Annotated in this window: 93 protein-coding genes, 2 tRNA genes and 3 pseudogenes; 47 read left to right on the top strand and 51 right to left on the bottom strand. The window is 43.4% G+C overall.

Features of this window, described 5'->3' with window-relative positions:
- From BW928_RS11645 to BW928_RS05260, 7 genes and pseudogenes are all read left to right on the top strand, one after another.
- Positions 1-216 (top strand): annotated as a pseudogene (locus tag BW928_RS11645) (hypothetical protein); the annotation flags it as partial.
- Positions 217-315: 99 nt separating this feature from the next.
- Complete coding sequence (locus tag BW928_RS05235; protein WP_076555192.1) at positions 316-882, top strand: hypothetical protein; 567 nt, start codon at positions 316-318, stop codon at positions 880-882.
- Positions 883-887: 5 nt separating this feature from the next.
- Positions 888-1,232 (top strand): CdiI-like immunity protein, encoded by a 345-nt coding sequence (locus BW928_RS05240; RefSeq protein WP_076555193.1) that lies wholly within the window; start codon positions 888-890, stop codon positions 1,230-1,232.
- Between the two features lie 291 nt (positions 1,233-1,523).
- On the top strand, positions 1,524-2,225 hold the full coding sequence (locus tag BW928_RS05245) for a hypothetical protein (RefSeq protein ID WP_375537530.1): 702 nt from the start codon (positions 1,524-1,526) through the stop codon (positions 2,223-2,225).
- Positions 2,226-2,495, top strand: coding sequence for a hypothetical protein (locus BW928_RS05250; protein WP_076555195.1), 270 nt, complete (start codon positions 2,226-2,228; stop codon positions 2,493-2,495). It begins immediately after the preceding gene.
- A 373-nt stretch (positions 2,496-2,868) separates the two neighbouring features.
- Positions 2,869-3,912, top strand: a complete 1,044-nt coding sequence (locus BW928_RS05255) for a VENN motif pre-toxin domain-containing protein (RefSeq protein ID WP_076555196.1) — start codon at positions 2,869-2,871, stop codon at positions 3,910-3,912.
- A 23-nt stretch (positions 3,913-3,935) separates the two neighbouring features.
- Entirely contained in the window at positions 3,936-4,337 is a 402-nt protein-coding gene (locus tag BW928_RS05260) for a hypothetical protein (protein WP_076555197.1), read from the top strand.
- A 154-nt stretch (positions 4,338-4,491) separates the two neighbouring features.
- On the opposite strand, the pseudogene BW928_RS11315 reads toward BW928_RS05260, so the two are convergent.
- A pseudogene (locus BW928_RS11315) lies at positions 4,492-4,799 on the bottom strand (IS1595 family transposase); the annotation flags it as partial.
- 559 nt (positions 4,800-5,358) lie between these two features.
- On the opposite strand from BW928_RS11315, the gene dusA reads away from it, so the two are divergent.
- Positions 5,359-6,324 (top strand): tRNA dihydrouridine(20/20a) synthase DusA, encoded by a 966-nt coding sequence (gene dusA, locus BW928_RS05265; RefSeq protein WP_076555198.1) that lies wholly within the window; start codon positions 5,359-5,361, stop codon positions 6,322-6,324.
- A 117-nt stretch (positions 6,325-6,441) separates the two neighbouring features.
- Here dusA and BW928_RS05270 read toward each other — a convergent pair whose 3' ends face one another.
- Together BW928_RS05270 and BW928_RS05275 are read right to left on the bottom strand one after the other, a co-directional pair.
- A complete protein-coding gene (locus tag BW928_RS05270; RefSeq protein WP_076555199.1) occupies positions 6,442-7,239 on the bottom strand; it encodes a UDP-2,3-diacylglucosamine diphosphatase in 798 nt (265 codons plus the stop codon).
- Between the two features lie 2 nt (positions 7,240-7,241).
- Positions 7,242-7,751 carry a peptidylprolyl isomerase gene (locus BW928_RS05275; protein WP_076555200.1) on the bottom strand — a complete coding sequence of 170 codons (510 nt, stop codon included), beginning with the start codon at positions 7,749-7,751 and terminating at the stop codon, positions 7,242-7,244.
- 225 nt (positions 7,752-7,976) lie between these two features.
- Between BW928_RS05275 and BW928_RS05280 the strand changes: the two genes are divergently transcribed.
- From BW928_RS05280 to BW928_RS05330, 11 genes are all read left to right on the top strand, one after another.
- Positions 7,977-9,725, top strand: a complete 1,749-nt coding sequence (locus tag BW928_RS05280; RefSeq protein ID WP_078310169.1) for a glutamine--tRNA ligase/YqeY domain fusion protein — start codon at positions 7,977-7,979, stop codon at positions 9,723-9,725.
- A 92-nt stretch (positions 9,726-9,817) separates the two neighbouring features.
- Positions 9,818-11,668: a DEAD/DEAH box helicase gene (locus BW928_RS05285; RefSeq protein WP_076555202.1), complete on the top strand. Its 1,851-nt coding sequence runs from the start codon at positions 9,818-9,820 to the stop codon at positions 11,666-11,668.
- A complete protein-coding gene (locus BW928_RS05290; protein ID WP_076555203.1) occupies positions 11,637-12,719 on the top strand; it encodes a type I glyceraldehyde-3-phosphate dehydrogenase in 1,083 nt (360 codons plus the stop codon). The genes BW928_RS05285 and BW928_RS05290 overlap by 32 nt, the downstream gene beginning before the upstream one ends.
- A 71-nt stretch (positions 12,720-12,790) precedes the next feature.
- Entirely contained in the window at positions 12,791-13,054 is a 264-nt protein-coding gene (locus BW928_RS05295; RefSeq protein WP_076555272.1) for an FAD assembly factor SdhE, read from the top strand.
- A 9-nt stretch (positions 13,055-13,063) separates the two neighbouring features.
- Positions 13,064-13,546 carry a hypothetical protein gene (locus BW928_RS05300; protein ID WP_078310098.1) on the top strand — a complete coding sequence of 161 codons (483 nt, stop codon included), beginning with the start codon at positions 13,064-13,066 and terminating at the stop codon, positions 13,544-13,546.
- A gap of 183 nt (positions 13,547-13,729) precedes the next feature.
- Entirely contained in the window at positions 13,730-14,452 is a 723-nt protein-coding gene (locus BW928_RS05305) for a YidB family protein (RefSeq protein ID WP_076555204.1), read from the top strand.
- A 305-nt stretch (positions 14,453-14,757) separates the two neighbouring features.
- Positions 14,758-15,853 (top strand): peptide chain release factor 2 gene (prfB, locus tag BW928_RS05310; protein ID WP_126330933.1). Its coding sequence is split into 2 segments (ribosomal slippage): positions 14,758-14,829 and positions 14,831-15,853, totalling 1,095 coding nucleotides; the frame shifts between segments, so codons are not numbered across the junction.
- A gap of 195 nt (positions 15,854-16,048) precedes the next feature.
- The gene (gene scpC / locus BW928_RS05315) at positions 16,049-17,575 is read left to right on the top strand and encodes a succinyl-CoA:acetate CoA-transferase ScpC (protein ID WP_076555206.1); all 1,527 of its coding nucleotides are present in this window, start codon (positions 16,049-16,051) and stop codon (positions 17,573-17,575) included.
- Between the two features lie 150 nt (positions 17,576-17,725).
- Positions 17,726-19,549, top strand: coding sequence for an acyl-CoA dehydrogenase C-terminal domain-containing protein (locus tag BW928_RS05320; RefSeq protein WP_076555207.1), 1,824 nt, complete (start codon positions 17,726-17,728; stop codon positions 19,547-19,549).
- A gap of 64 nt (positions 19,550-19,613) precedes the next feature.
- Positions 19,614-21,392, top strand: coding sequence for an acyl-CoA dehydrogenase C-terminal domain-containing protein (locus BW928_RS05325; protein ID WP_076555208.1), 1,779 nt, complete (start codon positions 19,614-19,616; stop codon positions 21,390-21,392).
- A gap of 430 nt (positions 21,393-21,822) precedes the next feature.
- Positions 21,823-24,078: a site-specific recombinase gene (locus tag BW928_RS05330; protein WP_227516557.1), complete on the top strand. Its 2,256-nt coding sequence runs from the start codon at positions 21,823-21,825 to the stop codon at positions 24,076-24,078.
- A 250-nt stretch (positions 24,079-24,328) separates the two neighbouring features.
- Here the strand turns inward: BW928_RS05330 and rpoD are convergent, their stop codons facing one another.
- Entirely contained in the window at positions 24,329-26,182 is a 1,854-nt protein-coding gene (gene rpoD, locus BW928_RS05335; RefSeq protein ID WP_076555210.1) for an RNA polymerase sigma factor RpoD, read from the bottom strand.
- A gap of 415 nt (positions 26,183-26,597) precedes the next feature.
- Between rpoD and BW928_RS05340 the strand changes: the two genes are divergently transcribed.
- The 4 genes from BW928_RS05340 (at position 26,598) to htpX (ending at position 30,103) form a co-directional block, all read left to right on the top strand.
- On the top strand, positions 26,598-27,017 hold the full coding sequence (locus tag BW928_RS05340) for a CidA/LrgA family protein (protein WP_076555211.1): 420 nt from the start codon (positions 26,598-26,600) through the stop codon (positions 27,015-27,017).
- Positions 27,010-27,702, top strand: a complete 693-nt coding sequence (locus tag BW928_RS05345; protein WP_076555212.1) for an LrgB family protein — start codon at positions 27,010-27,012, stop codon at positions 27,700-27,702. Before BW928_RS05340 ends, BW928_RS05345 begins: the two co-directional genes overlap by 8 nt.
- 367 nt (positions 27,703-28,069) lie before the next feature.
- On the top strand, positions 28,070-28,966 hold the full coding sequence (locus BW928_RS12165) for a lytic transglycosylase domain-containing protein (RefSeq protein ID WP_076555214.1): 897 nt from the start codon (positions 28,070-28,072) through the stop codon (positions 28,964-28,966).
- A 234-nt stretch (positions 28,967-29,200) separates the two neighbouring features.
- Positions 29,201-30,103 carry a protease HtpX gene (gene htpX / locus BW928_RS05360; RefSeq protein ID WP_076555215.1) on the top strand — a complete coding sequence of 301 codons (903 nt, stop codon included), beginning with the start codon at positions 29,201-29,203 and terminating at the stop codon, positions 30,101-30,103.
- 78 nt (positions 30,104-30,181) lie between these two features.
- Here the strand turns inward: htpX and hflX are convergent, their stop codons facing one another.
- The gene (gene hflX / locus BW928_RS05365) at positions 30,182-31,588 is read right to left on the bottom strand and encodes a ribosome rescue GTPase HflX (protein ID WP_076555216.1); all 1,407 of its coding nucleotides are present in this window, start codon (positions 31,586-31,588) and stop codon (positions 30,182-30,184) included.
- Positions 31,589-31,839: 251 nt separating this feature from the next.
- Here hflX and folP point away from each other — a divergent pair, with 251 nt between their 5' ends.
- Entirely contained in the window at positions 31,840-32,724 is an 885-nt protein-coding gene (gene folP, locus BW928_RS05370) for a dihydropteroate synthase (RefSeq protein WP_076555217.1), read from the top strand.
- Positions 32,725-32,849: 125 nt separating this feature from the next.
- Here the strand turns inward: folP and BW928_RS05375 are convergent, their stop codons facing one another.
- The 8 genes from BW928_RS05375 to BW928_RS05405 all read right to left on the bottom strand — a co-directional run bounded on the left by BW928_RS05375 (position 32,850) and on the right by BW928_RS05405 (position 39,402).
- Positions 32,850-33,581, bottom strand: a complete 732-nt coding sequence (locus BW928_RS05375) for a 16S rRNA (uracil(1498)-N(3))-methyltransferase (RefSeq protein WP_076555218.1) — start codon at positions 33,579-33,581, stop codon at positions 32,850-32,852.
- A gap of 24 nt (positions 33,582-33,605) precedes the next feature.
- The gene (gene metF / locus BW928_RS05380) at positions 33,606-34,550 is read right to left on the bottom strand and encodes a methylenetetrahydrofolate reductase [NAD(P)H] (RefSeq protein WP_076555219.1); all 945 of its coding nucleotides are present in this window, start codon (positions 34,548-34,550) and stop codon (positions 33,606-33,608) included.
- Between the two features lie 13 nt (positions 34,551-34,563).
- Positions 34,564-35,016 carry a type II toxin-antitoxin system VapC family toxin gene (locus BW928_RS05385; RefSeq protein WP_076555220.1) on the bottom strand — a complete coding sequence of 151 codons (453 nt, stop codon included), beginning with the start codon at positions 35,014-35,016 and terminating at the stop codon, positions 34,564-34,566.
- Positions 35,006-35,239: a hypothetical protein gene (locus BW928_RS05390; protein WP_076555221.1), complete on the bottom strand. Its 234-nt coding sequence runs from the start codon at positions 35,237-35,239 to the stop codon at positions 35,006-35,008. The genes BW928_RS05385 and BW928_RS05390 overlap by 11 nt, the downstream gene beginning before the upstream one ends.
- A 14-nt stretch (positions 35,240-35,253) precedes the next feature.
- On the bottom strand, positions 35,254-35,505 hold the full coding sequence (locus BW928_RS11435; RefSeq protein ID WP_126330957.1) for a hypothetical protein: 252 nt from the start codon (positions 35,503-35,505) through the stop codon (positions 35,254-35,256).
- Positions 35,489-35,842 carry an Imm51 family immunity protein gene (locus BW928_RS05395; protein ID WP_197718965.1) on the bottom strand — a complete coding sequence of 118 codons (354 nt, stop codon included), beginning with the start codon at positions 35,840-35,842 and terminating at the stop codon, positions 35,489-35,491. The genes BW928_RS11435 and BW928_RS05395 overlap by 17 nt, the downstream gene beginning before the upstream one ends.
- 87 nt (positions 35,843-35,929) lie before the next feature.
- On the bottom strand, positions 35,930-37,303 hold the full coding sequence (ahcY, locus tag BW928_RS05400; protein WP_143821482.1) for an adenosylhomocysteinase: 1,374 nt from the start codon (positions 37,301-37,303) through the stop codon (positions 35,930-35,932).
- Positions 37,304-37,527: 224 nt separating this feature from the next.
- On the bottom strand, positions 37,528-39,402 hold the full coding sequence (locus tag BW928_RS05405; RefSeq protein WP_078310101.1) for a TonB-dependent receptor domain-containing protein: 1,875 nt from the start codon (positions 39,400-39,402) through the stop codon (positions 37,528-37,530).
- A 313-nt stretch (positions 39,403-39,715) separates the two neighbouring features.
- Between BW928_RS05405 and BW928_RS05410 the strand changes: the two genes are divergently transcribed.
- Positions 39,716-41,329, top strand: a complete 1,614-nt coding sequence (locus tag BW928_RS05410) for a mechanosensitive ion channel family protein (RefSeq protein WP_227516554.1) — start codon at positions 39,716-39,718, stop codon at positions 41,327-41,329.
- 252 nt (positions 41,330-41,581) lie between these two features.
- Here the strand turns inward: BW928_RS05410 and BW928_RS05415 are convergent, their stop codons facing one another.
- The 3 genes from BW928_RS05415 to BW928_RS05425 are packed head-to-tail and all read right to left on the bottom strand — an operon-like array spanning position 41,582 to position 46,106.
- Complete coding sequence (locus BW928_RS05415; RefSeq protein ID WP_076555224.1) at positions 41,582-44,290, bottom strand: N-6 DNA methylase; 2,709 nt, start codon at positions 44,288-44,290, stop codon at positions 41,582-41,584.
- Positions 44,287-45,087, bottom strand: coding sequence for a DNA-methyltransferase (locus tag BW928_RS05420; protein ID WP_076555225.1), 801 nt, complete (start codon positions 45,085-45,087; stop codon positions 44,287-44,289). Before BW928_RS05420 ends, BW928_RS05415 begins: the two co-directional genes overlap by 4 nt.
- Before the next feature lie 8 nt (positions 45,088-45,095).
- Positions 45,096-46,106: an IS1595 family transposase gene (locus BW928_RS05425; RefSeq protein WP_076555226.1), complete on the bottom strand. Its 1,011-nt coding sequence runs from the start codon at positions 46,104-46,106 to the stop codon at positions 45,096-45,098.
- A 190-nt stretch (positions 46,107-46,296) separates the two neighbouring features.
- Between BW928_RS05425 and BW928_RS05430 the strand changes: the two genes are divergently transcribed.
- Positions 46,297-47,100 (top strand): TatD family hydrolase, encoded by an 804-nt coding sequence (locus tag BW928_RS05430; protein WP_076555227.1) that lies wholly within the window; start codon positions 46,297-46,299, stop codon positions 47,098-47,100.
- Between the two features lie 232 nt (positions 47,101-47,332).
- Here the strand turns inward: BW928_RS05430 and accC are convergent, their stop codons facing one another.
- From accC to BW928_RS05525, 19 genes and pseudogenes are all read right to left on the bottom strand, one after another.
- A complete protein-coding gene (accC, locus tag BW928_RS05435; RefSeq protein ID WP_076555228.1) occupies positions 47,333-48,676 on the bottom strand; it encodes an acetyl-CoA carboxylase biotin carboxylase subunit in 1,344 nt (447 codons plus the stop codon).
- Positions 48,677-48,687: 11 nt separating this feature from the next.
- Positions 48,688-49,119: an acetyl-CoA carboxylase biotin carboxyl carrier protein gene (gene accB, locus BW928_RS05440; RefSeq protein WP_076555229.1), complete on the bottom strand. Its 432-nt coding sequence runs from the start codon at positions 49,117-49,119 to the stop codon at positions 48,688-48,690.
- 190 nt (positions 49,120-49,309) lie between these two features.
- On the bottom strand, positions 49,310-49,945 hold the full coding sequence (locus BW928_RS05445; RefSeq protein WP_076555230.1) for an LOG family protein: 636 nt from the start codon (positions 49,943-49,945) through the stop codon (positions 49,310-49,312).
- Between the two features lie 12 nt (positions 49,946-49,957).
- Positions 49,958-51,193 (bottom strand): ribonuclease D, encoded by a 1,236-nt coding sequence (locus tag BW928_RS05450; protein WP_076555231.1) that lies wholly within the window; start codon positions 51,191-51,193, stop codon positions 49,958-49,960.
- A 31-nt stretch (positions 51,194-51,224) separates the two neighbouring features.
- Positions 51,225-51,818 carry a recombination mediator RecR gene (recR, locus tag BW928_RS05455; protein ID WP_076555232.1) on the bottom strand — a complete coding sequence of 198 codons (594 nt, stop codon included), beginning with the start codon at positions 51,816-51,818 and terminating at the stop codon, positions 51,225-51,227.
- Positions 51,819-51,821: 3 nt separating this feature from the next.
- Positions 51,822-52,157 (bottom strand): annotated as a pseudogene (locus BW928_RS05460) (YbaB/EbfC family nucleoid-associated protein); the annotation flags it as partial.
- Positions 52,158-52,264: 107 nt separating this feature from the next.
- Positions 52,265-54,541: a class 1a ribonucleoside-diphosphate reductase subunit alpha gene (gene nrdA / locus BW928_RS05465; RefSeq protein WP_076555234.1), complete on the bottom strand. Its 2,277-nt coding sequence runs from the start codon at positions 54,539-54,541 to the stop codon at positions 52,265-52,267.
- Between the two features lie 490 nt (positions 54,542-55,031).
- Positions 55,032-55,985 (bottom strand): 23S rRNA pseudouridine(2605) synthase RluB, encoded by a 954-nt coding sequence (rluB, locus tag BW928_RS05470; protein WP_078310104.1) that lies wholly within the window; start codon positions 55,983-55,985, stop codon positions 55,032-55,034.
- Between the two features lie 230 nt (positions 55,986-56,215).
- On the bottom strand, positions 56,216-56,782 hold the full coding sequence (gene scpB, locus BW928_RS05475; RefSeq protein ID WP_076555235.1) for an SMC-Scp complex subunit ScpB: 567 nt from the start codon (positions 56,780-56,782) through the stop codon (positions 56,216-56,218).
- Positions 56,783-56,806: 24 nt separating this feature from the next.
- A complete protein-coding gene (locus BW928_RS05480; protein ID WP_076555236.1) occupies positions 56,807-57,601 on the bottom strand; it encodes a segregation and condensation protein A in 795 nt (264 codons plus the stop codon).
- A complete protein-coding gene (gene trpS / locus BW928_RS05485) occupies positions 57,598-58,656 on the bottom strand; it encodes a tryptophan--tRNA ligase (RefSeq protein ID WP_076555237.1) in 1,059 nt (352 codons plus the stop codon). The genes BW928_RS05480 and trpS overlap by 4 nt, the downstream gene beginning before the upstream one ends.
- 36 nt (positions 58,657-58,692) lie before the next feature.
- On the bottom strand, positions 58,693-59,532 hold the full coding sequence (trpC, locus tag BW928_RS05490; protein WP_076555238.1) for an indole-3-glycerol phosphate synthase TrpC: 840 nt from the start codon (positions 59,530-59,532) through the stop codon (positions 58,693-58,695).
- A complete protein-coding gene (trpD, locus tag BW928_RS05495; protein WP_076555239.1) occupies positions 59,529-60,623 on the bottom strand; it encodes an anthranilate phosphoribosyltransferase in 1,095 nt (364 codons plus the stop codon). Before trpD ends, trpC begins: the two co-directional genes overlap by 4 nt.
- A gap of 38 nt (positions 60,624-60,661) precedes the next feature.
- Positions 60,662-61,285: an aminodeoxychorismate/anthranilate synthase component II gene (locus BW928_RS05500; RefSeq protein ID WP_076555240.1), complete on the bottom strand. Its 624-nt coding sequence runs from the start codon at positions 61,283-61,285 to the stop codon at positions 60,662-60,664.
- Between the two features lie 364 nt (positions 61,286-61,649).
- Positions 61,650-62,219, bottom strand: coding sequence for a DNA-3-methyladenine glycosylase I (locus BW928_RS05505; protein ID WP_076555241.1), 570 nt, complete (start codon positions 62,217-62,219; stop codon positions 61,650-61,652).
- The gene (gene cysE / locus BW928_RS05510; protein ID WP_076555242.1) at positions 62,219-63,022 is read right to left on the bottom strand and encodes a serine O-acetyltransferase; all 804 of its coding nucleotides are present in this window, start codon (positions 63,020-63,022) and stop codon (positions 62,219-62,221) included. Before cysE ends, BW928_RS05505 begins: the two co-directional genes overlap by 1 nt.
- Positions 63,023-63,106: 84 nt before the next feature.
- Entirely contained in the window at positions 63,107-63,964 is an 858-nt protein-coding gene (locus BW928_RS05515; protein ID WP_076555243.1) for an RNA methyltransferase, read from the bottom strand.
- Positions 63,964-67,701 carry a DNA polymerase III subunit alpha gene (gene dnaE, locus BW928_RS05520; RefSeq protein WP_076555244.1) on the bottom strand — a complete coding sequence of 1,246 codons (3,738 nt, stop codon included), beginning with the start codon at positions 67,699-67,701 and terminating at the stop codon, positions 63,964-63,966. The genes BW928_RS05515 and dnaE overlap by 1 nt, the downstream gene beginning before the upstream one ends.
- 230 nt (positions 67,702-67,931) lie before the next feature.
- On the bottom strand, positions 67,932-69,077 hold the full coding sequence (locus tag BW928_RS05525) for a cupin domain-containing protein (RefSeq protein WP_078310107.1): 1,146 nt from the start codon (positions 69,075-69,077) through the stop codon (positions 67,932-67,934).
- 426 nt (positions 69,078-69,503) lie between these two features.
- Here BW928_RS05525 and prmB point away from each other — a divergent pair, with 426 nt between their 5' ends.
- The 10 genes from prmB (at position 69,504) to BW928_RS05575 (ending at position 81,511) form a co-directional block, all read left to right on the top strand.
- Positions 69,504-70,556: a 50S ribosomal protein L3 N(5)-glutamine methyltransferase gene (prmB, locus tag BW928_RS05530; RefSeq protein ID WP_076555277.1), complete on the top strand. Its 1,053-nt coding sequence runs from the start codon at positions 69,504-69,506 to the stop codon at positions 70,554-70,556.
- 283 nt (positions 70,557-70,839) lie between these two features.
- Positions 70,840-72,048, top strand: coding sequence for a dual-specificity RNA methyltransferase RlmN (rlmN, locus tag BW928_RS05535; RefSeq protein WP_076555278.1), 1,209 nt, complete (start codon positions 70,840-70,842; stop codon positions 72,046-72,048).
- Positions 72,049-72,136: 88 nt separating this feature from the next.
- Positions 72,137-72,694, top strand: a complete 558-nt coding sequence (locus BW928_RS05540) for a hypothetical protein (RefSeq protein WP_078310110.1) — start codon at positions 72,137-72,139, stop codon at positions 72,692-72,694.
- 70 nt (positions 72,695-72,764) lie between these two features.
- Positions 72,765-73,880, top strand: coding sequence for a flavodoxin-dependent (E)-4-hydroxy-3-methylbut-2-enyl-diphosphate synthase (ispG, locus tag BW928_RS05545; RefSeq protein WP_076555246.1), 1,116 nt, complete (start codon positions 72,765-72,767; stop codon positions 73,878-73,880).
- Positions 73,881-73,937: 57 nt separating this feature from the next.
- The gene (locus BW928_RS05550) at positions 73,938-74,690 is read left to right on the top strand and encodes a hypothetical protein (protein WP_076555247.1); all 753 of its coding nucleotides are present in this window, start codon (positions 73,938-73,940) and stop codon (positions 74,688-74,690) included.
- A 52-nt stretch (positions 74,691-74,742) separates the two neighbouring features.
- Entirely contained in the window at positions 74,743-76,011 is a 1,269-nt protein-coding gene (gene hisS / locus BW928_RS05555) for a histidine--tRNA ligase (RefSeq protein WP_076555248.1), read from the top strand.
- A gap of 94 nt (positions 76,012-76,105) precedes the next feature.
- A complete protein-coding gene (locus BW928_RS05560; RefSeq protein ID WP_076555249.1) occupies positions 76,106-76,873 on the top strand; it encodes a YfgM family protein in 768 nt (255 codons plus the stop codon).
- 115 nt (positions 76,874-76,988) lie between these two features.
- The gene (gene bamB, locus BW928_RS05565; protein WP_076555250.1) at positions 76,989-78,155 is read left to right on the top strand and encodes an outer membrane protein assembly factor BamB; all 1,167 of its coding nucleotides are present in this window, start codon (positions 76,989-76,991) and stop codon (positions 78,153-78,155) included.
- Positions 78,156-78,274: 119 nt separating this feature from the next.
- On the top strand, positions 78,275-79,690 hold the full coding sequence (gene der / locus BW928_RS05570) for a ribosome biogenesis GTPase Der (RefSeq protein WP_076555251.1): 1,416 nt from the start codon (positions 78,275-78,277) through the stop codon (positions 79,688-79,690).
- A gap of 216 nt (positions 79,691-79,906) precedes the next feature.
- Positions 79,907-81,511, top strand: a complete 1,605-nt coding sequence (locus BW928_RS05575; RefSeq protein ID WP_076555252.1) for a DnaJ-like cysteine-rich domain-containing protein — start codon at positions 79,907-79,909, stop codon at positions 81,509-81,511.
- A 259-nt stretch (positions 81,512-81,770) separates the two neighbouring features.
- Here the strand turns inward: BW928_RS05575 and BW928_RS12080 are convergent, their stop codons facing one another.
- The 8 genes from BW928_RS12080 to BW928_RS05615 form a co-directional block, all read right to left on the bottom strand.
- On the bottom strand, positions 81,771-81,905 hold the full coding sequence (locus tag BW928_RS12080) for a hypothetical protein (RefSeq protein WP_259741472.1): 135 nt from the start codon (positions 81,903-81,905) through the stop codon (positions 81,771-81,773).
- The gene (locus BW928_RS05580; RefSeq protein ID WP_076555253.1) at positions 81,874-82,305 is read right to left on the bottom strand and encodes an organic hydroperoxide resistance protein; all 432 of its coding nucleotides are present in this window, start codon (positions 82,303-82,305) and stop codon (positions 81,874-81,876) included. The genes BW928_RS12080 and BW928_RS05580 overlap by 32 nt, the downstream gene beginning before the upstream one ends.
- 343 nt (positions 82,306-82,648) lie before the next feature.
- On the bottom strand, positions 82,649-83,281 hold the full coding sequence (locus tag BW928_RS05585; RefSeq protein WP_076555254.1) for a DsbA family protein: 633 nt from the start codon (positions 83,279-83,281) through the stop codon (positions 82,649-82,651).
- A 91-nt stretch (positions 83,282-83,372) separates the two neighbouring features.
- Entirely contained in the window at positions 83,373-84,224 is an 852-nt protein-coding gene (locus BW928_RS05590; protein ID WP_076555255.1) for an MBL fold metallo-hydrolase, read from the bottom strand.
- A gap of 203 nt (positions 84,225-84,427) precedes the next feature.
- Positions 84,428-85,084, bottom strand: a complete 657-nt coding sequence (locus tag BW928_RS05595) for an NAD(P)-dependent oxidoreductase (RefSeq protein WP_076555256.1) — start codon at positions 85,082-85,084, stop codon at positions 84,428-84,430.
- Between the two features lie 763 nt (positions 85,085-85,847).
- Positions 85,848-86,240, bottom strand: coding sequence for a DoxX family protein (locus BW928_RS05605; RefSeq protein ID WP_076555258.1), 393 nt, complete (start codon positions 86,238-86,240; stop codon positions 85,848-85,850).
- Positions 86,241-86,269: 29 nt separating this feature from the next.
- Complete coding sequence (locus BW928_RS05610) at positions 86,270-86,662, bottom strand: nuclear transport factor 2 family protein (RefSeq protein WP_076555259.1); 393 nt, start codon at positions 86,660-86,662, stop codon at positions 86,270-86,272.
- A 126-nt stretch (positions 86,663-86,788) separates the two neighbouring features.
- On the bottom strand, positions 86,789-87,280 hold the full coding sequence (locus tag BW928_RS05615; protein ID WP_076555260.1) for a nuclear transport factor 2 family protein: 492 nt from the start codon (positions 87,278-87,280) through the stop codon (positions 86,789-86,791).
- 200 nt (positions 87,281-87,480) lie between these two features.
- Here BW928_RS05615 and BW928_RS05620 point away from each other — a divergent pair, with 200 nt between their 5' ends.
- From BW928_RS05620 to thiI, 4 genes are all read left to right on the top strand, one after another.
- On the top strand, positions 87,481-87,846 hold the full coding sequence (locus tag BW928_RS05620) for a winged helix-turn-helix transcriptional regulator (RefSeq protein WP_076555261.1): 366 nt from the start codon (positions 87,481-87,483) through the stop codon (positions 87,844-87,846).
- Between the two features lie 101 nt (positions 87,847-87,947).
- Positions 87,948-88,523, top strand: a complete 576-nt coding sequence (locus BW928_RS05625) for a hypothetical protein (protein ID WP_076555262.1) — start codon at positions 87,948-87,950, stop codon at positions 88,521-88,523.
- Between the two features lie 77 nt (positions 88,524-88,600).
- A complete protein-coding gene (locus BW928_RS12085; protein ID WP_259741471.1) occupies positions 88,601-88,723 on the top strand; it encodes a hypothetical protein in 123 nt (40 codons plus the stop codon).
- Positions 88,724-88,796: 73 nt separating this feature from the next.
- Positions 88,797-90,251 carry a tRNA uracil 4-sulfurtransferase ThiI gene (gene thiI / locus BW928_RS05630; protein ID WP_076555263.1) on the top strand — a complete coding sequence of 485 codons (1,455 nt, stop codon included), beginning with the start codon at positions 88,797-88,799 and terminating at the stop codon, positions 90,249-90,251.
- A 130-nt stretch (positions 90,252-90,381) separates the two neighbouring features.
- On the opposite strand, the gene BW928_RS11650 is transcribed toward thiI, so the two are convergent.
- From BW928_RS11650 to BW928_RS05640, 3 genes are all read right to left on the bottom strand, one after another.
- Entirely contained in the window at positions 90,382-90,531 is a 150-nt protein-coding gene (locus BW928_RS11650) for a hypothetical protein (RefSeq protein ID WP_158078437.1), read from the bottom strand.
- Positions 90,524-91,834: a peptidylprolyl isomerase gene (locus tag BW928_RS05635; protein WP_076555264.1), complete on the bottom strand. Its 1,311-nt coding sequence runs from the start codon at positions 91,832-91,834 to the stop codon at positions 90,524-90,526. Before BW928_RS05635 ends, BW928_RS11650 begins: the two co-directional genes overlap by 8 nt.
- 171 nt (positions 91,835-92,005) lie before the next feature.
- Positions 92,006-94,756 (bottom strand): LPS-assembly protein LptD, encoded by a 2,751-nt coding sequence (locus tag BW928_RS05640; protein ID WP_227516555.1) that lies wholly within the window; start codon positions 94,754-94,756, stop codon positions 92,006-92,008.
- Positions 94,757-95,103: 347 nt separating this feature from the next.
- On the opposite strand from BW928_RS05640, the gene BW928_RS05645 reads away from it, so the two are divergent.
- From BW928_RS05645 to mfd, 6 genes are all read left to right on the top strand, one after another.
- Positions 95,104-96,141: an aminoglycoside phosphotransferase family protein gene (locus tag BW928_RS05645; protein WP_076555281.1), complete on the top strand. Its 1,038-nt coding sequence runs from the start codon at positions 95,104-95,106 to the stop codon at positions 96,139-96,141.
- A gap of 25 nt (positions 96,142-96,166) precedes the next feature.
- On the top strand, positions 96,167-96,874 hold the full coding sequence (locus BW928_RS05650; protein WP_076555265.1) for a nucleotidyltransferase family protein: 708 nt from the start codon (positions 96,167-96,169) through the stop codon (positions 96,872-96,874).
- A 207-nt stretch (positions 96,875-97,081) separates the two neighbouring features.
- Positions 97,082-97,157 (top strand) — tRNA-Val (locus BW928_RS05655).
- Between the two features lie 4 nt (positions 97,158-97,161).
- Positions 97,162-97,238 (top strand) — tRNA-Asp (locus tag BW928_RS05660).
- Between the two features lie 233 nt (positions 97,239-97,471).
- Positions 97,472-98,134, top strand: a complete 663-nt coding sequence (locus tag BW928_RS05665) for a thiamine phosphate synthase (RefSeq protein WP_076555266.1) — start codon at positions 97,472-97,474, stop codon at positions 98,132-98,134.
- A gap of 6 nt (positions 98,135-98,140) precedes the next feature.
- Positions 98,141-101,722 (top strand): transcription-repair coupling factor, encoded by a 3,582-nt coding sequence (gene mfd / locus BW928_RS05670; protein WP_076555267.1) that lies wholly within the window; start codon positions 98,141-98,143, stop codon positions 101,720-101,722.
- Between the two features lie 115 nt (positions 101,723-101,837).
- Here mfd and BW928_RS05675 read toward each other — a convergent pair whose 3' ends face one another.
- Genes BW928_RS05675 through BW928_RS05695 form a run of 5 tightly spaced genes read right to left on the bottom strand, consistent with a single transcriptional unit; the run spans position 101,838 to position 105,230 of the window.
- Positions 101,838-102,077 carry a hypothetical protein gene (locus tag BW928_RS05675; RefSeq protein WP_076555268.1) on the bottom strand — a complete coding sequence of 80 codons (240 nt, stop codon included), beginning with the start codon at positions 102,075-102,077 and terminating at the stop codon, positions 101,838-101,840.
- Positions 102,078-102,080: 3 nt separating this feature from the next.
- Positions 102,081-103,334: a beta-propeller domain-containing protein gene (locus tag BW928_RS05680; RefSeq protein ID WP_076555269.1), complete on the bottom strand. Its 1,254-nt coding sequence runs from the start codon at positions 103,332-103,334 to the stop codon at positions 102,081-102,083.
- A 26-nt stretch (positions 103,335-103,360) separates the two neighbouring features.
- The gene (locus BW928_RS05685) at positions 103,361-104,086 is read right to left on the bottom strand and encodes a hypothetical protein (RefSeq protein ID WP_076555270.1); all 726 of its coding nucleotides are present in this window, start codon (positions 104,084-104,086) and stop codon (positions 103,361-103,363) included.
- 6 nt (positions 104,087-104,092) lie between these two features.
- On the bottom strand, positions 104,093-104,527 hold the full coding sequence (locus BW928_RS05690; protein WP_375537531.1) for an ExbD/TolR family protein: 435 nt from the start codon (positions 104,525-104,527) through the stop codon (positions 104,093-104,095).
- Positions 104,520-105,230: a MotA/TolQ/ExbB proton channel family protein gene (locus BW928_RS05695; RefSeq protein ID WP_076555271.1), complete on the bottom strand. Its 711-nt coding sequence runs from the start codon at positions 105,228-105,230 to the stop codon at positions 104,520-104,522. The genes BW928_RS05690 and BW928_RS05695 overlap by 8 nt, the downstream gene beginning before the upstream one ends.
- Positions 105,231-105,362: 132 nt before the next feature.
- Here BW928_RS05695 and BW928_RS05700 point away from each other — a divergent pair.
- Positions 105,363-105,590, top strand: a 228-nt coding sequence (locus tag BW928_RS05700) for a helix-turn-helix domain-containing protein (protein ID WP_144295803.1), incomplete at its 3' end; no start/stop codon positions are given.

Consider the following 105,590-nt stretch of genomic DNA (forward strand, 5'->3'; position numbering starts at 1 on the left):
CAATACTTTAAACAAAACAAAACCCTAAACCAACTAGACAATGGTAATCGCCCAGAAGAACAAAGCCTACAACACCTACTGGCTCATGCCATCTTAGGTGCTGCCGTAAGCTACGCCACAGGCAATAACCCAACCATAGGTGCTTTATCAGCAGTAGGCAGTGAAGCTGTTACTCCTATCTTATCTGACTTCTTATTTGGCAAAAAAACCAAATGAGCTTAGTCAAGAGCAAAAAGATACCATTACAAGTATCTTAAGCCTAACCACAGTTGCCACTGCTTATACCACAACAGGTGATGTGAGCAGTGCAGTGCAGTGAATGCTGCTGAAGTGGGGAGAGTTGGGGTTGAGAATAATAACAGCAGTCGTCAAATTGTGGTTAGAAACCCTGTTCAACAACAAAGGCTGGATATTATAAATCTTGAGACAGCTGCAATCCGAAGATATTTGCCGGGCTTTAATGGCATTCCATCACTTAGACCCAATAGCCACATTTCCGCTGTTGAGGTGGCTGAATATCAAGCATTTAGTAGATTTCTTAGATATTCAAATCAGACATATCCTGATGCACAAAGTGCTTATCAGGCTTTTAGACAAGTGGGTTATCGGACTGGTTTATCCCAGCCAATTATTGGTCGTGGTGGTTACTATTATGCAAATAATATGAAAATAACCCAAAGTTACTATAACAGACTATGGCGAGAGGGTAGACCAGCGCCTTTTGTTCAGGCTAGAGAGATATTATCATCAAATCCTAGAGTTGAAAGAGATCCACAAGGGAGGCCAAGTTTTAATCGATACACAACCAACAACTTAGAAATGATTTATAACCCAACAACTGGTGAAATATGGCACATCCAACCAACAAGAAATAGCAGGTGATTTTTATGCAAATAGACATTATGTCAAAAACATTAATGGATAATTTACTAACCATTCAAAGATGCAATAATGAAGTTGAATCTATACTTTATAATATTGAAATTTTAATCAAATCTATATTAAATAATATTACAAATATTGATGATGACAAATCGATCGCCCTAATCAAATCTTTGTTCGAAATTCAAGAAAGTGTGGCTTTTGTCGTATTTAAATTTAACCATAAAACCAGTGATTTTTTATATAACTTTATCTATGATTTTGAGCGATATGATGAATATGCCGCTAAATATGTATTTGATAAATACATAAGCAGTAAGAGATTTCAAGGCAATAATACAGACTTATAGTAATTAAATGACAACACCGAAGAAGCTAAGAAATGGGCAGAAGGCGGCATCTACCGAATAGCACTACACACAATAACTGCTGCTCTAGCCACAGGTACAATAAAAGGAGCTGTATCAGCAGGTACAACCGCTTACGCCATTCCAAAGATTGATGAATATCTAAAAGAACAGGGCTTTGATGAAACCACAAGACAAACCGCTTTGCTTGCCCTATCAGCAGCCCTAGGCACAACCATAGGCGACAGCACAGCAAGCACGGTGAATAATGTGGGGCAGACAAGGTGGAATTATTTGAGTCATCAAGAGAATGAAAGATTGAGAGAATTAAGAAAGAAAAAGTCTAAACTCTCTAACGCTTATGGCAACTGCGTATCACAAAGATGTGCAGAAATTACACGAGAAATAAAAGTGCTTGAAGATCTCAGTAAACAACGAGATAAGGCGTTTGATACGGCTTATAAAAATTGTAGGGCTGGATTGTCATGCGATAATTTTTATTATTTGCATGTCACTCAACGAAATGAGTGGAATAGGGAGGGGGTTGAGTTATTCAAAAAACAATTTAATCCAAAGCTTAGCTATGAACAGCAGTCACAAGAGTTTCGACAAAACTGGAATGAGTACCCTGATTATAAAAATGCATTTCATAACTTTTCTGCTGATGGTACAAAAATTTTACAAAATCCTGATGGGGCTTATCCTCATACAAAATATGTACATAAGGGCGGTCAATTTGAAGTGATTGTAGATAAAAAAACAGGGAAAATTGTTACCACTCCATCTAATGCAGGCACATTTAATTACTATGCAGACAGTTTAGGTCATATAGATTATGATGTAGATCCTTGGGCGGACTTTGGTAGCGGCAATGGTGACAATACAAGCTATAATATTCGTCATTCTGGTTCAGGAAAATTTTTTGGTGAATTCAAACTATGGGATAATAAAGAAGATTCTATTAAAAAATTTAAAAAAGTTGATAAGGTTAGATAGATGAATAAGTTTGAAAAAATATTTCTTTTGATGGCTGTTGATTTTATTATCATATTTAATATGGGTTTAGCCTTTGAACCTTTTAAAAATCATTTTTTATTTAAGGTTTTTCACTATTATTTTGCTATTAGTATTGTGCTTTTATTTTTTTATTATGCTATATCAAAATTATTTCCAAGGATATATAACTACTATTGGATATTTATTATTGTATTTATTACTATTAAAGAGTATTTTGCAATATTGCTGTATGGAGCATCAGTTCTTTAGCTATTAGTATGGTAAAATATGTACAGCACACCATTAAAGCAATTTTAATAGTGTGTAACAATACTGGTTTATAAAGCATCGGCTATGGTACAATACCCCCAACCAACAACAAACCCAAAACCAACTTAACCAAATCATCAACAATGATTTTAACAAAGACAAAGCGATTAAAGAGCTAAATGCTCAGACAATTATCACCCAAGCCTTTGACAGTGAACGCCGTAAAATAAAAAGCGAGTACGCCAAAAAAGCAGAAGACTACCTTAAACAAGCCAAAGACTTACCAGATGATGACCCAAGAAAAATAGAACTGGAAGCTAAAGCCCAAAAGATACAAACCAACCTAAGAATCTTCGATAGCATCACCTCAGCCTTGTATGCTCCTAACTCAAATGGCATACTGGGTGATGTTACAAGAGCATTAAGTCCAGAACTTGCTTACAAAATAGGACAATACTTTAAACAAAACAAAACCCTAAACCAACTAGACAATGGTAACAGACCAGAAGAACAAAGCCCACAACACCTACTGGCTCATGCCATCTTAGGGGCTGCTACAAATTATGCCACAGGCAATAACCCAATAACAGGTGCTTTATCAGGAGCAGGCAGTGAAGCTACTGCCCCTGCCCTATCTAAGTTCTTATTTGGTAAAGATTCAAAAGAACTCACCCAAGATGAAAAAGACATCATTACCAACATCATCACCCTAGCTACAGCATTTACTACTTATACCATCACTGATGGCGATGTTGCAGGTAGTGTGAGTGCTGCTGAAGTGGGGAGAGTTGGGGTTGAGAATAATGATCATGATAGACTGTTGCCAAATGGCACAAGCTATCATCCGGGAGATAGAGTAAGGTTTTCCGATGAAGAAGCTTTGTTCATTAAAGATGCAATAGGGTTTGTTGTAACTCCAGTAGGCTTTTTAGATGCTTACCACAATGCAAAAACCGATGAAGATAAAGCATTGGCTGTCGCTACCGCCTTTAAAATACCTATTGGTAAAGCTAGAACATATGTCCAGAAAGCAAAAACCAAACAAAATACACAAGTTGGATATGAGCCTGATAATGATTTTTTAAGTAGTCAAGCCAGTAAAAAAGCTAGAGATGAAAAGTTAATCAAAGATGCTGAAAATATCAGCACGGCCAAACCTGATGGTAGACCGCCGCAAGTAACAGCACCAAGAAACATTCAAGAGCAAATATTGTGGAGTGAAGTTGTTAAAAACCCTAAGACCGCCGGTAAACCTTTAAATGGTATGAACAATGATCCTAGATTCTCCAAAGACGCAGGATTTCAAAAGATGGAAGCCAAAATGAGAAGTAATGATGGAAAGACGGTAGTTATACATTATCAATACAATCATAAGACAAATAAGGCTTATGATATTAAGATAACCTCAGTTGAATAACAAGAATTTAAGGAGTTAAAAAGATGTTGATTAGAGCAAAAGATAGTTTGTTAAATAATTATATTTACATTTATTCAATATATTTGTCTAAAAACGGCTTTGATGAAACTTGTTGGTATTTTTTATGTAGCTCTGAGAATAAATTTGGACTTAATGTTTTTACATTAGACGAGATTAAGGAAATTGAGATTTTGGATTTTGAATGTCAGATTTCTTACTTCTATATTGACAACGAAATTGTAAACAGAATAAGAAAAAACAATTGGAGCATAGATGAAAATTTATACTTAAATTCACAAAATCAGTATATGCACCCAGTTTTAAAATATTTTTTAGATAATCAGTGGGAAGTTTACGAAGGAATCATTGAAGGTCAGATTGATGATTGGAGAGAATTCGAAAAAAAATTAGGATTTAGACCTTGAGTAATTCAAAAGACCCTAGACCATCAAAGTTAAAAACCTCACTTAATTAAACTCCATAAATGGCGTTGTAACTCATCAACATCTTTGTTCCAACGCCATTTGCATTCTTTGTCGTTGCGTTCAAAGTTGACAGTAACACCGTTAAATTTAGCAAGCCGTCTCTTTTGAAGATACCAAAAACAGGTTGTTTTATGTGCCACGACCTTGCTTTAACTTGCCGTGAAAGCCTCTTTGTCGCTTTGCCCCAAAATAGTTTTCATCCAGTTCAATTTCACCGTATCATAAGCGTTTTTGGTTGGTTTAATACTCATAGATTTCTTGTCTAAAAACACCAAACCGATGATTGATTGTATTGCGATTGAACTCAAGCAAAAGTGCTGTTCTTGTTGCATCTATGTCAATACAAAAGCATTTTATGATTTTCTTGAGTTTATAGACACTTAACTTACTGTTATACTTCATATTTCTAGTCTAGTATGGGTTGGATTGCTGGTCTAGAGCCTTTATAATTAATGGTTGTAGTAAAGAAGTCTATCAGATGGAGGATTTTAGCAAATTTTATCCTTAGCTTAAGGAGGGAAATATACCTGATATGAGCAACTATATGAGTGGTGACAATGTTGTTGATATGATGACATGCAAGAATAAATATAGCTATACATATCGCTGTCCATAATTATACCCATCTTATATTAAGCCCCAAACCACGAAATCGCCCACCACAACGGACAAGGTGAAACTTTTGCCACTTAAAAACCAAGAAGGCAATAATAGAGAACAAGGATAAGTTTGGGGGTGGACTATGACAGGCGGCATTGCCAAAAATAAATACAATTATTGTGCCACCTAGGGCGTATTCAAAGAGAATCAACGATTATATATCAGGCAATACCAGATCGTTTGGAGATAGTTGCTAAATAGCGTATAATAGCAAAAAAACACAAGTGCCAATAAGCAAACAAAAAAATAAATCAAATTTAAACCATTGATTTTAATAAAAAATTTACAAGTAGTTGATTTTATGAAAGATAAGCGTATCAGCCTTGCACCGATGATTGATTGGACGACCAGTGATTTTCGGAATTTTGCTCGCTTTTTTAACCCTGATATTTATTTGTATACCGAGATGATTAGCACCAGTGCTATTTTAAAGGGTGATGCCGCTCATATTTTGCGGTTTACGAATGAAGAACACCCTGTAGTGCTACAACTGGGCGGTTCTGACGCGTCTCATATGGCTGCCGCCATCGAGCGAGCGGAGGCGATTTGTGGGGGGTATGATGAATACAACATCAATGTTGGCTGCCCGTCTGATAGGGTGCAACACAATCGAATTGGTGCGTGCTTGATGGCTGAACCGCAACTGGTTGCTGATATGGTGCGTGCCATGCGTGAGGCAACCGACAAGCCCATCACTGTCAAGCATCGGATTGGGATCGATCATCATGACAGTTATGAGTTTATGCGTGATTTTGTCGGAGAGGTTGCTCAAGCTGGCTGCAAGCGTTTTATTGTTCATGCACGCACGGCATGGCTGCAGGGCTTATCACCCAAAGAAAACCGAGAAATTCCACCCCTGCGTTATCAGGAGGTGTATCGGCTTAAGGAAGAATTTACCGAATTAACCATCGAAATCAACGGCGGCATTGATAATTTATCGGCAATAGATGAGCATCTTAAACGAGTTGATGGCGTGATGATTGGTCGAGCATTTTATCACAATCCGTATTTGATGGCACAGTGCAATACTCTGTGGCAACGGAGCGTACCAAGCCATCGAGAGATTTTTGAGAAACTGCTGGCATACTTGCACACCAGAGCGGAGCAAGGGGCAAATTTGGCAACGCTAAGCCGACACTATTTGGGCTTGTTTCAGGGCATGGCAGGGGCTCGCCATTGGCGACAGCAATTAAGCGGCAAATCGGTTTTGACACTTGAGCAAATTCGCCAAGCAGGTGAGTATGTACTGCTGCATAACAATGTCTAATACTTATTAGAAATAATGAATAATAAGGCAATTGTTGGCGATGAAAAGCCTATCAATCTTTCCCTATGGGACTTGGGTCAATCGTGGGGCTGTATTAATGCAACTTATTGTTTTTAATTATTTTTCTGATAATTTTGCCAAATGTAGTTTTTGATTGACCAATAAAGCAATGACAGCATGGACGCATCTGTTGTGCTGATATGTTTGGTCTTGCCAGTCGCCAAGCACCATGCGAGTTTTTTGTCCGTATTGATGGCTGGCAGGGCGGTGCGTATGCCCATGTAGCAATATGTCGCAGTCATGCAGAGCGGTCTGTACAGCTTGGTCATTAACATCCATGATGGTCGCAGATTTGCTGTGTTTTTGGGTGGTTGCTTGAGTTTTGATATTGTTGGCAAGTTTTTGGCGAAAACTAAGTGGCATATTTAATAATAAAAACTTAACAATTGGATTGCGAATAATCGCACGATAGCGTTGATATGCCACATCATCGGTGCACAGAGCATCGCCATGCTCAAGGCGAATGCGGGCGGTTGGGGTTTTTAGGAAAAATGGCTCGTCAAGCAGCACGCCATTAAAGCTGCTGCACAGTTTTTGTGAAATGGCAAAATCGCGGTTGCCATGCATCACAAAAATCTGCACGCCCTTGAGCTTTTGTAGTGCAGTGATGACAGGGTGTAGCCAATGCGTAGTTTTATCGGCCGTATCCAGATAGTCGTCATCACCAAGCCAGCCATCAAGCCAATCACCCAACAAATACAGTTCGGATAGGTTTGGTAATTGTTGCAGATGCTGTATCAGCTTGATAAACGCCTGTGTCAATCTGGGCGTGTCAGCTGATAGGTGCAAATCACTAACAAAAACCGCCTGAATTTCAGACGGCTTTTTGTACAAAAAATCATCAACGCTACGCATGGTTATTTTTTGATGATTTTGGCGGTGTTGATGACCACAGGCTCTGTTGGTACATCGGCATGATAGCCGAAACGACCTGTTGGCACGCCTTTGATTTGATTAACCACATCCATGCCGTCAATCACACGACCGAAGACAGCATAGCCCCAACCTTGAGGCGTTGGGCTTGAGTAGTTCAAAAAGTCATTGTCTTTGACATTGATAAAAAATTGTGCAGTGGCTGAATGTGGATCGCTGGTGCGAGCCATGGCAATCGTGCCAACGCTATTTTTTAGCCCATTGTCGGCTTCATTTTTAATTGGTGTGCCTGTGCGTTTTTCGTTCATTTCGGCGTCCATACCGCCACCTTGAATCATAAAACCGTCAATCACACGGTGAAACACCAAGCCATTATAATGACCAGATTCTACATAATCCAAGAAGTTGGCAACGGTAACAGGGGCTTTTTCGGCATTTAGCTCAAGCACGATAACGCCATAGCTGGTGTCAAGTTCTACAATTGGCATATCCATGATGGTATCCTTTAAATTAACAGGTTTTGATTAAATTGATAATTATAACACAGCTTGCTGATTTTTGGGTGGTTTTCTTATCATTTGCCAATATGCTTTTGGCGAGCAGGTTTATGTTAATTTGTATCACTTATGCCATCAAAACTTATTTGGTTAATTTTGTTCACAAAAATTGTGTCAATTCTGCTAAAATAATCAATATTTACATTATATCACTTGGACGACATCATGACTCAATCTACTGAAAAAAACGATTTTATCCGCAGTATTATCCGTGAGGACTTGGCAACAGGCAAGCATGAGCAGGTTTTGACGCGTTTTCCACCTGAACCGAATGGGTTTTTGCACATTGGTCATGTAAAGTCCATTTGCCTAAATTTTGGCGTGGCGGCTGAGTTTGGTGGTGCGTGTAATTTGCGTTTTGATGACACCAACCCAACTGCCGAAAAACAAGACTTTGTTGATGGCATTAAGCAAGATGTGCAGTGGCTGGGCTTTGATTGGGCAGGGCAGGTGCGTTATGCTTCTGGCTATTTTGATCAACTGTATGCATGGGCGGTGCAGCTGATTGAGCAGGGTGATGCTTATGTGGATTTGCAAAGTATCGATGAGATTCGCACCAATCGCGGCTCGTTTAATCAGGCAGGTACGCCGTCGCCATATCGTGATAGCAGCATCGAGGAGAATTTGGCACGCTTTTTTGATATGAAAGATGGCAAGTATGCTGATGGCGGTGCGGTATTGCGAGCCAAAATTGACATGGCACACCCAAATATGAATATGCGTGATCCTGTGATTTATCGTGTCATGCACGCTCATCATCATCAGACCGCTGATGCGTGGTGCATTTATCCGATGTATGATTTTGCTCACCCGCTGTCGGACGCAATTGAGGGCATTACGCATTCTTTATGCACGCTAGAGTTTGAGGATCATCGTCCGTTTTATGATTGGGTGATTGATAAAATTGGCTTTGAGCGTCCGCCACGCCAATATGAATTTAGCCGCTTGAACATTGACCATACACTTACCAGCAAACGCAAACTTAAGCGATTGGTAGAGATGGGTGCGGTGTCTGGTTGGGACGACCCAAGAATGCCAACCATTGCAGGTATGCGTCGCCGTGGTTACACGCCAGAGGGCTTGCGTGATTTTTGTGAGCGTATTGGCGTAACCAAATCAGATGGCTTGGTGGATTATCGCATGCTGGAATTTAGCGTACGCAAATCGCTGGAAGATAGCACGGCACGAGGCATGGCAGTTCTGCGTCCGCTCAAGGTAAGCATTACCAACTTTGATGAGGCGGTAGCACAGTTTGCACAGCTAAAAAACCCCAAGACAGTTGCAGAGTTTGATGGCGAAGTGTTATGGCTTGTGCAGCCAAAGCACCCGACTTTGCCAATGGGCGAGCGTCGCATTCCGTTTACCAAGACTATCTATATTGACAAAACCGATTTTGAGGTTACTCCACCAGAGGGCTATAAACGCCTATCGCCAGAAAATCCCGAGATTCGTCTGCGTAATAGCTATGTGCTAAAAGTTGATGAATACAAAACTGATGAGTCAGGTCAGGTGGTTGAGCTGATTGCCAGTATTGATGAGAAGACGCTGGGCAACAATCCCGAGGGTCGCAAGGTTAAGGGCGTGATTCATTGGGTATCAGCAACGCATGGTGTACCAGCACAGGTGCGACTGTATGAGCATTTGTTGCTAAAAGATGATGAAATTACCGACACGACGGCAGTGCCAGATGCAGCTGATGCTGACAGTGCATGGATTTATCAGCATCTCAATCCCAATTCACTGACGGTCTGTCAGGCGGTGATTGAGCCTGATTTGGCAAAGGCAAAATCAGGTGAGCGATTCCAGTTTGAGCGTGAGAGTTATTTTATTGCTGACGCTGTGGAGCATAGCGAGGCAACACCTGTATTTAACCAGATTGTTGGGCTAAAAGACAGCTTTAAGCCTGAATAAGCACTGAAGTTTTGCGGTCAATCTTAATTTAAGCTGCTTGGACTGCGGTGAAAAGACAGCTGCAACAATAAGCAGATACGCTGGATAATGTTATGAAACAAGCCACCGCTTTGGCAATTTTGCAAACAGGGCAAAATGTGTTTTTGACTGGACAGGCAGGTGCAGGCAAGACCTATGTGCTAAATCAGTACATTGATTATTTGCGTGTGCGTGGCGTGCCTGTGGCAATTACTGCCAGCACAGGCATTGCAGCAACGCACATGAATGGCATGACGATACATTCTTGGTCTGGCATTGGCATTCATAACGAGCTTGAAAAAGTCAATCTTGCTAAGCTACAAGCACGCGAAGATTTTGTTGAGCGATTAAAAAAAACCAAGGTGCTGATTATTGATGAAATTTCCATGCTGCACGCCAAGCAAGTGGATACCATTGATGGCGTGCTGAAGCATTTTCGCGACAGTCAGCTGCCTTTTGGCGGTATGCAGGTGATTTTTTCGGGAGATTTTTTTCAGCTTCCTCCGATTGGCGAAAAAGGCGAAACCTCAAAGGAAAAATATGCGTTTATGTCGCAGGCGTGGCTTGCTTGCCAGTTTCAGATTTGTTATCTGACCGAGCAACATAGACAAGCAGGTGCTGGAGAGCGAGAGACTTTTGGCTTGTCGCTTAATGATATTTTAAACCAAATTCGCAGTCAGACGGTAACCAAGCAGGCGGTTGATGTACTACAAGCCACCGAAAATCATACGATTGACCTAAACCGTACACGATTGTACACGCATAATGCCGATGTCGATACCATCAATCAGCGGCAGTTGCAACAATTGCCAACCAAGCCCATCACTTATCAAGCAGCCACAATGGGCGAAAAGCCACTGCAAGAGGCACTTACAAAAAGCGTGCGAGCACCGAGCGAATTGACAGTTGCCATCGGTGCCAAGGTGATGTTTGTTAAAAATCTGCCACTTTTGGGCGTTTATAATGGTACGATGGGCGAGGTGATTGGGTTTGTTGGCAGCTCTGGCAAGCGTTATACGCAGCAAACAGAATCCAACATGGACGAAAAAGCCTATCCGCTTGTACGATTAAATGGCGGTGGTGAGCTGGTGGCAGAGCCTGAGGAATGGACGATTGAGGACAAAGATGGCATGGTGCTGGCAAGTTTCACCCAAGTGCCATTGTGCTTGGCGTGGGCGATTACTGTACATAAATCGCAGGGCATGACGCTAGATGCTGCTGAGATTGACCTATCCAAGACTTTTGAGATGGGGCAGGGTTATGTGGCGTTGTCGCGTTTGCGTAGCTTGGCTGGCTTGAAGTTGCTGGGATTTAACCTAAAAAGCCTACTGCTTGACGAATGGGTGCAGCGGGTGGATTTGCGGTTCATTGAATTATCCAAAGAGCACGAAGCAAAGTTCAATAGCCTTGATGATAAGGCATTGGCAGAGATACACCGAGCGTTTATTCAGGTGTGTGATGGCATTACAGATGAAAAAGTCATTGCAGAAAATCTAAAATATTTGACCGAAAAAAGACAAGCCAAGCAAGCCAAATCAGCAGAATCTAAATCAGCAACCGTGCTACAAAATGGCCTAACTGCAACGGTTAATGAAACTTTTGATTGTGTGCAAGCAGGTCTTGATTTGCAGCAAATCGCCAAAAAACGCAGTTTGGCAGTATCAACCATCATTACGCATTTGGCTGCCATTGCCAAGGCGATGGGGATTGGTGCCATTGAGCAATTTTGCCCCGAGCAAAGCGTGCTAGATGAGATTGCCGCTGCCATACAGCGACTACAGGCACAAGGCGAGCTGCTTGATGATATAAAAATCACACCAATTTTTGATGAATTAAGAGAAAAATATCCTCACAACGAGATTCGTTTGGCATTGCCCTTTATCATACAGGCAGATGACAAAGATGGGGCAGATGATGAAGCGTGAAAAATTACGATTGGCGATTAATGGTTTTGGACGGATTGGGCGTAATTTGTTGCGTGCTTATGTCAAATATCCTGCGGATTTTTCGCTGATTGAAATTGTTGCAATCAATGATGTGGCAGATGCTGATATTTTGTTGCATTTGTTAAAATTTGACAGCACGCACGGGCGATTTGGGCAAGATGATGGCACGCAAGTTTGTCTGCTGGATAAAGGTGGGGATACTTATTTGTCTATCACGGCTGGTGGCAAGTCGTGTGATATTTTGCTTTTGCAGCAATCAGATCCCAAGCGACTGCCATGGGAGGGGCTCTGCATTGATATTGTGCTAGAATGCACAGGGCAGTTTCGCTCTTATCGTGATGCCATAAAGCACAAGCTGGCAGGGGCGGCACAGGTGATAGTTGGTGCTGCACCGTTTGATGAGGTTGATGCAAGCATTGTGATTGGCGTTAATGATAATAGCCTTAGTCGCACACTGTCTGTTATTTCTGGCGTATCTTGCACCACCCAAGCGTTGGTGCCGCTGCTACAGGTGTTGGATAGTGATTTTGGCATTGACAGCGTGATGATGACAGAGATTCATGCAGTTACCGCCGACCAAAGCGTGCTGGATAAGGCTCATCGTGATTTTCGCCGTGCTCGTGCCAGTGGGCATAATATCATCCCAACAACCTCAAGCAGTATCAATGCAACCGAGCGAGTTTTGCCGACCATGCGTGGCAAAATCAACGGACATTCTATCCGAGTGCCGACCATCAATGTGGCAGCGATTGATATCACCGTAAAATTCAACACGCCACAAAACTGCGATGGTGTAAAATCTGCCTTAATTGCCGCAAGCCAAAGCAGGCTACAGGGCATCATGGCTTATACTGATGAGCCTTTGGTATCAAGCGATTTTATTGGCAATCGTCATTCTTTGGTCATTGACGGTCAGCAGCTTATGCAGGCAGGCGAGTTAATAAAAATCTATGCATGGTATGATAATGAATGGGGTTATGCCAATCGCTTGTTACAAATGTGCCAAAAATTAGCACTTTGTCCCAGCTGAGCATTGTTTCTGATTTATTTTAAAATATAAATTTAGCAATAATAAATTATGGAGCTATTATGACTGACAGCATGAATATTGAACCTACCGCCACCCAAAGACGCATTATTTATCAGGCACGCCGTGGATTAAAAGAGCTGGATTTTTATATCGATCCGTATGTTAAGCTGCATTATTTGCAGGCAAGTGATGAAGAGCAGGCGGCGTTTGCAACACTGTTAAATTATGAAGATCCAGATTTGCTGTTGTTTTTTTTGGGTCAAGAAATGCCGCAAGAGCCTGAGGTTGCCGAATTAATCAATAAACTAAAAGAATTAAGATACGCTAAAGATTAATTGATATTTATGAAGCAAATCATCAACGATAAGAATTTGCTTATTTTGGACATTCAGCTACAACTAAGCAAGATGGCGTGGTATCTATGGTGGCTGATGTCAGCCATGGTTGGCTTGATTTGTTTTGTGGTGACAGTGGCATGGTGGCAGTGGTTAGTGCTATTGTTACTATTTTTATTATTAAGCATATCTTATAAAAATCACCTATCATCTGCGATAAGCAAACTTAGCACCCGACAAATTGATGGCGTATGGTTGCTTGCCACTCCAGCGGATAAAGATGGCACAGAGTTAATTTACCAAGCCTATTTGCAGCGTATTCAATTGGTGAATTTGGGGTTTGTGTCGGCTGTTGTATTGGATTTTTATGTTGTTATTCCCAAAAAATCACGGTTGACCACCACGATATTTGTCGACCAGCTGACCGCGGCTGACTATGCCACATTGGCAGCGTTGGCAAAATTATCCAGCCAAGTTCAAAAATTGTCGTAATTTAATTATGGCAATGACAAGGTGATAAATCGCGTGATTATTGTTTTGGATTTGGTTGCTATTTGTTACAATCAATGAAATATCGCTAACAATTTTTAAAAATCATTACAAAAATCTGCTATGGGTTAATTGTTTGTTTTGTTAAGATAAATAAGAATAAGTTGCTTTTAGTGGAGAATTTTTATGAGTTTATTACAAAATGTCTTTAGCGAAGTGCTAAAAAACGCCGTCCAATCACAACAGCCCCAGCAGTCGCAACAACCTCAAAATCAAGGCGGTTTGGGTGGTTTGCTGGGTACATTGGCAGGCATGGCAGGGCAGTCGCAAGCACAGGGCAATGCGGGCTTGGGTGGTTTGTTAGGAAGTGTGCTTGGCTCACAGCTTGGTAATCGCCAAGGTGCCAACTTAGAAGCTGTATTGGGCGGATTATTGGGTGGAAATAATCAAAACACCAGTGCAGGCGACCTAGGCAGCGTCTTGGGTAGTGTGCTTGGTCAATCTCGTGGTGGCGTGGCAAAATCATCAGGAGGCATTAATAAAGGTGCGTTGCTGGTGGCGTTATTGCCTGTGGTGCTGACTTTTATCCAAAAAAATGGCGGTTTGTCGGGAATTTTGGGTAAATTTTCTAACAGTGGACTTGAAAACAAAGCCCAATCTTGGGTGAATATCGATACCAATAACGATGGGATTGATGCAGGCGATGTGGCACGCTTGTTTGGCGATGAGCAGATTCAGCAAGTTTGTGAACAGACAGGGGCGACTCATGGCGAGGTGTGCCAAGGCATTGCCGAGCTGTTGCCACAGGTGGTTAATGATTTGACCCCAGAGGGTGATTTGAGTAATGAGCAGCAAGCCAATGATGAAATTGCTGAAATCTTGACAAAAATGAAATCCGCTCAAGCTTAATTGAGTGCCTTAAAAGCTGCCTTTGGGCGGCTTTTTTATTGGGTGGGCAACACCGTGGCTAAAGTGGTAAAATTAGCGGTATTGATTTGATAATTATAAATTTAAATTTATTAATTGTTTTTAATATTTAACTGGTATCGCTTGATTTTATCAAATCCTTATGAGTTTGTATGGTAGATATTTTAGCCTGCATTAGTCTCGGCGGTGGTTTTGTGATAGAGGGCGAAATGTGTCAGTGGTAAGTGGTCGCTGAATTTGGTATAATTGGTCTGATTTTTGATGACAAATAGTGATTAGGAGTATGTATGGAAATCGCCCAGTATCAAGAACAAATCAAAGACCTAACCCAGCGAGGTCAAGATCTTCGGGGGTATCTTTGACATTGATGCCAAAAAAGAACGCCTAGAAGAAGTAAACCTAGAGCTGGAAAATCCCGAAATCTGGAATGACCCTGAAGTCGCCACCAAAATCAGCAAAGAAAAATCAGTGCTTGATGGCATTATCGGTGTTATCGAGGGGCTTGATGGTAGTTTGGCGGATGCGGTAGCAATGTTGGAACTTGCCACCGAAGCCGATGACGAGAGCCTGCTTGCTGATGTGCAAGCTGAGTTGGATTTGGCACTGTCAAAGGTTGAAGAGCTGGAATTTAAGCGAATGTTCTCAGGCGAGATGGATGCCAATAATTGCTATCTTGACATTCAGGCAGGCTCGGGCGGCACAGAGGCTCAAGACTGGTCGCAGATGCTGCTTAGAATGTATTTGCGGTGGTGTGAATCTCATGGCTTTAAGGCGGAGGTGATGGAAGTTTCTGAAGGTGGTGTCGCTGGCATAAAATCAGCAACCATTGCTGTCAAGGGTGATTATGCCTTTGGTTGGTTGCGTACCGAAATTGGCGTGCATCGTTTGGTGCGTAAATCACCATTTGATAGCAATAATGGTCGCCATACCTCATTTGCGGCGGTTTTTGTATCGCCAGAGATTGATGATAATGTAGAAATTGATATCAATCCTGCCGATTTACGCATTGATACCTATCGCTCTAGCGGTGCAGGCGGTCAGCATGTTAATACCACCGATTCTGCGGTGCGTATCACTCACCAACCAACTGGCGTGGTTGTGGCTTGCCAAAATGAACGAAGCCAGCATGCCAACAAAGATACTGCAATGAAAATGCTACGAGCCAAGTTGTACGAGCTAGAAATGCAAAAACGCATGGAGAAACAGCAAGCACTGGAGGACAGCAAGTCAGATATTGGCTGGGGTTCACAAATTCGCTCCTATGTGCTTGATGATTCACGCATTAAAGATTTGCGAACTGGCGTGGAGACATCAAATACTGGTGCGGTGCTTGATGGTGATTTGGATAAATTTATTGTTGCCAGCCTAAAGGCAGGATTGTAAGTGATATTTATCTTGGTATCAATAAAAACCAACCAGTCGGTTTTTTATTTATTATAGCCATCAATGATTACTAATGTTTTGTGGCAAAGCAGATATAATTTATCACAAGTTTTGTATTAGCTATTTATTTTATTTGGTGATAGTGCTACAATCACAGTAGCAATTAGCTTATAGTAAAAGTTATAAGGAGACAGTATGTCTATTGATCGTATTCGTAACGCAGCCCTGCGTGAAAAAGTCATGAGTGCCGAAGCGGCAGCTGAATTTGTCAAAGACGGCATGAATCTTGCCATTACAGGCTTTACGGGTGCAGGTTATCCAAAAGCATTACCAACTGCCATTGCCAACAAAGCAAAGGCTGCTCATGCCAAAGGCGAAAAGTTCAGCATCGGCATGGTAACTGGTGCATCTACGGCACCTGAATGCGATGGCGTGCTTGCCGAAGCTAATGCTGTGCATTTTCGTTCGCCTTTTCAGTCAGATCCGACATTGCGTAATAACATTAATGCAGGCAATACCAACTACCAAGATATGCACTTGTCGCATGTAGAGCAACAAATGCGTCAAGGTTTTTATGGAAAATTTGACCTTGCGATTATTGAGGCGGCTGGCATTACCGAAAATGGCGAAATCATCTTTGCTATGGGTATTGGTCATGGTGTAGAAGCGGTCAAAAATGCCGACAAAGTTATCATTGAGATTAATGCGGCACTTAGCACGGGGCTTGAGGGCATGCACGATGTGTACGGTGATGTTGGTTTGCCACCGCACCGCAAGCCAATCCCGATTGTAGGAGCGTTTGACCGCATTGGCACACCTGCCTTGGCGTGTGATAGCGATAAGATTGTGGCGATTGTACTGACCAATGCAGGTGATCGTAATTCTAAGTTTGCCGAACCTGATGAGGTTTCTAAGCGTATCGCTGCCCAAGTTATCGACTTTTTGGATCATGAAGTGAAGGCAGGGCGACTGCCAAAAAGCCTGTTGCCACTACAATCAGGCGTTGGTAATGTTGCCAATGCGGTAATGGCAGGACTGCTGGATGCACCATTTGATGATTTGGTGGGCTATACCGAAGTTTTGCAAGACGGTATGCTGGATCTGATTTTGGCGAAAAAAATGAAAACAGCATCTGCCACTGCCTTGTCATTTAGTCCAGATGCACTACAACGCTTCAATGAAAATATTGAGTTCTTAAAAGACAAAATTATCCTACGCCCAATGGAAATCAGCAATAACCCAGAGATTATTCGTCGTCTTGGGGTGATTGGCATGAACTCAATGATTGAGGCGGATATTTATGGTAATGTAAACTCAACCCATGTTATGGGTACTCGCATGATGAACGGTATTGGTGGCTCTGGCGACTTTACTCGTAATGGCTTCTTTAGTTTTTATGTCAGCCCATCAACCGCCAAAGGTGGGGCAATTTCTGCCATCGTACCAATGGTGAGCCATCATGACCATACTGAGCATGATGTGATGTTTATTGTTACCGAGCAAGGCATGGCGGATTTGCGTGGCAAATCACCGCGTGAGCGTGCCAAATTGATCATCAATAACTGTTCACACCCTGACTATCGTGATATGCTACAAGATTATTATGATCGTGCATTGGTTGCTAGCGAAAAAGCAGGCGGTATCCATACGCCACACCTATTGCTTGAGGCATTGTCATGGCATCAGCGTTTTATCGAAACTGGCGATATGCGTATCAAATAACCTGTTTGCAATGCAAAAAACCGCTCTATCATGGGCGGTTTTTTCATGATGACCCATCAGTCATTTATGAAGGCTTGCATTGATGATTGCTATTGGTTATTTTATTAATAAATTTTTGTTAAACTTTAAACCAAATAAAAAGGATATGCCATGCAATATGTCGCACCGCTTCGTGATATGCAATTTGTTATGCACGAATTATTGGACAGCCAAGCACATTATCAGCGATTGCCTGCTTATCAGGAATTGGACAATCAGACGGTTAATAGTTATCTGCAGGCGGCAGCTGATTTTGCCGAAACGGTTTTATCGCCGTTAAACAGCGTGGGGGACAAAGAGGGGTGCCGTTTTGTTGATGGGCAGGTTTTTACACCCACAGGCTTTAAGCAAGCATATCAAAGCTACTGCGAGCTTGGTTTTACGGCACTGGCTGCCAGTCCAACTTATGGTGGCTTGGGTTTGCCCAGTTCGCTTGCCAAGGCGATTGATGAAATGACAGGGGCGGCAAACTGGGCATTTTCAATGTATCCCGGTTTATCCCATGGGGCGATTGCCACCATTGAACATCATGGCACACAAGCTCAAAAAGACACTTATCTACAGCATCTAAATACAGGGGCTTGGTCAGGGACGATGTGTCTGACCGAATCACAAGCTGGCTCTGATTTGGGCATTATCAAAACTCGTGCCACACCAAACGCCGATGGCAGCTACGCCATCACAGGTCAAAAAATATTCATCTCAGCAGGTGAGCATGATTTGACAGAAAATATTATTCATATTGTTCTGGCACGCTTGCCTGATGCACCTGCTGGCACAAAGGGCATTTCGCTATTTATTGTGCCAAAATTTTTGGTTAATGATGATGGCAGTTTGGGCGAAAGAAACGCTGTTTCTTGTGGCTCTATTGAGCATAAAATGGGCATTAAGGCTTCGGCAACTTGTGTGCTAAACTTCGATGGGGCGACAGGGTATTTGATAGGTCCTGAAAATCGTGGACTAAACTGTATGTTCACCTTTATGAATGTGGCACGCATTGGCACTGCAATTCAGGGCTTGGCGGCGTCGGAACTTGCCTTTCAGGGTGCGATACGCTATGCCAAAGACCGCACAGCCATGCGCGCCATGACAGGGGTTAAAGATACTGACAAAGCCGCCGATCGCATCATTCATCACCCAGCGGTACGAGAAATGGTATTGACCACCAAAGCATTTGCCGAAGGTGGACGAGCTTTGATATACTTTTTGTCGCAATATGTTGATATGATTGAGGCAGGTCAGGGCATAGATGGTATTGATGTGAAATTTGCCGATGAGATGTTGTCATTGCTCACACCGATTGCCAAAGCGTTTTTGACCGAAACAGGCTTTGAATCAGCCAATCACGGTGTGCAAGTTTATGGCGGGCATGGTTATATTAGCGAATGGGGCATGGAACAAAATGTCCGCGATACTCGCATTGCTTGCTTGTATGAAGGCACAACAGAGATTCAAGCGATTGATTTGTTGGTGCGTAAAGTGCTTGGCTCCAAAGGGCAGCTGCTTGCTAATTTTACAACACTGATTGATGAGTTTTGTGCAAAATATGCAGATGATGACAACTTGCAGCAGTTCATCACACCTTTGCAGGCTTTGGTGAAAACATGGCTGAATTTGACCCAGTCTTTGGCGGTGGCAGCCGCTTCTAATGCAGATGATGTGGGTGCGGCAGCGGTCGATTATTTATATTATAGCGGTTATGTAACTTTGGCATATTTATGGGCAAGACAGGCTGCTGTGGCGTATCAAAAACTTGCCGCATTTGGTGATGGTGAGCAATCCTTACAAGGGGATTTTGGGTTTTATGATGCCAAGATAAAAACCGCTCAATTTTATTTTGGTAGAATATTACCACGCACTCAGACCCATGTGGCTCGTATCAAGGCAGGTTCAGCAACTGTGATGGCAATGGATATTGAGCAATTTATTTATTAAAAATAATGAAAAAATTAATCTCTGGTCGATAAGACTGGTCAAATAACCAACAAAGGATTCGTTTATGTCTTTGACTTATACTGCACCGCTTGACGAAATGCGTTTTACCTTGTCAGAGGTATTTGATGCAAAGAATTTTTGGCAACAGCACAGCCAGCTAAACCATGTCGATATGGATACGGTGGAGATGATTTTGGCAGAAATGTCAAAATTTGCCAGCACAGCCTTATTGCCCATCAATCAATCTGGTGATAACGAGGGGGCAAGTTATCTGGGCGAGGGTAAAGTTGCCACTCCAGCAGGCTTTGTTGATGCTTATCGTCAATATGCCGAAGCGGGCTGGATTGGATTGGGCGGTGATCCCGAGTATGGTGGTCAGGGCATGCCAAAAATGGTAACCATGCTTGCTGAGGAGATGTTATTTACCGCCAATCAATCTTTCGCCCTATATCCAAACCTAACCGTCGGTGCGAGCTTGTGTCTGTTAGCAGCTGCCAGCGACGAGCAAAAGCAGCAATATCTGCATAAGTTGTATGCAGGAACTTGGTCGGGGACAATGTGCTTAACCGAGCCACACGCAGGGACGGATTTGGGCATTATTAAAACTCGTGCCACGCCAAACGCCGATGGCAGCTATGCCATCACAGGCACGAAGATTTTTATTACTGGTGGTGAGCATGATTTGACAGAAAACATTGTTCATTTGGTGCTTGCCAAGACCCCTGATGCACCTGCTGGCACAAAGGGCATTTCGCTATTTATTGTGCCAAAGTTTTTGGTCAATGATGATGGCAGCTTGGGCGAAAGAAACGCTGTTTCTTGCGGCTCTATTGAGCATAAAATGGGCATTAAGGCTTCGGCAACTTGTGTGCTAAACTTCGATGGGGCGACAGGGTATTTGGTTGGGCAAGAAAATACAGGGCTTGCTACCATGTTTGTTATGATGAATTATGAGCGTCTAACCATGGGACTGCAAGGCTTGGGGGCAAGTGTGCTGGCGTATCAAAATGCCGCTCGTTATGCCAGTGAACGACTGCAAGGGCGTGCTGATGCTGGTGTGGCAAATCCTGACAAACCTGCCGACCCAATCATCTGCCATGCTGATGTTCGCCGTATGCTGTTAAATGCCAAAACCAACAGCGTTGCAGCACGCACCTTTGCTATGTATGTTGCCAAGCAGTTGGATATCAGTAAATTTGCTGATGATGCCGATGAGGTGGCTGCTGCCAAAGCCAAAATTGCTCTTTTGACGCCGATTGCTAAGGCATTTTTGACAGATAAGGGCTTTGAGGCGGCACTTGACTGCCAGATGGTTTTTGGTGGGCATGGCTATATCAAAGAATGGGGCATGGAGCAGATTGTACGCGATACACGAATTTCACAGATTTATGAAGGAACGAACGGTATTCAGTCGCTGGATTTGCTTGGTCGCAAAGTTATTAAAGATGAAGGTCGTGCGTTATTTGCCTTGCTTGATGAGATTCGTGCCGAGTTAGAAGGCGTACCCAATCACAGCATCGGCACCGCCATGCAGCAGGCTGTTTTGGAGATTGACAGCCTAACCAAATCACTCATGCAAGCAGTCAAATCAGACGCCAATGCAATCAGTGCCAGCAGTGTTAGCTATTTGCACGCCGTGGGTTATCTGTGCTATGCTTATATGTATTTATTGATTGTTAAGGCCTGCGATGGCAAGACGGATGAGTTTTATGAATCACGCCGTCAGCTGGCAGAGTACTTTGTGGCACGCGTTTTGCCAAATTTATACACGCACAGTGCCATGGCAAAGGCGGGTTCATCGACACTGATGGCGTTTGATAATGAGTTTTTTATAAACCATTGATGCAATCGGCATATTAAATCAGAGCGGCAGCCAAGCTGACCGTTCTGTTTTTATTAATACAGTTTTTATGATAAGTTATTTATTTAAGACAACTTATTATTTACTGGTTGCTTTGATATTTTAAATTGAACATTCTGTAAGAAATGCCATGAGTGATTGATTTGATAAATTGTTTTTTATAAATTAAAAATTATCAGTAAAATATTAAAAAATAACAAGATTTTGATACAATTTTTATCATAAATTCACCATTGAAATTTGGCAAATACCGCCAAGTGTGATACAGTGGCGTATTTTATATTTATCATAAATTCACCCAAGAAAACACACGGTGCTGATTGTGTGGGTGTAGATTGCCTTTTGTGCTAAGTGGAGTTTGATTGTGCTGACTGACACTTCAGATCTTGAGCAGATATTACAACGCATTACGATGCTGCAGGAATTGCCTGAGCCCGAGTCGCTAAAGCGTCTGATTGATGCTTTGCGAGTTGCTGATGGCAATAACGAATCGGCAGATGCCAAGATTGATGAACTGATCGAAATTTTGCGTACCAATCCTGAATATGGTGCAGGTTTGGCGGCGTTTATTTTACGCTTGATTAACAAATATCGCCAAATTACGCTGTATACCGATACGGGCATTGCTTCGGATCAGAGTTTTTCTAGCAGTGTGTCAAGGCTGATTAGCCATCGGTTTTTGCCATTATTGCCAGAAGAAGATTCGGTGGTGGAGCTTGCCAATTATTTGTTTGATAAACGCAGTGATTGGCGGTGGGTTGAGTCCATCAGCGAGGAGCGTTGGGACGAGCTGGTGCAATTGATTCGTCCTGACGAAAAAGATTTAAGCCTCGTGGCACAGGCCAAAAACAGCATTTTAAACGCCATTGTTGTGCTTTCGTATCGTATCAGTGGTATTGGTTTGCACCCTGAGCTGATGAATTTTTATCCTGAACTGTTGAATTATTCGGCAGCTTTTGTTGCTCAAAACCAAGAGGCGATTTTGTTTGTCAATCAATACCGTCAAGCACATGAGCTGGATTTGATGACGGATGTCATGCCCGAAAATGACATTGACCCTGCTCCTTTGATGGTGATGGTTGAGCAGTGTGAAGATATTGTTGATACTTTACGCAAGCGAGTTTATAAAACAGGGATATCAATTCGCCTGACCAATATGCTGGCTCGGTTGGAGCAGAGCTTGCAGCGTATGCGTACATTGGTTGAGCTGGTTTCTGATGCAGAGCATAAGCGAGATCAGGCGGTGGTGGATTTGACCGTGGAGGTGGTACAAACCGCCAAAACTCGCTATAGTTTTGGTTCGTTAATCGAGTCCAATACTCGGCTTTTGTCGCGAAAAGTTACCGAAAATGCCAGTCGTGTCGGTGAGCATTATATCAGTACTGACAGTACGGGCTATCGCAAAATGTACCAAAAGGCAGCAATCGGCGGTTTGTTTATTGGCTTTATGGCTACGCTGAAAACCTTGGCTTATCATTTGGCATTGGCACCGATTGGCAGGGCGTTTGTCAATAGCATGATTTATGGCTTGGGCTTTGTTTTCATTCATATTGCTCGTGGTACGGTGGCAACCAAGCAGCCAGCAATGACAGCGGCAGCGATTGCCTCTACCATTTCAGAATCCTCTGGCAAAAAAACTCAGCAGCTAACCAAGTTATCTGAACTAATTGTTGATATTTTACGAACACAGTTTGTAGCAATTTTGGGTAATATCTCCGTTGCCATGCCTGTGGCACTGCTGATTGCCATGGCGTGGTCGTATTTTCAGCCCATGCCAATGATTGATGGTGCTCAGGCGGCAAAATTACTGCATGAACTTGACCCGATTCGTTCATTAGCCTTGCCTCATGCGGCAATTGCTGGGGTGTTTTTGTTCGTCTCTGGGTTGATTGCGGGTTATTATGACAATTTGGCAGCGTATAATAAGATTGGCGAGCGTATTCGGCGACATTGGCTCTTGATTCGCTTGATGCCCAAGCGATGGCTGGACAAATTGGGCGGTTTTGTTGAGGCAAATTTGGGTGCAATCATGGGTAATTTTATCTTTGGTTGCTTCTTGGGCAGTACGGCAACGGTCGGTTATATGCTGGGATTACCGCTTGATATTCGCCACATTGCCTTTGCTTCGGCGAACTTTGTGCATGGGCTGTATTATCTATCACCTGAACATTTAACTTGGCAGGTTATTACTCTGTCTTTTATTGGCGTGCTGTTGATTGGTTTTGTAAACTTGATGGTGAGTTTCTCTCTTGCTTTGATGGTGGCACTGCGTTCCAAAGAGGTGAAATTCATGGAATGGAAACGCCTATACAGCATGGTTGTGGGACATTTTTTTGCTCGCCCTCTGGATTTCTTTTGGCCACGCAAACAAACGGTCAAATATGCCAAGATTAACAGCTTTGGTGAGATGATTTTTGAGGAGGCAAGTCCTGCCAAAGAAACTCGCTTTTTCTCAGATTCTATCGTTCGCCGACTGGGTCGCAAGCCCAAAGAAAAAGAAGAGGCAGAAAAGGCGGACAATCAGCCAGAGGATATTCGTGAAGCAATTGAGGCGTATCATAACGATGAATTGGACAATCCGCCCAAATCAGTCGATGATGCCGAAGATGACGAGGTTGCTATCAATCCATTGCCAAAACCTGCCAATCCACCAAAACTTCCCAAATGATCCCAAAGCCCCAGTCAAAGCTGGGGTTTTTGTTATATAAACCAATGGTAGGCGTGATTGCTTTGTTTGTCAGTGGGCTGAATTTATCAACACCATCACAAAGTTTGCGGTGATTTTTATGGGCTGCGGTGGCAAACTGTTAAATTTTTAATATACTAACTGTTTTTATTAATAAAATCGGTGAAAAATAGTTTTTGCATAAAAAACTTGCCAATCATAGCGATTGGCAAGCTCAATAAACCGACAGTAATTAGTCATTTTCAAGGAATGAACGCAAATGCTCAGAGCGAGAAGGGTGGCGTAGTTTACGCAGAGCCTTAGCCTCAATTTGGCGAATGCGTTCACGAGTAACATCAAACTGCTTACCAACCTCTTCTAGGGTATGATCGCTTGGCATATCAATACCAAAACGCATTTTTAGCACTTTTGCCTCTCGTTCGGTTAGGTTGTTTAGCACTTCACGCGTTGCCTCTCTCAAGCCTTCGGCTGTGGCATTTTCTACAGGGCTTGAGATGGTATTATCCTCAATAAAATCACCCAGATGGCTATCTTCATCATCACCAATTGGCGTCTCCATTGAGATTGGTTCTTTGGCGATTTTTAGCACTTTACGAACTTTTGCCTCGTCCATATCCAAGCGTTCGCCCAGTTCTTCTGGTGTTGGCTCTCGTCCCATTTCTTGCAGCAATTGGCGACTGACACGGTTGATTTTGTTAATCGTTTCAATCATATGCACAGGAATGCGGATTGTGCGTGCTTGGTCGGCAATTGAGCGAGTGATGGCTTGGCGAATCCACCAAGTGGCATAGGTGGAGAATTTGTAACCGCGGCGGTATTCAAACTTATCCACCGCTTTCATCAGACCAATATTGCCTTCTTGGATAAGATCAAGAAATTGTAGACCACGATTGGTGTATTTTTTGGCAATCGAAATCACCAAACGCAAGTTGGCCTCCACCATGTCTTTTTTGGCACGGCGTGCTTTGGCTTCACCGATTGCCATTTGGCGTGCCACAGCTTTCATGTCCTTAATATCCATTTGCAAATTATGCTCATGGGCAAGGATTTTTTGTTGCAAAGCGATGACTTCGGGTTCGATTTTTGCCAAAGTCTCGGTAAAGGCAGCACCACCTGCAATGCGATGAGCCAGCCATTCAATATTGGTTTCGTTGGCCGGGAAGGTTTTTTTGAATTCTTCGATGGGCATCTTGCCACGGCGAATGACCAGTTTCATGATACGCCGTTCATTATTGCGAACATCTTCATAAACTTCTCGCATCAGGGTCATGACTTGGTCTGATAGGCGATTGTTGAGTTTGATGAGCATAAAATGATTGGCAAGCTCATCATTGGCGGCTTTAAGCTGTTTGCTGCCACGACCGTGTTTTTGGAGTGCTTTTTGTGTTTTGTCGTAGAGTTTTTGCATTTCCTCAAAACGAACACGCACCTCTTCGGGGTCAAGGCTGGATTCTTCGGCATCTAGCGAGCTTTCATCTGCGTCATCTTCATCCAGATCTTCTGGTGGATTTGGAAAATCAGCCTCTGCCTCAAGGTCAAATTCACCATCATCGGCACTCAAAAATCCCGATACGATATCAGAAATCTTTTTTTCGCCTGCCAGCACTTGCTGGTATTCATCAAGGACAAATTTTACAGTGCCCGGCCAATATGCCATGATGTACTGCACTTCACGCGTGCCTTCTTCGATGCGTTTGGCAATGCCAATCTCACCATCTCTGGTCAAAAGATCAACCGTTCCCATCTCACGCATATACATACGCACAGGGTCGGTGGTGCGACCAGGCTCAGTCTCAACGCTTGCCAATACTGCCGCTGCTTCATCGGCAGCCATGTCATCATCATTACCTGTATTGGACAACAAAATATCATCATCATCAGGTGCAACTTCAAAAACCTGAATGCCCACATCGGTCAGCATCTGAATGATGTCTTCGATTTGGTCGCTTTCGGTAACAGATTCGGGCAGCTGGTCATTGACTTCAGCATAGGTCAAATAACCTTGCTCTTTGCCTAGGCGAATCAGTGCAGCCAATTGCGATGAAGATTCATCGTAATCATCAGCGATAAAATTATTTTCGTTCATGTCATTCATCTCTTGGTGGGCGTGAAGTGGCTCATGCACAATGTAACTTTTTATTATAGTGCTTTTTGTGGTTTTTTTCAAGATGGCTTTGGGCAGGGTGTATCATGGTTTGGTAAGTGCGTTAATTTGCTGGATTTAATTATCCACCCAAGCAATATGCAGCTGACGATTATTTATGATGAATTTATATTTAAAAAGTGGCAATAATTTTTAAAATCTAATATTATTTATAAATATTAATTAATAAATAATGGGTTTGTTGATTTGGCATGGCTGTGTTTTGCCGAAGTGGATTTTGGTTGTTTGTGATGAATCGATTGCTGATATCAAGTGAATTATGATAAGCTATCACTGCTGGCAATTTTGTTAAATTTCTGATAAAAATGACAGCAAATGCCAAGCAAAGGAGGGGTAAATGTCAATCAAGCAACCAAGTGGCACAAAGACCGCACTGGCAATGCTGGCTACGATTGCTGTAGCGGTGGCTGTGCGTGAAATATCTGTATGGCTATGCACTTGGTTTGGTATGCCAACGGCTGCCAATATTGTTGGCTTGCTTGGACTGTTTGCATTATTGATTGTGGTGCGATTGACGGTTGGGTTGCCAGCGTGGCTGTCTGTTTCGGCGAATAAATTGCTTGCCGAAAGTGGTTTTGCTTTTTTGCCAGTATCGGCAGGTGCTGGGATTTTATTATTTGGCTTGGGTGCGGATTTGCCAAAGGTTGCCATGGTGATTGCCCTAAGCACGCTGTTGCCTTTGTGGTTGGTTGCTCGCTTGGCTGCCAGCTGGTTATCTGTTGAATCAAATACTGGTGGTCGTGCCGATGATGCTTGATACTGTATCTGTTGCAATGGCGTTTATCATCACTTTGATTGCCCATGTTGCTGCCAAATATGTGCTAAAGTATATCAACCGCCATATACAAGGCGTGCCATTGATTATTGTTGCGATTGTGCTGACCTTGTTGCTGTTGTTTGTATTTTCGGTGGATTATGCCACTTATTATGCCAGCAGTAAGCCGATATTTAATCGCTTGCTGGGCTATAGTACGGTTTTGTTGGCTGTGCCATTGGCTGGCATGAGTTTTCAGGATTTGCCAATCAAGAAATTAAGCCTAATCGTCGTGCTTGCCAGCCTCACTGGAGTGCTATTGCCAATGACTTTGGCTTATGTTTTTATGCTGAATTTGCAAACCATCTTGGCATTTGCCACTCGCTCTGTTACTACACCTGTGGGACTGTCTGTGGCACAAATCATTGATGCACCGCTGGTGCTTGCCAATCTGATTATTATCGTTTCGGGGATTTTGGGTGCTTTGCTGTGCCGTGTGCTGTTTGCTCGCATTGATGATGATCGGGCAAAGGGCTTGGCATTGGGATTGGTGGCACACGCCATTGGTACGGTGGAGGCTTGGAGCATTAGCCCAGCAGCAGGGCGTTATGCGGCATTTGGGTTGGCGGTCAATGGCCTATTGACGGCGTTGTGGTTGCCACCTGTGTTGTTGTGGTGGTTAAATTAATCCATAATTACAAAGTGTATCGCCGTATCCGCCAACAAGCGTATTTTCACCATATTGTATATTTGCAACAGCGGTTTTTCTTTTGTTGATTAAATTAAAATCCAGCACTTTGATTGTACTATAACAAACCAAATTATCACGGATAAATACCAAAACTGACCATGTATAAATTGCCATACATAAAAAAGTCTTATAAATACTTCGCAAAATTATTCGCGAATAAGATGAGCGATAAAGCAGTAAGGTCAGAAAAACTTTGGCGTTAATATGTTTCTGTAATGTAGCATTTTGCATCTTTGATGATTTGCCTGTACTATTTATCATTTTTATGATATAATCGCAGAAATTTTTTTGTGATGAAGACAATATGCAAACTTCAAACCTCCATATTCATGCTCTTGTGGCAGCGACATTTGGTATGCTAAGCAGTACTGCATTTGCCCAAAATCCAGTTTCGGTATATATCGCACCACAAGCATCAGCAAGCACTTCTGTGGCTTCGGTTTATACTTTATCAAACAGCAATAACGCCGTAGAGCAAAAATTGCTAAACAGCCTGCAAGCAAATACCGCAGGCTCACAAAAATACACACAGCTTAGCACCACGCAACCTGTGGTGAATTTTTCTGCTACCGCTGCAAATACCGCAACAGCCAGCAGCTATGCTGCTTATGAGTCTGGTGCATATTCACAGCGTAGTATGTATGATGATTTGATTCGTGATGCAGCGGCACGATATGGTGTTGATCCTGGCTTGGTGAAGGCAATCATTCATACTGAATCAGCATTCAACCCACGAGCCAGATCGCCAGTTGGTGCGATGGGCTTAATGCAGTTGATGCCAGCAACAGCACGCTATATGGGCGTTTCTAATGCTTGGGATCCTGCCCAAAATATTGACGGTGGCACCAAATATTTGGCATATCTACAGGGTCAATTTAGCAATCCTGATCATGTTATTGCTGCCTATAATGCAGGGCCGGGTAATGTCCGTAAGCATGGCGGTATCCCACCATTTCGCGAGACTCGCAACTATGTTGTCAAGGTAAACGATCGTTATAATAATATCTATCGTCTTGATGCGAATCTATACCAAGGCTTTGATGCCAATCGTGCTGTCTTGGCAATGAATGCTGCAGCAACGCCTGCAGCTTCCGTCAGCACACAGACAACCTCATACGCACAGCCAGTTAATCAGGCAACTCCTGTTAATCCAACCGTTGGTCGCGAAGGTTCGGCACAGATTTATTTCTTGAATAAGTAATTAAATCTTAATAAATAAAATAGGCAATCTGAAAATATCAGGTTGCCTTTTGTTATTGTTAATAATCATTGTGCCAAAATGTCAAGGCATTGTTTGCTTTTTGTTTAAATTGGATAAAATAGTCAAAAGATTCAAGTTTTTAGCTTTTATTTTGCTATTTTGTCCTTATAATATAACTGTTTGATTTTTTGTAAAATGATATAACTATGGCTTAACTAAAAGGAAAATTTCTGTATGATGCGAATTGGTTTGTTTTTATTGACCAACTTAGCCGTTTTGATTGTGTTTAGCATTGTCTTTGCTGTGCTATCACGAGTATTTGGCTTGAGCGGTGTGTTTGGTGCAGGTGGACTAAATTACACCAGCCTTGCGGTGATGTGCCTTGTTTGGGGTGTGGTTGGTTCAATGATTTCATTGTTTTTGTCAAAATGGATGGCAAAAAAATCAACAGGCACGGTGGTGATTGATGTGCCAAAAAATGGCACGGAGCAGTGGCTGGTTGATATGGTTGCTCGCCAAGCTAAAGCGGTGGGCATCGGTATGCCAGAGGTTGGGATTTTTGATAATCCACAGCCAAATGCCTTTGCAACTGGCTGGAATAAAAACAACGCCTTGGTTGCAGTTTCTACAGGCTTGATTCATACGATGACTCCTGATGAGGTTGAGGCGGTACTGGCACATGAGATTGGCCATGTTGCCAATGGTGATATGATAACGCTTGCCTTGATTCAGGGCGTGGTCAATGCGTTTGTTATGTTCTTTGCTCGTGTTATTGGCAATTTTGTTGATCGTGTTGTTTTTAAAAACGAAAGCAATTCTCCCGGGGTTGCATATTATGTCACCAGTATCGTGATGGATATTTTGCTTGGCATATTGGCATCGGCAATCGTGATGTGGTTCTCTCGTTTGCGTGAGTATCGTGCTGATGAAATGGGTGCCAAGCTGGCAGGTCGTGATAAGATGATTAGTGCCTTAAATGCATTGCGTCCTGCTGAGGCTCGTCCAGACACCATGCCAGAGGCGATGAAGGCTTTTGCCATCTCGTCAGGACAGTCGCAGAGTTTTAGCATTGCTCACTTATTCCGCTCACACCCAAGTTTGGACGATCGTATCGCTGCATTACAAAAGTTGCATTAAGATATGATAAATAAAACAGACCTTCGATAAAAGGTCTGTTTTTTGTTGCGATGACGGCAGGTTTGATGTTTTTGCAGTTTATTGACAAAAAGGATCAAGCTCTTCTGGGGGTGTGATTTTTGGCATATCGCTGCTGATTTGTTCAAATGGCTCAAGCACAGGTTGCAGGCTGGCTGCTTGCTCGGCAGGTAGCACAGCTGTGGCAGATAATCCGTATTGTCCCAGCAGTTGCTTTATTTTATTAGCAGATAGCTGCACATCTAGCACTTGTCGTCCTTGCTCATCGTAACTATGATGGCTGATAACGCCAAGATTGTGCAGTGTATTGTGCAAAGCACCTGCATGATGCGGCAGGGTGAGCGTGTAATGATTTACCGTGCCAGACAGCAATTCTTGCACTGCTGTGATAAGTTTGTCAATGCCCAAGTTTTGTTGAGCGGAGATATATACACGGTGTGGTTTGTGCGGTTCTTGATAATATAAGGCAGGGGTTTCGCCACTTTTATCAATTTTATTAAATACCAATAAAATCGGTGCGTCAGCCTTGATTTGTGCCAGCACATCATTGACCGCTGCAATCTGTGCGTGCATATCCTCACTTGCTGCATCAACCACATGTAGCAGCAAATCCGCCTCCAAAGTTTCTTCAAGAGTGGCATGAAAACTCTCAACCAGCTCGTGTGGCAGATGACGCACAAAACCAACGGTATCTGCCAGCACCACATTGCCAACGCCCGACCAAGCAACTTTTCGTAAGGTGGGGTCTAGTGTGGCAAACAATTGGTCGGCTGCATAAATGTTGTCATCAGTTAAGTGGTTAAACAGGGTGGATTTGCCCGCATTGGTATAGCCAACCAGCGAAATGGTGGGAATTTCGGATTTTTGGCGTTTGGCACGACCTTGGGCACGGGTTTGTTTAACTTTATCCAATTTTGCCTTCAGCTGAGTTACGCGAATTTGTAATAATCGGCGGTCAGTTTCTAGTTGTGTTTCGCCCGGCCCTCGCAAGCCGATACCGCCTTTTTGTCGTTCCAAATGCGTCCAGCCACGAACCAGTCGTGTGGCAAGATGGTTAAGCTGTGCCAGTTCAACCTGTAGCTTGCCTTCATAGGTTCTGGCTCGTTGTGCAAAAATATCCAAAATCAGCCCTGTGCGATCCAGCACGCGGCATTTGACCAGTGCTTCCAGATTGCGTTCTTGACTGGGTGTGAGTGTGTGGTTAAAAATTACCACGATATCATCGGTTTGATTGGATTCACGAAAACACTTGACGGCATCGGCAATCTCTTCGGCTTTGCCAGTACCGACAAAATATTTGGCGTGTGGCTTATTGCGAGTACCTGTGATGGTCTCAATCTCGTTAGCACCTGCCGAATGCACCAGCAGGCGAAACTCCTCCAAGTCATCAGGGTTGCTGATTTGATGAATGTCCAAATGTACCAAGATGGCGTTTTCACCACCTTCATGCCGTTCAAAATACTGCAAAATACTTCCTTTTTAAAATATTACTATCAAAATATTACCAAACTTGGACAGATTTATCCAGTTGTTGTGCTGCTTGTTGATAAATTGTGTTGGGTGTGTGATTTTCAAGTGGCAGGGCGTAGGGCTGTCATTTTATTGGTGTTTTCTGTGATGATTTTTCATCATGGGCGATAAAAATACAAATCTATGTTACAATAAACAGTGGCTTTTGCCAAATATGAACTTGTATGGATTGTGTGAAAAGGCGTGTTATGTCATCACAAGCAAAAAATTTTCAGCTGATTTCTCGGCACAAATCGCTTGATTTGTCCACACCTAAGATTATGGGTATTTTAAATATCACGCCTGATTCATTTTCTGATGGTGGGCGTTATACCAACCTTGATGACGCACTAAGACAGGTTGAGTATATGATTGAGCAGGGCGTGCATATTGTTGATATTGGTGGCGAATCTACTCGCCCAAATGCCCTGCCTGTCAGCAGTGATGTTGAGATTGCTCGTGTGCTGCCTGTGGTGATGGCAATTCGCCAAAGGTTCGGTGATGGGCTGTGGCTGTCTTTGGATACCAGCAACCCAAGCCTGATGCAGGCAGGCATTGAGGCAGGGGCGGATATGATTAATGATGTACGAGCCTTGACCCGCAAAGGGGCAGCGGCGGTGGCAGCAAATCTGAATGTGCCTGTTGTGCTGATGCACCACCGCGGTGAGCCAGATGAGATGGATCGCCTTGCCAGCTATCATGATGTGTTAAATGAGGTGATTGCTGAGCTTGGCAATCATGTCAATACTGCCATAAAAGCAGGCGTTAGTCGCGATAATATTATCATTGATGTAGGCATGGGATTTGCCAAAAATTTTGCCGAGCATCGTATTTTGACAAAAAATCTGGACAAAGTCATCGGGCATTTTGGCTTACCAATGCTGTTCGGCGTTTCTCGTAAACGGTTTTTGGGCGAGATTTTACAAAATGGTCAAAAAGCTTGGCATAATCACGAGCCAAGTAAGAGAGATACACTTGGTGCGGCGATGTCGCTTTTGGCGGTGCAGGCAGGGGCGAGCATTGTGCGTGTGCATGATGTTGCCAAAACAGCACAGGTATTGTCGCTTTGGCAGCAGATTTATGGTGATGAATAGAGTTAAGTAAAAATTATTAATAAGTGTAAAATTTATCAAATATGCCAAAATTACCCGTAATACGCATGGAGCAGGAAAATTTGCCCAAAGTATGATGTGAATAATTGACCGCAAACAGGGCAGTCTTAGCTTTTTGGCTGTGCCAAGATATGTAAGGCGGTTAGGGCGACCACAGGGGCGGTCTCGGTACGCAGGATTCGCTCGCCAAGCGTCCAAGGGACAAAGCCATGTTGTATGGCAAGGCTGATTTCATCAGGGCTAAGACCGCCTTCTGCACCAATCAACAAGCTGATGTGATGAGGCGGGGGTGTGCTAAAGTCTGGATTGCCATCGGTTAATGTCAGCACAAGTTTTAGCTCTGCTTGACAAGCTACTACCCATTCGTCAAGTGCAACTGGCGGGGTGATTTGGGGAACAAGATTTAGCCCACATTGCTCACAGGCAGCTATGGCAACGGCTTGCCAATGGTCTAGTTTTTTTAAATCTCGTTCGTACTTTAGGTGTGCCTGACATCGCTCACTGGTCAGTAGCTCAATGCGATGTACGCCCATTTCGGTGGCCTTTTGAATGGCATAATCCATGCGTTCGCCACGACTCATCACCAATCCAATGCTGGCAGCAAAAGCAGGTGTGCGATTGATGGGGTTGAATTCACCAATCACCACAGTGGCTGTTTTTTTATCAATTGCAGTTAGCGTGGCTTGGTATTCGCCGCCACGACCATCGAACAAAATAGCACCATCGCCAACTTTGGCACGCAACACCTTGCACCAATGATGATAAATTTCATCAGGCAGTTGTATTGTTTGTCCGATGTGCTGTTGGCTTAGCGGACTGTTAATAAAAAATCGTGGCATAATGTTGACGGACTGATGTGCTGATTATGAAGTCAGACCCAAAGCCTTGACAAGCTCTTTGTTTGGTTCGGTGCTGTTCATGCTATAAAAATGCAACGCAGGCACACCTTCACGAATCAATCTTTGGCACAGGGTATGCACCACCTCAAAGCCAAATTGGCGAATTGCCTTGCGATCATCGCCAAAATCTGCCAACTGTTTGCGAATGTAGCGTGGAATATCTGCACCACACCCATCAGCAAAACGGATGATATTGGAGGCATTGGTAATGGGCATGATGCCTGCAATGATGGGGAATTGATCTTGATGCACACCTTTTTTGGCCAATTTATCACGCAAAAACAAATAGCTGTCAGCATTATAAAAAAACTGTGTAATTGCTTCATTGGCACCAGCGTGATACTTGGCAACTAGGTTATCAATGTCGGCATCAAAGTTGCGTGCTTGTGGGTGCATTTCTGGATAGGCGGCTACCTTGATGGTAAAATGCTCACCGCTGTGCTGGCGAATAAATTTCACCAAGTCAAGTGCATAAGGCAACTCACCATAGCCAACTTGACCGCTAGGTAGATCGCCACGCAATGCCACGACTCGGGTTACGCCAAGTGATTTATAAAAATCAAGTAACTCACCGATTTCGGCTTTGGTGTCGCCAATGCAAGACATATGCGGTGCAATGGGTGTGTCAGATTGCTTGCTTAATGCCTCAACAATACCCAGTGTGCGTTCGCGTGTTGAGCCACCAGCCCCATAGGTTACGCTAAAATACTGCGGATTTAGGGCGTTTAGTGTGTCAAAAGTGGTCAAAAGTTTGTCTTGGGCTTCGTCCGTTTTGGTGGGAAAAAACTCAAAAGAAAATGGGACTTTGTTGTTTGTGTTGTTTGGCTTGGTTTGGTTTTGTAATTCTGATTTGACAGAATTTAATAGGGTTTCAATGTCATTAAGACGATTTAAAAGTGATTGGGTCATTTTAAAGCTCTATTTAAATTAAGGGGTTAATAACGGTTAAAAAAGGATAATCGGTAAAGTCTCTGGTGTTGGCGGTATAAATACCGTTGATGCCATTGTCTTTTAGGGTAGCTGTAATGGCGGTATCAAATATTTTATTTCTTGAAAAATGTGTTTTGATTAGGTCAGCAAAAGTGGTAATTTGTGTATTTTTTGGGTGAATGATTGTTAATCCACAGTCTTGTAAATAATCAATAACATCAATGGCTTGTTGGGGTGTTAGGGGTCTTTCTAATCTGTGCCAAGTAATGCTGTGTACAAACTCAATACAGCTTTGTTGGCAGATGCAAATGGATAATTGACCAAATTCGTCAAACTGGGTCATTTTTTGCGATAAAAATTGCCCTGCCTTTTGATGAAAAGGCGAGCCTTGATTATAGGCATAAACCAAAATATTGGTATCAATGGCAAATGGTTTATTTATCATCATCAATACCTAAGATTTGTTTGTGTCTTTCTTCGTATATTTCGTTACGAGTGGGCGTATCAATATTTCCCAAATCAAAAGGCGTTAATTCAAATGCTTTTTTGGGTTTATTTGATGGTTCGGGTGCTATTTGCTTTAAGCTGTCGGCAATGGCAGATATTGCCTGTATCCGCTCTTGATAGCTGGCATTGACAATTTCATAAATCGCTTGTTCAATGGCCATCTTTCACTCCTTATTTAAAATTTAGTGATTAAAAAACTCACCCCAATCATTATCCACATCAGCACTTCTAATAATAAACACACATAAATATATTTGCCTTTATCTTTTTGACCAAGACCAACAAAAGAAACAGCCAAGAATGAGGCATAAATCACCATAATGACATCACGCCCAATGCCCTGCCATAATAATATCGTACAAATAATAAAACAACCGACATTGAGCGATAAGCTAATTAAGTCTTGAATTTTAGTCCAGTTCGGCACGGCTAAATAAATCCAAAATTAGCTCATTATCATCAAGAGCATTTTTAAAAGCGATGATAAATTCTTTTAAAGCGTTCGTATCAGCGTGATTTGCCCATACGCAAAACATACTACTTTCGCTATCAAAGTGAATTTTATCCGTCAAATGGGGCATTTTTTCGTCCAAAAACACAACTGCCAACGATTGCCAATCATAGCCATTCCCTTCAAAGTCTTCATCGGCACGGTTATCAAAGATGTGTTGTTTATAATCGCCAACGTCGCTCATAATGACCGAAACGCTGTCTTCGTGTTCTATCCATTTAAAGGGGGTGATTTGGTTTTTAAAATCGGACATTATTATCTCCTTAATAAATTTACAATAAAAGTGGCATTAAACAATACCACTTTTATCATAGCAATGATTAAAAGTAAAATCAAGTCATCAGTATTTATATTCGTCCGCCTTAAAAGGGCCGTCCACAGGCACGCCCAGATAATCCGCTTGCTCTTGGGTGAGTTTGGTAATAACTCCGTTAAAGCCTGCAACCATGGCGGCGGCAACTTCTTCGTCCAGTTTCTTTGGCAGGACTTTGACATAAACCTTGTCCGCTTTGGTAGCTGCTGGCAAATCAGCAAATTTTTCTTGATACAGATGAATCTGTGCCAGCACTTGGTTGGCAAATGAGCCGTCCATGATGCGTGATGGGTGGCCTGTGGCGTTGCCAAGATTCACCAAGCGACCTTCTGATAGGATAATCAGATAATCACTGTCATCATTTGAGCGATATACTTGATGCACTTGTGGCTTGACCTCGACCCATTTCCAGTTATCACGCATAAATTGGGTGTCAATTTCGGTATCAAAGTGTCCGATATTGCAGACCACAGCGGTTGATTTTAGGGCTTTTAGCATATCGGCATTACACACATGATAATTGCCCGTTGTGGTAACGATAAGGTCGGTATCTTGTAGTAAGGTGGTATTTACGCCATTGGCAGGGTCGCCATCAACAAACGGTGAAACCAACTCATAGCCGTCCATGCACGCCTGCATGGCACAGATTGGGTCAATCTCACTGACACGCACAATCATGCCTTCTTGGCGTAAGCTTTGAGCAGAGCCTTTACCAACATCGCCATAACCGACAACCAAGGCACGGCGACCTGATAGCAACATATCGGTACCACGCTTAATGGCATCGTTGAGCGAGTGGCGGCAACCGTATTTGTTGTCGTTTTTGGATTTGGTAACTGCGTCATTGACATTGATTGCAGGGACTTTTAATTCACCTTTGGCAAGCATATCAATCAAGCGATGCACGCCTGTGGTGGTCTCTTCGCTAATGCCATGAATGCAATCTAGCATTTGTGGGTATTTGTTGTGAATGAGTGCGGTCAAATCGCCCCCATCGTCCAAGATAAGGTTGGCGTCCCACAGTTTGCCATCTTGGTGAATTTGTTGCTCTAGGCACCATTCGTATTCTTCTTCGGTTTCGCCTTTCCATGCAAACACAGGAATGCCAGCAGCGGCAATGGCAGCGGCAGCGTGGTCTTGGGTAGAGAAGATATTGCAAGAAGTCCAACGAACTTCGGCACCCAATGCCACCAAGGTCTCAATCAGTACCGCAGTCTGAATGGTCATGTGGATACAGCCGACGATTTTGGCACCAGCCAGTGGTTGGGTGGCTGCATAACGCTTACGCAGACCCATCAAAGCAGGCATCTCGGTTTCGGCAAGTTTTATCTCTTTGCGACCAAATTCGGCAAGGCTGATATCAGCCACTTTATAATCAGTAAATGCAGACACTGCGTCCACTCCTTTAAATTGAATAAATTAAAATTGGCGAATAAAACGCAGATGTCGTTGATTATTTTCAAATAACCGCATTTGAAAAAGCAAGCCTCACCGAAAACGGTTGCAACATCTCTTGCTGATTGGATTTGTTATTATAACAAACATTTTGGAAGTTTTCATTAGCCAATGATATTTTGCCAAAAAAAGACGGCTTGATGGGACAAGCCGCCTTGTATTGCATTGGCTTAGTATTTTAAAGTAATGGCAGTGTAGAAATTAATGCCGTCCTCATTATAGCGAGCACCCCAGCTTTCGTTGGTAATGTATTTTTTGTTTAATACATTGTTAAGTCGCTGAGTAATGCTGATATTTGGCGACAGTTCATAAGTGCCACTTAGGTTTAATAAACCATAACCTTCGATTTTGGCACCATGATTTGCTTGCATATAGTAGCTGCCAAGACGCTGATATTCGGCACGCAGATTGAAGTTATTGCCAACATAGCCGATGTATGCCGTACCCTTATGCTCTGGGCGAACAGTTAGATTGCTCTTGGTTTTTGGACTGGTGGCTGTTGGGGTTACATCGTTAGCCTCTTGATAGTCATAGCTTAGACCTGCGATATAGCCATTATTAAATGCCCAATCGGTGGTTAGGTTGGCACCCATCACCTCAACTTCGTTGAAGTTTCTTGCAGGCCAGCCACCGATTAAGTCGGTAACATCGCTGTAATAGCCTGTCAGTCTGGTTTTGTGATTGGCACCTGCCAGCTCTACAAAGGCTTCGGTATTTTTGCTGTTTTCAGGTTTTAGATTTGGATTGCCACTGCCAGGCCAGTACAGTTGGTTAAAACTTGGTGCTTTAAAGCCTGTGGCATAATTGACACCAACACGCACCGCTGGTGTTAGGCGATATGCCAAGCCTGCGTTGTAGGTTGTTTTGTCGCCATACCAAGAGTTGTCATCATAACGAACAAAGGCTTGGGCATCAAAGTTGTTGTAGTTGGCTTGATAACCAACATAAGCACCAGTGTTGCGGCGGCTTGTTTGCGAATAGTTGGTGCTGGAGTCTACATCTTGTTGCAAATGCTCGCCGCCAACCAGTATCTTACCAACAGGCAATGCGTGTACTAGGCTTAGGTTGGTTTGTTTTTGAGTACTGTCAAATATGCCTGTGTTTCTTGTGTTGGCAAAATTACTGCTTTTGTCGATGGATTCACCATATTGTAGGCGAATTTGACCATTTGGGTGATAGTTATAATTAATATAAGCATTGGCAGAGCCATTTTTTTGCTTATCATAAATATTTTCTGCGGTTGAGAAGGTATTGTCATATTCAACCGTGCCTTTGCTTGCCAATAGGCTAGCACCAACTTCCACTTGATTGATTTTGTGGCTGATGCTGGCACTGATGCTATTGCGGTCAAAGCCGTCCGTATCTCGCTGGCTTGCTGCGTATGGGCTGGCAATGGCGTTAATGCCGTCAGTTTCGGTATGGCTGGCAGTCAGACTAAGGTTGGTGTTGTCATTGGCATAGCTGACACCAGCACCATAGGTGAGCTTGTCATGCGAGCCAGCACCAACTGTAGCAAAGGCGTGCAAGCCGTTTTCAATGCCTTTTTTGGTGAATATCTGAATCACCCCACCCATCGCACTGGCACCGTAGATACTAGAACCTGATGCACCATGTAAAATCTCAATACGCCCAATCTGGCTGGCACTTAAAGCACCCAATGCAGACTGACCAGTGGTTAGGCTACCATAGCGAATGCCGTCAATCAGCACCAAAATGCCACTGCTATCAAAGCCACGCAAATAAAAATTACTGGTCTTGTCCGTGCCACCGCTTGAATATGAGCTAAACCCTGACTGTGCCTTGATGATATCAAGTGCATTCTGACCTTGATAGCGTTGCAGTGCTTCGCCATCAATGACAGTGGTCTGAGCGATGGTGTTGGTTACCTTGGTTGGTGTGCGTGTCGCAGTTACCACCACAGGGTCAAGATTGACCGTTGGTACAGTGCTGGTAGTGGCTGTGGTATTGGCGATTGCCACTGTTGATAAAGTTGTGGTTGGGGCTAGTGCCAAAATAATGGCATGGCGTAGTGTAATAGAGGACATAATTTACCCTAAGTTATGGCGATTTGATATTTTTGCAATAATTCTTGCTGTCTTTTTGCTTTTTGTAAGCTAAATTTTTATTATAACATGAATAAAACTTACTAAAATAAATTTATCATGAAATTTTTTAATATAATATTGAAAATTTTTCAGGTTGTATGTCAATGCATGAAAAATCAACGACAACGGGGGTAGCTGGTTGATTGTCAGCGTGTTCGGTTATACAATAAATCATAAAAATTGGCAATGTGTGCAGAACAAACTGCTGATAATTGCCAGATTTAATGGTGTTGATTTTGGCAGATGTGATATCGTGAGGCTTTTTTTGACTTTTTTGCGTAATGCTTTGGGTGTTTTGTGCGTGCTTGGGCTGTTTTTGATGGTGCCAGTGCAGGCAAACACCACCAAATGGCTTAATCAAGACAAGCAGACAGCGGCTCAACCACAAGCAGAGCCTGATAGTTTTGGTCGAGAAACGCCCAGAGGGACGGTGCAGGGCTTATTAAAAGCGATTGCCGCTGGTGATGATGAGTTGGCAACGAAATATCTTGATGGTCGCTATCTTGCCAGTAGCAAGACACCCAATCGTGAGATTGTTGAGCGGTTGATTGTCGCTCTCGATGCAGGGGGTAGGTTATATCCTGATTTGCAAATCAATCACAGTAGTGAGGGTAATTTATCGGACAATTTGCCTAGCGATATTGATAAAGTGGGCGAGATTGTGCTGATGAATGAGCGTTTTGATATTTTGCTCAATCGACGAGTTGATGATAATGGCGTGGCATTTTGGCAAGTGTCGGCACAGACGCTGCAAAACCTACCAACCACAACCAAACACACACAAACCCTGTCTGAGCGGTTGAAATTCAGCACGGCACAAACCGATACCGAGAGTAAATATTGGCTTGAGCTTGCTGCTTTGTTGCTGCTTGTGGTGGCACTGTATGCGGTGATTAATCTTTTGGTGTGGCTATTGTATTGGGTTAGTAAGCTGGCTTATACCGCGATAAGTCATAAGCCGTTTCGGGTAACGCCAAGTGTCATTATGCCACTGTCGCTGGTTGTGGTGGCGTTGATTTTGCCCGAAGTTATGCTAAAACTTGGCGTGCCTTTAACCTTGCGTAATTCATTTGGACGCATCAAAGACATGATTGCATGGGGTGCGGTGGCGTGGTTGATGTTGCGATTGCTTGATGCAGTATTTCGTAGAGCGGAGGCGAATTCACTCAAGCGAGCCAGACCTGAGCAAGTGTCTATCCTGAATTTATTACGCAAAGTTGCTAAAGTATTTTTGTTGATTTTTGTGCTGATTTTGATTTTTGGCAATTTGGGTTTTGATTTGACCACAGGCATTGCAGCACTGGGGGTGGGTGGTTTGGCACTTGCTTTTGGTGCTCAAAAAAGCATCGAGAACCTTATCGGCTCGGTCGTGGTGGTGGCAGATCGCCCTGTGCATGTGGGCGATTATTGCAAATTTGGCACTTATGAAGGCGTGGTTACTGATATTGGCATTCGCTCAACACGCATTCGCACGCTCAATCGCACGGTGGTTACTGTGCCAAATGGTGAATTTTCGTCGTTGCAAATTGAAAATTTCACCGCAAGGGATATGTTTTATTTTTTGCATGAATTGTTTATCAAACGCACGGCAGATTTGGCCGAAATCGAACGAATGATTGCCGAATTGCAGGCATATTTGGCAGCACATGAGCTGACCAATGATGAATGGAATCAGGTGTGGATTCGCCAGCTTAGACAAGACTGCTATGTGATTGAGATGCGAGCGTATATTGCCGCCGCCGATGCTCGGGATTTTTATGCCAAACAGACCAAATTGCTGATTGATGTATTAAGGCAGGTTGAGCAGTATTCGGTGGAACACGCACTGCCCAGCCAATCGGTACTGATTGATAAAGAGCATGATTGACAAAAGCCAAGCTGGGTTATAGTTTGACAAATTAGGGCTTGGTTTTTTGCTTATCATAAGAGCCTGTTGGCTTGCAAATCTTGGACGGTCGCCAAATTAGCCTAAGCACAGATAAGACTTGAATGTATCGGCAAGATAACCAGTGAGGCTGGCGGTTTTAATGTGTCATTTTTGTATTTTTGAAAGGCTGTGTTCTAAGATTTGATTGATTTTTAAGTTTTTAAAGGCGACTAAGTGTCGCCTTGATTTTTATTATCTATTTTTATCGTCCTTTACCGATTGCCGGATGTTGTAGATCTTTAACAAGCTATCATAGATGATTTTGGGGTCTAGTGTAATGTTAAATGCACTTAATACAGCTTTGTCAAACTCAATGCGATCTTCTTGTTGTAACTCATTCGGGAGATCTAATGTACTTCTATTTAAAATAGATTGAAATTTCTCTACAATTTCTGTTATCTGTTCGCTAGATAGTAAATTAGGGTCTAATATCATCAATTTTTTTGACATTGTTGTTGAATTTAAGTCCAACGCACCTAAACCCCGACCAAAACCAATACTCTCAATATAGAACAATGAAATTGCACTATTTAATAAAGCGTGCATTATATTTAATTGTTCCGTATCTTTTACAGATAAACTAATCAATCGTTGATTAACAAAAGAACGTTCTTTTAGTCGATAAACGCATATCTTTTTATCAGGGTTCATTGATATAACCATATCAGCCAAAGCATTTGGTTTCATTTCATACCAAAATTGATTAGCTCGGCTTAAAATTTTGACTAACGGTTTTCCATTTGTATTTGTGCCATTTTCAAATTTAGAAATCCATTCTAATGCACCTAAATGATTCCTATATTTTAATACTTCAATAGATTCTGAGCAGCAAAATGCTTCATTTTTTGCTTCTCCTATTAAAGAGTCGGGCAAATCTTTTGAACTCATTACAACAGGCTTAATATAGTCGGATTCAATTTTATGTTTACTTTCGGGATAGAACATTTTATCCCAACCTCTACGTTCTCCACGAGCTATTTTGATGTAGTTGCTAACATTTGTTAACTTATCTGCAACTAAGTCAATCCAATCAAGATTGCTAAACAGAGCATTCCAAGAAATACCTAATTTTTGAAACTTGCTTATTTTTTCAACTTTATGTGTTGCCTTTGATAAGTGAACTGATTGTATTTTAGAGCTTAGCGTGGCTGTAACCATTTCGGTCAATACAGATTCATCCCAATCCTTGATTAAGGTGTTTGTAGTTATAAAATCTATTTCATATTCGGAATGTTGATTGTCTTTCTCCAAAACTAATAGGGTTGCAACAACATCTGCATTCCCAAACCATTTTCCTTTTGAAGAGCAAATTACTTTTAAAATTTTAAAATGTTTTAATAAATTTTCCTTAAACTGCTCTCCCCATTCATTTGCTAACCAAGAATTTGAAATAACAACACCTATTCTGCCATTTTCTTCAATCAAATTAGAAAGATGAAATATGATATAAGCGTATAAATCTGATTTTTTACTTAACCCTAAATTATTTAGCTTATCACTATTGGGAATTTCTGCCGTTTCAAATCTTACAAATGGTAAGTTAGAAACAACGGCGTGCATAATTGGTAACTCTTTTGTTACAACTTGCTCAACAAATGGATCTACAAAGGAAATTTTGGCATTCGGTTGTAATTCAAAAACATCTTGCTGAAACACTTGAACAAGACTGCCTAATGCTTGTGGGTCCGATAATGCAATAGAGCAAAGTTGTAATGGATATGAAAATTTATCACTAGCCCACACTTGATTTAAGGCTTCATTAGGTGGAATTTTGCATTCTCGCTTGATTTGGTAAACTGCTTTTGGAATAGTGCCGCTTCCACAACATGTATCAATTATATTGGCTGTGCGATTCTTGATCGTTATACTAGTAAGGAAATAAGCTAAATTTATTGGAGTAGAAAATTGTCCAACAACTTTCTTCCTTGAATGTAATAATGCAGAATCAATAACATTGTGCAAATAGTCGCTATCTATCTTATCAAATCGAATCTCTTTTAATAACTCATTCAATCCTAACCAATATGATAAGAATTTACTGCCAATGTATTTATCTCCAACATTAGATAGAAACACATTCATAAAATCACATTTTTCTGTAATTTTCTCAAATGTTTCAATAACATCATCGACAGATGAAGCTGGAGTTAGGTTGTTAATTATTTCGGCATTTTGATTAAATGTTTTTAGATAGTGAGAAAATAATAACCTGTTCACCCAAGAAAGAATAGAAAAATCTGCTAATACAGAATACTTATTATCGCCTTTTGCTTTGTTTTCATTAAACCACTCTGTAATCTCTATATCAAAATCAAAGTTTTTAACAGCATTAGATTCAAAATTGAGAGATAAATCTTGCTTAAAGCTCTCTAAACTATTCACATATAAGTTGGAGCTTAATTCTAATAGTCCGACTGTCTTATAACTTGAATCAGAAATTATCTTTGATATATAAGTAATTATATCTTCAAGTATATATTTCCATTTATTTTGATGTGTTTCCACATCTTCTCTGTTCTTAATGTCTGATTCTATCCAAGTTTTATTGATTGAAAAACTATTTCTCTCCCTAATGTAGAGTACTGCTTCTTTTGCGTTCCACAAAAGAAATGAGTTTAAGCCGAGTTTATTAGCTTTTAACTTTGCATTTTCTATTAACTCTATATCGGTAATTGGTGTATCAGGCATTTTCAACTCCCAGCCTTGAATAACTTCACCAACCCCCTCGTTACCATACAATAGAACATCTGGAAAAAGGGTTTTCTTGCTATGATCTTTTAAAGTTCTCTCGCCACCTGCTTTCTTAACGAATAAGTTCTTTTTAGAACAAAATAAATTGATATGACTAATCACATCAATAGCCCACGCTCTTTCATTGTAATTTAATTTTGCCTTGCTCATCTTACAACCCTTACATTTGCACCAGCTTTATTCAATCTATTTAAAGCTAAATCAATATAGTCAATGTGCTTATCTTTAAATAATGTAGCATTTTGATTTTGTTCAATTCCGCAAAAACGTCTATTTTCTAATACTGCGGAAACTAAAAAACTCCCACTTCCGAATGTATTATCTAAAATGAGATCGTTTTCATTTGTATATGTTTTAATGAGATAACGCCCTAACTCAACTGGTTTCTGTGTTGGATGCAAAACTTCCCCTTCACTTTCAGCAGTTTTAAAATAAATTACATCGGTAGGGTATCGCTCTCCATCACTTTTTACTAATTGTGGTTTAAAATCTCCATAGCTACCGGTCAGCTGATCTTTTCTAATACCTTTATTGTATGGCTCGCCTTGCTTCATTTGTGGATTATATGTAGGCTGTTTTTTATAAAATACGCAAACATCTTCATATTTTCGCAAAGGTTGTTTTTTAGCATTTAAGAAATTTGTTGGTTTTGATTTTTCCCAAACAATTTTATATTTAAAATCCTTTTCATTAGATAAAATTAATTTAGCGGTAAATACACCTTGTGAAGTTAAAACAATAGCTCCATCAGGCTTAACAATTCTGTTATATTCTTTCCATAATAAATTGAGATCTATTACGCTATCCCATTTATTCTGAGTTGTACCATAAGGTAGATCACATAAAACCATATCCACGGAATTGTCTGGAAATTTTTTCATAATTTCCAGACAATCCCCCTCAAATAATGTATTTTGCATATCTTGAATAGAAATTTGATTATTCATTTTACCTCCTAGATAGGTAATGCAGGGCGTTTTGAGATTTCAAACGTTCTACTTTGACAAAACGTATTGCGAATAAAATCGAATAAGACGACTTCTTTATTCTTCTTCGTATCTTTGGCGAAGTTCACAAAGTTGTGATACACGAGATAATTATTTAGGTACTTTGTTGCCACACCTTTGAATGTGCCGAAGATTAAATCTTTCAGGCGTTTGTGATAGTTGTTCACGGTCTGAATGTTGAATACGCCATTTTTATATTTGTTTCTCGGGATTAGGATATGATTTAAGCCCATATCGAATGACAATTTCTGATAAGAGCGGAGCGAATCCGTCACAAAAACGGAATTTTGGGCAATCTTACCGCCTAAGACTTTCTGCAAATCTGTTACATTGGGACGACCTAAATTCGCTATCTTAGCAATAGATAGCCCATTTAGATTTACACCCACAGGAACACAGACTTGCTGTTTCGATAAACCACGTTTTGTCGCCACTGTTCCTCGTTTATGTGGTGGGCGTGGCAAGTTAAAATTTTTGTGATGCCTTTTATAGGAAATCGTGGTAAAGGTTTCATCAGCTTGCACTACACCATCTAATTCTACTTGCTCCATCATCTTTTGCAGAGCGTCTAAGATTTTATGCCGCCAAGCAAAGGCGGTAGCAAGATTGATGTCGCAAATTTCAGCACATTTACGCAACGAGTATTTTTCAATCATACAATGAACGTACTTTTCTAATACCGCAATATCTTTTTTCATACCGAATAAGATTGTGCCAGTTTGTTCAACAAAGGCTTTATTGCAATCACGACAAAGGAAATTTTGTCTGCCATTACGCTTACCATTCTTCACAAAATGAACAGATTGACAATGTGGACAGGCTTTTACTTCTCTTGGTTGGATCACTTTTTGAATTGCAGATTGGCTACTGGTAATTTGGCTTAAAAACTGATGTTTATCTCGCTCAGACAGGTTTTCAAAGAGTTGCTTGAGTATATCAATTTCGTGTGTGGTTTTCATAAATAAAAATCCCCATAACCGCTTGATAGTATGGGGATTATAGCAAATCTGACGCACCACATCAATCAAATTTTAAAACACAGCCTTTTGAAAAAAACACCAAGAAAGTTTATAATAATATATGCAGATAATAAGATATTTTTAATTTTAACTTGTTAATTAAATAAAACTATTTAATAAAGGTTTAGATATGTCCTTTACTGACAGCCATGCTCATCTAACTTACCTGACACTTGACAATCACAATAATCAACCGCAAGCACTGCTTGATGCCATGAGCCATGCTGGTGTTGGTCGCGTGATGGCAATCATGTGTCAATTGTCAGAAAATCAGGCAATTCGCGAATGGGTGGATTTGGCATCACAAAATCAATCCATGCCTGATATTGGCATGAGTGTCGGCATTCACCCTTGTCAAGATGAGGCTGTGCTGGCGGCGGTTTGTGTTGATGATTTGTTGGCACTTGATGGTGATAAAGTATGGGCATTTGGCGAGACTGGGCTTGATTATTATTGGGACGAAAACAAAAGCAAGGCACAAAAACACAGTTTTGCAACCCATATCGCTGCCAGCAAGATTGCCAAAAAACCCATTGTGGTTCATACCCGAAATGCCTATCAAGATACTTTAGATGTGCTAAAATCCGAAAACTGTGAGCATGGGATTATCCATTGCTTTACTGAGGACTATGCGTTTGCTCGTCAGGCACTTGACGGTGGACTTTATATTTCGCTTTCGGGGATTATAAGTTTTAACAAATCGCAGGATTTGCGAGAAGTTGTTGCCAAGCTGCCTCTGGATAGATTATTGATAGAGACGGATAGTCCATATTTGGCACCTGTACCGAAGCGAGGCAAGCAAAATGAGCCAACTTTTGTCCCTTATGTGGCACAAGTTTTGGCAAAAATTTTTGACAAAACGCCTGAGGAAATAGGGCAAATCACCAGTGATAATTTTATTAGACTGGTTAATCAATATAAAAATATTATTTAAAAAATAAAAACAATACCCTGTCATTTAATCAGCAAGCTGGGTTTGATTCATTGTTGTAAATAAAACAGCGATGATAAATTGCAAGCTGGGCTATTGTTGTGGCAAGCGAATATATCCAAAGCAAAAAATAACTGGTCTTAGTATCTTTAATGGGAAAGAGCTGGTAGGTGGGATTTTTAATAAATTAAACAATCAGGGCAGAAAATTAATCAGCCCTGATTGTTAGAAGTGGTTAAGCCTTTTTTAGCATATGCCCTTCAAGATAATGAATATTTTGTGCCTCTTCACAAAATGCCTCATCTTGCAAAATGACATCTCGGTGGAGCGGAATGTTGGTTTTGACACCACCAACCACCAGTTCGTCCAAAGCGTGCAATGTCTTAGCAATGGCTTGGCGACGAGTCTGTGCATGGCAGATCAGCTTGCCAATCAAAGAGTCATAATAGCTTGGAATGCGGTACCCTTGGTACAGATGCGAATCAAAGCGAATGCCAGAGCCACTCGGGGTAAATAGCTGTTCAATTTTGCCGGGTGAGGGCATAAAAGTCTTGGGGTCTTCGGCATTGATACGGCATTCGATGGCATGACCACGAATGGTGATTTCATCTTGATGATAAGACAATCCATAGCCTGCGGCAATTTTTAATTGCTCAACCACAATGTCAATACCTGTAATCATCTCGGTAACAGGGTGCTCAACTTGCACACGCGTATTCATCTCAATAAAGAAAAATTCGCCATTTTCGTATAAAAATTCAAAAGTACCCGCACCTCGATAACCGATTTGTTCGCACGCACGCACGCAGGCTTGCAAAATCGGTGTGCGTACATCATCAGGAATATCAGGAGCTGGTGCTTCCTCAAGCACCTTTTGATGACGGCGTTGTAATGAGCAGTCGCGATCAAATAGATGCAAGGCATGACCGTTACCATCGCCCAATACCTGTACCTCAACATGGCGAGGATTTTTTAGGAATCGCTCCATGTATACCGTATCATCGCCAAATGCACTTTGAGCTTCGGTTTTGGCAGCTTGTACTTGGTTGAGCAGCTCTTCAAAGCGTTCAACAACACGCATACCACGACCACCGCCACCAGCTGCGGCTTTGACAATCAAAGGAAAACCGATTTTTTTGGCTTGTTCTTCGGCGTTATGAATGGTGATGGCACCGACCGAACCTGGTACAGTTGGCACGCCAGCTTCTTTCATGGCATTAATGGCAGAGACTTTATTGCCCATCAAGCGAATATGCTCAGGGTGTGGACCAACAAAGGTCAATCCTGCTTCTTCGACACGCTCGGCAAACTCGGCATTTTCGGACAAAAAGCCATAACCTGGGTGGATTGCATCTGCCCCTGTGATTTCGGCAGCGGCAAGCAGGGCATTAATATCTAGATAACTCTGGGCAGAAGGTGCGTTGCCGATGCAGACCGCTTCATCAACAAAACGCAAATGCATCAGGTCTTTGTCGGCAGTGGAATACACACCAACGGTTGCAATGCCCAGTTGCTTACAGGCTCGGACAATACGCAGAGCAATCTCGCCACGATTGGCAATGAGGAGTTTTTTAATCATGGCACATCTCGTTAGGCTTTGTAGCGGATAACAGGTTGTCCAAATTCAACCACTTCGGCATTACTGACCAAAATTTCTTCGATAATGCCACTTTGGGTGGCTTCTAGCGGATTCATGATTTTCATTGCTTCAATGATGCCCAAAGTATCGCCAGCTTCAACTTTTTGACCAACCTTGACAAATGGAGGATCGTTTGGACTAGGTGCAGAATAAAACACACCAACCATAGGCGAAGTTTCGATTTTGCCGCTGATTGTTTTGCTGGCGGCAGGTGCAGGAGTGGCAGTAGTGGTAGCAGGAGCGACAGCTTGGGGGGCGACAACGGTTTGGACGGCGGTGTTGCGTGTAAGACTGATGTATTTGTCGTCATGACCATATTCTAGGTTTAACAGATCTTTTTCTTCCATCAGATCGACAAGTTCGCGAATTTTTTTGATGTCCATCAGGATTACCTTTGCTAAAAAGTGAAAAACAGGCTAACTGTCGAGCGACTGCAACAACAGCGAGCAAAACAATGCAAGAACACCGGATTTGATGCCAGCGTCAAATATCTTTATATAGTGTACATTCGTTTTATTTTATTGCAAGTGTTTTTTGCAATATTTTGCTACAAAATTGTCAAAAAGGGCTTTTTTAGGTGAATTTTGGCACGATATAGTCGCTATCATCAGCCAGCCACTTAGGCTTGACCCATTTTTGTGATTCAACAAATTGATAGTTTGCCATCTGATGCAATAAATCGTCAATGGTGTTGGCAACACAGACCAGATTCATGTTGCTTGCTGGCATAAAGTCTGTTTCTGCGGTTTGTTCCAGTAACTTTAGCAAGGGGTCAAAAAATCCATCAATATTCAGCACACCAATGGGTTTGTTGTGTTGGCGAAGTTGTGCCAGTGAGATGACCTCAAACAGTTCTTCATAAGTACCAATGCCACCGGGTAGGGCAATAAATGCCTTGCCAAGCTCAATCATTTTTAGCTTGCGAGTTGCCATATCACAAGTAGTGATGAGTTCGCTTAAGCCTTGATGGGCAACCTCTTTGTCCTTTAAAAATTGCGGAATCACTCCAATGCTGGCACCACCGTGTGCCATGATACTGTCTGCCAAAACACCCATCAAGCCAACTTTGCCACCGCCATAGACCAGCGTAATGCGATGTTTGGCAAATGCCTGTCCCAGTGCATAAGCAGCATCACGATAGGCGGGCGTATTGCCCAGATTGGAACCGCAATATACCACGATGTGAGAAAATTTATCGCTATAATTCATTAGATATTCTTATTAATGGTTATTGTTGGTAATTTGTGGTGTATTTAGTACTTGTAAAATATGCTCTTTAAATGGTGTTAATACTGGGAGTAATTTTTCGCATACAAGCTGCTTACGATAACCAAGCAGCTCTCTGGGTAGGTTATCAATATCACCATCATAGGCAACCAGTAGTAACAGATGATTGAGCCAGCGATTTTTTAGTAATAAATTGACGGGAATGCGGTGCGTATCACTGTATTCGCTCAAGGCGGCATCAAGTGGTTTTTTAAAAGGCTTTGCCTTGCTGTGATAAGTAGGGTTTGGTAAGGGTGGCAGGGCATTTTCGGGCAGGGCGTTGGTTTGGCGAATGATACGCACGATCTCATCGCCATGGCGTCTTAGCACGGCACGGTTTAGTGTGGTGCGTGCCAGCAGTTTAATGCTGTCAGGCATTTGCTCAATAATCTCACGCAAGGCTTGCTTGCCAATAATAAAACTGCGAGGTTCGTTGGTGGCACGAGCCAAAGTTTCTCGCCAGATGGTCAGTTGCTGAAGTGCAGCGATTTGACGGCGATTATAAATCGGAACTAATAAATCAATATATAGCACATCATCATTTTGTGTGGCAAGTTCGTGTAATTCATGTGCATAGTGCCGACTGTCCTCTTGAGTGCAGCTTAGAATGTTACGCCGTGCCAATTCATCACAAACCACTTCATAAAGTGCCAATAGATAACGCACATCGTTGGCGGCGTATATTTCTTGTTCGTGTGATAAAGGGCGTGCCAGCCAGTTGGATTGACTTTCGCCTTTGTCAATATTGATGTCTAAAATCTCGCTTAATGCTTGGCTGTAGCCTGTTTGTAGTTTGCCTGACAGGTATGCTACCGCCAGCTGCACATCAAAGACATTGTCAAGCGGTGGACATTTGGCAAGTAGATAAAAAATCCCCAAATCTTCACCACAAGCATACCAAATCATTGTCGGTATTTCTGCCAATGCCTGCCAAAATTCCGTCAAATCAAGGCGTGGAGCATCGACCAAATAAATAGTACTGCCAGTATTCACCTGCACCAATGCCAAAATCGGATAGTAGGTGGTGCGTTTAATAAATTCGGTATCAAGTGCAACTTTGTCAATCCCATCAATTTCATCAATCAGGGCATAAAGCTCATCCTCGGTGCGAACCCAGCGTGTGGGCAGCTGGTCAAGAGCATGGGTGTCAATGGTTGGTTTTGGGGGATTAAAATACGCTGTTTGTGTCATGGTGATTGTTTGGGCGGTTGCTCAGGACGGATTATAAAGAACCACGATTTTGTAGGGCTTGGTGTAGGGTAATGCTGTCGATATACTCAAGCTCGCCACCCATTGGAATGCCTTGGGCTAGGCGAGTGATTTTTGTTACATGATTGCAGACAGCGTCATGGATAAAAAACGCCGTAGTCTGACCTTCAATGGTTGAGCCTGTGGCGATGATTAATTCACTGATGGCCTCATTTTTGATGCGTGCAATCAGCTCATCTATGTGCAAATCGTCAGCATTAATGCCATCAATTGGAGAAAGATGACCACCCAGCACAAAATATCTGCCACGATATGCACCGCTTTGCTCAATCGCCATCACATCGGCGGCACTTTCAACCACGCAAAGTAACGAACTATCACGGCGGGAATCACGGCAAATTGGGCAGATTTCATCATCGCTGAATGAATGGCAATGACGACATTCGATGATCTCTTTCATGGCAATATCCAGTGCGGCTGCCAGATTGATGCCTTGTTGGCGTTTTTTGCTAAGTAATTGCAGTGCCATGCGTTGGGCTGATTTTTGTCCAACGCTTGGTAAGATTTGCAATTGTTTGATGAGATGGTCAAGTTTTGGCGTGAGCATGAGTTAGCCAAACAATCCTTTCATGCTGGGCGGCAAACCCATGCCTGTTGTTGCACCAGCCATCACTTCTTCATGTAGCTCGTCAGCTTGACGCACTGCATCATTAACCGCAGCTGCCACCAAGTCTTCAATCATATCAGGCTCATCACCCATCAGGCTTGGGTCAATAAAGAGGCGTTTGACAACATGGCGACCTGTCATGGTAACTTTCACCAAGCCATTACCAGCTTCACCTTGCACCTCTTTGGTGGCAAGGCTGGCTTTGGCAGCTTCGACATTTTTTTCGACTTGCTTTTGCATGGCTTGGGCTTGTTGCATTAGGGCTTGAATGTTCATACTTTTCTCAAAATTAACTTATTAATCATGTGATAATAATTAAAATCATATCACAAAAAATGCACAGCTAACATTATAGCATAAATTTACCAAAGTAGCGGTGCATTGGACTAAATTTTGCACGCACCATTGGCACAGCCGTCATCAAGGTCGTTTTGGCTGTCGTCCGCACCATCACGCGTGTTGTGATAATAAAGTGTTTTGACACCAAATTTATAAGCGGTCAGCAAATCTTGAATCAAAACCTTCATCGGTACTTTACCACCGTCAAATTTGGCAGGGTCGTAGTTGGTATTGGCTGAGATGCTCTGGTCGATGAATTTTTGCATGATGCCAACCAATCTTAGATAGCCATTATTATCAGGAATATCCCAAAGTAGCTCATATTGGCTCGCCAGTCGCTCAATTTCAGGGACGACTTGTTTTAAGATGCCATCTTTGGACTGCTTGACCGATACCAAGCCACGAGGCGGTTCGATGCCGTTGGTGGCGTTGGCGATTTGGCTAGATGTCTCTGACGGCATAAGGGCTGACAGGGTGGAGTTGCGTAAGCCGTATGTCTTGATGTCAGTTCGCAATGCCTCCCAATCTAGGTGCAAAGGCTCGGTGCAAATACTGTCCAAATCTGCCTTGTAGGTATCAATGGGCAGAATGCCTTGACTGTAGGTGGTCTGCTCAAACCATGGGCAAGCCCCTTGCTCTTTGGCAAGTTTGTTAGAAGCCTTTAATAGATAATATTGTAATGCTTCAAAAGTGCGATGGGTAAGCCCCAGTGCTGCAGCATCCGAATAGCGAGTGCCATTTTTTGCCAGATAATAAGCATAGTTGATAACGCCCACACCAAGCGTGCGTCGGTTCATGCTGCCTCTTTTGGCGGCGATGACAGGGTAGTCTTGATAATCAAGCAGGGCATCAAGGGCACGCACGATAAGTTCGGCAGGTTCTTCAATGTCGCTTAATGAATTGATTTTACCCAAGTTTACTGCCGAAAGTGTACAAAGGGCGATTTCACCTTTGTCGTCATTAATATTATCAAGTGGTGCAGTTGGCAGGGCGATTTCCATGCACAAATTTGATTGGCGAATCGGTGCAATGCTCGGATCAAAGGGGCTGTGTGTGTTGCAATGATCGACATTTTGGATATAGATACGACCTGTGCTGGCACGCTCTTGTAGCATAAGGCTGAACAAATCACGGGCAGCGACTTTGCGTTTGCGAATGTTGTCATCTGCCTCGTATTGATGATAGAGGCGTTCAAATTCTGCCTGATTGGCAAAAAATGCCTCATACAGACCCGGCACATCAGAGGGTGAGAATAGGGTGATTTGTTCGCCTTTAATCAGTCTTGTGTACATGGTTTTGTTCAGTTGCACACCATAATCCATGTGGCGAACACGGTTATCCTCAACACCGCGGTTGTTTTTTAGCACCAATAGGCTTTCGATTTCTAAGTGCCATAGTGGATAAAATAAGGTTGCTGCACCACCACGTACACCGCCTTGCGAGCAAGACTTGACAGCTGCTTGGAACATTTTAAAAAATGGAATACAGCCTGTGTGTTGAGCTTCACCGCCACGAATTGGACTGCCCAAAGCACGGATTGCTCCTGCGTTGATGCCAATGCCTGCCCGCTGTGAAACATAGCGAACAATGGCAGAAGTGGTGGCATTAATACTGTCCAAATTGTCATCGCATTCAATCAATACGCAGGAGCTAAATTGTCTGGTCGGTGTGCGTACACCTGCCATAATTGGCGTAGGTAGCGAGATATAAAAGTTCGAAGTGGCATCATAGAACCGCTTGACATAATCCAGTCGGATTACCTTATCGTAGCTGGCAAATAGGCACATACCCACCAGCATATACAAAAATTGGGGGCTTTCATAAACTTGCTTACTGACTCTGTCTTGCACCAAATATTTGCCCATCATTTGTTCAACGGCGGCATAAGCAAGGTTCATATCACGACTATGGTTGATATAGTCATTTAGCGTGTTAAATTCTGCGATGTCGTAATCTGCCAAGATGTGCTTGTCGTATTTGCCTTGTTCGGTGAGATTTTTGACATGGTCATACAGATGAGGTGGTTCAAACTCACCGTAGGCAATTTTACGCAGATGAAAAATCGCCAAGCGAGCTGCCAGATATTGATAATCTGGTGTTTCGGTTGAAATTAAATCGGCAGCGGCTTTGATGATGGTTTCGTGGATATCACGAGTGCGAATACCGTCATAAAACTGTATGTGTGATTTTAGCTCAACTTGAGATACGGAGACATTGTCAAGCCCTTCGGCAGCCCAAGTAATGACACGGTGAATCTTATCCAAATCAATAGGCTCAAGACGACCATCTCGTTTTGTTACTTTGATTTTATCGATATGCGTCATCGCTACTCCTAAATTGATTATTAACCAAAATTAAATTTATCTATGGCAACATTAAGATATTGCTACAGCTGAATGAAGCAATATGTAAATAATTAACCTACAATATTTAGTACATGGGTAATTTAGGGCTACAATATAGCTGATTTTTTTTGAAAATAAAAGATTGCAACTTTTTTATTTTTGTGATTCATTTGCAAATTTTAATTTTTTCAATAACTTACTTTACGATAAAATTTAAACTTTTTTGTAACCAAGAAAATAATTTTTGCCAATGGGGCATAATGAAGGAAATTTTGCAAATTTTGTATAAACAGCATTATTAAAAAATATAAAATTTTGCCATATTGGCAGCGTGTATGAGTTTGGGTATTTTGTGGTATTTATCAAGTAAAATATAAAATATTATTAAATAAATTTGCAATTTTATCCAATAAATAATAAGCACAAGTGCCAAGCCAAATTGGTTGGCACTTGGGATATTGGGTGGATTTTAGATTTTGCGAAATTTGGCAGTGCGTAAATTTGGCGTGGCTGGTTTGGCTTGCTCATTGTGTTTTTTGCGAACCTCACGAGCTTTGAGCGGTTTTTTGTGAATGCGTGCTTGTTTTTGGCGGGTGGCATGGTTAAGCCCTGTGCCTTGTCGCTGACGCAAACCAACAGATTCAACCAACTTGCCAATTTCTTTGGCATCAAGTTCAATAAAACGACCTGTACGCAATTGGGTTGGCAGCGTGATGACCCCATAGCGTGTGCGAATCAGTCGAGAGACCTTAAGGTTTTGACTTTCGAACATACGGCGAACTTCACGCTTGCGGCCTTCTTTGATGCTGACATGATACCATTTATTGACACCAGTGCCACCACCTTCTTTAATGTCGTCAAATTTGGCAAAGCCATCATCAAGCTGCACGCCAGTGGTCAAGGCCGAAGCAATCTGTGGCGTAACTTCGCCCAAAACACGCACGGCATATTCACGCAGTACCTCATGAGATGGGTGCATCAGTCGATGAGCCAGCTCGCCATCGTTGGTAAATAACAACAAGCCTGATGAGTTGATGTCAAGGCGACCGACCATGACCCAACGATCGCCTGTCAGCTTAGGCAGGCGGTCAAATACCGTAGGGCGACCTTCGGGGTCAGATGCTGAGCAGATTTCGCCCTCGGGCTTGTAGTAGGCGATGACACGACGGCGTTTTTCACGCTCGGCTTTTAGGCGAACTTGCCTGCCGTCAATGCGAATCTCGTCAGTCAATACGGCACGGTCGCCCAAGGCGGCAGTTTGCCCATTGATTGAGATGCGTCCTGCCTTGATGATTTCCTCAAGCCCTCGCCGTGAGCCAAGACCTAGCCGTGCCAGCAGTTTTTGTAATTTTTCGCCAGCAGGTTTGTCGGCATCAATGGTGGGAATTGACGGTTGCGTATCGATTTTTGTGTGATTATTCATAAGCTGTCCTGAAAGTGGAATTTAACATTTCTCAATGTAAAGTAAATTGCTGGTACTCATTGGTAGAATCTGTCAAAAACAGCTACTTGCCAGCAGTTGCTATGATAGGGCATTTGCTGTCTTTTGGCAAGCATTTGACAAAATAACCAATCATGGCATGGTTTTATGACTTGATATTGACTGATGATTGATTAGAAATTCTTCATTAATTTGGTAAAACAAGTGATGTATCATGACAAAGATTTTAATCGCTCCAAATCTGGCAAGGGTGGCAAATCATCAAGCGTATCCAAGCCAAATGCGTCCAAAAATGCCTTGGTGGTGTGCAGCAGTGCAGGGCGACCCAAAGTGTCTTTGTGTCCTTGTTCGATAATCCAGCCTTTGTCAAATAATTGACGCAAAATATTACTCGATACAGTTACGCCACGCACTTGCTCAATGTCGGTGCGAGTAACGGGCTGCTTGTAGGCAATGACGCTTAGGGTTTCAAGCAGGGCTTGGCTTAGGTTTTCAAGACGCTCTGGAAATACCTGCTGAATCAATCCACTGTAACTGTCTTTGATTTGTAAACGATAGCCGCTGGCGGTTTTGTTTAAAGCCAGCACGCCATGGCTAAGCCGCTCTTGTAGCACTGCTAAGGCATCATTAAGCTCTGATTTACCAATCATCAAGTGCTTTTTTAGGTCGTTGTCGGTTAGCGGTGTTTCGCTGGCGTGTAGCAAAACCTCAATGTAACGGCTAAAGGTTTCTGCCTTTTTGTGTGCTTGTAAAAAATCAGGTTTTTGGGTGTCGCTCATTGCTTGCTCGTGTAACTAAAAATCTCAATGTAGCCAATGCAGTGATTCATTGGCAATATCCGTGTTGTCATTATCTGCATGATTAAAACCGATAAAGCCCCGCTTAATCAGCTCAAGCACTGCCACAAAGCTGACAACAACGCCTATTTTGCCTTGCTTTTTATCAAGCAATTCGGCAAAACTACTCACGCCTTTTTCGCTGAGCGTGCGACTAATCATGGCAATGCGTTCGGACAAAGGAACGGTGTCAGCTTGCACCGTGTGCATGGTTGGCTCGGGGCGAATCTGCATGGTAATCAAGCTATTAATCAGCAAATCTGGTGAATAATTGGGCAGCTCGCGTTGCATTGCTTCATGGTTTGGCATACTGGCAAAAGCCAAAAAGACATCTCGCTCAAGCCGCAATAAGCCATCAATACGATGGGCGGCCTCTTTAATTTGGGCGTATTCTTCCAATCGCCGAATCAAGCGAGCCTTGGGACTTGCCTCGTCATCACTGATTTCAGGTTGTGGCAATAATAATTCAGACTTGATGGCGATCAGCGTGCTTGCCATCAACAGATAATCACCTGCCAACTCAAAATAAGCCTCGTCCAAATCTTGAATATAGCTCAAATACTGCTCTGTAATTGGCAAAATTGCCGTTTCTGTCAGGTCAAAGTTATTTTTTTTGACCAAATATAGCAAAAAATCAAGCGGCCCTGCAAATTGCTCAAGCCAAATGGCAAATGCCTGAGGAGGAATGTACAAATCCTCAGGCAGATTGAGTACAGGCGTATCAAAAATGCGTACGCCAATATCAGAAGAGGCTGTTGTCATTTAAGTTTCGCCAGTGGCTTAATTCCGATGGCACGCCTAGTTTTGTCCAGTTGTTTTTGGGCAACTCGGCGTGCTTTGACAGCACCCATTTGCAGAATTTCTTCAAGCTGCTTTGGGTCATTCATCAGCTGTAGATAACGCTCACGATAAGGGGCAATTTCGCCATTGATTTTGTCGAACAAAATTTGTTTTGCTTCGCCCCAGCCGATGCCACGCCGATAATGCTCAGCCAAGGCATGAATTTCATCATCGCTGGCAAATGCCTTATAAATCTCAAAAATTGTGCAATTGTCAGGGTCTTTTGGTTCGCTGGGTGCTTGCGAGTTGGTTACGATTTGGGCGATTGCTTTTTTTAGGGCTTTTTCGGGATCGATTTGAGGATTGCCATCGCCAAACAAAGGAATGGTGTTGTTGTAGCTTTTTGACATTTTGCGACCGTCAAGCCCTGTCAGCAGTGGCGTATTCTCATCAACAATGGCTTGAGGTTCAACAAACAGTGGCTTGTATTTAAAATTAAAACTCCCTGCAATATCTCTTGCCATTTCGATGTGCTGAATTTGGTCCTTGCCAACAGGCACATGGGTGGCATTAAACATCAAAATATCCGCCGCCATTAATACAGGATAGCTAAACAATCCCATGCTGATGCCGTAATCAGGATCGGTGTCTGGTTTGGTAAGGTTGATATCCACTGCTGCCTTGTAGGCATGGGCTCGGTTCATTAGCCCCTTGGCACAAGAGCAGTTTAGCACCCAAGATAATTCAGCAATTTCTGGAATGTCTGATTGGCGATAAAAAGTTACTTTTTCAGGATCGAGACCGCAGGCAATCCAAGTGGCAGCAATGGCTCGTGTAGAGCGGTGGATTTCGTCAGGGTCAAAGCATTTGATGATGCCGTGATAGTCAGCCAAAAAGAAAAAAGCATCGCCGTCATTTTGCTCATGGGCGGCATTTGCCGAGGCAATGGCAGGGCGAATTGAGCCAACATAGTTACCCAAGTGGGGAATGCCTGTGGTGGTAATGCCTGTGAGAATGCGTTTTTTGATTTCGCTCATAATGTACTCTAATTATTAAAATTTTCTAAAATATTATCAAATGTCAGCCAAGAGAGAGGAAAGGGCTGCACCTGCATTGTCAGTTCTCATGAATTGTTCACCAATTAAGAAATGGTGAATATTGTTGCGTTGCATCAGCCTAATATCATCACTGGTATTAATGCCGCTTTCGCTCACCACCAAAGCATCATCACCCAAAGCGGCAAACAGGCTTTGGCTTAGGCGAATGCTGTGTGCCAAATCTACCTCAAAAGTATGCAGGTTGCGGTTGTTAATGCCGTAGATATTGGCAGGCGACTGTGGCAATTGCAATGCACGCTCAAGCTCAAGCTCATTATGGATTTCGATCAGCACATCAAGCCCAAGCTCGGTCGCACTTTGGTGCAGGTGTTTGAGTGTGGCATCGTCCAAACAAGCCATGATAAGCAAGATGCAGTCAGCACCGATGGCAGCAGATTCGATAATTTGGTATTCATCAACCATAAAGTCTTTGCGTAATACAGGCAGGCTGACAGCTGTGCGTACATCAATCAAATATTGATCATCGCCTTGAAAATAGTCGCGATCGGTCAGCACAGACAGGCAGGTTGCTCCTGCTTTTTGATAGCCGATGGCACTTGCAACGGCGTCAAAATTTGGGCTAATGATACCTTTTGAGGGCGAGGCTTTTTTGACCTCAGCAATGATACCAACTTGGCTGTTGGTATCAACTTTGCGTAAGCTGTTGGCAAAACCTCGCGGGCTGTGATTTCTGGCAATGCTTAGCAGTTCCGCTTGGCTTTTTTGCTGCTTAGCGATCGCAACCTCTTGATGCTTGGTTGCGATAATTTTTTGTAAAATGCTTGGCGTGGCGTTTGTTAGAGTTTGCTTTGTCATGATAGGCTCACCGATTGGGTAAATTGGGCTAGCTCATTGAGTTTATCAAGTGCAGCCGAGCTGCTTAGTATTTGCATGGCTTTGGCAACACCTTGTGCGTGCGTGTCGGCAAGTCCTGCCACATAAATGGCGGCACCTGCATTGATGGCAATCATCGCACGAGCTTTTTGGGTGATGGCATCATTGTGCGTGCCAGCAAGTGCATTTTGGATAATATTTAGGCTCTCGGCAGCGTTGGCAACTTGCAGCCCTTGCAAATCCTGACTGGCAATGCCAAGCTCTTTGGGGTAGCTGATATAAGTGTCAATAACACCATGCTTTAATTCTGCAACATGAGTACCTGTTGCAAGGCTGAATTCATCAAGACCATCTTGGGAATGTACCACCATCACATGAGTCATGCCCAATTTGGCAAAAACTTCCGCCAAGGGCTGGCATAATTTGGCATCAAAAACACCAACAACTGCTCGCTTGACTCTGGCAGGGTTGGTTAGCGGCCCTAAAATATTAAAAATCGTTCGAGCCTTTAACTGTTGGCGGACGCCGATGGCATGACGCATGGCTGGGTGATGGTTGGGGGCAAACAAAAAACCAATGCCCAACTGGTTGATGGCATCGCGAGTATGAGCAATGTCGATGTCCAAGCGAAGCCCTGCAAGACTTAATAAATCCGATGAGCCAGAGCTGGTAGAAACGCCACGATTGCCATGTTTGGCAATGCTTACGCCTGCTGCTGCTGCAACAAATGCCGATGCGGTCGAGACATTAAATAAATTTGAGCCATCACCCCCTGTGCCAACAATATCAACTGCATTGGCGTCGTCAATTTCAATGGTATTGGCAAGCTCAAGCATGGCATTGGCACAGCTGACAATCTCCTCAATGGACTCACCTTTTTGTCGCAGTGCAATCAGGATTGCCCCCATCAGTGCATCAGGACAGCGTCCCTGCATGATAATCAGCATGACTTGGTGCATTTGCCATGCGGGCAAATCTTGATTATCAAGCAGGCTTGACAGTGCTTGGGTGAGAATTTGTTGGACTTGTTCATCGCTTAATTGGGCGATTTGTTCAGGGCTTATGTTACTCATGCGTGTTCAATCATTTGCTGCTTGGTTGTGGTGTGAAATTAGGCAACTTGTGGCAGTTGGTCGTCGCCCAATACGGCAAGGTTGTGCTGCTTTAAAAAATTATTCAACAGCTGATAGCCGTGTTCGCTAAGAATGGATTCTGGGTGAAATTGCACCCCTTCAACCGCCAATTCTTTGTGGCGAACTCCCATAATTTCTTGCATACTGCCGTCAGCATTGTTGGTCCAAGCGGTGATTTCTAGGCAGTCTGGCAATGTGTTTTTGTCAATAACCAGTGAGTGATAGCGTGTGGCTACAAAGCCATTGGGCAGATTGGCAAACACCCCTTGTGCCTGATGATGAATGTTTGACAGGCGACCATGCATTACCTCGCCTGCACGCACCACTTGACCGCCAAAGGCTTGACCGATTGCCTGATGACCAAGGCAAATGCCCAAAATGGGAATTTTGCCAGCCAATTGTTGCAAAATCTCAAGACTGACCCCTGCCTCACTGGGGCTACAAGGGCCCGGCCCAATGATGATTGCCTGCGGTGCCAGTGCAATAATGTCCGCCAGTGTCGTTTCGTCATTACGCCATACGGTGATGTCTTGTTTTAATTCGCCAAAATATTGCACAATATTGTAAGTAAAGCTACAGTAGTTATCAATCATTAAAATCATTTTAATACAACCTGTTAAATGAATTAAGTATTTTATCCATATTTTAGCTTGCGACAAGGCTTTGGGCGATTTGTGGCAACCATGTGGTTATTTTACCACTTTTTTGGCGGTGGTAAAATACCGAATGTTACCAGTTTGGCAATGGCAAATGGTTTGGGCATTAAACAACCATTTGTGTATCAATGCTGATAGTATTTACCAAATTAACAATAAAATTTAAGAAAAATTTAGTAATTTTTACAGATTTATGCTTTTAATCATTTGCCAACAATCAATAGATTGGTCGATTCCAAAACTTTCTATTAACTTAATATAAATTATTAAATTAAATTTCTTACAAATTAATCACTACTGATTGCGTTGATTATTTATTGGCAAATTGACAATCTATCAAATGATCATTGACCATGCCAACCGCTTGCATAAAGGCATAGCAGGTAGTTGCACCAACAAATGCAAAACCGTCTTTTTTGAGCTGCTTGGCAAGTTTGGCGGAAATTTCGGTTTGTGCAGGAATTTCGGCAAGCGTTGCAGGGTGGTTGATGACAGGCTTGCCGTCAATAGTGGTTATGCTCCACAGATAGTCGCTAAAACTGCCGTTTGCCTTGATGGCAAGATAGGCTTTGGCATTGTTGATGATGGCACGAATTTTTCCACGATGGCGAATGATGCCGTCATTTTGTAGCAATTCGTTGATTTTTTGATCGTCATATTGGGCGATTTTGGCAGGGTTAAACCCATCAAAGGCTTGATAATACTGCTCACGGCGTTTTAGGATGGTAATCCAGCTTAGTCCTGCTTGCATGGCCTCTAGACACAACAGGGCAAAGAGTGTTTCGTCATCATAGATGGGCTTGCCCCATTCTTCGTCATGATAGCGAATGTACAATGGGTCAGACAGGCACCAAGTGCAGCGGTTTATCGGTGTATTCATCAGATATAAAACTCAATTTGACTGTCCTGATCGCCCAGTACATCAAGATCATCTTTGCAGAGTGATTTTAGGCTCTCGGCATGAAAAGTGGGGTCAAGGCGTTTGATTGCCTCGCTTAGCTGACAGATTTGCTTGTCTTGGGTCTGGATATGAGCAAGCAAGGCGGCGATGCTGGAGGCAACAGGGTCTTTGGCATCTGGCTTTAGCCCATAGGCGGCAAATAATGCTTGTGATTGAGCTGGGTGGGCAGAGGGTGCTGGTGCGGATTCTTTGACAATCATGCGAGCGGCATTGCCAACCATTGTAGCACCAGCAGGCACGGGTTTGACCACAACGGCATTTGAGCCAATCTTGGCATCATCACCAACTGTAAAGCCGCCGAGTATTTTTGCACCAGCACCAACGACAACATTATTGCCAAGCGTAGGGTGGCGTTTGGCACCTTTTTCCCAAGAGACACCGCCCAAGGTTACGCCGTGATAAAGCGTTACATCATCACCGATTTCGGCAGTTTCGCCAATCACCACACCCATGCCATGATCAATAAATAATCGTTTGCCGATTTTGGCGGCAGGGTGAATCTCAATGCCCGTGGTGCAGCGGCTAAGGTGCGACAGGCTGCGTGCCAAAAATTTATATTCAGCATTCCAAAGGGCGTGGGCAGCACGGTGCATGATACGAGCATGAATGCCGGGATAGGTCAGTAAAACCTCTGATTTGGTGCGAGCGGCAGGATCGCGAGTTAGCACCGCCTCTAGGTCATCATTGATGGCTTGTGTTAATTGGCGTAGTTTTTTTAGCATAAATGAGTTACCTTAAATCTCTACATGATACCGTCCATGGTGCGGTTTGGCAAATTTTGTGTTGGCATATCAATATGCAATTTGTCAAGTTGCTGTTTTTATGGCTGTGCTAATCTTGGCAATCAAGGCACGCATGAGTGCGTATTCTTTTTGATCCAGTTGCAATCGCTGATTGAGTCGCAATAAGCGATTTGTCAGTTGGGTAAGTTTGTCATCACGAACAAGGTCTAATTGCTCCATCAAGGCAATCAGTGCGGTGGTCAGCTCGTCAGCTTGTTGATGGGTGATGGCAGGTGCGTCCCAGTCGCTACGAACCACCAACTCAAGTGGATACTGCGTTTGGGCGACCCCTTGTGTTTGTTTGGTGCTGCTGATGGGCGAATGAGCAAACTGTGCCGAAAATCTCTCATAAAAACAAGCAGCAATGACCTGTATGGCACTGGCAACATTAAGCACAGGGTAGGCAGGGTTGGCTGGGATTTGGATATGATAATGAGCCAGTGCCAGCTCTTCGTTAGTCAGACCGCGATCTTCACGGCCGAACAAAATGGCGATTTTTGGCAGGCTGTGTGCTTGCGTTGTTGCTAAACTCTCGGTCGCAAGCAGTCTTGTGATGGCGATATCAGCCGCCATGCTCGGAGTAACAACAGGGCGAGGCAGCTGTCTGCTTCTGGCACTGGCGGCAAAAACGAGCGAGCAATCATTGATGATGGATGTCAAATCATCGGCGATGACGGCATTATCCAAAACACAGGTTGCACCAGCAGCGTTTGCTATGCTGCTTTGGTCAATGGGCAGGCGTGGATTGATGATTGTTAGGTTGCCCAGTCCCATGGTGTGTAAGGCACGAGCCGCTGAGCCGATATTGGCAGGCAGGGTTGTGCCAATCATGATGGTGTGGATTTGTGCCAAACAGGTGGCAAGTCGGTCAGTTTGTGTCATTAGCGAAATACCAAATTGTTCGTGTCAATATAGGATTTGAGCTTGCTAATATTGTCATCGCTAGGGTAGAGGCGAAAGCGTTCATTCACCTGAACACGGCTGATACTGCACTCATCATACAGATATAGGGCAATCGGCACGCATAAATCTGATGGCGGTACCGATGTTGCCTCGCCATCTTCGTCATGTGCCAAAGCGGCAAAATCGTGGGCGGTGAGTAGCTCAGGCGGTGGGCTATTTTCTTTTAATAAACTTAATACTTTATTTAATTTATCAGTATCATTGGCAGCCAGCTTGATGTGAATTTCTTTTAAGCGTCTTAAGCGTGCCTGCTCAATCGGCTCAATGTGCAACAAGCGATAAAACAGTCTGCCGTCATCGCTTTCACGCACGCTGATTTTGGCGATGACGACATTGGCGACGGTCATGCTCTCTGGCTCGCCTTTGCTATTAAATGCTGGCTGATATTCTTCATCAAAGCCTCTGACTTTTTTGCCTGCGGTGATGATTTCTTTAAATTTATTAAAAGTATCGCCATAGCAACTAAGCTCTATACGACCTTTGCCATCGTCAATTTTGACAACAATACGATTGCCAAAAAACGCCACATCAAAAATCAGCCCTGCAATACGCACCGAACCATGATGACCTGTATCTTTTAGATCAAGCACGCTGTTTACAGAAGTGTACAGACCAAGCTCGCTGCGGTATTCGTCCAGCGGATGTCCTGTCAGATACAGACCGATGGTTTGTTGTTCATATCGTAGGCGGTCTTGGGTATGCCAATAGACATCTTCTAGCACGGGGGCAACCGACAGACCATCGTCCACTTCAGCAAATAAATCCATCGTGCCAGCAAGCTGATTTTGGCGGTTCTGATCGGCAGTTGCCATCGCATCAGGCAGTTGTCGCCACAGTCCGCGGCGTATCTGATAGCTGTGATCAAAACTCTCACCAAGATAATGTGGCTTGAGCGTTTCTGCCAAAATATCAAAGCAACCTGCTTTAATCAAGGCTTCCAATGAGCGTTTGCCGACTTTTTTTATGTCCACACGGTTACAAAAATCGTACAAGTCCTTAAACGGCCCGTCTTTGCGTGCAGCGACAATGCTATTGACCGCTTCTTCGCCAACGCCTTTTACAGCACCAAGCCCATAGACGATGGTTTTGGCATCACGAACGACAAATTTCCACTGACTGTGATTGACGCTGGGTGGGATAACATTTAGATTAAAATTATCTTTACAATCACTTAACAAAAATACCACCTGATCAGTGTCGTCCATCTCGGAGGTTAATACCGCTGCCATAAATTCCGCAGGGTAGTAGTGCTTGAGATAAGCGGTCTGATAGGCAAGCACACCGTAGGCTGCCGAGTGTGATTTGTTAAATCCATAGCCTGCAAATTTTTCTACCAAATCAAAAATTTGTGCCGCCAAAGTGCCGTCAATGTTTTGTGCCACCGCACCTTCAACAAAAGTGCTGCGTTGTTTTGCCATCTCCTCTGGCTTTTTTTTGCCCATGGCTCGCCGCAACATATCGGCACCACCGAGCGTATAGCCCGCCAGCATTTGGGCGATTTGCATGACTTGCTCTTGATAAACAATCACCCCATAGGTTGGCTCAAGTGGTGCTTTTAGCAGCTCATGCTGAAATTGTGGGTGAGGGTAGGCGACTTCTTGAATGCCGTGCTTGCGTTCAATAAAGTCCGATACCATGCCAGATTCCAGCGGGCCGGGTCGGTACAGGGCACACATCGCAATGACATCTTCGATGTTTGATGGCTTTAGTTGGGCGAGGTATTTTTTCATGCCTGTGCTTTCTAGCTGAAATACGGCAGTGGTTTTGGCTTCTTGCAGCACCGCTTGATAAACCGCTTCGTCATCAAGTGGCAATTCGTCCAAATCAATTGGCTCTTGGTTTTGTAGTTTGCGAGTGTGGTTAATGTTGTCAATCGCCGCCTGAATAACAGTGAGATTGCGAAGACCCAAAAAGTCAAATTTTACCAAGCCGACAGCCTCGACATCGTCCTTATCAAACTGACTGACAGGGTGTCCTTCGCTATCGCAATACACCGCACTAAAATCGCTGATGCGGTTTGGGGCGATGAGCACACCACCTGCATGTTTGCCGACATTGCGTGTGATGCCTTCAAGTTTTTTTGCCATCTCCCAGATTTCTATTGCCAAATCATGATCTGGAACTTCAGGATTGGTTAATAATTCTTTAAGCTGTGGTTCTTGTTCCAAAGCAGCATCTAGGCTGATGCCGGGGGTTTTTGGGATAAGTTTTGAGATGCGATCACCAAGACCAAAGGGCTTGCCTTGCACACGCGTAACATCACGCACCACAGCACGAGCTGCCATGGTACCAAAGGTGATGATTTGGCTCACGGCTTGGCGACCGTAGGTTTGTGCAACATAATCAATCACCCGATCACGGCCTTCGATACAAAAATCAATATCAAAGTCAGGCATCGAAACACGCTCTGGATTCAAAAACCGCTCAAAAAGCAAATCATAACGCAAAGGATCAAGGTCGGTAATGTTTAAGGCATAAGCAACCAGCGAGCCCGCCCCTGAGCCGCGACCTGGCCCAACAGGCACGCCATTGGCTTTTGCCCAGCGGATAAAGTCCATTACGATTAAAAAATAGCCCGGAAAACCCATTTTTAAGATGATATCCAACTCATAATCAAGTCTGTCATCATAGCCTTTGCGAATTTCTGCCCAATCCTCGCCACGCTTATTGGGTGGATAAAGTTTGTCAAGGCGTGCGTTTAGACCATCTACAGAGACTTTTCTAAAAAAGCTGGCAATGCTTTCGCCTTCTGGAATCGGAAAATCAGGCAATACATTAATGCCCAGCGTCAAGGTTACATTGCAGCGACTTGCCAACAGGGCGGTGTTTTCGATAACTTGTGGCAAATCAACAAACAGCTCCGCCATGTCGTCTTGGCTTTTAAAATACTGCTGCTCACTGTATTCTCTAGGGCGGTTTTTGTCGCCCAAAGTATAGCCGCTGGCGATACATACGCGTGCTTCATGTGCATCAAAATCACTGCTTGTGGCGTTATTTTTGTCATTGATATCAACCACCGTTGGGTTAATAAAACGCACATCATTATGGGCAACGATGGCGATGCCAAGTTTTGAGGCTTGTATGATGGCATTTTCGTTGAAGCGATCATCGGAAGTTTTGATGCGGCGAATGCCAATATATAGTCGGTCGCCAAACCATTCTTGCCATGTTTGCAAAATTGGTAAGGCATTGTCAGGATTATTGCCAAGTAAAGAGGAAGCGATTTCTGAGCGGTGGGTTAGGATGGCAATCAAGCCCTCGCATCGCTTGGCAAGGGCTTCTTTGGTGATGATGGGTGTCTCAAAAACCACCGTGCCATTTTCACCGATTGGGCGACTGGTATACGCATCAGAAATTAGCCGAAGCAGGTTTTGGTAGCCATTATTATCCATGGCGTACAAAATCACACTGTGCTTGGCATCAGCGTCTGCTTTGTCTTGATGATTGCCAACGACAACCTCTGCACCCAAGATTGGCTTGATGCCCGCTGCAACACAGGCTTTGTAGAATTTGACAGCGGCGAACATATTATTATAATCCGCCAGTGCCAAGGAGTGCTGATTGTCAGCAGCGGCAGCCTTGACAAGCTGGTTGATACGGACGATAGAATCAACAATGGCGTATTCGCTGCGGATACCTAGATGAACAAATGACATAGTTTTATTTATATTTAATCAACAGTCTATTAACTTATAATGGATTTACCGTTACGGGAATGGGATTAAATTTTTTGCCATGCAGTTTGTTTTGTTGGTACAAAAATAACCAAGCAAGCATCAATCCTGTAATCATAACTATGAATAAAATCTTAAAAATCCTACGCAGTAATATGCTTAAATTTGCCATGACAATCCCCCCCCCATTTTGGCTCAAATGCTGTGCATGATTATACCAAAATCAGCCAGTTGTCATTAAGCCATTGGCACAAGGTGGTCAAGTTGCCATCGGTGATTTCGCTTTCGGTAATTGCCTCGCCTGCCAACAGTACTGCAAGCAACTCTTGGTTGGCAGGTGAAAAATCCATCGCCTCGCCATTGATGTACCAACAATCATCAGTACGCACAAAACGACAGGCAGGGTTAATCAGCAAGCATTCGCCAGATTGCAGGCGAGCTTTGAGTGTTTGATTATTTAGCTCATCTTCAAAGGCTAATAGCTCATACTGTCGTTTGCTGACCAGTTCGGCAATCGCTTGGGTGAGCAGTTTGTCGCCGTGTTCGCTGTTTAGCATGGTCATCAGTTCGTGCTTGATGGCTTGTATGCTGTCATTGCTTAGCAAAAGTGCGTCTTGTTGCAATTTTTGTGGTAGGGTGAGTACGCGAAACAATTGCTCGTGGCTTGTGCCAACATCGGCAAGAGTATCAAGGATTTGTACCAGATTGGGACGGCGAAAGCCAAACGAAAAAGTTAGACAATCTGAAGTGGCAACCCCATGATGGCTTAGCATTGGCGGCACATATAGGACATCGCCTGCCTCCAGCACTTCGTCAAAAATAATCTGACCCATGTCATCAAGCAGGCGGATTGGCTGATTGGCGACAAATGCTGTGTTGGCATCGCACATCTTGCCCAGCTGCCAGCGGCGAGAACCATAGCCTTGAGCCAAAAACACATCATACTCATCATAATGAGCCCCAACCGAGCCACCCACAGGTGCAACCGAGACCATGATGTCGTCTTGTTGCCATTTGGGAATAAAATCAAAATGCGACCACAATTGTCCAAGCTCTGGCGACCATTGTTCCAAATTTTGTACCAAAATCGTCCACAGTGCAGGCGTGCTATCAATGTCCGCTTCGCTAAGCGGCGAGGGCTTGAGCGACCATTGATGGCAATCGGCATCGTCTTGGCTGATTAGCCGTGCTGATACGCCTTCTTCGATTGCCAAATCCAGCACATCTGTTGGTTCAAACATACCAACAAGTTCAGGCAAACCGCCTTTAATAAGCAAAGGTTTTTTTTGCCAATATTCACGCAAAAAGGTCTCGGCGGTCATGCCATCGGGCAGGCAATAACGAATGGGCTGATTCATGATGGCTCCAAATAAGCTGGTGATATGATGATAACTGGCTAGCAAAAAGCACTTTTAACCAACCATCTTAAAAAATTTACCCTGATTTGTCAATTTGCTTGTGCATTTGCTGGTTGATTATTTAAGCCATTTGACACAGGCATAAAAGCGATCGGGCTATGTTCTGCTTGCAAAACAGTGGCAAATTATTAACAATTTTATTATAATAAAAAATGAATCATGGTGTGCTGGCTATTATTTTATTTTTATAAACTTTCTTGATAGAGTTTATAATTAATAATCGCCAAATCTACCATTTAAGCATTTGCCAACTATCAATTTAGGTAATTTATGACAACGCACATACCCAATGTATCCGCTCAAGAAATCACCGAAGCCAGACTTGGCGAACAAGGTGATGAGTCAGAATTTGAGTTTGACTATGCCATGAGTGAAAATGACGATTTGACACAAGCGGACATTGCTGCACTTTATGCCGAGCTTGCCGAAGCTGAGCAAGCATTGGTAACGATTCGTGATTTTATCCGCTTTGTTGTTACCAAACTGCGTCAATACGATGTGGTGGTGGCACAAGGGACAAATGACGAGTTTGCTGAAGCGGCGGCGATTGTGCTACATTCTTTGTCGCTGCAATGGTCGGCAGATGAGCAGATTTTGGATTGCAAACTCACCCCCAGCGAAAAACAAGAAGTGCTGACTTTGCTGTCAGAGCGTATCATTCAACGCAAGCCTTTGTCTTATCTGATTAATTTGGCATATTTTTGTGGCTTGCCGTTCTATGTTGATGAGCGGGTGCTGATTCCGCGTTCGCCAATTGCCGAGCTGATTAACCAGCAATTTTATCCGTATTTTGATGTTGATGATGTCCGCAAAAATAAGTTTTTCAGCCATGGCTTGAGCGAGTCGCAATTGGCAGCCCCTGAGCGGATTTTGGATTTGTGCACAGGGTCGGGCTGTATCGCCATCGCCCTTGCCAAAGCCTTCCCCGATGCCAACATTGATGCAACCGATATTGACAAAGACGCACTGGAAGTGGCGTGGATTAATGTTGAGCATCATGAGCTTGCCCATCAGGTCAATCTGCTTGAGTCGGATTTATTCGCCAAATTGCCTGCCGAGAATCAGTATGAGTTGATTGTCAGCAATCCACCGTATGTTGATGCAGCGGTGATGGCGGACTTGCCTCCTGAGTTTTTGCATGAGCCTGAGCACGCACTGGCAGCAGGTCAAGACGGCTTGGATTTGGTGCATCAAATCCTATACCATGCTGCTGATTATTTAACCCGTGATGGCTTGCTGGTCTGCGAAGTTGGCGACAGTGAATGGGCATTGCGTCAGGCTTATCCTGAGATACAGTTTGACTGGCTGGATTTTCAAAAGGGTGGCAGCGGCGTATTTGCCATTACCCGTGAAGAATTGCTTGAGTATCGTGAAGATTTTGCTCGTCAAGTGGCACGCGTCCAAGGGCAGCATCATTAAGCAGTTAAACCGCCAAAAGCATTTTGCAAAAACCGTATGTCTTCATGCGGTTTTTTATTGAGCTTAAATCGCTATCAGTGATAATGGATTTATAAAAGTGTTATTGTCTTAAGCAAATAACCATTTGTCATCATAAATTACCAGTATCAACGAACGAATTGGCAGGCAGACCAATGGCAGAGCGGTAAATTTTCATTTGTATCATGACTTTGGGGTGAGATTTTAGTATAATTGTTTGTTTTTATGAAATTTCCATTAGCCAAATTTAGCCAAGAGTATGCAAGTGAATAAAATCCCTGTCATGGACATTGCCAAATCTGCCGAAATTACTGATAAAATCAATCTTTTGGGTATGTCAAAAGATGAGCTTGCGGCATTTTTTGTCAGTATTGGTGAAAAACCGTTTCGTGCCACGCAGGTGATGAAGTGGATTTATCAGTTTGGTGTAACGGATTTTTTTGAGATGTCAAATATTTCAAAAAAACTTCAACAACGCTTGCATGAATTGGCGTGCGTGCTGCCACCTGTGGTGCGTTATAAGGAATTTAGCCAAGATGGTACGCGAAAATGGGTATTTGAAGTGGCAGGAGGTTCGTTGGTCGAAACCGTGTTGATTCCTGCCGAAGATAATAAGCAATTTGGACGCAAGACTTTGTGCATATCATCGCAAGTGGGCTGTGCCTTAGATTGCTCATTTTGTAGTACTGGCAAACAAGGATTTGAGCGTGATTTAACACTGAGCGAGATTATTGGTCAATTGTGGGTTGCCAATCAGTCTTATATGGACGATGTGCCAGCGACCAAGCGGCAGAATTTGGTTACCAATGTGGTGATGATGGGCATGGGCGAGCCATTGTTAAACTATGAACCAGTGGTGGCGGCAATGTCATTGATGCTTGATGATCATGCATTTGGGTTATCCAAACGCCGTGTAACGCTATCAACTTCGGGCATTGTGCCAAAAATGTACGACTTGGCAAAAGATATTGATGTGGCATTGGCAATCAGTCTGCACGCACCCAATGATACGCTGCGAGACGAATTGGTGCCGATTAATAAAAAATATCCCCTAAATGAGCTTATCAAGGCTGCCAAAGCCTATATTTATGATGAAAATCCACGCCACAAAAAGCATGTAACCATTGAATATGTTATGCTGGCTGGCGTGAATGACAGCGATGAACACGCACACCAATTGGCGGCATTGCTCAAGGACTTGCCAAGCAAAATCAATCTGATTCCATTTAATCCATTTGCTCACGCTCCTTATCAGCGTTCAAGCAATAATCGCATTCATGCTTTTAGCAATATCTTAAACCAAGCAGGGTTTGTTTGTACCATTCGCCAGACTCGCGGTGATGATATTGATGCTGCTTGTGGGCAATTGGTCGGGCAGGTGGCAGATCGTACGCGTCGTGCCAAAAAATGGCAAGAAAGTATCGAAAAACGCCAGCAAGCGATGCTGCTAGATGGTGCTGATATTGCCAAATAATCAAAAGATTGCTAGAATGCCAAACAGAATAAATTCATGCTAAGCGAGGTGGTGGGTGCAAAAGATTGTCATGGTTTTGGTGATTCTTATGAGCCTATCCGCCTGCCAAAGCACACCCAGTGGCACAAATCACAACAATCAATCGCTTGCAGTGATTTATACCGAGATTGCCGAGCAGCTGCTTGTAGCAGGTGAGATTGATGCTGCCAAAAATCAGCTGGACAGAGTGTTTAAGCTGAATAAAAACCATGCCGCTGCCTATCGTGTCTTGGCAAATATTTATCAAGCCACACAAGATGATGCATATAAGCAGCAAGCACGCACATTGTATAAAAAGGCGATTGCTCTTAATGAAACGGATATGCAAAATTACATGGACTACGGCTTGTATTTGGTGCAGCTTGGTGAATATGACGAGGCGTTGCAGCAATTTGCCAAACCAAGCAAAGAAATTGGTTATGCAGCACGGCTGATGGCGATTGAAAACATGGCATTTATTGAATACAAAAAATTGCAAACGCTTGCCACAGCTGAGCAGCTTAACCGAGCCAAAACCGCCTTATACCGTGCGGTGCAAGCAGGCAGTCAAAATCCTGCATTATTGGCAGCGTATCAATCCGTGAGCAATGTTGGTCTGCTTGATTGATTATTTTGTGCAATAATCTTGGCAAGTTTTGTTTAATTTATTAAAAATTTAATTACAGTTGGTTATTTTTATGTCAATCCATACGCCCATCAAACGCCGCCTGACCAAAAAAATCCATGTTGGCACCGTTGCCATCGGTGGTGATGCACCCATCAGTGTACAGAGCATGACCAATACAGATACCTGCGATGTACAGGCGACCGTTGCACAGATTCAGCGGTGTGTCGCTGCTGGGGCGGATTTGATGCGTGTTTCGACACCAACGATGGACAGCGTGGCTGCCTTTGCCGAGATAAAAAAACAAGTTTCGGTACCCTTGATTGCTGATATTCATTTTGATTATAAAATTGCTCTGGCGGTGGCAGATGCTGGGGCGGATTGTCTGCGTATCAATCCGGGAAATATCGGCAATGATGCCAAAGTTCGGGAAGTTGTTGCAGCTGCACGCCATCACAATGTACCCATTCGTATCGGCGTGAATGCAGGTTCGCTTGAAAAAGATTTGCAAAAAAAATATGGCGAACCAACAGGTGAGGCAATGTTAGAATCTGCTTTGCGTCATATTGATATTTTAGAAAAGCTAAATTTTCAAAATTATAAAATTTCGGTCAAGGCATCAAATGTTTTCTTAACTTTAGATGCTTATCGCTTAATCTCTGCACAAATTGATAATCCGCTACACTTGGGCGTTACCGAGGCTGGTGTGTATCGCACAGGCACGGTAAAATCCGCAATTGCCCTAGGAGGCTTGTTGCTTGATGGCATTGGCGATACCATGCGTATTTCTTTGGCCGCCGAGCCCGAAGAAGAGATTAAGATTGGTTTTGATATTTTAAAATCGCTGGGCATTCGCTCAAATGGGGTGAATTTTATCGCCTGTCCAAGTTGCAGTCGCCAAGAATTTGATGTGATTAAGGTGATGAATGAGCTGGAGGCGAGACTTGAGGATATCCGAGAACCTTTGGATTTGTCAGTGATTGGCTGCAAAGTAAATGGGCCGGGCGAGGCAAAAGAAGCAGATATTGGCGTGGTGGGAGCCAATCCCAACAGCCTTGTGTACAAAAATGGCAACAAAAGCCATCTGATTGATACTAAGCAGTTGGTTGATGAGATTGAAATGATGGTGCGTGAGCGTGTCAAAAATATCCAAGAAGCCCGTGCCAATGAGATTATCCGAGTTGGTTAGTTTATGCGTGTAAGTTTTGACAGTTGCCAAAATTTACACCAATAAGGAGATTTGATAATGTTAAAAGCTGCTATTTTGACTACAGGCTTGCTATTTGGCACAGCGGCATTGGCTGAAACTATCGATTGGACACCCGCCCTAGAAAGTTTAAAAAATATGTGCAACCAAGAAGCGATCTATGACAGTGATATTGACTGGTGGACTGCAGCAAATGTCCCGTATTACAAGGACAAACGCATACTTGGGAGTATGCTCTCGCCATCGGTCGTCAAATCAACCGTGCGATTTGGCAAACAGGTGCATCATCTAAAAAATGCAACCGCTTTTGGTTTGCCGATTACAAGATTTGAGCTGGACAATGGTGGCAATGGAATGCTTGATCGTGTTGAAATATTTTTTGCAAATAATGACTTTTTAAAATTACGCTCTGAATTTTATGCCGTCAAAGATCGAGGAGATAATGCACAAACCGTTTATGCTAACGAAAAACAAGCATGGATGGAGTATTATTATTCTCAAGGTGGCAATGGATTTTCTGATTTGGATTATCATGACGAGCTTGAGGATGATGTTGAATATCTGGGTGCAGAAGATATTGATTATGCACAAAAAGATCGGTTCTCTGAGATTGTAACCACAGGCGATGGCGACACAGATACGCTGAGCGTCTATTATGAAGCCAATGGCATGGGGCTGGCATATATGCCAGAGAATATTACAATCGATGGTGGAAATTGGCGTAGTATTAATTTGACTTTTGATAACAAAAAGAACAGCATTCGCTGTGAATACACCTATCCACCTGCCTAAGCATAGGCTTTGGTAAATTTTAGATATATTAACAAAAAAAATTGAGAATATTATGAGTACAATCACCGCCATTCGTGGCTTTAATGATATTTTACCCAGTCAAACTGCCGCATGGCGAGACATGGAGCAGGCATTGACAGAGGTGCTGGACAGCTACGGCTTTAGCCAAATTCGCCTGCCGCTGATTGAGCAGACGCAATTATTCGCACGAGGCGTTGGCGAGGCGACAGACATTGTTGAAAAAGAGATGTTTGGCGTGGTGCATGGTGGCAACAAGGGTGATGATAATACATCATTGACCTTGCGACCTGAAGGGACGGCAGGTTGTGTGCGAGCGATTATTGAGCATAATTTGACCAGAGGTGATACGCCAAAACTTTGGTACATTGGACCGATGTTTCGTTATGAACGCCCACAAAAAGGACGCTATCGCCAATTTCATCAGCTGGGCGTTGAATGCTTTGGTAGCGGTCTGCCTGATGCTGATGCGGAGCTGATTGCCATGACTTATGCCATGTGGCAAAAACTTGGCATTGCTGATGTGCTGACACTACAGTTAAATACACTGGGCGAGGCAGAGGAAAGAGCGGCGTATAAGGCAGCATTGGTTGCTTATTTGACGGAGCATTATGCACAATTGGACGAGGATTCTCAGCGTCGCCTTGAGAGTAATCCATTGCGTATTTTGGATTCCAAAGATGCCAAAACTCAAGAAATTCTAAACAATGCCCCAAAACTTAGCGATTTTTTGGGTGCAGAGACGCTGGCACATTTTAATAAGGTGCAAGAGTATTTGACGGCACTGGGAATTAAATTTCAGATTAATGAAAAATTGGTACGCGGCTTGGATTATTATAACAAAACCGTATTTGAATGGGTAACGGACAAGCTGGGTTCGCAAGCTACTGTCTGTGGTGGCGGTCGTTATGATGGCTTGGTAGGGGTGATTAAGGCAAATCCCAACCAGTCCGAACCTGCGGTGGGCTTTGCGATGGGGCTTGAGCGATTGATGCTATTGCTTGAGGCAACACAAGTCATCACGCCACAGAGTCAGTGCGATGTATTTGTTATCGCACACCCTGATTATTATGCAGATGGGCTAAAATATGCTCATAATTTGCGTCTGAATCAGCCAACCTTGCGTGTCAAAATGGCAAGTGCCACAGGTCTAAAAGCCCAAATGAAAAAGGCGGATAAATCAGGGGCAAAATACACCGTTATTATTGCCGAAGACGAGGTGGCAAATGGGCAGCTGACCATCAAGACGATGGCGACAGCAGAGCAGGTGCGTGTGGCAATGACGCACAAGTTTGAATTGTAGCCTTGCTGGCGAATAGATTGCAAATTTCTGCATGAATTGCCACGATGTGCTATAATATGGCATATTATATATTGACAAATCATCGAGCTTAACCATGACACAAAAAAATAACGAAAACTCAGCGGATACAGCATTTGCAGATAAGCAGTCCATTAGTGCCATCAAGGCACATGGCGAAAAGATTGTTTATGCTGTGCTTGCGGTGCTTCTGATATTTTTTGGTTGGCAATATTACCAAAAAAACTATGCCAAAGTTGATACCGTAGCGGCAGATATGTATACCAATATTGCAACTACCGATGAGCAGTTGTTGCAAGTAGCCCAAGAGGGCGACAAGACCGCCAAGGCAGAACTTGCTGGCAAGCAAGAGGCGTTGTTTGCTGATATTGATAAGCTGGTTTTGGAGCATGACAAAACAGCCTATGCTTGGCAGGCGTTGATGATTAAAGCTCGCCGTCAGGTGGCGGTCAATGATTTGCCTGCTGCTGTTACAACGCTCAATCAGGCGGTATCGGTCGCACAATTGGTTGGTGATGATGGATTGCTTGCAATGAGTAAGATTCGTTATGGTCGAGCGATGCTAGCCAATAACGATGTTGAAGGTGCCTTGTCAATTGCAAACGAATCACTGCCTGAAGCATTTGAAGCATCACGCCAAGAACTGCTTGGTGATGTTTATATGGCAAAAAATGATTCAGAATCTGCCAAAAAAGCTTACAGCACTGCTTGGGAGTTGATGCGTGAGCGTCAAGAAAATCGTGCAGTTTTGGCGTTGAAACTACAGTCTTTGGGCGTAAGAGCTGAACCAATCAAGGTATTATCCGCAGCTCCAGCAGCTCAAAATCAAACAAATCAGCAATGATAATTTGTCAATGATAAGCCACAAATGTTAAGTGCATTAACATATTATTTGTAAATTAATTAATCATTGGCATGCTGTCATTGATTATCGACATACAGTAAAGAAGGATTGTGCAATGTATCAGACTTTTATAAAAACAGCACTGGTTGCTGGGTTGGCAATGGCTATGGCTGGCTGTGACACCAAAACAATCAAGCCTACCGAACGCAAGGCTGCCAAACTTGCCGCCATTGAAGCACCGATGAATGTATTGAGCCAAGTGTCCAGCGTGCGACTTGATTCAGGCAAGGCAAAAACAAACAAAAAAACCCAATCAACCAGCGAGTTACAACCAGCGGTAACTGCTACAGGCTGGATTGCTGCAAGTCGCGGTGGTGTTTTGGCGGCATTTGCTGGCGGAGCAAAACTGTGGCAAGTGCAACTGGCTGATAGCGTTACTGGCGGTGTTGGTTTGGATTCTGCCGAGACATTGGCGGTGGTTGGGCTGCGTTCGGGACAAATCGTTGCTGTTGATGCCAAGACAGGGGTGCAGCGATGGACGGTAAATTTACCTTCAGCGAGCCTTTCGCCTGCTTTGGTGATTGCCGATAAGACGGTTGTTAGCACCAATAATGGCATGGTATATGCTTTGGATAATCAAACTGGCAAGACTATTTGGCAATATGCCACTCAAGCACCAAACACCAGTGTGCGTGGTATCGCCAAGCCATTGGCATTGGATGCAGGCACGATATTAATCGGTGGTGCTGATGGTCGCATTCATGCACTGGATGCTGCAACTGGTACGCCAGTTTGGGCACGCCGCATTGGACTTGCGATGGGAACCAGTGAGTTGGCAAAATTAAGAGATGTTGATGGTACGCCGATTGTTGTCGGCAATCATCTGTATGCCAGCAGTTACAGCGGACAGCTGATGGGTTTTGATATGACAACTGGCCGCACGATGTTTAGTAGCACTCTGCCAAGCACCACCAAGCTCACCGTTGTGTCAAATGCCATCATCGGCAGCAGTGTCAATGGCGAGCTGGTTGCCTTTGATCGCATAACGGGTGCTAAGCTGTGGGATAATAATGAGCTAAAATATCGTGGGCTGAGCAATCCTGTTAGCTTGGGGCAGTATATTGCAGTGGCTGATAAACAAGGGGTTGTTCATATTTTGAATGCACAAGGCAAAATCATCAGCCGTGTTGATGCCAAAAGCGGTTTGACAAATCTGCAAGTGGTGCAAAATCGCCTTTATGCACAATCGGTCAATGACACAGTTCATGTTTGGCAATTTTAATAAAAATCTGCTTAACCTTTGTTGCTTATGCAGCAAGGGTTTTGCTATTTTTAGGCGATGAAAAATCCATTTATTCTACCGATGAATTATCACACAAAAATACAAATTAAGAGAAGTGTATGAGTATTAAGCCTGTTGTTGCCCTGATTGGTCGTCCGAATGTTGGCAAGTCCACGCTGTTTAATCAATTAACCAAAAGTCGTCAGGCATTGGTTGCTGATTTGGCTGGGCTGACCAGAGACCGTCAGTATGGTGATGCTCGCTATGAAAATAAGTCATTTATTGTGATTGATACAGGCGGTATCGGCGAAATGGACGATGGCTCGGGCAGTATCGATGACTATATGGCAACTCAGTCATATACAGCCATTCATGAAGCTGATATTGTGGTGTTTGTGGTTGATGCACGAGCGGGGCTGATTGGTGCAGACAGTGAAATTGCTCAATTTTTGCACGGACTTGGCAAACCTGTATTTTTGGTCGCCAACAAGATGGACGGCGTGCATGAAGCATCATCGGCGGAGTTTTTTGCTTTGGGTTTTGGCGAGCCTTTTGCGATGGCGGCAAGTCATGGCAAGGGGGTGGCGAACTTGCTTGAGGCATTGACTGCTGATATGGCAGAAGATGAAGAGGTGGAGCTGGATAGTCAAGCCCTAAAACTTGCCATTATCGGCAGACCTAATGTTGGCAAATCAACATTGGTCAATCGTCTGCTGGGTGAAGAGCGGGTGGTGGTATTTGATATGCCCGGCACAACTCGAGACAGTATTTATATCCCCTTTGAACGAGAAGGTCGAGAGTATGTACTGATTGACACGGCTGGCGTGCGTCGTCGTGGTCGCATTGATGAAAAAGTTGAGAAATTCTCTGTTGTAAAAACCCTGCAAGCCATCAAAGACGCCAATGTCGTGGTGGTTGTAATCGATGCCAAAGAGGGGGTCGTTGATCAGGATTTGCACATGCTTGGGTATGCACTCGATGCAGGGCGTGCCATTGTGGTGGCGATTAATAAATGGGACGGACTAAGCCCAGAACAAAAACAGATGGTAAAAATTGAAATTGACCGCAGGTTTAATTTTGTGCCATGGGTAAAAATCCACCTTATCTCGGCATTGTACGGCAATGGCGTGGGCAATCTGTATCCATCAATTCACAAGGCGTATGACGCTTCGATGTTTAAGGTATCAACAAGCCAGCTGACGCGTATCTTGGAAGATGCTGTTGCCAACCACCCACCACCGATGGTTGGTGGTCGCCGTATCAAGCTGCGTTATGCTCATTTGGGCGGTCATAACCCCCCTGTCATCGTTATTCATGGCAATCAGACCACTGCCTTGCCAAAATCCTATCAGCGATATTTGGAAAATATTTATCGCACGGTGTACAAGCTCGAAGGCACGCCTTTGCAAGTGGAATTTAAACAAAACGCCAATCCGTATGAAGGCAAGAAAAATCCCAAAGTGCAAAACAAAGCCCGTGCCATGCGTAACAAAAAACGCATTGCTGAATTTAAAAAACGAGATAAAAAGCGTTAAATTATCTCAAAGGAATTGACGCAGTATTAACTGTTGGTGTTAATGATGTCGCTTGGGTGATAAAGTCGTGGCTTTGTCGCCCAAGGTATTAAGAAATGGCAGTGTCAAAATTGCTTGGCATTAATTCATTATCACGCCTTAAAAATTCCTGTAGATAATGCAAATAAGCATTACCATGGATAAGATTGTTTTGATAACAACAAGGAAAAAGTGCTTATGTATCAAGCAGATGGCTATCACCCACAAGCTGATATTGATATTTTGCTTAAAGGTTTGCAAGCTTTGATTGATGGCAATCAAGCAGTTGCTGATGATTTGAGTGTGAGCGATTGGAGTGCCAGCACTTTTTCTTTGACATTATCGGTCAATTGGCTGTTTTCTGGCTATAGCGATAAACAAACCAAAGCAGGCAATCACAAACAGGATATTTGTTTTGCTAATACGCAAGAGCTTGATAAGCATTATCATAATCTGATGAATGAGGCAAGTTTTGGTCAATCTTTGCGTCAAAACTTTTTGCAAAACATTCGTTCATTAAACAAACAAGCATTGCTTGAATATCAACAACCATATACTTTTCATCAGTTTGAGCCTTTTTCAATTTTTGAGGATTGTGGTACTTGTCATGCTGTGGGCAAGGTTTCATGCACGGATTGTGGCGGACGAGGTAATAAAAGCTGCTGGGACTGCGGTGGCGGCGGGCAGGAGAGTTATCAGGTACCCATCTATGACAACAAAAATCAAATTCGTGGCTATCAGACCCAGTATCGCTCTTGTTCGGCGTGTTTTGGCAGTGGCAGACAGCGTTGCGGCACTTGTAGCGGTAGCGGTCGAGTTGCTTGCAATGACTGTGCTGGTCATGGATTTTTTACCCATATTTACCAAATCAAAGCTCAAGCACAACCAACTTTTCACTTAAGCCACACCAATCCTTTCGAGCCTGATGAGTTCAATCAGCTGTTCGTTGATAAAGGTGCGGAATTTTTTGCCAAGCATATTGATTTGGCTTTGACAGATGAATGTGCAATTGAGCAAGATACCCATCAGTTTGTGTACCAAGGGCAGAGTATTGCGTTTGATATTTTGCTTATGATGAAACAAAAGCAATTTTATTGTGCGGCTTTTTCATCGCCACCTTATGCTTATGTGCGTCCTTATTTGTTTGATGAGTTGTTTTTTGATGAATGGCAATTTTTAAAAAATGCTCAAGACAAAAAAGGCAATATTGCAAAAAATAACGCTCAAGCTTTCTTTTTCAAATACATGAATCAGCCTGTTTTGGACAGTGCCTTAAAGGACATTGCCAAAAATAATCATGCACCAAGAACAGCTGTAAAAATCGCTTGTCAAAATTACATTTCTGACGAAATGGCAAATAATATCGGACGGTCTTTGTGGTATATTTTGGATAAGGTGTCGCCCACGCATTCAAAATTGGCTTGGGTTTTTGGTGTGGTGCCTGCGTGTTTTTGGCTGGGTGTGGTTGCTGTTTATCATTTACAAACAGTCAGCGGTGTGTTTGATGCTGCTACCAAAATGATAAAAACCATCTGGCAAAGTATGCTTGTGATTTTGATATGTGCAGGTGTATCGTGGTTATTGAGCCGTCTGTTTGTCTGGGCTATTAATCAAAAAATCCCCAAAGAATATCATCAAGCAGCAAACAATCGCTTAATGCTGCGTTATTATCTGATGACGATGGGTGTGGTAGTTGTTTTGGCGATTATTTATGCCGTTTTGGTTAATTATGGTTATCTGCCACCCATGAGCGATCGCTGGTATCTTTTATTAATGGCAATAAAAGGCAAATTGCCATTTTGATAAGAATGGTTATTTAAATTACTCGTGTTTGAACTTGCAGACCTTGAGATAAAATTCTTGGACGTTATTATCTTATTAATTAAAATTTATTTTTTGTTTGCCGATTTTGTGGTTTTTCTTCTTTTTCACGATTGTGTGAGAAAAACCACAAAATGAAAAGGCGAGAAGTGAATGGTTTATAACGAAAAGTTATAAATATGTAAGATTTACCGCCAAGAGCAGGATTCAAAAATTTTTAAGAATCCTACCGCTTGTTAGGTTAAAGATGGTGGCTCAGGGCGGTTTTGTAAGACGACACCGCAGTATCTGCCGTACAGCGGACATGGTTTCTCTCGCCACGCCCAACGGCATTGTCTGCCCCCTTAAAGATCGAATGAATTAACCACCTTAACATGCAAACGCACTTCCACATTGCCACGCACTGCATTAGAATATGGACAAACTTCGTGGGCTTTTTTGATTAAGGTTTTTGCCTCGTCTTCGCTCAATCCTTCCACCGTGATGGTGATGTCTAAATCAAGGCTGAACGCACCGTCTGGTTTTTGCCCAATACCAACACTCACAGTAGTACTAGATTTACTAGGTTTAATACCTAAGGTTGGAGCAACATGATTCATCGCACTGTCAAAGCACGCCGCATAGCCCATCGCAAAAAGCTGTTCTGGATTTGTGCCAACTTTTCCACTGTCATTTTGAAAACCGACTAAATCAAACCCAATTGAACCATCATCAACTTGGGTACGTCCATCACGACCGCCTGTTGCTGTTGCACTTGTGTGATAAAAAATTTTCATAAAAACTCCATCAAATAAAATAAAACATCAGGGTGAATCACCCACAAATTCTGACACCATGCCAAAAATCCAAAACCATTTTAGCAAGTTTATCTAACAACTGGTATCTTATTTATCCAAAACTCTTGCCTGATTCTCTAAGTTTTTGGGTTTGATGGTTTGGTAATCAACCAAGGTTTTGTTGGGTATTTTACAAAAAGCATTGTAAATCGCACGCAGGCTGTACAACGCCATAGATGCCTTGACTGTGAGTGTGATTCTTTATTGGTGGTTGTCTGGGGTTGATTTTGTCCAAAAAGCATATCGCAAATGCCAAAAACCCAACCTGTTGGCTGGGTGAGATTTATTTGGCGAATTCTGCCAAAAATGCTTGGATTTTTGTGCTTATATGCTCGTCATGCTGATATAAGAACTGGCTTGGAACAACCACCCAGTTGTCATCAACTTGTGCCAGTAGATTGGGAGTGCCATGTACGCCAAGCTGCTGAGCGAGATGCTGTCCGTGTTGCAGCCATTGATTGGTTTGGCTGTGGCTGTCTGGGTTGTCCATTTGTTTGGCAATGTCAGCCTTGCCAAGGGCAATCAGAGCCTCTTGCACCTGCTGCTTTTGGCTGGTGTCAGAGCCGTCCACATAACGCACGGCTTGTAATTGTGCCAAGGTTGGCAAAAGCTGGCTTGGCATCGTCTGCTTGAGCAAATGGCACGCCATGCTTAGATAAAAAGAATTAAACTCACCACCTGCCAGCAAGACATTTTGGTGGTATTTCTCGCTAAATGGCAAGCCTGTCAGCTGGGCTATGCGTTGGTCATTTTGCCAAGCGTGCTGTGCAAAGGCAGTATCCAGCACCTTGCCAGTATTGGCAAATAAGCCCGTTGCTATCGCATCAACCTTGTGCTGGCTGGCAAGAGTTGTAATGGCAGGTGAGGCAGCATAACACCAACCACACAAGGGGTCAAATAGATAAAGAAATTTCATCTTAATCTCCTGTGGTGGTCTGATACACAAACCACCGCTAATTTATCGATTTTTGATAAATGATGGCAATACGCCAAATTTATCGCTGCGGCTACCATTTCATCTCGCCCTTATTGACTTTTGCACCCAGCTCCAGATTGCTGATGGCGGTCAATTTGGGGTAGGCTTGTTGCATTTTGCTAATTACCTCACCGCTTGTTTTGCTGTTTGCCAAAACTTGCTCGTACTTTTTGAGATATTCTTGATTAAATTTTAATAATGACGCATCAGTTTTACTGCCTTTGGCGGCGTGTCCTGCGATAACAACGGCAGGTTTTAGGCTTGCCATTTCTGCCAATTGAGCAGACCATGCCTGACGCTCGGCAGGGCTTTGGGTGTCAGCTGTCCACAGGTGCATATTGCCAAATACTGCCACATTGCCTGCGATGGTTTTTTGTGAAGGAATCCAAACATAAGGGCGGTGTGCCAACAATCCGCTGGTGCCACGAATTTCGATAGTCTCACCGTCCAAACTTAGTTGCTTGCCCACAAATGGCTCTGGCAGAACGATATTTTTTGGGGCGTTTGCACCCATTTTTGGTGACCAGACTGCAAGCTTGGTTGCAACTTTGGCGTTAATTTTCTCCAGCACCGCAGGGGTGGTGATGACTTTGGCATCAGGGAAAATTTCTTTTAGTGTGGCAGCACCAAAATAATAATCAGGGTCAGCTTGACTGATAAAGATTGTCGAAAGCTGTTTTTGGCTATCCAAAATCTGTGCAGCGATGCGTAGAGCGTCAGCACGAGTAAAGCCACTGTCAATTAAGATGGCTTCTTTTTCGCCCAAAATCAGCGTTGATTGCACCAAAAAGCTGTTGGCATCTGCCGAGTAAGTTTGAATCTCTAGGGCGTTGGCAGAATTGGCAGCAACTGCCAATAGGGTGGCAAGTAGTCGTTTTTTCATAAATTACCTTTGTGGTATTAATTTTATTTGCTTTGATAAATTTTAAATAAATTTTTAATTAACAAACAAATTGGTTTTGTTTAAATGATAGATTTTCAGCAATGCACCGTTTGTGCCGGCATTTTAGATTTTGCATGAATGTTATTTTGACAATCTGTGTGCCTTTGTATGACTTGGAAGCTGGGACAAAGGCACGACCAAGATTAGGCAGCAGCGGTAAAACGCTGGTGTAAATGTGCGTAATTTTCTACATCATCGGCAATCGCAATCGCCAAATCCGCCACGCTAATGCCAGCAGGCAGATCGCCATTCATCAACAAATTGTCTTTGCCCAAGCGATATTCACCCGTACGCTCCTCGCTGTAACCTGCGTCCGCTCCCAACATCGCAGGCGGCGAAATAAACGCCCAATTCACATCACGGCGGTCTTGCAAGTCATTCAACAAATGACGCGCGGCATTGGCACCGTCATAAATTTCTTTGGGAAAATCAGGCGTATCAATCAGCTGCACGCCATCGCCGACATACAGGCTGCCTGCACCACCCACGATAAGTAAATATGGCACTTTGGCGGTCTTGGCGGCTGATACAATCGCATTCGCACCCTGCGTGAACTCTGCACCGATATTGGGATTCGTCCAGCCTGGATTAAAAGCACTTACCACGCCATCAAAGCCTTGTAACTGTTCGGCAAAATCAGCCGACAACACATCGGCTTGCACCGCTTGAATATTACCTGCAACCTGAACCTTGTCAATATTGCGAGCAAAAGCCACCACTTGATGACCACGACTTGCCAGCTCCCGCACCACGGCAGCACCAACATAACCTGTTGCACCAATTACTGCAAATTTTTTCATCACAACTCCTATATTTGATTGTATTGATTGACGATTTTGCTGAATGAGTGAAGTTATCCAGCAATGTTGTTATTTTATATAATAAAATTTTTATTTGTAAGTACTTACAAAAAAGTAAGTATAAAATAATTGCATAAGTTATTGATTTTTCGTTGATTAAATTTTCAAATATTCATATATTTGCCACTTGGTTGCATTTATCAACAATCCAAGCCAGCAAATTGGCTTTTCATCTCCACTTAGTTTTACGCCAAGCCACAAAATCATTATTTTCTACCTTATTTATTGGATAATAGCCAGCTTTTAAGATTGTATTTATCATCACAAGCCATTTGGTGTATTGAAATCCCAATTGGCACCCCTGTGGTAAAAATCCGCAAATCAAGCAAGATTTGGCAAATTGGCAAACGCATATCAAGACGCATTTTCAGGCTGTCTGATGGCTTATGCTGATTTGCCCAATTCTCTAAAGAGCAGCACGCCCAGCCCATCAACGACACCAAGGCGGTTTTATAAAGCTGGGCGGATAGGGGTATTTTGCAATGACAGACTGATGGTTATTTTTGTAAAAATAATATTGATAATTTTATTAAAAAATTTAAAATATATTAAGCATCATTGTATAATTTAACCCATAGATTAATTTGCCATTTTAGCTGCGACTTTTATTTGCCAAAATAGCAAAAAGCGACAAATGCCGCTTTTATAAGATGGCTCGTCTGCCGTGAGGCTTGGCTGGGTGCATTGTGATGACAATGTCAGATTATTTCTTTGCCAAAACCTTGTCCAGCGACCAAGCACCGCCGCCTGCCGCTGCCAAATATAGAAAAATAAAGCTAAACAACATCGCCGACTCGCCGCCGTTGGTAAAAGGAAATAGCGAAAAGTGCATCATAAAATACGCCACCGCCATTTGCCCTGACAAAATAAATGCAGTTGGGCGAGTGAATAATCCCAAAATCAGCAAAATGCCGCCAACGATTTCCAAAATACCTGCCGCTCCAAACAGTGAAAACAATGGCACCGAACCATTGCCGTCCGTCATCGAGACAGGAAATTCAAAAAATTTTGCCGTGCCGTGCAACAAAAAAGCATAGGCAGTTGCTATTCGCACGATGGATAAGATTTGCGATTGAAAAGGTTGTAAAAATTTCATCATTAAACTCCCAAATTTATCAATCTGGTTTAGTTGCCCCAAAACGCATCTTCGGCGGTTTGGTCGTCTGAAAACAGCCAAACGGTTTGAATTTTACCGTCCACCACTTCAAACAAATCAATGCCTGTCATATCCATTTGCGAGCCGTCCGCTTTTTTGCCCGAAAAACGCACGGGGCAGGCGACCAAATTGCCATTGACCATTAAATTGCCATTTGGTGCAAGGGTGAATGAGCCTTGGGTGTCTGCCATCATTTGCCCAATCATTTCGCCGATTTGCCCTGCACCGATTTTCAAACCTGAAAATTTGTTGTTACCAGGTTGGTGCCATTTTACCTCTTCGGCAAAGGCAGAAAAAGCGGCTTCAATATCGCCTTTATCAAGGGCGGTTAAATAATTTTCGACAGTGGTTAATACAGTCATAAAATTTTCCTCATAAAAGTAAAAATGGATTTTTGTATTAAAATATCATGTTCAGGCAGCCTAAAGCGATGGCGATTGGCACTGCCTAATTAACAATAAATATCAGCCAAATGGTGCAGATTGCTATCAAAACATACTGCGACCGCTGGCGGTTTTGGCTGGCACATTTTGCAGAACGTCCCAATGCTCTACGATTTTACCATTTTCATCAAAACGGAAAATGTCCACCACCGCACTGCCCAAGCTGTCTGGCGTTGGTTGGCTATGAATGTGCAACACCACCAAATCGCCCTCGGCAATCGCACGCTTGATGTGTGAGCGAGCTTGTGGGGCTTGGCTGACAAATCCGCCAATGCCTTTGACAAAGGCTTCTTTGCCGTCCGCCACCATTGGATTGTGCTGTAAATAAACATCACCAATGTATTTATCGGCGGCTTCTTGGACTTTGTGCTGGTTAAATGCCAAATCGTAAAAAGCGATGGCATTGGCTTTATTGCGTTCGGCTTTGCTTTGGGCTTGGGCGGTGATGACGCTTGGCTTACTGCTTGAGCCTGCGATACTTTGGCAACCTGTCAGGGCAATGCTTGCCAAGATGGTGCTTAGGATTAATTTTTTCATAAATACCTCAAATTATTACATGTCAAATCGTTAGGCTGCAGGCTACTAACCTGATAACCAGCAAACACGGCCATCAGATAAAAAGCATTGCCAAACAACCATGAAGCATATTATAATACACGAAATTTACTTTTGTAAGTACTTACAAAAAAGTAAGTATAAATTATACCAATTATCAGCCAAGTGGCAACGGAGAATTTATGACGAACCACACAGACGACAACAAAGGCTATGTGCTGGCAAAAGACTGTCCCAGCCGTGAGATTTTGAATCACTTAACCAGTCGCTGGGGCGTGCTGGTGCTGATTGTGTTGCTAGAGGGTAGGAAGCGTTTTGGCGAAATCCGCAAACAAATCGAAGGGGTGAGTGAGCGAATGCTATCTGAAACCCTAAAGCAGCTTGAGCAAGACGGCATGCTTATCCGTCAATCATTTGATACCGTGCCGCCTCATGTGGAATACTATCTGACTGATTTGGGCGTGCAAGCTGCCGAAAAAGTGCATGATTTGGTAGATTGGATTGAGACAAATTTAAGCATAATTTTACAGGCAAAACGAGGTAAATAAGAGGTTTGGGTATGGTTTTGGAATTAACTTAACCACCAATTGTTAGCATTTAAGATTCTTGGTATAATGACACTGTTTTAGCAAGCAATCGTGAGGTAATTATGAAGTTTTCACCAATTTTAAAAGCGGGGATTTTGACAAGTACATTGCTATTAAGCACAACTGGTTACTCTGCTGATGTTGAAGCCATGTATGAAAAATCTAATAATGAGGGTATAGGGCTCAATTTGCTTAATTACAGCAAAGAGCCTATGACAGTACAAGGGTTTTATTTTACAAGTTGTGCTTGGGAGAATAACAGATTTGATTATTGCAACCCCACCACTGCCAAGAATATTCTTAATGCAGCCAAGTCTAAAGCTGCCAAAGATTTTAAAGATGAAGATGGTAAAAAATACAAGGCGGTGATGGTTATTGCCCCAGATAAGAGAACCAAAACCCCAGTATTGGTTGATTTAAACAATAAGATTGTATATCCATCAGACCATGAAACTGGCATTGAAGATAAAGTTGAGTTTAAATCGGATAGGATTTTATTTTACGGCAACATTGTCGCTGGTGGCAGTTGGGTATACCCTGAATTTAGATTTAAATCAGGGGATAAAGACTATCCTTTGGAATTGAGCTTCGGCAAAACCTTTGGTGATGAGCCAGAAATGATTTTTTACCAGAGATGATTTGTTATTAGAGATACTTAAAAATGCGTAAAAGTGCTTTATTCTCAGCCGTGTTACTTTGTTTGCCATCAGTTTACATGGCAAACACCGCACAAGCGGCTTATGGGTGGAATCCTGCAACTGTTCACTCTGCCACTTCCACGTTGGCAAGTGATTTGCTTGGCATAGGTTTGTCGGGCGGTGAGCTTGATGGCATTTGATGAATGTTAGAAGCAATATCAAAAAGTCAAAAAATCGTGTAAAATAGGCTTTTTGTCAAAATTTGGTTCTCACATGAAATTTATTGTCAAACTCTTTCCTGAAATCATCATGAAAAGCGAATCAGTTCGCAAGCGTTTTATTAAAGTTTTGACAGGGAATATTAAAGAAATACTACAAAAAATCGACAGCTCTGTTGTGGTGATTCGCCATTGGGATTTTATTGAAGTGCGTAGCCACAATGAGCAATACCACAAGGCATTGCGTGAGGCGTTGCAAAGAATCTCTGGCATTCATCATTTTTTGGAAGTGCAAGAGAGCAGTTACCAAGATTTGCATGATATTTTTCTACAAACTTTGGCAGAATATCAAGATAAACTTATCAATAAAAGTTTCTGTGTGCGTGTCAAGCGACGCGGCAAGCACGATTTTGACTCTATGGCGGTGATGCAATATGTTGGCGGTGGGCTAAATCAGCACATTAAATCCGCCAAAGTACAGCTAAAAAACCCTGATGTTACCGTTTTGCTTGAGATTGACCAAGACAAACTGCTCTTAATCAAGGAGCGTTTTGAGGGTATGGGTGGCTTTCCGATGAGTACCCAAGAAGATGTGTTGTCGCTGATTTCTGGGGGCTTTGATTCGAGCGTGTCAAGCTATATGTTTATGCGGCGAGGCAGTCGTGTGCATTATTGCTTTTTTAATCTGGGCGGCAAGGCACATGAAATTGGCGTAAAACAAATGGCTTATCATCTGTGGTCTCGCTACTCTTCATCGCATAAAGTAAAGTTCGTTACGGTGGATTTTGAGCCAGTGGTTGCCGAAATTTTACGCAGTATTGATGATGGACAAATGGGCGTGGTCTTAAAACGCCTAATGCTAAAAGCTGCAAGCGTCATTGCCGAGCGTCTGGGAATTCAGGCATTGGTTACAGGCGAGGCATTGGGGCAGGTGGCAAGTCAGACATTGACCAATCTGCATGTCATTGACAAGGCAGCGACACGCTTGGTACTAAGACCACTTATTACCAGCGACAAAGAGCAGATTATTAAGTTATCCGAACAAATCGGCACCATGGATATTGCCAAATCCATGCCAGAATTTTGTGGGGTGATTTCCAAATCTCCAACGGTGAAGGCTGTTGAGCAAAAAATTTGTGCCGAAGAGGAAAAGTTTGATTTTGGCATTTTACAACACGCAATTGATACGGCGATTATTAGCGATATTCGCACGCTGGCAGAGGCGGACGGCAGTACTTTACTCAGGCCTGAAGTGGTGCATGAAGTGCAGGCAGGGCAAGTAGTACTGGACATTCGCACGCCTGATGAGTGTGATGAGTTGCCACTAGCAGTTGATGGTGAGGTGATTGCCGTGCCGTTTTATCAATTATCCACACGCTTTGCAACGCTTGATTCAGCCAAGACTTATTTGCTGTATTGCCAGCAGGGTGTGATGAGTAAATTGCAAGCAGGGCGACTGCTTGAGCAGGGTCATCAGAATGTCAAGGTGCTAAAAATAATAAAAGCTTAATTGATTAAAAATATTTAATAATGGTTTGTTAAATGTATTTTGGCAAATACTGTACTATTGTTTATTTTAAAATATTTTTAATACAAAATTTATCGTCTTGATAATCCGACCAAATCATCAGCAAAGTTTTTTATAAAAATTGCTCGTGCTGCCTATTCGCCATCAGGCTATTTGACCGTGTTTTGGCGAATTTGTCAAATCTTGCATTGCTGGCATAAATTGCCATAAATTCTGTACATAAAAATACCGCCATCACAGGCGGTATCTTGGGCTTATTCATAAATTTTTATGTATGCACCAGCACGCAATTCTTGCAACCAGTCCTCTTGGGCTTGTGGTGCTTGGCGTGCAAACAGATATTCTCGTGCAACATTGCGGCGATACTGCTCGGTAATATCACGCTGGCGAATATTATCCACTTTTAAGATATGCCAGCCAAATTGTGAGCGAAATGGCACCGAAAAATCACCTTGAGCGGTATTTTTCATCATGGCTTCAAATTCGCTGACCATCTGACCTTCGCCAACCCAGCCCAAGCTGCCCTTGGCTGCCGCTGAGCCTGTGTCATCAGAATAGGTTGCTGCCAGAGATGCAAAATCCGCCCCTTGTTGCAATGCTTGATATAGTGCGTTGATTTTTTGTTCTGCCATATCAGCACCTTGATTGTCATCGATGCGAGCAAGAATATGGCTGGTCTGCCACTCTGGAATAATAACTTGGTTTGTTTGTTGTTTATTGACCAGTTTGATAACATCGATACCATTTGTAGTGATGATTGGTGCTGAAGTTTGCCCAATGTTTAGCTTATCTACTTCGCCAGCAATCGTTGCAGGCAGGGCGACCGCGTCAATCAGCCCTGTGTCTGCACCTTGTAATTCGGCAGCATAGTCGGCACGAGCCGTTTTCATTGCCTGATCAAGCCCCAAGCCGCTATCCAAAGCTGACTTGACGCGTAATGCCGTCATACCTGCTTGTTGGCGTGCATTGGCATCTGGATTGCTGCTCAGATATGGCACACGGATATGCAGCAGTTGGTATTTGGTTTGGTTTATCCGTGCTGATTCTGGACTTTGTAAAAAAGCTTCAATTTCATCATCGCTAATGCGAACACGGTTTTGTACTTGATTTTGCCACAAGGCAGCGATGGCAGCTTCTTGAATCAGACGCTGACGCATGGCGGCATAGCTGCCTGCTTGCTGGGCATCAAGTACCGACTGTAGCTCAGCCAAACTTGACAAGCCCTCTGACTGGGCGATGGCAAGGAGTTGTTGGTTAATGATGGTGTCATTTGGCACAACACCTGCTCGTTTAATCAGCCCAAGCTGTAGCTTTTCGTTGATTAAATTATCAAGTGCCAGCATCTGAATTTGTTCAGCTGTGGCACTCGCCCCTGATTTTTGTATTTCGGCAGCAACGATTTGTTTGGCTTGATTTAATTCACTTTTTAGAATAATTTCATCATTCACAACAGCAACAATGCCATCGGTACTGTTGCTACTGATGGAGGCTTGGGCGACTGTTATGCTTAAGCCTAAGCCTACGATGGCAACGGCTAATTTTTTTATAAGAAATTTGGTCTGCATGGATAATCCTTATAATTATCATGTTAATTAACAAAAACTGCTTACTGTCGCAAGCTGTATTAATTTATCTAAGTGTAGCACTTAGTATAGCAATCGTCAAACAACATCTGATGATTAAGAATGCTATTGACAATCTGTTACAGCCTTGCCAATAACAAGTAACTTTTTTGTTTAGTAGGCTTGCTGCCAAGCATTTTGTACCTGATCATAGCCCAAGATTTTCTCGCTAAGCAGACGATTGAGGCGACCTACGCTGGTGATGCCACTTAGGCGAATTTCTGCCATGATGGCGGTATTTGGCGACAGGCTTGGGTTGATGGCATCACGATAACGGCGTGCATAGACGGACAGTCCATAGCAACAATCCTCATAATTCACCCCAAACAGTGAATCCATCAGATAGCCTTGTTGATAATCATACTGCACCTGACCCATCAATCGCCAACGATTATTCACAGGGAAAATTGCCGAAGCAGTGTAGGCAGACAGGGCGTATTGATTGGTTGCCTTGTGCTCTTTGCGTTCAATCACCCCAATGTTAAACAATTTACTGTCGCTTGGCTGATAACGCACTTGGGCAATGACGCTGCTTGGGCGATAGCGAGTGTCAAAACTACCTGCCGCCTCAATCCATAGATTGTTTTTTGGTTGTAGTGAGGCTTGCCACGCCATGCCCGAAGCTCTGCCGCTAAAATTCTCACTCTTGTCAATGCCGACTCGAGTGTCGCTTAATAATAATTGCTCGGCAATGCCACCTTCAAAGCGAGTAACGCCTGTGCTATCAATATAACGATAATTCACCGCTGGCGTGATGGCGTGCAAGTCTTGAATGCGGTCATAACCCAAAAACCAGCTGTTATTTAGCAGTTGCTCATAGCTTAGTTTGGCAATGCTGGTTTCAAAATTTGGCAGTTTTTGCTGATCTTTAAATGGTGTATAAGTATAATGCAAGCGAGGTGTCAGCAGCTGATAGCCACCTAGACTGTCATCATACCAGCCAAATGGTGAGCCCTGTTTTTCAAAAAACAGCCCACTGTCAATGCTAAGCGTCGGTGCAAAAATCGAGTAACTGCCTTCTTCTTTGGTCAGTTTCTGATCAGCCAAACTGTCCTCATCATAACTGGCGTATAAATGCGATAGGCTTAATTTTGGCGTTACATAGCCCCAAGAACGTAGTATGGGATAACTGGCACTGATTTGGTTAAACATACGCACGCCGCTTTTTTCGGCTTCGGAATTGTCTTTGATGGTTTTCTTAAAATAAGCAGAATTATGAATGCCGTCAATTTTTATCCCATCTGGTAGCCCCAATGAGGTTTTTGGCAATTGATAAGCCACTGATAATTGTGGCAGGCGTGCATAAGGACGGTCTTTGTCCAAAATTGGCGTGCCGTCAATATTAACACCATCAAGTCGCTGAAAATCCTCTGCACGCAAATCTGCCGACACATACTCGCCTGCAAAACTTGCTCCGATACGCCGTGGCAAATTCAGAGCAATGGTATCAATCCCTAGGGTATTAAAATCGGAGAGATATTTGGCATCAGAGACATATTGGTACTGTGCATAGGTATTGATTTTATTAAAATTTTTCGGCTGCCATGTATGATCAAAGCGGACACGGCTACGATCTTGATAGTTATAGCGTTTGTCGCTTGGCAGATAAGAGGCATTTAAGGTTCCTGCACCGAAATTTTCGGTCAGATAACGAAATTCACCCGTCAGCATCGGATTGCGATTGCTAAAAATCGTTGGCGTAAGGGTGGCATCATAATTGGGTGCAAGGTTAAAATAATACGGCGTGCTGATCTCAAAGCTGTTTGTCGCCCCAAAGCCAATATTTGGCAACAAAAACCCTGACGCACGGCGAGAGTCAATTGGGAAGTTAAAATACGGCAAATAAAGCACTGGCACATCTTTGATGCGTAAGGTGGTGTTTTTTGCGATGGCACGCCCTGTGTTGTTATCAATATCGATGCTATCAGCGTCCAGATACCATTTGCGTTCGGTTGGAGGGCAGGTGCTAAACATCACCTCTTGCAGGCGATATTTGTTATCGCTTAATTTATCCATCTGACCTGCATAGCCATGTGCATTGATGGCGGTGCTGGCAAATGCCACATCTTTTGCCGTGCCTGTCTTGCCATCAGTGCTGTATTCTAGATTTTCGGCAACGCCAATCAAGCCTGTTTTGCTGGGCGTGGCACCAGCATCGCTAAATAGCACCTGACCTGAAGCCACAGCACGCCCTGTAATGGTATCAAGCTCTACTTTGTCGGCACTGACACGCTGACCGTTTTGTTCAACGATGACATTGCCTGATAATTCAGCATATCGGGCGGCGTCATAATATCCATAATCCGCTTGTGCAAAAATCCCATCGGCAGCCAACGGATTGCCATCGCCATCAAAACGCTGCGTGGCTTGGGTTGTGGGCTGCAACCAAACCCCTTGGCAGCGAGCCTGTTCATTGGGCTTGGTGTGATAATTTTCGGCAAGTTTGGCAAGGCTGCGACTGCGAGCATCTTGGCTGGTATCTTTATCGCTTTTGGTTGTTGCTGCATTTTCATCGCTTTGCCAAGTTGTGGCAGTGTCCGTATTCTGTGCTACACTTGACGATTCGCTAGAAGATAAAGTTTGTGCCTGCTGATTGATGGTTGCAAAATCCACGCCATCAAACGCATTTGGCTGATTGCTTGCAGCCAAACCAACCGAATCTGCCGTGTTATCTGCAACTTGCTTGGTGGCATTAACCTGCCAAGCATCTGTTTGAGTCTTGGTGCTATCATCATTGGCATGGGCTGACATCATGATTGGCAAACTTACCATGCCAAATAACGCACAACGAATGGCGACAGACAGATAAGAAGATTTGTGGCAAACAGCAGTACAACTGGCAGAAGAATGATGAAGATGAATCACAACCAAACCTTGCAAAGAAAAATTTTACTTATTTTACACCATTATTGCGTTTGGTGCGACTGTATTTATCACCATTGACAAAATTACCGCCTTGATTGCAATCTATTGGATAACACGCCGTGCAACAAAGCTATCATACACACAAACAATTTTACTGGTGAAAATCAGAAAAATCAGCTAAACTAACGCATGACAGTACGCAAGATTGTGGCTTGATGGTTTAAACAACCAAAGAACTTCATTTTAAGGGCTATAAAATAGCCAAAATCCAAAACCAGTATTGCACCATGATAAATGTTGCTATCGCCACAAAACAGCCCAATACCAAATCACAAAAGGATAATCCGATGAGTACCTTACGCAAGCAGCAGATGATGGATTTTTTGCACAGCCATTTGGCGGCAGGATTTCGCGTGGAGAGTTTGGCAGCTGATGCCAGTTTTCGTTGCTATCACCGCATTCATTTGCCGATTATTGGCGAGCAGGGCAAGCATGAGATGAGCTATTTGCTGATGGACGCACCACCTGACAAGGAGGATATTGGGCAATTTATTCATGTTGCCGAGCTGATGAGCGAGGCTGTGAATGTGCCAAATATTATCGCAAAAGATGAAAAACAGGGGTTTTTGTTGCTGCAAGACTTTGGTACAGTGCAGTTTGCTGATGCCATCGCTTCTGATGTAGATAACAAAGATCGTTATTATACTTTGGCATTGTCCACCTTGGCGGATTTGCAAAAAATTGATACCGATATTGATTTGCCTGCCTACAGCGATGACAAACTTCGTGAAGAAATGGAGCTGTTTTGTCAGTGGTTTTTGCCATATTTGGGTGTTACTTTGGATTTGCCTGCACAACAACTGTGGCAAACACTCACCGAAAAACTCATCAAAGATATAAGCAGCCAACCAGCCGTTGTGGTGCATCGAGACTATCACAGTCGTAACCTGATGATGGATAAGGGTAGTGATGGTTTGGGGGTGATTGATTTTCAGGACGCACTGATTGGTGCTTATACTTATGATTTGGTTAGCCTTGTGCGTGATGCTTATATTGATTATGATGAACAATGGGTAGAAAAACGCATTCAGGAATTTTATCAGCTGATACGCCCAGCGGTTGATTTGGGCAGTTTTATCGGACAGACCAACATTATGGGCGTGCAGCGTCATTTGAAGGTCTTGGGTATTTTTATTCGCCTATCACAACGAGATGGCAAGCATCGCTATTTGCATGACATTCCTAAGGTGATGCGTGATTTATTAACAGAGCTAAACTGGCTGAATGCACATAGCAATGAGGCAGTTTATGGCGAGTTTTTGACATGGATTAATAATCAAGTCTTGCCAGCTTATCAGCATAAATTTATTAATAAATCTAAATAATATCATCAAATCTAGGGGCGATACGATGGCAATAACGCAGGCGATGATTCTGGCGGCGGGCAAGGGGACGCGTATGCAACCTTTGACACTTCATACACCAAAACCACTTGTTCCAGTGGCTGGCAAGCCGCTAATTGTCTGGCATATTGAACGATTGGCACAAGCAGGCATTCGTCATATCACGCTAAATGCAGGCTATCTGGCTGATGTGCTAATTGCAGGATTGGCTGATTTAAACCTTGAAGAAAAATTAAACATATCATTGCATATTTCTGTTGAGCAGGGCGAGCCACTGGAGACAGCAGGTGGCATAAAATACGCACTGCATCAAGGTTTGTTAAATCACGCCCCATTTATCTTGGTCAATGGTGATGTCTGGACAGAGTATGACTTTACCAGCCTTCGCGATCACAAGCTTGGCGATTATTTGGCACATCTGATTTTGGTGGATAATCCTGATCATAATTTGGCAGGGGATTTTGTATTGCACGAAGGCAAGGTTTCAACCAAAGCGGCTAATGGCTCACCACTGACCTTTGCAGGCATTAGTGTTTTGTCAGACAAGCTGCTCGATGAGGTCGCTGTGGGACAAATCGCACCTTTGGCACCTTATCTAAGCACTGCGATGACACAGAGCAAAGTAACTGGCGAAAAAATGCATAACAAATGGGTTGATGTCGGTACGCTTGAGCGACTTGCCAGTCTTGAGCAATATCTTGATGGCAATCAATAAAAAATAAATTTATGTAATATCAACAAGTTACAAACTTTATCAACAAAAATACCAAATTTTCCCCAAAAAAAGTTTGACAGTTGATAAATTTCGTATATAATACGCACCACAAAGACGATGAACAAGACGAAAATCAAGTTCTTCAAAGTTTTTGAAAATGTTACTTAAAATGCGATACCTTGACACAGTATCATAAAAAGCATTTTAGGGTGGTTAGCTCAGTTGGTAGAGCATCTGCCTTACAAGCAGAGGGTCAGCGGTTCGATCCCGTTACCACCCACCACTTAGCAGCGGTAGTTCAGTTGGTTAGAATACCGGCCTGTCACGCCGGGGGTCGCGGGTTCGAGCCCCGTCCGCTGCGCCATATTTTAAAACAGTTGTTTATTCCCAAATCGCAAGGTTTGGGATTTTTTTTGGCAAAATTTTACCATTTATCAATACTTAATAATTATTAAACAATAAACTAATTGTATTTGCTGAAATTTTGGCATCTCTGTCTGTGCTTTAGGTAATAAGCAGATGGCACAAATTCATCATCTGCGTTATAATGCTGCTTTGGACAAGCATGGTTCATTGCGATGATAAGGAGAATTTGCCATGAATACACAAAGCACTGACAAAGCACCGAAGTTGTATTTGCTGACCAATGATGACGAGCTAACAACACTGCTTGACAAACTGCAACGAGTGTTTGATACAGGTGCGGTATCTTTGCTGCAAATTCGCCGCAAGTCTACTTTAAAATTATACGACTTGGCAACCGTTTATCGAGAGGCAGAGATGATCGTCAGCCTTGCCAATGACTACGATATTGATGTGGTAATGAATGATGACTTGGAATTGGCATCGCATTTTGGCACAGGGCTGCACTTAGGTCAGCGTGATGGTAGTGTGCGTGTAGCAAGAGAAATCTTGGGCGATGATGTGGTGATTGGTCGCACCTGCCATACTGACATTGCCTTATTTAAGCAAGCCAAGCGAGAAGGGGCAAGCTATGGTGCGATGGGTACGGCATTTGCCTCCATCACCAAACCTCGTGCCAATATCATCTCACGCGATATTTTGCTAAAAGCGATTGAGGTTGATTTTCCGCTGTGTATTATTGGCGGTATTGCTCTTGAGAATATCCACCAGCTGCGTGATGAGTTGGCTGGCAGGCCTGTAGAATACATTGCCGTTACCGCCGATATCATGGGGCATTCGGTAGACACCATTGCTAATAAATGCCGTGCATGGCAAGAAAAACTAAATAATTGGTAAATTTATATGATACAAAATCTCACCGCTGATTTGCCCACAAAGCCTGCCCATAAGACCACTTTGCCTTTATTGGGTGGTGCTGATTTGAGTTTTTGGCTGTCTCATCTTGGTAAGCAGCGGCTAACCGTGATGATTACCAAAGATCAGCATGAGCTAAATCAGCTAGAAACAGAATTGGCATTTTTTGGCATCACTGCCAAAGTTTTTAGCGATTGGGAGATTTTGGCATACGATCAGTTATCCGTGCATCAAGACATCAGCTCCGAGCGGATTGCACTGCTGACCCAAATGCCAACAACGGGTATTTTGTTGGTGAGTATACAGACGCTGATGCAACGAATTGCACCACCTGCTTGGCTAATTGGCAGGCACTTTGATTTGCAAGTTGGCGAGCGATTTGATATTGACAAGCAAAAACAACGGCTAAGTAAGGCAGGTTATATCCACACGGATAATGTCTTTGAGCCTGGTGAATTTGCTGTGCGTGGCAGCATTGTTGATATTTTTGCAATTGGGCAAAGTTTGCCGTTTCGCCTTGATTTATTTGATGATGAAATTGAATCCATCAAGTTTTTTGATCCGCAAACACAGCGAACCATTGATGATAATAAATTAGCAGAACTAAAAAAACAATCTTGGGAAAATAGCGAAACAGCCAACTGGCAACTGCCCAAGACTGCAAGCGTTGAGCGAATGCGTCTGTTGCCTGCACGAGAATTTCCACTAATCGAAGGGCGTGAATTATTTCGTCAGAATTTTGCCAGTATCTTTGAGGCAGTCAGTGCCAGAAAAGTTGAACTGTTTAATGATGTGATGGCTGGCATTGCAGCACAGGGGGTGGAATATTATGCACCGCTGTTTTTTGATATTGATCAATGGCTAAGCACGGGCAGTTTGTTCTCTTATTTGCCACAAGATGCACTGATCGTCAGCCATGCCAATACGGCAGAGCAACATGAGCGTTTTTGGCAACAAATCCAATCTCGCTATCATGCACGAGCTCATGATAAACAGCTGCCAATTTTGCCACCTGATTATTTATTTTTGCCAAATAATGAATTTCATCAAGCATTAAAATCTTATGCACGCATTGTCATTGATACATCGCAACAAGCTGCCATAGAGCAAGCCGACTACGCACAAAGTGACCAACCAAAACTTGGCGATATGCAGATTGTGCCGCCACCAACTTTGCTTATCAATCATCAGGCGGTAGAGCCACTTGTAGAGCTGCTTGACTTTATTAAGACCAATCAGGCAGCCACATTGATTGTTGCCGAAAGTGCTGGTCGCCGTGAGATTATTTTAGAGTTACTAAAAGGTAAAATCGATACCGAACTGGTTGATAATTATCAAGATTTTATTAATAAAAAAGATAGATTTTATACAAATAAAGTTGCCATCAGCGTTTCTGCCATTGAGCGAGGTTTGTGGTTGCAAGGTGATGATAGCATCTGCATCATTAGTGAGACGCAAATTTTTGGTCGGCAGGTATTGCAGGCACGCCGTCGCCGCCAATCCAGTGTTTCGCAAGATTTTTTGGTCAAATCAGTAACCGAGCTGACCGAAGGTGCTTTGGTGGTGCATTTGGAGCATGGCATCGGTCGTTATCAGGGGCTGGTGGTGCTTGATGTTGGCGAGGGTGAGCAAGAATTTATTCATCTAAAATACGCCGATGATGCCAATATTTATGTGCCAATTACCAATTTGGCATTGATTGGGCGTTATAGCGGTACAGATTCGCAAGCGGTTGCTTTGTCAAAAATCGGCTCGGGTAAATGGGAGAAATCCAAACAAAAAACCTTAGAGCAGATTTATGATGTTGCCGCTGAACTGTTAAACACCCAAGCCAGACGCAATGCCAGAGCTGGTATTAGTTTTGACATTGACATGGCTCAATACGAGTTGTTTGCCAGCGGTTTTGCCTTTGAAGAAACGCCAGATCAAGCCGAAGCGATACAGGCAGTAATTCATGATATGAAGCAATCCAAACCAATGGATAGGCTTATCTGCGGCGATGTTGGCTTTGGTAAGACAGAGGTGGCAATGCGTGCGGCGTTTATTGCCGTGCAAGCAGGCTATCAAGTGGCGGTGCTTGTGCCTACCACGCTGCTTGCAGGGCAGCATGAGGACAGTTTTTTGAGCAGATTTGCTGATTGGCCAATTAAAATTGAAAGTCTTTCGCGATTTGGTAATAAAAAACACCACGAAAAAGTCATCAAAGGTCTGGCAGAAGGCGTGGTGGATATTGTCATCGGCACACATAAGTTGATTCAGGACGATGTTAAATTTAAGCGTCTAGGCTTGATGATTATTGATGAAGAGCATCGTTTTGGCGTGCGGCACAAAGAGCGAATCAAGGCATTGCAAAGCAATATTGACAGCCTGGCTATGACAGCAACGCCCATTCCTCGCACGCTGAATATGGCATTGTCTGGTATGCAGGATATTTCTATCATTGCCACACCGCCTGCCAGACGCTTGCCCATCAAGACTTTTTTGTTGCCAAAATCAGACAGTACAATTGTTGATGCGATTTTGCGTGAGATTTTGCGTGGTGGGCAAGTGTATTATCTGCACAATGATGTTGCCAGCATCGAGGCGGCAGCGGATAGCTTGCGAGAGCTGGTGGGGCAGGCTCGCGTTGCGGTGGCACATGGACAGATGAATGAGACAGAGCTGTCGATGGTGATGAGCGATTTTTATCACAAAAAATTCAATGTCTTGGTTGCAAGCACCATCATCGAAACTGGCATTGATGTACCAAATGCCAACACCATCATCATTCACCGAGCGGATAAATTTGGTATCGCTCAGCTGCATCAGTTGCGAGGTCGTGTCGGACGCAGTCATCATCAAGCCTACTGCTATCTGCTTGTGCCTTCGCTAAAAGGACTAAGTGCAGATGCCAAAAAACGCCTTGATGCCATCACTCGTGCCAATACTCTGGGTGCAGGATTTATGCTGGCTTCAGAGGATTTGGAAATTCGTGGTGCTGGCGAAATCTTGGGCAAGGAACAAAGTGGCAATATGCAAACCATTGGCTTTGGGCTATACATGGATATGCTTGAGCGTGCAACCAAGGCCATCAAGCAGGGCAAAACACCAAGCCTTGCCACGCCACTGGACTTAATCAGCGAAATTGACATTCATGCTTCGGCACTGATTCCCGAGAGCTATTTGGCTGATGTGCATGAGCGGTTGTTATTTTATAAAAAAATCAGCAGCTTAGATGATATTGCAGCACTGATTGCTGTGCGTACCGAGATGATTGACCGATTTGGTGCCTTGCCTGTTGCTACCCAGAATTTATTTGCTGTGCATCGCATTCGTATTCGCAGTAAGGCGTTGGGCATTGCTAAGATTGACGCAACAGACAGGGTTATTACCATCTTGTTTCGCCCTGATACTTTGGTTGATGGTCTGGCGATTATTAAGCTGATTCAATCTGGCGATGGCTATCGTATGCTTGGCGAAACGACAATCCGCCATCAAAGCCCATCGGTGATGGACACGCAAGCACGCCTTGACAAAATCCATGAGCTGCTTTTGTATTTTGAGGCAAATACTGTTCGCTTAGCCAGTTAAAAAGGGCGGTGTCAAGCTTAGGCAGATAGCTGTGTTTAATTAAAATATATTATTAATTATTATAAAAACTCAAGTACAGACTTAAGGCGAGCAAGCAACCATAAAGCAGATACTCTTAGAACCAATCCTCCAGCAAAAAAACACGCCCTCTGACCTGCGGTGGCTTGGTCTTGGCAGGGCGGTTTTTTTGTGGCAGCTGGTTGCTACCTTGTGATTGCGAAGGCGTAATGACTGGCTGTGGCTCATTGAGTTTAATCGGCAATGGGCTTGGTGCTAATTGGATATTTTGACAAGCAGTCAAAGACAGTGCCGCCAAAATCAGCCCAAGTCGCAACCATAAATGCTGATATTGCATGGGTTATTTTGACCACACTGGATCACGCACAACGCCTGTGGTTGGCAGTGTCTGCACGGCATTGTTGGACAATGAACGAATCATCAGCTGACTTTGGTTGCCTTGATTGACAGCGTAGACAATGCGGCTGCCCGATGGCGAAAAACTGGCGGCGGTTTCTGTGCCTGCGACAGCAAAGCTTTGCAGCGTCTTGCCTTGTTGATTGACAATGATGATACGGCCTGCGGCAGTGTAGATGATTTTTGAGCCATCAGCACTAACGCGGGGGTTGCTGCCACGGGCGACAAGCTGGGTGCTTTTGCCTGTGGCAAAGTCGTATTTTTGCAAACTTTGGCTGCGAGTGCCATGATCTGCGGTATAAACAAACCCTGTACCATCGGGCAAATAACTGGGAGAGTTTTCTGCTCCTGACAAGCTGGTCAGTTTCTCAAGACTGTTTGCTGCCAAATTCAGCCGATAAATGTTGGGATTGTTTGCCTCATGACTGCCCGAAAAAATCAAACTGCCCCCATCTGGCGAAAAACTCGGTGCTAAATTATGCCCCCAAAATGGCGTAACCATTTGCACCTGATTGTTATCCAGTGAACGCACATAAATCACAGGCAGGGCGTTTTTGCTTTGTACGCTATAGGCGATATAACGACCATCTGGCGAAAAACTTGGCGTCATGATTGAGCCATTGACCGTATCAAGCGTTGCCAAATTTTTGCCACTCATGTCCACAAGTTTTAACATGGAGGTTTTGTTGCTTGGCAAGCCTGTTTCTTCAACGAAGGCAATTTTACCGACCAAATCTGATGGCTTGCCTGTGATGCTTTGATAAATTTTATCGCTGATTTGGGCATAAGAGGCTGCCAAGGCAGTGCTGTTATTCTCACTGACTTGGGTTTGTTTGGCACCAACCGAGCCTGTGGTGGTATCAACCAACTGATAGCTGATGGCAAGTTTATTGGCTGGCATGGTGTGCGTTTGCACCAGCACCACTTGACGAAATCCTTGATTACGCCAAGTGCTAAGATTATTGACAATATCGGTAGCATTGGTGGTGTTTTGTGGCAGATTTTGTGCTGTTGCCCCAAGCCCTGCAAGCGTCAGATTGTCGGTAATGCGTCCTGCATCAGCAAATGGCATGACCGCCACAGGGTAGCGACTTTCTTGTACTTGGCGAGTAACCACAATCACTTCATCTTGTGCCATGGCAACTGATGGTATCAGGCTGATAAATAGTGTCAGTGGCAAAATACGAATTGTTGGCATATTGGCTTTCCTATCAATTGTTAAATTCATGGCTCATTGGGCGTGCTGATTAATTGCTCGGTAACAAATTGCAGCTTGATATTATCCCTTAGTCCTGCAAGCTCACTAAAGGGTGCAGCGGCGTATACCGCAGCTTCAATGGATTCTTTTAAATCAGGATGTCCGCCCCCATAAATGATGGCTGTTACATTGCCATTGCCATCAATATTCACCTGAAAGCTGATGCTTTGATTGGGCTGGGCTGGATATCTTTTCCAGATGGTTTCGATGCGGTTTTTGACAGCGGTCAATGCGGCATTGATTTGAGCCTTGTCTGGTGTACTGGTTGTTGTTGTGCTGCCAATTGTCGCCAACTCACTGGTATCGCTTGGAGGATTGTTGGTGTCAAGTGTAGGATAATCATCAAAACTTGGCGTGGAACTTGCCAGCTCTTGATACGCTTCAGCTGGCTTGGTGGATTGGTAGGCTTGGCGATGATAAGTTTGGGCAGTCATCAGTGCCATGTCAGAAGGGGTTATTTGCGTGGTTTGGCTGGTTTTTTTGGGCTGGGCTTGTAATAGAGCGTCTTTGGCAGCGGCAAAATCAGCCTGACTTGCCAGCACGGTTGTCATGGCGGCTGGCTGCTGTGGCGGCATTATCGATGATAAGCTGAGTGCAAAGATAGCAAGCCCATGCACCAGCACACTTGCCACAATGGGCAGTGCCACAGTGCGTTTTTGTTCATTGGCGGGCGTAGACAAATACGGCTTCATGACAATCTACTTGGTGGGTTTTGTTTCGCTTAATAAGCTCACTTGGCTAATGCCTGCCTGCTGAATGCGTGCCATGACAGCCATGATTTGACTGTAAGGGTTGCGTGCATCAGCATTTAGCATGACTTGCAGCTCGTTATTTTCGGCATATAATTGACGCAATAATCCATCAAGTGCCACAAGATCCATCGGCTCGTCAATGGCGTTTTTGTGGCTGACATACAATGTGCCATCGGCTTGTAGACTGATGATGACGGGCAAATCCGACTGCTTAATGGATTTGGTATTCTCAGCAGGCAAAGAGATTTCAACCCCTGTGGTCATCATCGGTGCCGTTACCATAAAAATCACAAGCAGCACCAGCATGACATCAATATACGGCACAACATTCATCTGGCTATTGAGCGATTTTTGTGTGCGAGTGAAGCGATGCCTAGCCATGATAAGACCCTTGTGTGCTTGACTCTTGGGCGGTGTCGGTATATCGTGCCGCTTTGGTAAAAGCTGCCAGCAGTGTCGCCAACAAACCTTCGGCAAATAAACTACGGCGTTCGTAGATGGCATTGGCTTTGGCGGTAAAATGGTTAAATGCAAGACTGGCAGGAATGGCGGCAAATAAACCAAGTGCAGTTGCAATCAATGCCTCAGCAATGCTTGGTGCGACAATGGCAAGACTGAGCGAATCTGCCTGACCTAATCCAATAAAGGCGTTCATAATCCCCCAAACCGTGCCAAATAAGCCAATATATGGCGACACCGAAGCGATGCTGGCAAGGGTTGCCAAGCCAGACTCAAGCAATGCCTGCTGATTGCCCAGTTGTTGGTGCAATCGTCTTTGCAGCACCTCAACATGGGTATTGGGCGGCAGGCTATTATCACGCTGGCTCATGATGTCATAAAAAATCGCCTCAAGCCCCGTCCGCTCATTTTCTCTTTGTACCACAGCCAACTGCTTATCAAGACTGTCCGTCCAAAACCACGCCTCAAAGCGTTCATCAAAGCGTGCCACGCCGCCAATTCTGATAAACAGCTGAAAAATAATCACCCAGCTGACAACGGATAAAATAAGCAGTAATGCCATCACCAGTTTGACAACAAGGCTGGCTTGCAACACAAGGCCGATGAGATTGATGGATTCATTCATACAAAAACTTAACTTGCAATTATGATAAATACTCATCATTATAGCATAAGTTTGGCAAACATAACCATGACCCAACAGTGAACCGCACCCCAAAAGTTAGACATTCCACTACTAACTCTTGGGGTGCTTTCTATGGCAAAATACACACTTGATTTCAAGCTGTCTGTGATGGCCTATTATCAAAACAATCACAGCTACAAACGCACAGCAAAACATTTTGGTTTAGACCACAAAACAGTAGAGCTTTGGGTCAAACTCTACCAAGCACACGGTATTGATGGTATTAAAAGACGAAGAACCAAAGCCATCTATGACACCACCTTTAAACTTAACGCTGTACAACAAGTTCTTCTTGGCAAA

This window comes from Moraxella cuniculi DSM 21768 (assembly GCF_900156515.1).
Classification (GTDB): domain Bacteria; phylum Pseudomonadota; class Gammaproteobacteria; order Pseudomonadales; family Moraxellaceae; genus Moraxella; species Moraxella cuniculi.

Coding starts and splice junctions, on each gene's coding strand:
- BW928_RS05240 (WP_076555193.1), top strand. CDS start 888: ATGCAAATAGACATTATGTCAAAAACATTAATGGATAATTTACTAACC.
- BW928_RS05250 (WP_076555195.1), top strand. CDS start 2,226: ATGAATAAGTTTGAAAAAATATTTCTTTTGATGGCTGTTGATTTTATT.
- BW928_RS05260 (WP_076555197.1), top strand. CDS start 3,936: ATGTTGATTAGAGCAAAAGATAGTTTGTTAAATAATTATATTTACATT.
- dusA (WP_076555198.1), top strand. CDS start 5,359: ATGAAAGATAAGCGTATCAGCCTTGCACCGATGATTGATTGGACGACC.
- BW928_RS05270 (WP_076555199.1), bottom strand. CDS start 7,239: ATGCGTAGCGTTGATGATTTTTTGTACAAAAAGCCGTCTGAAATTCAG.
- BW928_RS05275 (WP_076555200.1), bottom strand. CDS start 7,751: ATGGATATGCCAATTGTAGAACTTGACACCAGCTATGGCGTTATCGTG.
- BW928_RS05285 (WP_076555202.1), top strand. CDS start 9,818: ATGAAACAAGCCACCGCTTTGGCAATTTTGCAAACAGGGCAAAATGTG.
- BW928_RS05290 (WP_076555203.1), top strand. CDS start 11,637: ATGACAAAGATGGGGCAGATGATGAAGCGTGAAAAATTACGATTGGCG.
- BW928_RS05295 (WP_076555272.1), top strand. CDS start 12,791: ATGAATATTGAACCTACCGCCACCCAAAGACGCATTATTTATCAGGCA.
- BW928_RS05300 (WP_078310098.1), top strand. CDS start 13,064: ATGAAGCAAATCATCAACGATAAGAATTTGCTTATTTTGGACATTCAG.
- BW928_RS05305 (WP_076555204.1), top strand. CDS start 13,730: ATGAGTTTATTACAAAATGTCTTTAGCGAAGTGCTAAAAAACGCCGTC.
- scpC (WP_076555206.1), top strand. CDS start 16,049: ATGTCTATTGATCGTATTCGTAACGCAGCCCTGCGTGAAAAAGTCATG.
- BW928_RS05320 (WP_076555207.1), top strand. CDS start 17,726: ATGCAATATGTCGCACCGCTTCGTGATATGCAATTTGTTATGCACGAA.
- BW928_RS05325 (WP_076555208.1), top strand. CDS start 19,614: ATGTCTTTGACTTATACTGCACCGCTTGACGAAATGCGTTTTACCTTG.
- BW928_RS05330 (WP_227516557.1), top strand. CDS start 21,823: ATGCTGCAGGAATTGCCTGAGCCCGAGTCGCTAAAGCGTCTGATTGAT.
- rpoD (WP_076555210.1), bottom strand. CDS start 26,182: ATGAACGAAAATAATTTTATCGCTGATGATTACGATGAATCTTCATCG.
- BW928_RS05340 (WP_076555211.1), top strand. CDS start 26,598: ATGTCAATCAAGCAACCAAGTGGCACAAAGACCGCACTGGCAATGCTG.
- BW928_RS05345 (WP_076555212.1), top strand. CDS start 27,010: ATGCTTGATACTGTATCTGTTGCAATGGCGTTTATCATCACTTTGATT.
- BW928_RS12165 (WP_076555214.1), top strand. CDS start 28,070: ATGCAAACTTCAAACCTCCATATTCATGCTCTTGTGGCAGCGACATTT.
- htpX (WP_076555215.1), top strand. CDS start 29,201: ATGATGCGAATTGGTTTGTTTTTATTGACCAACTTAGCCGTTTTGATT.
- folP (WP_076555217.1), top strand. CDS start 31,840: ATGTCATCACAAGCAAAAAATTTTCAGCTGATTTCTCGGCACAAATCG.
- BW928_RS05375 (WP_076555218.1), bottom strand. CDS start 33,581: ATGCCACGATTTTTTATTAACAGTCCGCTAAGCCAACAGCACATCGGA.
- metF (WP_076555219.1), bottom strand. CDS start 34,550: ATGACCCAATCACTTTTAAATCGTCTTAATGACATTGAAACCCTATTA.
- BW928_RS05385 (WP_076555220.1), bottom strand. CDS start 35,016: ATGATAAATAAACCATTTGCCATTGATACCAATATTTTGGTTTATGCC.
- BW928_RS05390 (WP_076555221.1), bottom strand. CDS start 35,239: ATGGCCATTGAACAAGCGATTTATGAAATTGTCAATGCCAGCTATCAA.
- BW928_RS05395 (WP_197718965.1), bottom strand. CDS start 35,842: ATGTCCGATTTTAAAAACCAAATCACCCCCTTTAAATGGATAGAACAC.
- BW928_RS05405 (WP_078310101.1), bottom strand. CDS start 39,402: ATGTCCTCTATTACACTACGCCATGCCATTATTTTGGCACTAGCCCCA.
- BW928_RS05415 (WP_076555224.1), bottom strand. CDS start 44,290: ATGAGCAAGGCAAAATTAAATTACAATGAAAGAGCGTGGGCTATTGAT.
- BW928_RS05420 (WP_076555225.1), bottom strand. CDS start 45,087: ATGAATAATCAAATTTCTATTCAAGATATGCAAAATACATTATTTGAG.
- BW928_RS05425 (WP_076555226.1), bottom strand. CDS start 46,106: ATGAAAACCACACACGAAATTGATATACTCAAGCAACTCTTTGAAAAC.
- BW928_RS05430 (WP_076555227.1), top strand. CDS start 46,297: ATGTCCTTTACTGACAGCCATGCTCATCTAACTTACCTGACACTTGAC.
- accC (WP_076555228.1), bottom strand. CDS start 48,676: ATGATTAAAAAACTCCTCATTGCCAATCGTGGCGAGATTGCTCTGCGT.
- accB (WP_076555229.1), bottom strand. CDS start 49,119: ATGGACATCAAAAAAATTCGCGAACTTGTCGATCTGATGGAAGAAAAA.
- BW928_RS05445 (WP_076555230.1), bottom strand. CDS start 49,945: ATGAATTATAGCGATAAATTTTCTCACATCGTGGTATATTGCGGTTCC.
- BW928_RS05450 (WP_076555231.1), bottom strand. CDS start 51,193: ATGACACAAACAGCGTATTTTAATCCCCCAAAACCAACCATTGACACC.
- recR (WP_076555232.1), bottom strand. CDS start 51,818: ATGCTCACGCCAAAACTTGACCATCTCATCAAACAATTGCAAATCTTA.
- nrdA (WP_076555234.1), bottom strand. CDS start 54,541: ATGACGCATATCGATAAAATCAAAGTAACAAAACGAGATGGTCGTCTT.
- rluB (WP_078310104.1), bottom strand. CDS start 55,985: ATGAATAATCACACAAAAATCGATACGCAACCGTCAATTCCCACCATT.
- scpB (WP_076555235.1), bottom strand. CDS start 56,782: ATGAGCGACACCCAAAAACCTGATTTTTTACAAGCACACAAAAAGGCA.
- BW928_RS05480 (WP_076555236.1), bottom strand. CDS start 57,601: ATGACAACAGCCTCTTCTGATATTGGCGTACGCATTTTTGATACGCCT.
- trpS (WP_076555237.1), bottom strand. CDS start 58,656: ATGAGCGAAATCAAAAAACGCATTCTCACAGGCATTACCACCACAGGC.
- trpC (WP_076555238.1), bottom strand. CDS start 59,532: ATGACAAAGCAAACTCTAACAAACGCCACGCCAAGCATTTTACAAAAA.
- trpD (WP_076555239.1), bottom strand. CDS start 60,623: ATGAGTAACATAAGCCCTGAACAAATCGCCCAATTAAGCGATGAACAA.
- BW928_RS05500 (WP_076555240.1), bottom strand. CDS start 61,285: ATGATTTTAATGATTGATAACTACTGTAGCTTTACTTACAATATTGTG.
- BW928_RS05505 (WP_076555241.1), bottom strand. CDS start 62,219: ATGAATACACCGATAAACCGCTGCACTTGGTGCCTGTCTGACCCATTG.
- cysE (WP_076555242.1), bottom strand. CDS start 63,022: ATGCTAAAAAAACTACGCCAATTAACACAAGCCATCAATGATGACCTA.
- BW928_RS05515 (WP_076555243.1), bottom strand. CDS start 63,964: ATGACACAAACTGACCGACTTGCCACCTGTTTGGCACAAATCCACACC.
- dnaE (WP_076555244.1), bottom strand. CDS start 67,701: ATGTCATTTGTTCATCTAGGTATCCGCAGCGAATACGCCATTGTTGAT.
- BW928_RS05525 (WP_078310107.1), bottom strand. CDS start 69,077: ATGAATCAGCCCATTCGTTATTGCCTGCCCGATGGCATGACCGCCGAG.
- prmB (WP_076555277.1), top strand. CDS start 69,504: ATGAGTGAAAATGACGATTTGACACAAGCGGACATTGCTGCACTTTAT.
- BW928_RS05540 (WP_078310110.1), top strand. CDS start 72,137: ATGAGCCTATCCGCCTGCCAAAGCACACCCAGTGGCACAAATCACAAC.
- ispG (WP_076555246.1), top strand. CDS start 72,765: ATGTCAATCCATACGCCCATCAAACGCCGCCTGACCAAAAAAATCCAT.
- BW928_RS05550 (WP_076555247.1), top strand. CDS start 73,938: ATGTTAAAAGCTGCTATTTTGACTACAGGCTTGCTATTTGGCACAGCG.
- hisS (WP_076555248.1), top strand. CDS start 74,743: ATGAGTACAATCACCGCCATTCGTGGCTTTAATGATATTTTACCCAGT.
- BW928_RS05560 (WP_076555249.1), top strand. CDS start 76,106: ATGACACAAAAAAATAACGAAAACTCAGCGGATACAGCATTTGCAGAT.
- bamB (WP_076555250.1), top strand. CDS start 76,989: ATGTATCAGACTTTTATAAAAACAGCACTGGTTGCTGGGTTGGCAATG.
- der (WP_076555251.1), top strand. CDS start 78,275: ATGAGTATTAAGCCTGTTGTTGCCCTGATTGGTCGTCCGAATGTTGGC.
- BW928_RS05575 (WP_076555252.1), top strand. CDS start 79,907: ATGTATCAAGCAGATGGCTATCACCCACAAGCTGATATTGATATTTTG.
- BW928_RS12080 (WP_259741472.1), bottom strand. CDS start 81,905: ATGTTAAGGTGGTTAATTCATTCGATCTTTAAGGGGGCAGACAATGCC.
- BW928_RS05580 (WP_076555253.1), bottom strand. CDS start 82,305: ATGAAAATTTTTTATCACACAAGTGCAACAGCAACAGGCGGTCGTGAT.
- BW928_RS05585 (WP_076555254.1), bottom strand. CDS start 83,281: ATGAAATTTCTTTATCTATTTGACCCCTTGTGTGGTTGGTGTTATGCT.
- BW928_RS05590 (WP_076555255.1), bottom strand. CDS start 84,224: ATGAAAAAACGACTACTTGCCACCCTATTGGCAGTTGCTGCCAATTCT.
- BW928_RS05595 (WP_076555256.1), bottom strand. CDS start 85,084: ATGAAAAAATTTGCAGTAATTGGTGCAACAGGTTATGTTGGTGCTGCC.
- BW928_RS05605 (WP_076555258.1), bottom strand. CDS start 86,240: ATGAAATTTTTACAACCTTTTCAATCGCAAATCTTATCCATCGTGCGA.
- BW928_RS05610 (WP_076555259.1), bottom strand. CDS start 86,662: ATGACTGTATTAACCACTGTCGAAAATTATTTAACCGCCCTTGATAAA.
- BW928_RS05615 (WP_076555260.1), bottom strand. CDS start 87,280: ATGAAAAAATTAATCCTAAGCACCATCTTGGCAAGCATTGCCCTGACA.
- BW928_RS05620 (WP_076555261.1), top strand. CDS start 87,481: ATGACGAACCACACAGACGACAACAAAGGCTATGTGCTGGCAAAAGAC.
- BW928_RS05625 (WP_076555262.1), top strand. CDS start 87,948: ATGAAGTTTTCACCAATTTTAAAAGCGGGGATTTTGACAAGTACATTG.
- BW928_RS12085 (WP_259741471.1), top strand. CDS start 88,601: ATGGCAAACACCGCACAAGCGGCTTATGGGTGGAATCCTGCAACTGTT.
- thiI (WP_076555263.1), top strand. CDS start 88,797: ATGAAATTTATTGTCAAACTCTTTCCTGAAATCATCATGAAAAGCGAA.
- BW928_RS11650 (WP_158078437.1), bottom strand. CDS start 90,531: ATGAATAAGCCCAAGATACCGCCTGTGATGGCGGTATTTTTATGTACA.
- BW928_RS05635 (WP_076555264.1), bottom strand. CDS start 91,834: ATGCAGACCAAATTTCTTATAAAAAAATTAGCCGTTGCCATCGTAGGC.
- BW928_RS05645 (WP_076555281.1), top strand. CDS start 95,104: ATGAGTACCTTACGCAAGCAGCAGATGATGGATTTTTTGCACAGCCAT.
- BW928_RS05650 (WP_076555265.1), top strand. CDS start 96,167: ATGGCAATAACGCAGGCGATGATTCTGGCGGCGGGCAAGGGGACGCGT.
- BW928_RS05665 (WP_076555266.1), top strand. CDS start 97,472: ATGAATACACAAAGCACTGACAAAGCACCGAAGTTGTATTTGCTGACC.
- mfd (WP_076555267.1), top strand. CDS start 98,141: ATGATACAAAATCTCACCGCTGATTTGCCCACAAAGCCTGCCCATAAG.
- BW928_RS05675 (WP_076555268.1), bottom strand. CDS start 102,077: ATGCAATATCAGCATTTATGGTTGCGACTTGGGCTGATTTTGGCGGCA.
- BW928_RS05680 (WP_076555269.1), bottom strand. CDS start 103,334: ATGCCAACAATTCGTATTTTGCCACTGACACTATTTATCAGCCTGATA.
- BW928_RS05685 (WP_076555270.1), bottom strand. CDS start 104,086: ATGAAGCCGTATTTGTCTACGCCCGCCAATGAACAAAAACGCACTGTG.
- BW928_RS05690 (WP_375537531.1), bottom strand. CDS start 104,527: ATGGCTAGGCATCGCTTCACTCGCACACAAAAATCGCTCAATAGCCAG.
- BW928_RS05695 (WP_076555271.1), bottom strand. CDS start 105,230: ATGAATGAATCCATCAATCTCATCGGCCTTGTGTTGCAAGCCAGCCTT.